This is a genomic window from Pantoea vagans (assembly GCF_001506165.1).
Classification (GTDB): Bacteria; Pseudomonadota; Gammaproteobacteria; order Enterobacterales; family Enterobacteriaceae; genus Pantoea; species Pantoea vagans_C.
Window position 1 is genome coordinate 687,378 of record NZ_CP011427.1, and the last position, 115,343, is coordinate 802,720.

Annotated in this window: 94 protein-coding genes and 8 tRNA genes (2 of these 102 cut by a window edge); 79 read left to right on the plus strand and 23 right to left on the minus strand. The window is 54.7% G+C overall.

Features of this window, described 5'->3' with window-relative positions; all coding sequences use genetic code 11:
- The 8 genes from LK04_RS03140 to lplT form a co-directional block, all read left to right on the plus strand.
- Positions 1-1,061, plus strand: the 3' end of a protein-coding gene (locus LK04_RS03140; RefSeq protein WP_039329037.1) for an efflux RND transporter permease subunit. 2,074 nt of this gene lie to the left of the window's left edge; only the last 1,061 of its 3,135 coding nucleotides appear in the window; its start codon lies beyond the left edge, outside the window; its stop codon occupies positions 1,059-1,061.
- Complete coding sequence (locus tag LK04_RS03145; protein WP_039329039.1) at positions 1,051-2,457, plus strand: efflux transporter outer membrane subunit; 1,407 nt, start codon at positions 1,051-1,053, stop codon at positions 2,455-2,457. The genes LK04_RS03140 and LK04_RS03145 overlap by 11 nt, the downstream gene beginning before the upstream one ends.
- A 143-nt stretch (positions 2,458-2,600) precedes the next feature.
- Positions 2,601-3,860 carry an MdtA/MuxA family multidrug efflux RND transporter periplasmic adaptor subunit gene (locus LK04_RS03150; RefSeq protein ID WP_039329042.1) on the plus strand — a complete coding sequence of 420 codons (1,260 nt, stop codon included), beginning with the start codon at positions 2,601-2,603 and terminating at the stop codon, positions 3,858-3,860.
- Positions 3,857-7,054, plus strand: a complete 3,198-nt coding sequence (locus tag LK04_RS03155; protein ID WP_039329043.1) for an efflux RND transporter permease subunit — start codon at positions 3,857-3,859, stop codon at positions 7,052-7,054. The genes LK04_RS03150 and LK04_RS03155 overlap by 4 nt, the downstream gene beginning before the upstream one ends.
- On the plus strand, positions 7,051-10,152 hold the full coding sequence (locus LK04_RS03160; RefSeq protein ID WP_039329045.1) for an efflux RND transporter permease subunit: 3,102 nt from the start codon (positions 7,051-7,053) through the stop codon (positions 10,150-10,152). The genes LK04_RS03155 and LK04_RS03160 overlap by 4 nt, the downstream gene beginning before the upstream one ends.
- 3 nt (positions 10,153-10,155) lie before the next feature.
- The gene (locus tag LK04_RS03165; RefSeq protein ID WP_039329046.1) at positions 10,156-11,550 is read left to right on the plus strand and encodes an efflux transporter outer membrane subunit; all 1,395 of its coding nucleotides are present in this window, start codon (positions 10,156-10,158) and stop codon (positions 11,548-11,550) included.
- A gap of 821 nt (positions 11,551-12,371) precedes the next feature.
- The gene (aas, locus tag LK04_RS03170; RefSeq protein WP_039333218.1) at positions 12,372-14,522 is read left to right on the plus strand and encodes a bifunctional acyl-ACP--phospholipid O-acyltransferase/long-chain-fatty-acid--ACP ligase; all 2,151 of its coding nucleotides are present in this window, start codon (positions 12,372-12,374) and stop codon (positions 14,520-14,522) included.
- Positions 14,519-15,709 (plus strand): lysophospholipid transporter LplT, encoded by a 1,191-nt coding sequence (gene lplT, locus LK04_RS03175; RefSeq protein WP_039333219.1) that lies wholly within the window; start codon positions 14,519-14,521, stop codon positions 15,707-15,709. Before aas ends, lplT begins: the two co-directional genes overlap by 4 nt.
- 161 nt (positions 15,710-15,870) lie before the next feature.
- Here the strand turns inward: lplT and LK04_RS03180 are convergent, their stop codons facing one another.
- The 4 genes from LK04_RS03180 to mutH form a co-directional block, all read right to left on the minus strand.
- Positions 15,871-16,911, minus strand: coding sequence for an NADP(H)-dependent aldo-keto reductase (locus LK04_RS03180; protein WP_039333221.1), 1,041 nt, complete (start codon positions 16,909-16,911; stop codon positions 15,871-15,873).
- A gap of 143 nt (positions 16,912-17,054) precedes the next feature.
- Entirely contained in the window at positions 17,055-17,273 is a 219-nt protein-coding gene (locus LK04_RS03185; protein ID WP_039333223.1) for a YgdI/YgdR family lipoprotein, read from the minus strand.
- Between the two features lie 117 nt (positions 17,274-17,390).
- The gene (locus LK04_RS03190) at positions 17,391-18,101 is read right to left on the minus strand and encodes a TerC family protein (RefSeq protein WP_039333225.1); all 711 of its coding nucleotides are present in this window, start codon (positions 18,099-18,101) and stop codon (positions 17,391-17,393) included.
- Between the two features lie 241 nt (positions 18,102-18,342).
- Entirely contained in the window at positions 18,343-19,029 is a 687-nt protein-coding gene (gene mutH / locus LK04_RS03195; protein ID WP_039333227.1) for a DNA mismatch repair endonuclease MutH, read from the minus strand.
- 683 nt (positions 19,030-19,712) lie between these two features.
- Between mutH and rppH the strand changes: the two genes are divergently transcribed.
- The 12 genes from rppH to recD all read left to right on the plus strand — a co-directional run bounded on the left by rppH (position 19,713) and on the right by recD (position 38,002).
- On the plus strand, positions 19,713-20,246 hold the full coding sequence (rppH, locus tag LK04_RS03200) for an RNA pyrophosphohydrolase (protein ID WP_039333229.1): 534 nt from the start codon (positions 19,713-19,715) through the stop codon (positions 20,244-20,246).
- 12 nt (positions 20,247-20,258) lie between these two features.
- The gene (gene ptsP / locus LK04_RS03205; protein ID WP_039333231.1) at positions 20,259-22,505 is read left to right on the plus strand and encodes a phosphoenolpyruvate--protein phosphotransferase; all 2,247 of its coding nucleotides are present in this window, start codon (positions 20,259-20,261) and stop codon (positions 22,503-22,505) included.
- A 116-nt stretch (positions 22,506-22,621) separates the two neighbouring features.
- Positions 22,622-23,503: a prolipoprotein diacylglyceryl transferase gene (gene lgt / locus LK04_RS03210; RefSeq protein WP_039333234.1), complete on the plus strand. Its 882-nt coding sequence runs from the start codon at positions 22,622-22,624 to the stop codon at positions 23,501-23,503.
- Positions 23,500-24,294 carry a thymidylate synthase gene (gene thyA, locus LK04_RS03215; RefSeq protein ID WP_039333236.1) on the plus strand — a complete coding sequence of 265 codons (795 nt, stop codon included), beginning with the start codon at positions 23,500-23,502 and terminating at the stop codon, positions 24,292-24,294. Before lgt ends, thyA begins: the two co-directional genes overlap by 4 nt.
- A gap of 176 nt (positions 24,295-24,470) precedes the next feature.
- Positions 24,471-24,941: a prepilin-type N-terminal cleavage/methylation domain-containing protein gene (locus LK04_RS03220; RefSeq protein ID WP_039333238.1), complete on the plus strand. Its 471-nt coding sequence runs from the start codon at positions 24,471-24,473 to the stop codon at positions 24,939-24,941.
- Positions 24,938-25,465 (plus strand): prepilin peptidase-dependent protein, encoded by a 528-nt coding sequence (locus LK04_RS03225; protein WP_197063343.1) that lies wholly within the window; start codon positions 24,938-24,940, stop codon positions 25,463-25,465. The genes LK04_RS03220 and LK04_RS03225 overlap by 4 nt, the downstream gene beginning before the upstream one ends.
- Positions 25,462-25,869 (plus strand): DUF2509 family protein, encoded by a 408-nt coding sequence (locus tag LK04_RS20835; RefSeq protein ID WP_039333242.1) that lies wholly within the window; start codon positions 25,462-25,464, stop codon positions 25,867-25,869. Before LK04_RS03225 ends, LK04_RS20835 begins: the two co-directional genes overlap by 4 nt.
- 16 nt (positions 25,870-25,885) lie before the next feature.
- The gene (locus LK04_RS20840; RefSeq protein ID WP_231568875.1) at positions 25,886-26,158 is read left to right on the plus strand and encodes a prepilin-type N-terminal cleavage/methylation domain-containing protein; all 273 of its coding nucleotides are present in this window, start codon (positions 25,886-25,888) and stop codon (positions 26,156-26,158) included.
- A gap of 81 nt (positions 26,159-26,239) precedes the next feature.
- A complete protein-coding gene (recC, locus tag LK04_RS03240; RefSeq protein ID WP_039333245.1) occupies positions 26,240-29,620 on the plus strand; it encodes an exodeoxyribonuclease V subunit gamma in 3,381 nt (1,126 codons plus the stop codon).
- 107 nt (positions 29,621-29,727) lie between these two features.
- A complete protein-coding gene (gene ptrA, locus LK04_RS03245) occupies positions 29,728-32,625 on the plus strand; it encodes a pitrilysin (RefSeq protein ID WP_039333247.1) in 2,898 nt (965 codons plus the stop codon).
- Positions 32,622-36,167 (plus strand): exodeoxyribonuclease V subunit beta, encoded by a 3,546-nt coding sequence (gene recB, locus LK04_RS03250; RefSeq protein WP_039333249.1) that lies wholly within the window; start codon positions 32,622-32,624, stop codon positions 36,165-36,167. Before ptrA ends, recB begins: the two co-directional genes overlap by 4 nt.
- Positions 36,164-38,002, plus strand: coding sequence for an exodeoxyribonuclease V subunit alpha (gene recD, locus LK04_RS03255; RefSeq protein ID WP_039333251.1), 1,839 nt, complete (start codon positions 36,164-36,166; stop codon positions 38,000-38,002). Before recB ends, recD begins: the two co-directional genes overlap by 4 nt.
- 93 nt (positions 38,003-38,095) lie before the next feature.
- Here recD and argA read toward each other — a convergent pair whose 3' ends face one another.
- Complete coding sequence (gene argA, locus LK04_RS03260) at positions 38,096-39,424, minus strand: amino-acid N-acetyltransferase (protein WP_039333254.1); 1,329 nt, start codon at positions 39,422-39,424, stop codon at positions 38,096-38,098.
- A 232-nt stretch (positions 39,425-39,656) separates the two neighbouring features.
- On the opposite strand from argA, the gene amiC reads away from it, so the two are divergent.
- Positions 39,657-40,892 (plus strand): N-acetylmuramoyl-L-alanine amidase AmiC, encoded by a 1,236-nt coding sequence (gene amiC / locus LK04_RS03265; RefSeq protein ID WP_039333256.1) that lies wholly within the window; start codon positions 39,657-39,659, stop codon positions 40,890-40,892.
- 352 nt (positions 40,893-41,244) lie between these two features.
- Here amiC and LK04_RS03270 read toward each other — a convergent pair.
- From LK04_RS03270 to LK04_RS03280, 3 genes are all read right to left on the minus strand, one after another.
- Positions 41,245-41,321 (minus strand) — tRNA-Met (locus LK04_RS03270).
- Positions 41,322-41,371: 50 nt separating this feature from the next.
- Positions 41,372-41,448 (minus strand) — tRNA-Met (locus tag LK04_RS03275).
- Positions 41,449-41,500: 52 nt separating this feature from the next.
- Positions 41,501-41,577, minus strand: a tRNA-Met gene (locus tag LK04_RS03280).
- 204 nt (positions 41,578-41,781) lie between these two features.
- Here LK04_RS03280 and mltA point away from each other — a divergent pair.
- Positions 41,782-42,930 (plus strand): murein transglycosylase A, encoded by a 1,149-nt coding sequence (gene mltA / locus LK04_RS03285; protein ID WP_039330682.1) that lies wholly within the window; start codon positions 41,782-41,784, stop codon positions 42,928-42,930.
- A gap of 175 nt (positions 42,931-43,105) precedes the next feature.
- Entirely contained in the window at positions 43,106-43,912 is an 807-nt protein-coding gene (gene tcdA, locus LK04_RS03290) for a tRNA cyclic N6-threonylcarbamoyladenosine(37) synthase TcdA (protein WP_039330684.1), read from the plus strand.
- Here the strand turns inward: tcdA and csdE are convergent.
- Both csdE and csdA read right to left on the minus strand, forming a co-directional pair.
- Positions 43,900-44,349: a cysteine desulfurase sulfur acceptor subunit CsdE gene (csdE, locus tag LK04_RS03295; protein ID WP_039330830.1), complete on the minus strand. Its 450-nt coding sequence runs from the start codon at positions 44,347-44,349 to the stop codon at positions 43,900-43,902. The two genes, tcdA and csdE, sit on opposite strands and share 13 nt — an antisense overlap.
- 4 nt (positions 44,350-44,353) lie before the next feature.
- On the minus strand, positions 44,354-45,559 hold the full coding sequence (csdA, locus tag LK04_RS03300; RefSeq protein ID WP_039330685.1) for a cysteine desulfurase CsdA: 1,206 nt from the start codon (positions 45,557-45,559) through the stop codon (positions 44,354-44,356).
- Between the two features lie 205 nt (positions 45,560-45,764).
- Here csdA and LK04_RS03305 point away from each other — a divergent pair, with 205 nt between their 5' ends.
- From LK04_RS03305 to rlmM, 4 genes are all read left to right on the plus strand, one after another.
- Positions 45,765-45,989 carry a YgdI/YgdR family lipoprotein gene (locus tag LK04_RS03305; RefSeq protein WP_039330686.1) on the plus strand — a complete coding sequence of 75 codons (225 nt, stop codon included), beginning with the start codon at positions 45,765-45,767 and terminating at the stop codon, positions 45,987-45,989.
- Positions 45,990-46,324: 335 nt separating this feature from the next.
- Positions 46,325-47,242, plus strand: a complete 918-nt coding sequence (locus tag LK04_RS03310) for a transcriptional regulator GcvA (protein WP_039330688.1) — start codon at positions 46,325-46,327, stop codon at positions 47,240-47,242.
- Between the two features lie 51 nt (positions 47,243-47,293).
- Complete coding sequence (locus LK04_RS03315; protein ID WP_039330690.1) at positions 47,294-47,689, plus strand: DUF423 domain-containing protein; 396 nt, start codon at positions 47,294-47,296, stop codon at positions 47,687-47,689.
- A complete protein-coding gene (gene rlmM / locus LK04_RS03320; protein ID WP_039330692.1) occupies positions 47,682-48,782 on the plus strand; it encodes a 23S rRNA (cytidine(2498)-2'-O)-methyltransferase RlmM in 1,101 nt (366 codons plus the stop codon). The genes LK04_RS03315 and rlmM overlap by 8 nt, the downstream gene beginning before the upstream one ends.
- A 191-nt stretch (positions 48,783-48,973) precedes the next feature.
- On the opposite strand, the gene xni is transcribed toward rlmM, so the two are convergent.
- The 3 genes from xni to queF form a co-directional block, all read right to left on the minus strand.
- Positions 48,974-49,729, minus strand: coding sequence for a flap endonuclease Xni (xni, locus tag LK04_RS03325; RefSeq protein WP_039330693.1), 756 nt, complete (start codon positions 49,727-49,729; stop codon positions 48,974-48,976).
- A 38-nt stretch (positions 49,730-49,767) separates the two neighbouring features.
- Positions 49,768-51,123: a nucleotide 5'-monophosphate nucleosidase PpnN gene (ppnN, locus tag LK04_RS03330; RefSeq protein ID WP_039330695.1), complete on the minus strand. Its 1,356-nt coding sequence runs from the start codon at positions 51,121-51,123 to the stop codon at positions 49,768-49,770.
- 185 nt (positions 51,124-51,308) lie between these two features.
- Positions 51,309-52,154, minus strand: a complete 846-nt coding sequence (queF, locus tag LK04_RS03335) for an NADPH-dependent 7-cyano-7-deazaguanine reductase QueF (protein WP_039330697.1) — start codon at positions 52,152-52,154, stop codon at positions 51,309-51,311.
- A gap of 62 nt (positions 52,155-52,216) precedes the next feature.
- On the opposite strand from queF, the gene syd reads away from it, so the two are divergent.
- The 4 genes from syd (at position 52,217) to LK04_RS03360 (ending at position 54,918) form a co-directional block, all read left to right on the plus strand.
- Positions 52,217-52,765, plus strand: a complete 549-nt coding sequence (gene syd / locus LK04_RS03340; RefSeq protein ID WP_039330699.1) for a SecY-interacting protein — start codon at positions 52,217-52,219, stop codon at positions 52,763-52,765.
- A gap of 588 nt (positions 52,766-53,353) precedes the next feature.
- A complete protein-coding gene (locus LK04_RS03350; protein ID WP_039330703.1) occupies positions 53,354-53,680 on the plus strand; it encodes a YqcC family protein in 327 nt (108 codons plus the stop codon).
- Positions 53,680-54,459, plus strand: a complete 780-nt coding sequence (gene truC, locus LK04_RS03355) for a tRNA pseudouridine(65) synthase TruC (RefSeq protein WP_039330705.1) — start codon at positions 53,680-53,682, stop codon at positions 54,457-54,459. The genes LK04_RS03350 and truC overlap by 1 nt, the downstream gene beginning before the upstream one ends.
- 12 nt (positions 54,460-54,471) lie before the next feature.
- A complete protein-coding gene (locus tag LK04_RS03360; RefSeq protein WP_039330706.1) occupies positions 54,472-54,918 on the plus strand; it encodes a flavodoxin in 447 nt (148 codons plus the stop codon).
- A 147-nt stretch (positions 54,919-55,065) separates the two neighbouring features.
- Here the strand turns inward: LK04_RS03360 and garD are convergent, their stop codons facing one another.
- Complete coding sequence (gene garD, locus LK04_RS03365; RefSeq protein WP_039330709.1) at positions 55,066-56,625, minus strand: galactarate dehydratase; 1,560 nt, start codon at positions 56,623-56,625, stop codon at positions 55,066-55,068.
- Positions 56,626-57,132: 507 nt separating this feature from the next.
- Between garD and LK04_RS03370 the strand changes: the two genes are divergently transcribed.
- The 6 genes from LK04_RS03370 (at position 57,133) to LK04_RS03395 (ending at position 64,126) form a co-directional block, all read left to right on the plus strand.
- Positions 57,133-58,479 (plus strand): MFS transporter, encoded by a 1,347-nt coding sequence (locus LK04_RS03370; RefSeq protein ID WP_039330711.1) that lies wholly within the window; start codon positions 57,133-57,135, stop codon positions 58,477-58,479.
- Between the two features lie 9 nt (positions 58,480-58,488).
- Positions 58,489-59,835 (plus strand): enolase C-terminal domain-like protein, encoded by a 1,347-nt coding sequence (locus LK04_RS03375; RefSeq protein WP_039330713.1) that lies wholly within the window; start codon positions 58,489-58,491, stop codon positions 59,833-59,835.
- Positions 59,836-59,845: 10 nt separating this feature from the next.
- Positions 59,846-61,177 carry a glucarate dehydratase gene (gene gudD, locus LK04_RS03380; protein WP_039330715.1) on the plus strand — a complete coding sequence of 444 codons (1,332 nt, stop codon included), beginning with the start codon at positions 59,846-59,848 and terminating at the stop codon, positions 61,175-61,177.
- Positions 61,178-61,229: 52 nt separating this feature from the next.
- Positions 61,230-61,997, plus strand: a complete 768-nt coding sequence (gene garL / locus LK04_RS03385) for a 2-dehydro-3-deoxyglucarate aldolase (protein WP_039330716.1) — start codon at positions 61,230-61,232, stop codon at positions 61,995-61,997.
- 19 nt (positions 61,998-62,016) lie between these two features.
- Positions 62,017-62,901 carry a 2-hydroxy-3-oxopropionate reductase gene (gene garR / locus LK04_RS03390; RefSeq protein WP_039330718.1) on the plus strand — a complete coding sequence of 295 codons (885 nt, stop codon included), beginning with the start codon at positions 62,017-62,019 and terminating at the stop codon, positions 62,899-62,901.
- A gap of 85 nt (positions 62,902-62,986) precedes the next feature.
- Positions 62,987-64,126, plus strand: a complete 1,140-nt coding sequence (locus LK04_RS03395) for a glycerate kinase (protein WP_039330720.1) — start codon at positions 62,987-62,989, stop codon at positions 64,124-64,126.
- 167 nt (positions 64,127-64,293) lie between these two features.
- Here the strand turns inward: LK04_RS03395 and barA are convergent, their stop codons facing one another.
- A complete protein-coding gene (gene barA, locus LK04_RS03400; RefSeq protein WP_039330722.1) occupies positions 64,294-67,023 on the minus strand; it encodes a two-component sensor histidine kinase BarA in 2,730 nt (909 codons plus the stop codon).
- A 91-nt stretch (positions 67,024-67,114) separates the two neighbouring features.
- Between barA and rlmD the strand changes: the two genes are divergently transcribed.
- The 6 genes from rlmD to queE all read left to right on the plus strand — a co-directional run bounded on the left by rlmD (position 67,115) and on the right by queE (position 75,672).
- Positions 67,115-68,431: a 23S rRNA (uracil(1939)-C(5))-methyltransferase RlmD gene (gene rlmD, locus LK04_RS03405; protein WP_039330723.1), complete on the plus strand. Its 1,317-nt coding sequence runs from the start codon at positions 67,115-67,117 to the stop codon at positions 68,429-68,431.
- Positions 68,432-68,463: 32 nt separating this feature from the next.
- Positions 68,464-70,695, plus strand: a complete 2,232-nt coding sequence (gene relA, locus LK04_RS03410) for a GTP diphosphokinase (protein ID WP_039330725.1) — start codon at positions 68,464-68,466, stop codon at positions 70,693-70,695.
- A gap of 105 nt (positions 70,696-70,800) precedes the next feature.
- Complete coding sequence (mazG, locus tag LK04_RS03415) at positions 70,801-71,607, plus strand: nucleoside triphosphate pyrophosphohydrolase (RefSeq protein WP_039330727.1); 807 nt, start codon at positions 70,801-70,803, stop codon at positions 71,605-71,607.
- Positions 71,608-71,841: 234 nt separating this feature from the next.
- Complete coding sequence (gene pyrG / locus LK04_RS03420) at positions 71,842-73,479, plus strand: glutamine hydrolyzing CTP synthase (protein ID WP_039330729.1); 1,638 nt, start codon at positions 71,842-71,844, stop codon at positions 73,477-73,479.
- Positions 73,480-73,556: 77 nt separating this feature from the next.
- Complete coding sequence (gene eno / locus LK04_RS03425) at positions 73,557-74,852, plus strand: phosphopyruvate hydratase (RefSeq protein WP_034823037.1); 1,296 nt, start codon at positions 73,557-73,559, stop codon at positions 74,850-74,852.
- Positions 74,853-75,000: 148 nt separating this feature from the next.
- The gene (gene queE / locus LK04_RS03430) at positions 75,001-75,672 is read left to right on the plus strand and encodes a 7-carboxy-7-deazaguanine synthase QueE (protein WP_039330731.1); all 672 of its coding nucleotides are present in this window, start codon (positions 75,001-75,003) and stop codon (positions 75,670-75,672) included.
- Positions 75,673-75,795: 123 nt separating this feature from the next.
- Here queE and LK04_RS03435 read toward each other — a convergent pair whose 3' ends face one another.
- Together LK04_RS03435 and queD are read right to left on the minus strand one after the other, a co-directional pair.
- Positions 75,796-76,395: an inorganic diphosphatase gene (locus tag LK04_RS03435; protein WP_039330733.1), complete on the minus strand. Its 600-nt coding sequence runs from the start codon at positions 76,393-76,395 to the stop codon at positions 75,796-75,798.
- Positions 76,396-76,602: 207 nt separating this feature from the next.
- Entirely contained in the window at positions 76,603-76,962 is a 360-nt protein-coding gene (gene queD, locus LK04_RS03440) for a 6-carboxytetrahydropterin synthase QueD (protein WP_039330734.1), read from the minus strand.
- A 296-nt stretch (positions 76,963-77,258) separates the two neighbouring features.
- On the opposite strand from queD, the gene cysJ reads away from it, so the two are divergent.
- From cysJ to LK04_RS03455, 3 genes are read left to right on the plus strand one after another with little or no spacing between them, the layout of a single operon-like run.
- Positions 77,259-79,061 carry an NADPH-dependent assimilatory sulfite reductase flavoprotein subunit gene (cysJ, locus tag LK04_RS03445; protein ID WP_039330736.1) on the plus strand — a complete coding sequence of 601 codons (1,803 nt, stop codon included), beginning with the start codon at positions 77,259-77,261 and terminating at the stop codon, positions 79,059-79,061.
- Positions 79,061-80,785: an assimilatory sulfite reductase (NADPH) hemoprotein subunit gene (gene cysI / locus LK04_RS03450; RefSeq protein ID WP_039330739.1), complete on the plus strand. Its 1,725-nt coding sequence runs from the start codon at positions 79,061-79,063 to the stop codon at positions 80,783-80,785. Before cysJ ends, cysI begins: the two co-directional genes overlap by 1 nt.
- On the plus strand, positions 80,782-81,516 hold the full coding sequence (locus LK04_RS03455; protein WP_039330741.1) for a phosphoadenylyl-sulfate reductase: 735 nt from the start codon (positions 80,782-80,784) through the stop codon (positions 81,514-81,516). Before cysI ends, LK04_RS03455 begins: the two co-directional genes overlap by 4 nt.
- A 70-nt stretch (positions 81,517-81,586) precedes the next feature.
- Here the strand turns inward: LK04_RS03455 and LK04_RS03460 are convergent, their stop codons facing one another.
- Complete coding sequence (locus LK04_RS03460; protein WP_039330743.1) at positions 81,587-81,871, minus strand: YciI family protein; 285 nt, start codon at positions 81,869-81,871, stop codon at positions 81,587-81,589.
- Between the two features lie 9 nt (positions 81,872-81,880).
- Positions 81,881-82,900 (minus strand): aminopeptidase, encoded by a 1,020-nt coding sequence (locus LK04_RS03465; protein ID WP_039330745.1) that lies wholly within the window; start codon positions 82,898-82,900, stop codon positions 81,881-81,883.
- Positions 82,901-83,148: 248 nt separating this feature from the next.
- Here LK04_RS03465 and cysG point away from each other — a divergent pair, with 248 nt between their 5' ends.
- From cysG to rpoS, 13 genes are all read left to right on the plus strand, one after another.
- Positions 83,149-84,564, plus strand: a complete 1,416-nt coding sequence (gene cysG / locus LK04_RS03470) for a siroheme synthase CysG (RefSeq protein ID WP_039330747.1) — start codon at positions 83,149-83,151, stop codon at positions 84,562-84,564.
- Between the two features lie 9 nt (positions 84,565-84,573).
- Positions 84,574-85,482 carry a sulfate adenylyltransferase subunit CysD gene (gene cysD, locus LK04_RS03475; RefSeq protein ID WP_034823008.1) on the plus strand — a complete coding sequence of 303 codons (909 nt, stop codon included), beginning with the start codon at positions 84,574-84,576 and terminating at the stop codon, positions 85,480-85,482.
- 10 nt (positions 85,483-85,492) lie between these two features.
- Complete coding sequence (gene cysN, locus LK04_RS03480; RefSeq protein ID WP_039330749.1) at positions 85,493-86,920, plus strand: sulfate adenylyltransferase subunit CysN; 1,428 nt, start codon at positions 85,493-85,495, stop codon at positions 86,918-86,920.
- A complete protein-coding gene (cysC, locus tag LK04_RS03485) occupies positions 86,920-87,525 on the plus strand; it encodes an adenylyl-sulfate kinase (protein WP_039330751.1) in 606 nt (201 codons plus the stop codon). The genes cysN and cysC overlap by 1 nt, the downstream gene beginning before the upstream one ends.
- A 56-nt stretch (positions 87,526-87,581) precedes the next feature.
- Positions 87,582-87,902: a DUF3561 family protein gene (locus LK04_RS03490; RefSeq protein WP_039330753.1), complete on the plus strand. Its 321-nt coding sequence runs from the start codon at positions 87,582-87,584 to the stop codon at positions 87,900-87,902.
- Between the two features lie 159 nt (positions 87,903-88,061).
- On the plus strand, positions 88,062-88,379 hold the full coding sequence (gene ftsB / locus LK04_RS03495) for a cell division protein FtsB (protein ID WP_039330755.1): 318 nt from the start codon (positions 88,062-88,064) through the stop codon (positions 88,377-88,379).
- Between the two features lie 3 nt (positions 88,380-88,382).
- On the plus strand, positions 88,383-89,099 hold the full coding sequence (gene ispD / locus LK04_RS03500) for a 2-C-methyl-D-erythritol 4-phosphate cytidylyltransferase (protein ID WP_039330757.1): 717 nt from the start codon (positions 88,383-88,385) through the stop codon (positions 89,097-89,099).
- A complete protein-coding gene (gene ispF, locus LK04_RS03505; protein ID WP_039330832.1) occupies positions 89,099-89,575 on the plus strand; it encodes a 2-C-methyl-D-erythritol 2,4-cyclodiphosphate synthase in 477 nt (158 codons plus the stop codon). The genes ispD and ispF overlap by 1 nt, the downstream gene beginning before the upstream one ends.
- Positions 89,576-89,577: 2 nt before the next feature.
- Positions 89,578-90,621 carry a tRNA pseudouridine(13) synthase TruD gene (gene truD / locus LK04_RS03510; protein WP_039330759.1) on the plus strand — a complete coding sequence of 348 codons (1,044 nt, stop codon included), beginning with the start codon at positions 89,578-89,580 and terminating at the stop codon, positions 90,619-90,621.
- A gap of 217 nt (positions 90,622-90,838) precedes the next feature.
- Positions 90,839-91,600 carry a 5'/3'-nucleotidase SurE gene (gene surE, locus LK04_RS03515; protein WP_039330834.1) on the plus strand — a complete coding sequence of 254 codons (762 nt, stop codon included), beginning with the start codon at positions 90,839-90,841 and terminating at the stop codon, positions 91,598-91,600.
- Entirely contained in the window at positions 91,594-92,220 is a 627-nt protein-coding gene (locus LK04_RS03520) for a protein-L-isoaspartate(D-aspartate) O-methyltransferase (RefSeq protein ID WP_039330762.1), read from the plus strand. The genes surE and LK04_RS03520 overlap by 7 nt, the downstream gene beginning before the upstream one ends.
- Before the next feature lie 166 nt (positions 92,221-92,386).
- A complete protein-coding gene (gene nlpD / locus LK04_RS03525; RefSeq protein ID WP_039330764.1) occupies positions 92,387-93,505 on the plus strand; it encodes a murein hydrolase activator NlpD in 1,119 nt (372 codons plus the stop codon).
- Between the two features lie 50 nt (positions 93,506-93,555).
- Positions 93,556-94,548: an RNA polymerase sigma factor RpoS gene (gene rpoS / locus LK04_RS03530; RefSeq protein ID WP_039330767.1), complete on the plus strand. Its 993-nt coding sequence runs from the start codon at positions 93,556-93,558 to the stop codon at positions 94,546-94,548.
- A gap of 114 nt (positions 94,549-94,662) precedes the next feature.
- Here rpoS and mutS read toward each other — a convergent pair whose 3' ends face one another.
- A complete protein-coding gene (mutS, locus tag LK04_RS03535; protein WP_418903641.1) occupies positions 94,663-97,224 on the minus strand; it encodes a DNA mismatch repair protein MutS in 2,562 nt (853 codons plus the stop codon).
- A 348-nt stretch (positions 97,225-97,572) separates the two neighbouring features.
- Here mutS and mltB point away from each other — a divergent pair, with 348 nt between their 5' ends.
- Entirely contained in the window at positions 97,573-98,655 is a 1,083-nt protein-coding gene (gene mltB, locus LK04_RS03545) for a lytic murein transglycosylase B (protein WP_039330773.1), read from the plus strand.
- An 86-nt stretch (positions 98,656-98,741) separates the two neighbouring features.
- Positions 98,742-99,077 carry a zinc ribbon domain-containing protein YjdM gene (locus LK04_RS03550; RefSeq protein WP_039330775.1) on the plus strand — a complete coding sequence of 112 codons (336 nt, stop codon included), beginning with the start codon at positions 98,742-98,744 and terminating at the stop codon, positions 99,075-99,077.
- 34 nt (positions 99,078-99,111) lie between these two features.
- Here the strand turns inward: LK04_RS03550 and LK04_RS03555 are convergent, their stop codons facing one another.
- The gene (locus LK04_RS03555; protein WP_039330777.1) at positions 99,112-99,999 is read right to left on the minus strand and encodes a dihydrodipicolinate synthase family protein; all 888 of its coding nucleotides are present in this window, start codon (positions 99,997-99,999) and stop codon (positions 99,112-99,114) included.
- A 165-nt stretch (positions 100,000-100,164) separates the two neighbouring features.
- On the opposite strand from LK04_RS03555, the gene tam reads away from it, so the two are divergent.
- The 15 genes from tam to luxS all read left to right on the plus strand — a co-directional run bounded on the left by tam (position 100,165) and on the right by luxS (position 111,103).
- Complete coding sequence (tam, locus tag LK04_RS03560) at positions 100,165-100,941, plus strand: trans-aconitate 2-methyltransferase (protein WP_039330779.1); 777 nt, start codon at positions 100,165-100,167, stop codon at positions 100,939-100,941.
- Positions 100,942-101,043: 102 nt separating this feature from the next.
- On the plus strand, positions 101,044-101,538 hold the full coding sequence (pncC, locus tag LK04_RS03565) for a nicotinamide-nucleotide amidase (protein WP_039330780.1): 495 nt from the start codon (positions 101,044-101,046) through the stop codon (positions 101,536-101,538).
- A gap of 94 nt (positions 101,539-101,632) precedes the next feature.
- Entirely contained in the window at positions 101,633-102,703 is a 1,071-nt protein-coding gene (gene recA / locus LK04_RS03570; protein WP_039330782.1) for a recombinase RecA, read from the plus strand.
- Between the two features lie 107 nt (positions 102,704-102,810).
- A complete protein-coding gene (locus LK04_RS03575) occupies positions 102,811-103,326 on the plus strand; it encodes a regulatory protein RecX (RefSeq protein ID WP_231568853.1) in 516 nt (171 codons plus the stop codon).
- A gap of 134 nt (positions 103,327-103,460) precedes the next feature.
- Complete coding sequence (alaS, locus tag LK04_RS03580; protein WP_039330786.1) at positions 103,461-106,088, plus strand: alanine--tRNA ligase; 2,628 nt, start codon at positions 103,461-103,463, stop codon at positions 106,086-106,088.
- A gap of 249 nt (positions 106,089-106,337) precedes the next feature.
- Positions 106,338-106,523 carry a carbon storage regulator CsrA gene (gene csrA, locus LK04_RS03585; RefSeq protein WP_004155916.1) on the plus strand — a complete coding sequence of 62 codons (186 nt, stop codon included), beginning with the start codon at positions 106,338-106,340 and terminating at the stop codon, positions 106,521-106,523.
- Between the two features lie 306 nt (positions 106,524-106,829).
- Positions 106,830-106,922 (plus strand) — tRNA-Ser (locus LK04_RS03590).
- Between the two features lie 8 nt (positions 106,923-106,930).
- Positions 106,931-107,007: transfer RNA gene (locus tag LK04_RS03595), tRNA-Arg, on the plus strand.
- Positions 107,008-107,092: 85 nt separating this feature from the next.
- Positions 107,093-107,169: transfer RNA gene (locus LK04_RS03600), tRNA-Arg, on the plus strand.
- A gap of 58 nt (positions 107,170-107,227) precedes the next feature.
- A tRNA-Arg gene (locus tag LK04_RS03605) sits at positions 107,228-107,304 on the plus strand.
- A 61-nt stretch (positions 107,305-107,365) separates the two neighbouring features.
- A tRNA-Arg gene (locus LK04_RS03610) sits at positions 107,366-107,442 on the plus strand.
- 367 nt (positions 107,443-107,809) lie between these two features.
- Positions 107,810-108,376: a fructose-1-phosphate/6-phosphogluconate phosphatase gene (gene yqaB / locus LK04_RS03615; RefSeq protein WP_039330794.1), complete on the plus strand. Its 567-nt coding sequence runs from the start codon at positions 107,810-107,812 to the stop codon at positions 108,374-108,376.
- Complete coding sequence (locus tag LK04_RS03620) at positions 108,373-108,801, plus strand: YqaA family protein (protein WP_039330796.1); 429 nt, start codon at positions 108,373-108,375, stop codon at positions 108,799-108,801. Before yqaB ends, LK04_RS03620 begins: the two co-directional genes overlap by 4 nt.
- Before the next feature lie 31 nt (positions 108,802-108,832).
- Positions 108,833-110,437: a glutamate--cysteine ligase gene (gshA, locus tag LK04_RS03625; protein ID WP_039330798.1), complete on the plus strand. Its 1,605-nt coding sequence runs from the start codon at positions 108,833-108,835 to the stop codon at positions 110,435-110,437.
- Positions 110,438-110,587: 150 nt separating this feature from the next.
- A complete protein-coding gene (gene luxS, locus LK04_RS03630; protein ID WP_039330800.1) occupies positions 110,588-111,103 on the plus strand; it encodes an S-ribosylhomocysteine lyase in 516 nt (171 codons plus the stop codon).
- A 54-nt stretch (positions 111,104-111,157) separates the two neighbouring features.
- Here luxS and LK04_RS03635 read toward each other — a convergent pair whose 3' ends face one another.
- Together LK04_RS03635 and LK04_RS03640 are read right to left on the minus strand one after the other, a co-directional pair.
- Entirely contained in the window at positions 111,158-112,444 is a 1,287-nt protein-coding gene (locus LK04_RS03635; RefSeq protein ID WP_039330802.1) for an HlyC/CorC family transporter, read from the minus strand.
- Positions 112,445-112,457: 13 nt separating this feature from the next.
- Positions 112,458-113,252 (minus strand): cytochrome C assembly family protein, encoded by a 795-nt coding sequence (locus LK04_RS03640; RefSeq protein ID WP_039330804.1) that lies wholly within the window; start codon positions 113,250-113,252, stop codon positions 112,458-112,460.
- 166 nt (positions 113,253-113,418) lie between these two features.
- Here LK04_RS03640 and ffh point away from each other — a divergent pair, with 166 nt between their 5' ends.
- From ffh to rimM, 3 genes are all read left to right on the plus strand, one after another.
- Complete coding sequence (ffh, locus tag LK04_RS03645) at positions 113,419-114,780, plus strand: signal recognition particle protein (protein ID WP_039330806.1); 1,362 nt, start codon at positions 113,419-113,421, stop codon at positions 114,778-114,780.
- 142 nt (positions 114,781-114,922) lie between these two features.
- Positions 114,923-115,171 (plus strand): 30S ribosomal protein S16, encoded by a 249-nt coding sequence (gene rpsP, locus LK04_RS03650; RefSeq protein WP_039330808.1) that lies wholly within the window; start codon positions 114,923-114,925, stop codon positions 115,169-115,171.
- Positions 115,172-115,189: 18 nt separating this feature from the next.
- A protein-coding gene (gene rimM / locus LK04_RS03655) for a ribosome maturation factor RimM (RefSeq protein WP_039330810.1) crosses the window boundary here: on the plus strand, positions 115,190-115,343 show its 5' end (the start). The gene runs 395 nt beyond the window's last position; 154 of the gene's 549 nt are visible here — the first part of the coding sequence; the start codon lies at positions 115,190-115,192; its stop codon lies off the right edge, out of view.

Sequence of the window (115,343 nt, forward strand, 5' to 3'; positions counted from 1 at the left end):
TGATGGATGCCACCCACCAGCTGGTGGATCTGGCCAACAAAGATCCGCATCTGACACAGGTGCGCATGAATGGTCTGGAAGATGAACCGCAGTATCAACTGGAAATTAATGACGAGCGCGCCAGTGCGCTTGGCCTCAGTATGACCGACATCAACAACACGCTCTCCGTGGCATGGGGATCGAGTTATATCGATCAGTTCATGTACGGCGGCCGTGTGAAAGAGGTCTATCTGATGGGTAAAGCGGACTCACGCGTGACACCATCCGATCTCAATAAATGGTACTTCCGCAATAGCAGCGGCACCATGGTGCCATTCTCCGCCTTTGCCTCAGGCAAATGGGTGTATGGCTCGCCGCACTTTGAACGCTTTAACGGCTTAACCTCGGAAGAGATCCTTGGATCCCCTGCACCTGGCCAGAGTACCGGCGAAGCGATGAAGGCGGTTGAGCAGTTAGCGAAACAGCTGCCAAAAGGCTTCCGCGTGCAGTGGTACGGCATCTCTTATGAGGAGCAGGCCTCCGGTAACCAGACCACCCAGTTGTACATCATTTCGATTCTGGTGGTGTTCCTGTGTCTGGCGGCATTGTACGAGAGCTGGTCGATTCCGTTCTCGGTGATCATGGTGGTGCCGCTGGGCATCCTCGGCACCATCAGTGCGGTGCTGCTGCGTGGTTTGCAGAACGATGTGTTCTTCCAGGTGGGGCTGCTCACCACGGTGGGGCTGGCGGCGAAAAACGCCATCCTAATCGTCGAGTTCGCCAAAGAGCTGCACGAACGTGAAGGTAAAACGCTGGTAGAAGCGGCGGTGGAGGCGGCCAGGCTGCGTATCCGTCCGATTATCATGACCTCGATGGCGTTTATTCTCGGCGTGTTGCCGCTGACCATTTCCAACGGGGCAGGGGCGGGTAGCCAGCACTCGATTGGTACGGCGGTAGCGGGCGGGATGATCACCGCGACCTTCCTCGCCATCTTCTTTGTACCCATGTTCTATGTGGTGGTGTCGCAGTTCTTCTCCCGTAAGAAAAAAGCATCCGCAGAGGTGACAACTCATGAATCTTAATTCTTTCCGAATGGCGCTGTTACCGCTGGCGATGATGCTGGCGGGTTGTACGCTGGCTCCGCACTACCAGCGTCCGGCGATGCCAGCCGAGACCGTGGGACATTACGATCAGCCCACGGCGGTAGGCAACGTGGCCGATTTGCCGTGGCAGAACTTCTTCACCGATGCCACGCTGCGTAACCTGATTCAGCTGTCACTCGATAACAACCGCGACCTGCGCGTCGCGGCGTTGAATGTGCAGGAAGCACAACAGAGCGTCACGGTGCAGCGCGCCGCGTTGATGCCATCCATCGATGCCACGGCGAGCCAGACCTCGGCGCATGAACCTGGCAACCTCTACAACACCAAAACCACGGGTCCGGTGACCTATCATGAGCTGAATGCTGGGCTTGGGGTGACATCCTGGGAGCTGGACTTCTTCGGCCGTCTGCAAAGCTTGCGCGATCAGGCGCAAGAGCAGTATCTCTCCACCGCCGCCACCGAGCGCGCCACGCGCATCACGCTGATCTCCGAGGTGGCGACGGCCTGGTTGACGCTGGGCTCTGATAACGATCTGCTGCATTTGGCGCAAAACACCGCCAAAAGTCAGCAGGAGTCGTATCGCCTGACGAAACTCAGTTACGACGGCGGCGCCAGCAGCGATCAGGATCTGGCACAGGCAGAGAGTACGGTACGCGCCGCACAAGCAGACGTCGCCAGCTATACGCGCCAGGTGCGTCAGGATGTGGATGCGCTGCGCCTGCTGGTGGGCACCGATTTGCCACCGACACTGCTGTCGCACGCCACGCTGGATGCCAACTGGCAGTTCCCGGCCACGCCGGCTGGATTACCGTCGGATCTGTTAACGCGTCGTCCTGACATCATGGCGGCGGAACACACGCTGAAAGCGGCGAATGCCAACATTGGTGCCGCGCGCGCAGCGTTCTTCCCAAGCATCACGCTCACCGCATCGGGAGGATCGACCAGCAGCTCACTCGGCAATTTACTCAGTGGCGGCACCGGCGCCTGGTCGTTCGTACCATCAATAAATCTGCCGATTTTTGACGGCGGCAAAAACGAGGCTAACCTCAATATCGCGCATATTGAGAAACGCATTGAAATTGCTGATTACGAGAAAGCGATCCAGACCGCGTTCAAAGAGGTGAATGATGCGCTGGCCGGGCAGGATACCTGGCAGGATCAGATGACGGCGCTGCAACAGGAAGTCGGCGCGAATCAGCGTGATTACGACTATTCCGAATTGCGCTTTAAGCAAGGCGTAGACAATTATCTCAATGTATTAGTGGCCCAACGATCGCTTTACAGTTCGCAGCAGTCGCTGATTAGCGCGCATCTGGGTCAGTTGAGCCAGAAAATCACCTTGTATAAAGCACTGGGGGGCGGCTGGAAAGCCTGAGAGTCTTAACATTACCCTTACGGTTTCTCCATGGAAATTCCATGGCACTTCAGTCGATAATACAAGCAGTGATGATTTTCCTTTGAAATAATCCCCTGACTTAACAGGGGATTTTCCTTTTTCCTGTTTATCTGAAGAGTCCGATGACAATTAACTCCCCTCGCAAATCGCGTTTCCGCTGGCTTAAATGGCTGTTTATTTTGATTGTGCTTTTGATTGTCGCGGGCGTGATCTGGCGTGTAGTCGGCGGGCGGGGGGGCATGCCACCGGGAGGCATGCCGCCAGGCGGTGCGCCGGGTGGTAAACATGGTGGCCATCGCGGCGGTGCCGGTGGGCCGCCGGGCATGGCAATGATGATGGGCGGCGCCACCCTGGTGCACAGTGGTGTGGCGAGCACCGCCGATGTGCCGGTCTATCTCAATGCGCTCGGTACAGTGATCCCCAATGCCAGCGTCACCGTGACCAGCCGCGTGGCCGGTCAACTGGAGAAAGTGTTCTTTACTGAAGGCCAGAAGGTTGCCGCTGGACAACTGTTGGCGCAGATCGATCCGCGTAGCTATCAGGCCACGCTGGCGCAGTATCAGGGCGATCTCAATCAAAATCAGGCGCTGCTGAAAAGCGCGGAACTGACGCTGGCGCGCTACAAAAAGCTGGCCGCGCAGGACTCCTTGTCGCGCCAGGATCTCGACACGCAAACCGCGACTGTCGGCCAGTACAAAGGGGCGGTGGCGGCGGACCAGGCGCAGATCGCCAGCGCTAAGCTGGATATCGAATATGCACGTATCACTTCTCCGGTCAGCGGTCGCGTCGGTCTGCGTCTGGTCGATCCGGGCAATATGGTGCAAACCACCGATACCACCGGCATTGTGGTGGTGACTCAGATGCAGCCTGCCGCCGTGACCTTTAGCGTGCCGCAAAGTAATATCCCTCAGCTGACTAAAGCCCTGCACAACGGTCAGAGTCTGCCCGCTGTCGCCTTTGACCAAGACAACAGCACTCAACTGGCAGAGGGAGCGGTGCAGTTTATCAGCAACCAAATTGATACCAGCACCGGCACCATTGAGCTGAAAGCGTCATTCCCTAACGAGGATGAGTCGCTGTTTGCTAACCAGTTCGTCAACCTGCGCCTGCAAACCAACGTGCTGAAAAATGCCACGGTGATCCCTGCTCAGGCGCTGCAACTCAGCAGCGATGGCAGCTTTGTGTTTGTGATTGGCAAAGACAACACCGTGACACGCAAAGCGGTCACCACCGGTCCTGCGTTTGGCGAAGACCAGCAGGCGATCCTTAAAGGCGTAGAGCCGGGCGATCGTCTGGTGACGGAGGGCATCGATCGTCTAACCAACGGCAGTAAAGTCTCTCTGGCCGATGACAGCAAAACTGCCGCAGCGGCCAAAAAATGAATCCGTCTCGTCTCTTTATTCAGCGTCCCGTTGCCACCATTTTGCTGATGGTTGGCGTGCTGATCTCCGGGATCTTTGCCTACAAATTCCTCTCCACCTCGGCGCTGCCGCAGGTGGATTACCCGACGATTCAGGTCACCACGCTCTATCCTGGTGCCAGCCCCGATGTGATGGCGTCTTCGGTGACATCACCGCTGGAGCGCCAACTTGGTCAGATGGCCGGGTTAAGCCAGATGACCTCCACCAGCTCGGGTGGCTCATCGATCATCACCCTTAAGTTCAGCCTCGATTTGTCGCTGGACGTCGCCGAGCAGGAAGTACAGGCGGCGATCAATGCCGCCAATAACCTGCTGCCGAGTGACTTGCCGAACCCGCCGACCTACAAGAAGGTCAACCCGGCGGACACGGCAGTGATCACGCTGGCGGCCAGTTCCGACAATCTGCCGCTGACGCAGGTGCAGGATCTGGTCAATACCCGCGTGGCGCTCAAGCTGTCGCAAATTAACGGCGTGGGCATGGTGACGCTGGCGGGTGGACATCAACCGGCGATTCGTGTGCAGATGGACCCCAAAGCGCTGGCAGCACACAACCTGACGCTGGAAGACGTCAACACCTTGATCAGCAATAGCAACGTCAACGGCTCGAAAGGTGGCTTTGATGGTAAATACCATTCGGTCACCATTGATGCCAACGATCAGCTGCGCACCGCCGACGAGTACGGCAATCTGATCATCACTTATCAGAACGGTGCCGCACTGCGCCTGAAAGATATCGCCCATATCGAACAGGGCCCGGAAAACACCTTCCAGTCTGCATGGGCGAACAACAGCCCGGCGATTGTCATCAGCGTACAGCGTCAGCCTGGCGCCAATGTGATTCAGGTGGTGGATGGCATCAAAGCGCAGCTGCCAACCTTGCAGGCGGCACTGCCCGATGGCGTGAAGATGACGATTTTGTCGGACCGCACCCAAACCATTCGCGCCTCGATCAGTGACGTGCAGTTTGAGCTGATGCTGTCGGTGGCGCTGGTGGTGATGGTGACCTTCCTGTTCCTGCGTAACGTGGCGGCGACGCTGATCCCCAGCGTGGCGGTACCGCTGTCGCTGATTGGTACCTTCGGCGTGATGTATCTGGCCGATTTCAGCCTGAATAACCTGTCACTGATGGCCCTGACCATCGCCACCGGCTTTGTTATCGACGATGCCATCGTGGTGGTGGAAAACATCTCGCGGCGGCTGGAAGAGGGCGAAACGCCGATGCAGGCGGCGCTAAAAGGCTCCCAGCAGATTGGCTTTACTATCATCTCCCTGACGTTCTCGCTGATTGCCGTACTGATCCCGCTGCTGTTTATGGGCGATGTGGTCGGGCGCTTATTCCGTGAGTTTGCCATTACCCTGGCGGTATCGATTTTGGTGTCGATGGTGGTGTCACTGACGCTGACGCCGATGCTGTGTGCCTATCTGTTGCAGCACATCCCGGAAGAGAAGCAGTCACGCTTCTCACGTAAGGGCGGGGAGGTGTTCGATAAGCTGGTGCGCGGTTACGATCGCCTGCTCACGGTGGTGTTGAACCACCAAAAGCTGACGCTGCTGGTAGCGCTGGCGACCTTTGCACTGACGGCGCTGCTGTATATCGCCATCCCCAAAGGCTTCTTCCCGACGCAGGACACCGGCCTGATCCAGGGCGTGACCGTGGCGTCGCAGGATGTCTCGTTCAGCGAGATGTCTAAGCGCCAGCAAGCGCTGGCGAAAGTGATTTTGCAGAATCCATCCGTGGACAGCTTGTCCTCGACCATTGGTATCGACGGTAGTAATACCAGCCTCAACAGCGGGCGCATCCAGATCAACCTTAAGTCGTTTGATCAGCGTGATGATAAAGCCGATGTGGTGATCAAGCAGCTACAGCAGGCAGCAGAGCAGGTTGCAGGTATTCAGCTTTATCTGCAACCGGCACAGGATTTGACGGTGAACGATCAGGTCACCCCGAGTCAGTATCAGTTTACCCTCGATGATGCCGACAGTGAAAATCTGGTGAGCTGGACGCCGAAGATGATCGCCGCCTTGCAGAAGCGCCCGGAATTTAACGGTGTGGTCAGCAACCTGCAAGACCAGGGCCGTGTGGCCTATGTGGAACTCAATCGCGACAAGGCTGCACGCTACGGTATTACGGCATCAGACGTGGATACCGCACTTTACAACAGCTTCGGTCAGCGTCTGGTCTCTACCATCTTTACCCAGGCGAACCAGTATCGCGTGGTGCTGGAAGTGGCACCGCAGTATCAGCAGTCACCGGCCTCGTTTGATGATGTGTATCTGCCGGTGACCAGCAGTTCATCAACCAGCAGCACGACCAGCAGTTCGTCGAGCAGCAGCTCTTCCTCTTCATCGGATAGCAGTACCACGTCGGACACCACCACAACGGGCATGGTGAAACTCACCTCGATCGCCACCATCCACGAACGCACCGGATCGCTGATGCATATGCGCCTGAATCAGTTCCCGGCGGTGATGGTGTCATTCAATCTCAACAAAGGTTACTCGCTGGAAGATGGTCAGAAAGCCATTGCCGAGGTGACGCAGCAGCTCAATTTGCCATCCAGTATTACGCTGCGCTACCAGGGGGAAACCTCGGCGTTCCAGAGCGCGACGGGCAATACCCTGTGGCTGATTCTGGCGGCGTTGATCACCATGTATGTGGTGTTGGGCATCCTGTATGAGAGCTTTATTCATCCGGTGACGATTCTTTCCACGCTGCCTTCAGCGGCGGTGGGGGCGCTGCTCACGCTGTTGCTGGCGGGTAGCGAATTCAGCCTGATTGCGTTAATCGGGGTGATCCTGCTGATCGGTATCGTGAAAAAGAACGCGATTATGATGATCGACTTCGCGCTGGAGGCCGAAAACAAACAGGGCATGAGCGCGCGTGATGCGATTCATCAGGCCTGTTTACTGCGTTTCCGTCCGATTCTGATGACCACCATGGCGGCATTATTAGGTGCGCTGCCATTGATGCTGGCGTCGGGTTCCGGTGCCGAGTTGCGTCAGCCGCTGGGCCTGGTGATTGTCGGCGGGCTGATTGTCAGCCAGGTGCTGACGCTGTTCTCTACGCCGGTGATCTACCTGTGGTTTGATGGTATTGCGCAGCGTGGCAAGCGTTATATGCAACGCAAGCAGCAGCAGGTGCGAGACGAGCAATGAATTTAACCCGGTTGTTTATCTTCCGCCCGGTCGCCACGCTGCTGCTGACACTGGCGATCATGCTGCTCGGCGTATTGGGCTATCGGCTGCTGCCGGTGGCGCCGCTGCCGCAGGTGGATTTCCCCACCATCATGGTCAGCGCCAGTTTAGCGGGTGCCAGCCCGGAAACCATGGCGGCCACGGTCGCCACCCCGCTGGAACGTTCGCTGGGGCAGATTGCCGGCGTCACGGAGATGACCTCGAGCAGTTCGCAGGGCTCCACCACGGTGATTTTGCAGTTTGACCTCGACCGCGATATTAATGGCGCGGCGCGCGATGTGCAGGCGGCGATCAATGCCGCACGCAGCCTGCTGCCGAGTTCGATGGAATCACTGCCGACCTACCGCAAAGCCAACCCGTCCGATGCGCCGATTGTGATGCTGGCGCTGACGTCGGCCACGCGCACGCCGGGTGAACTCTACGACCTCGCCGAAAGTAAAATCGAGCAGGCGATGGGGCAGGTCAAAGGCGTGGGTGAAGTGTCGCTGATGGGCAGTGCCTTGCCAGCGGTGCGCATCGATCTGCAACCGCTCAAGCTGACGCAATACGGTATTTCACTGGATACAGTGCGCGAAGCGATTGCCAACAGCACCACCAACAAACCCAAGGGCATTCTGCAAGGCAGCAGTCAGTCATGGGTGGTGGACAGCAATGGTCAGTTAGACAAAGCGGCACAGTATCAGAACCTAATCGTCAGCTATAAAGATGGCAAAGCGGTGCGTTTGCATGATGTCGCCACCGTCTACGACTCAGTCGAGGATCAGTATCAGGCGGGCTTCCTGAACTCAATGCCGTCGGTGATGGTGGGGATTAAGCGCCAGGCCGGTGCCAATATGCTCGACACCATTGATGCCATCAAAGCGCAGTTACCGGCGCTGGAGAAGGATCTGCCGGCCGATACCCAACTGAAAGTGGTGGTGGACCGCTCGCCCACGGTACGTGAATCCCTTTACGACACCGAAGAGACTTTGCTGATTGCCATGCTGCTGGTGATCGCCGTGGTGTTTGTGTTCCTGCGCAACGTGCAGGCGGTGGTGATCCCGGCGCTGGCGTTGCCGGTGTCGTTGATTGGCACCTGCGCCTTTATGTATCTGCTGGGCTATAGCCTCGATAACCTGTCATTGATGGCGCTGATTATTGCCACCGGCTTTGTGGTGGATGACGCCATCGTGGTGCTGGAGAACATTACCCGCCATATCGAAGAGGGCTTGAGTCCACTGCGCGCGGCGCTGAAGGGCGCGCAGGAGGTGAGTTTCACCGTGCTCTCCATGACCATGTCATTAGTGGCGGTGTTTATTCCGATCTTGCTGATGGGCAGTATTGTTGGGCGGTTGTTCCGCGAATTTGCCGTGACGCTGACCATCTCGCTGCTGATCTCGATGTTCGTCTCGCTCAGCCTGACGCCGATGCTGTGTGCGCGTCTGCTGAAGCCCAAACCGAAAGTGAGTAAACGCCCGCACCCGCTCTACCAGTTTATCGAAAACCAGTTGAACGGATTACTGGCGGCCTATTCGCGTGGTCTGGCGTGGGTGATGGCACACCAGAAAATCACCATGTTCAGCCTGGTGCTGACGGTGTTGCTCAATCTGTTCCTGTTCTCTGTGGTGCAGAAAGGCTTCTTCCCCAATCAGGATACCGGCCTACTGATGGGTGCACTGCGCGCCGACCAGAACATCTCGTTCCAGGCGATGAAGCCGAAGATGCTGGAGTTCACCAAAATCATCCAGTCCGATCCGGCGGTCGAGAGTGTGATGTCGTCGATGGGCAGCGGTATGTTTGGCTCGCGCAACAGCGCCAACTTCTTTGTGCGCCTGAAAGATTTCAGCGATCGTGATGCCACCGCCACCGAAGTGGCGAACCGCCTGAGTATGAAGACCAGTCATATTGCCGGTGCGCAGATGTTCCTGATGGCCGCGCAGGATCTGCATATTGGTGGGCGCAGTGCCAACGCCACCTATCAATACAGCTTGCAGGCGGACGATCTGGATGTGCTGCGTGAGTGGACGCCTAAAGTGCAGGCGGCGCTGGCGGCGATCCCACAGCTCAACAGTGTGGATTCCGACTCACAAACCGGTGGGCAGGAAGTGGTGATCAATATCGATCGCGACCGCGCCAAACGTCTGGGGGTGAATGTGCAGATGCTGGATACCATGCTCAACAACGCCTTTAGCCAGCGTCAGGTGGCCACGCTCTACCACACGCTGAATCAGTATCACGTGGTGATGTCGTTGCAGAGCAGCTACACCCGCGATCCGGAGATACTCAAAGAGCTTTACGTGATCAATGACAGCGGCGATCGTGTGCCGCTCTCCGCGTTTGCCAGCTTTGTGGGCGGTAATGCACCGCTGTCGGTGGCGCATCAGGGCCAGTCGGCGACCAGCACGGTGGCGTTTAACCTCAACGATGGCGTGTCACTGGAGCAGGCGCAGGCACTGATCAAACAGGCGATGGCGCAACTCGGTCTGCCATCCACCATTCAGGCTGGCTTCGCGGGTACGGCGGCGGCCTTCGCCCAGCTCACCGCCACCATGCCTTGGCTGATTCTGGCGGCGCTGGCAGCGGTGTATATCGTGCTGGGCGTGCTATATGAGAGCTATATCCACCCGATTACCATTCTCTCGACGCTGCCGTCGGCGGGGGTGGGCGCACTGCTGCTGCTGTTGCTCACCAACACCCAACTGACGGTGATCGCGCTGATTGGCATTATTCTGCTGATCGGTATCGTGAAGAAGAACGCCATCATGATGATCGACTTTGCGATCCACGCTGAGCGCACTAAAGGCATGTCGCCGCAGCAGGCGATCACTCAGGCCTGTTTAATGCGCTTCCGCCCGATCATGATGACCACGCTGGCCGCTTTTTTTGGTGCCTTGCCATTGGCGTTGGGCAGCGGCGGCGATGCCGATTTACGCAGCCCGCTCGGGCTGGCGATTGCCGGCGGTTTGGCGTTGAGCCAGCTGCTGACGCTGTTTACTACGCCAGTGGTTTATCTCTGGCTTGATCGTTTAAGCCGTGCCACCAAACGTCAGTGGCAGCGGATGCGCCATGTGGAATCCTGATAGATGAAAATGTCTCTAAAATTGACGCCAATCGTGATGGCGCTGCTGTTGGCGGGTTGTGCTGTTGGCCCTGATTATCAACGCCCCACGATGGCGATGCCAACCCACTTTAAAGAGGCCAAAGGCTGGCAGCAGGCCACGCCGCAGGATGCGCAAAGCAAGGGGGAATGGTGGCTGGTGTATCACGACGATACCCTTAGCAGTCTGCTGAGCCAGGTGAGCATCTCCAACCAAAACGTGGCCAGCTATGCGGCACAGTACCGTGAAGCCCAGGCGCTGACGTCGCAGTCACGCGCCGCGCTGTTCCCTTCGGTGAGTTACGATGCCAGCAGCACACGCAGCGGCAGCCGTTCCAGCGCCACCGGGCAGCGCAGCGTCAGCAACGCGCACGCCGCCGATCTCAGCGCCAGCTGGGAACTGGATTTGTGGGGCAAGCTGCGCCGTACGCTGGAAGAGAACAAAGCCAGCGCCCAAGCGAGTAAGGCCGAGCTGGCGAATATCACGCTCAGTGCCCAATCGGAGCTGGCGCAGGACTACTTCCAGCTGCGTATTCTCGACGAAAAAATTGCCTTGTATCAGCGCAGCATCGACGCCTACCAGCGTTATCTGACGGTGATTCAGAATAAGTATTCAGCGGGCAGTGAATCACGTGCCACGCTGGCACAGGCGCAGATGCAGTTGGAAAGCGCGCGTGCCACGGCGCAGGATTATCAGTGGCAGCGCGCGCAGTCAGAGCACGCCATTGCGCTGCTGCTGGGGCGTGCGCCTGCTGATTTCTCCCTGCCGGTGGCGAAGCTGAACGCCACGCTGCCCGCCATTCCCAACAGCCTGCCTTCGGCATTACTACAGCGTCGGCCGGATATCGCCTATGCCGAGCGTAACGTTGCCGCCGCCAATGCTGCAGTCGGCGTAGCGATTGCCGGTTACTACCCGGACCTGACGTTAAGCGCCAGCGGCGGCGTCAGTTCGTCGGCGATCAACAGCCTGTTCTCGCTGCCGAATCGCGTCTGGTCGTTAGGGCCAGAGCTGAGTGGCACGCTGCTGGACTTCGGGGCTACTTCCGCCAAAGTGGAGCAGGCGCGCGCCGCCTATGACGCCAGCGTGGCGGATTACCGCCAGTCGGTGCTCACCGCGATGGGTGAAGTGGAAGATTATCTGGTGCAGCTGAATACGCTGCAGGGCGAGATCGCGTCGCAGCAGTTAGCCACCACAGCCGCGCAAGAGTCGGCGCGGGTCACGCGCAATCAGTATGATGCCGGGATGATTGATTATCTCGACGTCGCGACCACCGAAAACAGCAGCCTGACCGAGCAGCAGAGCCTGTTATCGTTGCAGAGCACGCAGTGGGTGAGCAGCGTGGAGCTGATTGCCGCGCTGGGCGGCGGCTGGCAGGGGTAATTTTTTTAGAACGGCGTAATCATTCGGCAGGTCGCTATCAATGGCGTCATGCTTGTCTGTTAAGGACTGACGATAACGCCATCAATGGCGTCATGCTTGTCTGTTAAGGACTGACGATAACGCCCTCAATGGCGTCATGCTTGTCTGCTAAGCGACCGACTATAACGCCGTCTGGGGCCGCACCGGGGCCGGCGGTCCTCGCGCCGCTACGCGGTACCTTCACTTCACTCGTCTGCCTTACGGGCCGGTGCCGATGGAACATCCATGTTCCAGCGCCACCTTTCGCCCGCGTCCTGCGGGCTCTCCTGGCATACTCACGCCGTTCAGCGCTGCGGATGCCTGCCCCGGTGCGGCCCCAGACGGCTCATTAGCTTCAGTGCGTGTTGTTAAAAAGGGCACATTGCCTGAGGCCATGACGCCTCTGCTGCCCCCTCAGGGTTATCCGCAGCGCTGAGACTTTTACGTTGGGCCAGGAGCCCCACGCGGGGAGGCGTGGGGCAGTTCGCGGCCGACCATGGATGGTCATCCGCGAACGGTCCGGCACGACGTGGAAGTCGAAGGTACCGCTTCAGCGGCGCGAGGACGGCCCAGAGGGGGCAGTAGTGGCGGCAGAGCCCGCACTGAATAGACAGGCCACTTATGAATAAGCAGCCTGAGTGCTTAACTGACGAGCATGGCGGCATAAATGGCGGCTCTACAAAGCCCTGGGGAGCGCATTGATGCGCACCTGAATTCATCACGATAAATCACCGCGCTACTTGTCGAAAATCGCCAGATCCTGCAAGGTAAGAGCCATTTTTTACCGCTGCTAAGGAGTTGGCATGCTATTCACTGTTCTGCGTTTCCTCTTCCGCCTGTTATGGCGGATAGAACTGCGTGGCGATCTCACCGCTCTGCATAAAGAAAAAGTGCTGATCACCCCCAACCACATGTCATTCCTGGATGGCGTGCTGGTGGCCCTGTTCCTGCCGATCAAACCGGTGTTCGCCGTCTATTCGTCGATCAGCGATCAGTGGTTTATGCGCCTCCTCAAGCCGATCATCGATTTTGTGCCCCTCGATCCCACCAAACCGATGTCGATCAAACATCTGGTGCGCATGATCAACGAAGGCCGTCCGGTGGTAATCTTCCCGGAAGGGCGTATCACCGTCACCGGCTCACTGATGAAAATCTACAGCGGTGCGGGCTTTGTGGCGGCGAAATCCGGCGCCACCGTGGTGCCGATGCGCATTGAGGGCGCGGAATACACGCCGTTTGGTCGCCTGGCGGGCGTGTTCAAGCGTCGCCTGTTCCCGCGCATCACCTTAAGCGTATTGCCCGCCACCATTATCCCGATGCCTGAAGCCAAACGCGCGCGCGATCGTCGCCAGCTGGCGGGTGAGCATTTACATCATGTGATGATGGAAGCGCGTATGGCGGTGCGTCCTCGTGAAACACTGTTTGAGGCGTTTCTCAATGCACGTCAGCGCTATGGCCTGACCAAGTCGTGCATCGAAGACATCAATTTCAAGCCGGACAGCTACACCGGACTGCTGAAAAAGTCGCTGGGTGTGGGGCGTATACTTGAGCGTTACAGCCAGCAGGGCGAATATGTTGGCTTGCTGCTGCCGAATGCCACCGTGACAGCGGCAGCGATTCTGGGTGCCTCGCTGCGCGGACGCATTCCGGCGATGCTCAACTACACCGCAGGCGTGAACGGCATGCGTGCAGCGCTGACCGCTTCACAGGTGAAAACCGTCTTCACCTCACGTCAGTTCCTCGAAAAGGGCAACTTGTGGCATCTGCCGCAGGGGCTCACGGAAGTGCAGTGGATCTACCTGGAAGACCTGAAAGACACCGTCACCCTCAAAGACAAGCTGTGGATTGTGGCGCACTTGCTGATGCCACGCCGTGCGCAGGTCCCGCAGCAGCCGGAAGACGCCGCGATGGTGCTGTTCACCTCGGGATCGGAAGGCAATCCTAAAGGCGTGGTGCACTCGCATAAAAGCCTGCTGGCCAACGTTGAACAGATCCGTACCGTGGCGGACTTCACCCCGCGTGACCGCTTTATGTCGGCGTTGCCGCTGTTCCATGCCTTTGGCCTGACAGTTGGCCTGTTCACGCCGCTGCTGACCGGCGCACAGGTGTTTCTCTATCCGAGTCCGCTGCATTACCGCATCGTGCCGGAGCTGGTGTATGACCGTAACTGCACCGTGCTGTTTGGTACCTCGACCTTCCTCGGCAACTATGCGCGCTTTGCCAACCCGTATGATTTTGCGCGACTGCGCTACGTGGTGGCGGGAGCTGAAAAGTTGCAGGAAGGCACACGCCAGATCTATATGGAGAAGTACGGCATTCGCATCCTTGAAGGTTATGGCGTCACCGAGTGCGCACCCGTGGTGGCAATCAACGTACCAATGGCGGCGAAAACGCACACCGTGGGGCGAATCCTGCCGGGTATGGATTCGCGCCTGATTTCGGTGCCGGGCATTGAGCAGGGCGGTCGCCTGCAACTGCGCGGGCCAAACGTGATGAACGGCTACCTACGCGTCGAGAATCCGGGCGTGCTGGAGAAGCCAGTGGCGGATAACGGCGAAGGCGAGATGGAGCCGGGTTGGTACGATACCGGCGATATCGTCAGCTTCGATGAGGGCGGTTTCTGCCAGATTCAGGGCCGAGCTAAGCGCTTTGCTAAAATCGCCGGTGAGATGGTGTCACTGGAGAGCGTCGAGCAGATTGCCCTGAAAGCCTCCGGCGACAAACAGCATGCAGCTTCGTTGCGTCCGGACGGTCATCGCGGTGAAGCCTTGGTGCTGTTTACTACTGACACCGAGTTGAGCCGCGATCGGCTGCTCAAAGCCGCACGTGACATTGGCGCGCCAGAACTCGCGGTGCCGCGTGACATCCGCTTTATGAAACAGCTGCCGCAGCTCGGCAGTGGCAAACCAGACTACGTCAGCCTGAAACAGCTGGCCGGAGAGGAACAGGCATGAGCCAGGCAGTTAACCCGGATTCACCTTTGCTGTCACGCAACATGATGGCGGTGATTGTGGCACAGTTTTTCTCGGCCTTTGGCGACAATGCGCTGCTGTTTGCCACCCTGGCGGTACTGAAAAGCCAGCTCTATCCCGACTGGAGCCAGCCAATATTACAGATGATGTTTGTGGCCACTTACATCGTGCTCGCGCCTTTTGTCGGCCAGATGGCAGACAGCTTTGCCAAAGGGCGGGTGATGATGTTCGCCAACAGCTTAAAGCTGCTGGGGGCACTGATTATCTGTTTTGGGTTTAACCCGTTCCTCGGCTACACGCTGGTGGGCATCGGCGCGGCGTCCTATTCGCCAGCCAAATACGGCATCCTGACCGAGATCACCAGCGGTGAGCGACTGGTCAAGGCCAATGGGCTGATGGAGTCATCGACCATTGCGGCCATCCTGCTCGGTTCAGTGGCGGGCGGGATTCTCGCTGACTGGAATCTGCTGGCGGCACTGATTGTGTGTGCACTCACTTACGCGCTGGCGGTTGTGGCGAATATCTTTATTCCTAAGCTGCTGGCGGCGCGACCCGGGCAAAGCTGGCACTTCGCTGCGATGCTGCGCAGCTTCGCGGATTCGGGTTTGCTGCTGTGGCGCAACGGAGAAACACGTTTCTCGCTGCTCGGCACCAGTATGTTCTGGGGGGCAGGGGTAACGCTGCGTTTTCTGCTGGTGCTGTGGGTGCCGGTGGCGCTCGGCATCACCGACAATAAAACGCCGACAACCCTCAATGCCATGGTGGCGATTGGTATCGTGATCGGGGCGGCCGCAGCGGCAAAACTGGTCACGCTGCAGACCGTGCGCCGCTGTATGCCCGCAGGGATATTGATCGGCGTGATGGTGGTGGTGTTCTCACTGCAAGCCAGCCTGCTCAACGCCTACCTGGTGCTGATGGTGATTGGTGCGCTGGGCGGTTTCTTCGTGGTGCCACTCAATGCATTGCTGCAGGAGCGCGGCAAAGATTCTGTCGGCGCGGGAAATGCCATAGCGGTGCAGAATTTCGGTGAAAACATCGCGATGTTGGTGATGCTGGGACTGTACACCATCGCGATTAAGCTGGGCGCGCCAGCCGTGGCAACCGGTATCGGTTTCGGCGCGATTTTTGCGGTGGCAATTGCGCTGCTGTGGTGGAAATCGCGGCGTTAACCGGTGCGGAATTCAACCAGGTCGCCATCAATGGCGACCCTACAATATCGATCGCGTTAATGCGCAAACCGGGCACATGGGTAACAGAAAACGCCAGTCAGTTGTAAGGTGCGCATTTATGCGCACCAGGTCAAAAAACGCAACCAATATGCAAATAGAAATTAAGGTGCAGGGTACGTATATTGGCGATGAATCGCTTCCAGTTCCTCTAACACCTCGGCGGTCAGCGTCAGGTTGAAACTCTCCACGTTAATCTTCAGCTGTTCCATCGTCGTTGCGCCCAACAGGGTGCTGGCGACAAACGGCTGCTGACGCACATAGGCCAGTGCCATCTGCGAAGGATCCAGATTGTGCTTTTTGGCTAATTCCACGTAAGCGGCAATCGCCTGGTTCGATTGCTCACCGCTGTAGCGGGTAAAGCGGCTGAACAGGGTGTTACGCGCGCCTGCAGGTTTTGCACCATTGAGATACTTGCCGCTTAAGGTACCAAACGCCAGGCTGGAGTAGGCCAGCAGCTCAACACCTTCATGCTGGCTGATCTCAGCCAGGCCAACTTCAAAGCTGCGGTTCAACAAGCTGTACGGGTTCTGGATGGTGACGATACGCGGTAGCTCATGCTTTTCCGCCAGTTGCAGATAGCGCATCACGCCCCAGGCGGTTTCATTTGAGACGCCAATATAGCGGATCTTACCGGCACGTACTTGCTCGGTCAGCGCTTCCAGCGTCTCCAGCAGCGTGACAGGCACCGAATTCTCGGTGTACTGATAACCCAGCTTGCCGAAGAAATTGGTCTGGCGTTGCGGCCAGTGCAGCTGATAGAGGTCGAGGTAATCGGTATTGAGACGTTTCAGGCTGGCATCCAAGGCTTCGCGGATGTTTTTGCGATCCAGTGCCTGATGTGGGCGGATCGACGCATCTGCGCCGCGCACCGGCCCAGCCACTTTGCTCGCCAGAATGATTTTGTCGCGGCTGCCGCGCTTTTTGAGCCAGCTGCCGATGTACTGTTCAGTTAATCCCTGAGTTTCCGGGCGCGGCGGCACCGGATACATTTCAGCAGTATCAATCAGGTTGATACCGCTGCTAATCGCGTAATCCAGTTGCGCGTGGGCGTCGGCTTCGCTGTTTTGCTCACCAAACGTCATGGTTCCTAATCCCAGTTGGCTGACTTCCAGCGTACTGTGGGGGATGCGGTGATAATGCATTGCCGGCTTCCTTTTTTCATTATGAAATGGAATGTTGTGTCCTCTGGGACTATAGCCTGTGAAGCAGCGCGGAAGGAAGGGGGGAAAGTTCGGGAAATCGCCTGCACAGGGGGAAAAGTTGTGCAGGCGATGGAATTTGGCACTTAACGCTCAATGATGGTGGAAACCTCGTCACCATTGATCTGCATTTCATGACCTTGCTCATCGGTGTACTGCACCAGACCGGTCTCTTTATCGATGGACGGCTTACCATCGGTCTGAATCATGCGACCATCTTTGGTCGCCATCACATAATTACTGCTGCAACCGCTTAACGTCAGCGCGACCAGCATCAATCCGACTGCACTTACCAACCCTTTCATTCTTATCTCCCTCAACCTACTTCAACTGCAAAAGTGTAGTAATAAATGCTTTTGCTGGCTGACGTAATCGCATCATTCCTAAAATTAAAGGGCGAGATGCGCTCGCCCTTGACAGCGTTAAGCCGCGCTCTTCTTGCTGCGCATGAGGTTCAGGCACTCCACCGCCATCGAGAAGAACATGGCAAAATAAATGTAACCTTTTGGTACATGAATACCAAAACTCTCCAAAATCAGGGTAAAGCCGACCAGGATCAGGAAGGCTAATGCCAGCATTTTCACCGAAGGGTGACGTTCAACAAACTCGCCGATAGTGCGCGCCGCGAACATCATCATTAATACGGCAATCACCACTGCCGCCATCATAATGAACAAATGATCCGATAAGCCCACGGCGGTAATCACCGAATCAAGGCTGAAGATGATATCCAGTAGCATGATCTGCACAATGGCACCCAGGAACGAGTGGACGTTGGTTTTGTGTTCCCCTTCACCGCCCTCGATGGTCTCATGAATCTCCATGCTGGATTTCCACAGCAGGAACAGACCACCAAACAGCAGAATCAAATCGCGCGCGGAAAAAGCATGATCCATCAGGGAAAACAGCGGGTTAGTCAGACGTACAACCCAAGCGATGGAGGCCAGCAAGCCAAGGCGCATCAGCATGGCACCCATTAAGCCGAGACGACGCGCTTTGTTTTGTTGATGTTTGGGGAGTTTCGCCACTACCAGAGAGAGGAAGATAATGTTGTCGATACCCAGAACCACTTCCAGAATGGTTAATGTTCCCAGTGCCAGCCAGGCATTGGGATCAGCAATCCAGTCAAACATGTGACCTTTAATCCTAATCTAAACGAATGTTAAACGGCGATTATACACGTCCTGGTAGAGCCTGCACCTGCGTTGGCTGCTCGCGGTCTCCTCAGTCACTTACTGATGTAAGTTTCTGGGGATGCTCGCGCTTGCCGCGTGATTCGGCCTCACCCTGCGGGCCAGCGCAAGCGCTGTTCAAAAGCGCCGTAAGGCACTTTTGTGCTGCAAACTGAACCCATCGTGTCTCTGTTTCAGAAAATCACAGTAAAAAATGGCGCGCCAGCAGCGGGCCGGTGAAGCTTTTCTTGAGATAAAAACCGCGTGGTAGCGTCATTATAGGCTCTCCGTGCTCACCGATGGCTTCCGTCAGCGCTTTGCTGTTGGCCGCTTTCGGGCGAATTTGCAGCCAGGCGCCGTGGCGCGCGGTAATACGCTCGACCTGGCCGAGTACGATCATATCCATCAACTCTTCCCAGTCTTCCCGCAACTGTTGATCTTCTTCTTCACTCGGTTGCCACAGCAGCGCTGAACCGACGCGGCGTTCTGCTAACGGCAGGGCGCGATCACCCTCAATCGGGATCCACAGGACGCGAGAAAGTTTATGGCGCACATGACTGGTCTCCCAGGTGACCCCGCTGTTGCCGGTGAGGGGGGCGACACAGACAAAGGTCGTTTCCAACGGCTTGCCCTGCGCGTCCACAGGAATGGTCTTGAGTTCGATACCCAAATGCGCGAAATCCTGTTCTGCTTTACTTCCGGCATTGGCACCGAGATGTAACTCAATCAGCATGCCGACCCAGCCTTTGTCGCGCTTCAAATTCGCGGGCACGGGTAAACCCAGCTGTGCGGCCAGAGCCGCAAAGGTTTGGCCTGCCAGCTGTTGTGCGCGTTGCAGCAATTCCACTTCATCTTGAGGCGGTGTTGGCAATAAAGCAGGGGAATTCATGGCAAAACTCATATTGGTTAAAGGATGAACAGCTTGCGTGACTGTGGGTTTTCCACATATATACAGATTGAATAACTGAGATAATAGCATGATTCAGTGTGCTTTTTTATGGCGATTGTCCCGCAGCATTGAGTGCTATGACAAGGTTATCCCAGTTTGTTATCGACAATGAACAGGATCTTAAACCTACTTATCCACAGAAAACTGGGATAAGCCCCCTTAGAACAACCCCTGTTTCGATTTACAGCCTTGACTTTAGCGTTTTGAACGCTTTTTTTCCTTTATTTGACCAGCTTTAGGGCATTCTCTGTGGATAAATGCGTCGCTGGTGGATCTTTGAGCAGATGATAAAACCTCCCTGTTATTTACTCTGGATCCTTATCAATGTTGAGTCGCGATTTTTTCCTATCAATATGATTAATAGTGTTTTTAGTGCTATCAATGGCTGTCTTGATGAGATTTTTCTGAAGTGGTTATTCAACTCATTCCCGTGTTCTGCACAAAGCTATCCACAGAAAAGGTGCATAAGATCGCCCTGAAAAGTGCCTGGCTGTTCATAACTTGGCTAAACTCTGTGAGTTATCCTGTTTTTATTCTGCTATCTCCCCGGATATCCAGTGGTTTACCGCCTGTAAGGAGTGTGAAACAATCAGGCTATTCAAATTTAGCTTTGAGGTAGTCCAGTGATCGATGATGATGGCTACCGCCCGAATGTTGGTATCGTAATCTGTAACAGGCAAGGACAAGTGTTATGGGCCAGGCGCTTTGGACAGCACTCCTGGCAATTTCCTCAGGGAGGCATCAATCCGGGTGAAACTGCTGAACAGGCGATGTATCGCGAACTGTTCGAAGAAGTGGGTTTACACCGCAAAGATGTTCGAATACTTGCTTCAACCCGTAACTGGTTACGTTACAAGTTGCCAAAACGTTTGGTGCGTTGGGACACAAAGCCGGTATGTATCGGCCAGAAACAAAAGTGGTTTCTTCTGCAGTTGATGTGTAGTGACGCGGAGATCAATGTGCAGCACAGCAGCACGCCGGAATTCGACGGCTGGCGCTGGGTCAGCTTCTGGTATCCGGTGCGCCAGGTGGTCTCTTTCAAACGCGATGTTTATCGTCGGGTCATGAAAGAATTTGCGGGCGTAGTGATGTCTATGCAGGAGAGTGCGGGGCAGCGTAGTAACAACAACGCCGCCCATCGACGTAAAAGAGGATAGGCCACGCCCTTTATGCTCACTCAGTTGCGCGAAATTGTAGAAAAAGTGGCGAGTGCTCCGCGTCTGAATGAAGCACTCGACATCTTGGTAAATGAAATCTGCCTTGCGATGGAAACCGAGGTTTGCTCGGTGTATCTCGCCGATCACGACAGGCGTTGCTATTACCTGATGGCGACGCGCGGGCTTAAAAAGCCGCGCGGTCGCACCATCACGCTGGCGTTTGATGAAGGTATTGTCGGGCTGGTTGGGCGCTTAGCCGAGCCGATTAACCTTGCCGACGCGCAGAGCCATCCCAGCTTCAAATACATTCCCTCAGTAAAAGAAGAGCGTTATCGCTCCTTCCTCGGTGTGCCGATCATCAGCCGACGCCAGTTGCTTGGCGTGCTGGTGGTGCAGCAGCGTGAACATCGCCAGTTTGATGAAAGCGAAGAGTCTTTCCTGGTTACGCTGGCGACGCAAATGGCCGGACTCCTGTCGCAATCCCAACTGGGTCAGCTGTTTGGTCAGTTCCGTCAGACGCGCGTCAAAGCGATTGCAGCAGCGCCAGGCGTGGCCGTGGCGCCGGGTTGGGTTGATGAAACCCAGCCGCTGCTCGATCAGGTCTCTGCGGCTTCCACGCTGGATGTCCAACGCGAACGTGAACGTTTAAGCGTCGCGATGAGCGAAGCCAGCAATGAGTTTCGCCGCTTCAGTAAGCGTTTTGCCGCCAGCGTGCAGAAAGAGAGTGCGGCGATATTCGATCTCTACTCACACCTGTTAACCGATGCGCGTCTGAAAAAGGATCTCTTTGCTGAGATCGATCGCGGATCGGTCGCCGAGTGGGCGGTTAAAACGGTGATCGAGAAATTCGCTGAACAGTTTGCCAATTTGCAGGATCAATACCTGCGCGAACGTGCGGGCGATCTACGCGTGCTCGGTCAGCGCTTGCTCTTCCATCTCGATGATACGCTGGTCGGCACTAACGCGTGGCCAGAACGCTTTGTGCTGGTCGCCGACGAACTCACCGCAACCACCCTGGCAGAGCTGCCACAAGAGCGTTTAGCGGGTGTGGTGGTGCGCGATGGCGCGGCTAACTCTCACGCGGCGATATTGACGCGCGCCATGGGAATTCCCACCGTGATGGGCGCGGATATCATCCCTGCGCATCTCAATAAACGCCTGTTAATCGTTGATGGCTATCGCGGCGAAGTGCTGATCGATCCTGAACCGGTGCTGGTACAGGAGTATCAACGCTTAATCAGCGAAGAGAACGCGCTGAGTAAGATGGCCGAAGGCGTGGTGGAACAGCCCGGCGAGCTGAAAAGCGGCGAACGTGTGCAGGTGATGCTCAACGCCGGCCTGAGCCCAGAGCATGAACAGGCGCTGGATAGCTGGGTGGATGGCATCGGCCTCTACCGCACCGAAATTCCGTTTATGCTGCAAAACGGCTTCCCTTCTGAAGAGGAGCAGGTGGCGCAGTATCAGGGCATGTTGCAGCTGTTCTACGACAAGCCGGTGACGCTGCGTACGCTGGATATCGGCGCAGATAAACAGCTGCCATATATGCCGATCAGTGAAGAAAACCCGTGTCTGGGCTGGCGGGGTATCCGTCTGACGCTCGACCAGCCGGAAATCTTCCTGGTGCAGGTGCGTGCGATGCTGCGCGCCAACGTGGCGTCAGGCAACCTCAGCATTTTGCTACCGATGATCAGCCACATCGATGAGATCGATGATGCGCGTCGCCTGATCGATCGTGCCGGTCGTGAAGTGGAAGAGATGCTGGGTTATGTGATCCCCAAACCGCGTATTGGTGTGATGATTGAAGTGCCTTCGATGCTGTTCCTGATTCCGCATCTAGCCGATCGCGTGGACTTTGTGTCAGTGGGGACCAACGATCTCACTCAATATTTGCTCGCGGTGGATCGCAACAATACCCGCGTGGCGAATCTCTACGATCCGCTGCATCCGGCGATGCTGCGCGCGTTGCAAACCATTGCTCACGAAGCCCATCAGGCCAAGCTGGAACTCTGCCTGTGTGGTGAAATGGCTGGCGATCCGATGTGTGTCGCTCTGTTGGTGGGGTTGGGTTATCACCACCTCAGCATGAACGGGAAAAACATACCGCGCGTGAAATACCTTCTGCGCCATCTCGACCACGAAGAAACGCAGAAGCTGAGCGAGCAGGGTGTGGCGGCGCACACCGCTTCAGAAGTGCGGCATCTGGTTTCCGCCTTTATGGAACGCCGTGGTTTAGGTGGTTTGATTCGCGGCGGCCGTTAACGGCGTTTACATTTCCACGCCATTTGTGAAAAGCGGCTGTGCTATCATGCGCAGCCTTTTATTGTATGACCCCTTAGCCAGACCCGTTTTCAGGGCAGAAAAATCGATGGTGAAAGATGACTAACGGCTACATTTCGTTTCCCCAATTCGATCCGGTAATTTTCTCTATCGGACCGATTTCGCTTCACTGGTACGGCTTGATGTATCTGGTGGGCTTTGTATTTGCTATGTGGCTGGCGGTGCGCCGGGCCAATAAACCTGGCAGCGGCTGGAAAAAAGAGGAAGTGGAAAATCTGCTGTATGCGGGCTTCCTCGGCGTGTTCCTCGGTGGCCGTATCGGCTACGTGCTGTTCTATAACTTGCCGTTGTTCCTCGACAATCCACTGTATCTGTTCAAAGTCTGGGATGGCGGCATGTCGTTCCATGGCGGTCTGATTGGGGTGATTGTGGTAATGCTGGTGTTTGCGCACCGCACCAAGCGTACTTTCTTCCAGGTGTCAGACTTTATTGCACCGCTGATTCCCTTTGGTTTGGGTGCCGGTCGTCTCGGTAACTTCATCAATGGTGAGCTGTGGGGCCGTGTCGACCCGAACTTTAAATTTGCCATGCTGTTTCCTGGTTCCCGCAGCGAAGACATTGCGCTGGCGGCCAACAACCCACAATATCAGCAACTGCTGAGCACCTACGGTGTGCTGCCGCGTCATCCTTCGCAGCTGTATGAGTTGTTCCTGGAAGGCATCATCCTGTTCATCATTCTCAACCTGTTTATTCGTAAACCGCGTCCGATGGGCAGCGTCTCCGGCCTGTTCCTGATTGGCTACGGCGCATTCCGTATTATTGTGGAGTTCTTCCGCCAGCCGGATGCGCAGTTGGGCCTGTTCGAAGGCGGCATCAGCATGGGGCAGATCCTCTCTATCCCAATGATTGTGGCCGGTGTGGTCATGATGATTTGGGCGTACCGTCGTCGTCCGCAGCAACAAACTCGTGAGGTAAAATGAAACAGTATCTGGACTTAATGCAACATGTGCTGAATGAGGGCGCAGAGAAAGCCGACCGTACCGGTACTGGCACGCTGTCCATTTTCGGCCACCAGATGCGTTTCAATTTGCAGGAAGGTTTTCCGCTGGTCACCACCAAGAAGGTGCACCTGCGTTCAATCATCCATGAACTGCTGTGGTTCCTCAAAGGCGAAACCAATATTGCTTACCTGAAAGATAACAAGGTGACGATTTGGGATGAGTGGGCCGATGAGAATGGCGATCTGGGGCCGGTTTACGGTAAGCAGTGGCGCAGTTGGGGCACTGCTTCTGGTGAAGAGATTGACCAGATCAGCAAAGTGATTGAGCAGTTAAAACGCGATCCTGATTCACGCCGCATTATTGTGTCGGCATGGAACGTGGGTGAGCTGGACCAAATGGCATTGGCACCTTGCCATGCGTTCTTCCAGTTCTACGTGGCGAACGGCAAGCTCTCTTGTCAGCTGTATCAGCGTTCGTGCGATATCTTCCTCGGCCTGCCGTTCAATATCGCCAGCTATGCGCTGCTGGTGCATATGGTGGCTCAGCAGTGCGATCTGGATGTGGGTGATTTTGTCTGGACCGGCGGCGACACGCACCTGTACAGCAACCATCTGGAGCAGGCGCAGCTGCAGCTAACGCGCGAACCACGCCCGTTACCGAAGTTGGTGATCAAGCGTAAACCTGCCTCTATCTTCGATTACAACTTCGAGGATTTCGAGATTGAAGGTTACGACCCGCATCCAGCGATCAAAGCGCCAGTGGCGGTCTAACGCTCCTGCATCAAGCTGAAACCCTGCCATCGTGCAGGGTTTTTTTATGCGTATTCTGCATCTGTCTCGCATAAATTTGTCTCTGCCTGCATCGTGCAAAACTCTCCTGCGCGATAAATTCCATCCTGCCGCTTCGATGCTTGTCGTCGCTCTGACTTAAGCACAGAGTGAGCGCCATGAACAAATACCCGAACGCCGGTTTTACCTTGCCTGAGCTGCTCATCGTTATGGTTATCGCCGGCATACTTAGCCTTGGTGCAATGCACAGCTGGCAGCGCTGGCAGCAGCATCAACAGTTACGTGACAGCGTGCAGCAGTTACAAGGGTTCCTGACCCGGCTGCGTGCGCACGCGAACTGGCATAACAGTGATTTCACGCTGTGGTTTATCCCTGGCGGCAACGGCTGCATCGGCGTCGGTACTCAACCCTCACAGGGTTGTGCGTTACCTTCGCGTTGGTGGTTCACCCCACCGCATAACGGGGTACGTATTACCGGACTGGTTGGAGAACCGGGCTTTTACGGACGCCGTGATGTGGCGCGGCCAGGCAGCATCAATATGGAAAGTGAAGCCGGACAGTGGCGGCTGATTATTTCCGCCCGCGCCCGCATTCGCGCCTGCCACATGGGAGACAAAGGGTGCGAATGAATCAGGAAGGCTTCAGTCTACTGGAGATGCTGATCGCCATGGCGGTAGGTGCCATTTTGATGGTCAGCGTTGGCCGATTTTTACCTCTGTTATTAGCGGAAAATCTGCAATTGCAGCAGCGTGTTCAGCTGCAACAGGAGCTACAGCAGGTCGCTCACACGCTGCAAAAAGCACTCCAGCGTGCGGGCTATTGTCGCGGCCAGTGCAGCGGGCCGGCACTCACCATCGCCAGCAACTGTATTTTATTGCGCTGGGACGAAAACAGTAATGGGCGCTGGGAAGGGGTCGGCAGCAGTGAAAGTGACTATTACGGCTACCGCCTGCGCAATGAGCAGATGGAAATGCAGCGCGGTGTGGAACACTGCAATGGCAGCGGTTGGGAGCGCATGACCGATCCTGCGTTTCTTGCCATCGACAAATTTCGGCTGGAGCGCCAAGGGACACGACTGATACTGCAACTGGCAGGGCGCGCGGGTAGTCAGCGTGTGCAACAGGAAAGCTGGATTGAAGGCTGGAATCTATGAATCAGCGCGGTAACAGCACATTGGGCATGGTGCTGATGCTGTTACTGCTGGGCGGAGTGACCTTGCACGCGACGCGCACCCAGCTCGAAAAGGACGTGGTTCTGGTGGCCGACGAGCAGCAGCATCATAAAGATTTCTGGCAAGCACAAGCTGCACTGGAATGGGGGCTGGCGAAGAGTTGGCCTCCGGTCTCGGGCTGGCAATGTCAGACATTGCCGTCACAGCGGTGGCAAAGCTGTTTACTCATTATGGAGGAGGGGAATGCACTGTTATCAGGACAAGAAGAAGGCCGTGAACTTCGGCTCTGGCAATGGGTCGCGCGGCAAAGTCACTCACTGCAGCCGCAGGCGCAAGGGAGAATCGACTACTGTCCGCTTCCAAAGGCAGAGCAATGCCAGCCGTAAGCAGCAGGGTTTTAGCCTGGCGGAAACCTTAGTGGCGATGCTGTTGCTGGCAATGACCATCAGCACCTTATTGCAATACCACCGCGCCCTGGCGCTGGGTTTCAGTCAGCAATGGCAACAGCGCCAGGCGTGGCGGGTTGCCGGCCAAGCCCTGCTGGGCCGTGACGTTGAAGGCTGGCAGATTCAGCACCAGCAGCAAACTATCGCGCTGGGCTGTGTGTTGGAAAGCGTCACCGTAGTGGGTCCACAACAACGAAGTGCCAGCCTGGCGCGGCTCAATTGTCGCTGAGGTGACCTCCGCGATAGGCATCCCCGGCGATACAGGGTAGAGTGACCAGGCTGCGCTGTTTTACCTCTCACTAGGAGACTTATGTTCCGGGTTTACCACTCCAATCAGCTCGATCTGTTGAAGAATCTGGCCGGTATTTTGATTGAAAATCAACCGCTGACGGATGTGCTCGCGGCTGAGCAGGTGCTGGTGCAAAGCCCCGGCATGGCGCAATGGTTACAGATGGAGCTGGCAAACAGCTTTGGTATTGCTGCGAACATCGATTTCCCACTGCCCGCCACGTTTATCTGGAACATGTTCGTCAAGGTGCTGCCCGGCATTCCTGAAGAGAGCGCCTTCACCAAAGCCAGCATGAGTTGGAAGCTGATGCACCGCCTACCGACGCTACTGGAGCAGGAGGCTTTTCAGCCGCTGCGCCACTATCTTAGTGATGATGATGACAAACGTAAGCTGTATCAGCTCAGCGCACGCGTCGCCGACCTGTTTGACCAGTATCTGGTTTATCGCTCTGACTGGCTTAACAGTTGGGAACGCGGTGAACTGATTGAAGATTTGAGTGATGCGCAGCAGTGGCAGGCGCCGCTGTGGCGCGACCTGGTCGAGTTCACGCAGCAGCTCGGCCAGCCGATGTGGCACCGTGCCAACCTCTACGCACGTTTTATCCAGGCGCTGGAGCAGGCAGAGACGCCGCCAGCAGGCTTACCGCAACGTGTCTTTATCTGTGGCATCTCCGCGTTGCCTCCGGTTTACCTTCAGGCGCTAGAAGCACTCGGACGTCATATTGATATCCATCTGCTGTTTACCAATCCCTGTCGGCACTACTGGGGCGATATCCAGGATTATGCATTTCTGGCGAAGCTACAAAGCCGCCAGCGTCGTCGGGTGCAGGCTGAAGAGCGACAACCGCTGTTCCGTGATCCAGAGGCGGCTCCTGCGCTGTTTAACGAGGCAGGCGAACAGCAACTCACGAACCCGCTGCTGGCATCGTGGGGAAAATTAGGCCGCGATAACCTGTTTTTGCTCAGCCAGATGGAGTCTGCTGCTAACGATATTGATGCCTTTGTGGAGATGCCGCACGACAACCTGCTACACAGCTTGCAGGCCGATCTGCTTAATCTTGATGACCGGTCAGTCATCGGAGTCAACGCCGATGAACTGGGAAATAGCAGCAAAAAACGTCTGCTCGATCCAGCGGATCGCTCTATTACCTTGCAGGTTTGCCATAGCCCGCAGCGCGAAGTCGAAGTCTTGCAGGATCACTTGCTGGCGCTGATGGAGGCCGATCCTGACCTGAAACCACGTGACATCATCGTAATGGTGGCGGATATCGACAGCTATGCGCCTTTTATTCAGGCGGCCTTCGCCAGCGCACCGACCGAACGCTATCTGCCCTTTGCCATCTCCGATCGCCGTGCCAGCCAGGCACACCCCGCGATTCTGGCATTGCTCAGCTTGTTGTCACTGCCGGAAAGTCGTTTTGCTTCTGAAGAAGTATTGGCACTGTTGGAAGTGCCCGCGCTGGCGCAGCGTTTCTCGGTGGATGAGAGCGGCCTGCGTTTGCTGCGTCGCTGGGTGATGGAATCCGGTATTCGCTGGGGACTGGATGATGCCAGCGTCGAAGCACTGGCTCTGCCGGTCACCGGGCAACATACCTGGCGCTTTGGCCTGCAACGTATGCTGTTGGGCTACGCGCTGGAGAGCCGTAACGGAGACTGGCAGGGGATACTGCCGTACGACGAATCCAGCGGTTTAATTGCAGAACTCGCCGGACATCTGGCTGAATTACTGTCGCTGCTCGACGCATGGCGTAAGCGCCTGGCGGAAGAGCGCACACTATCAGCGTGGCAGCCCCTGTGTCGTGAACTGATCGACAGCTTCTTTGCCGGCGATGCCGAGAGTGAGGCGGCGCTTTTGCTGGTAGAGACGCAGTGGAAGCAGATCATTGAGCAAGGCATGCAGGCGGCTTATCAGCAGCCGATTCCCGTGACGTTATTACGTGATGAACTGCACTCGCGGCTGGATCAACAACGCATCAGCCAGCGGTTCCTGGCAGGCCCCATAAATTTCTGTACCCTGATGCCGATGCGTTCAATCCCGTTCAAAGTGGTCTGCTTGTTGGGCATGAACGATGGCGTTTATCCCCGCACACTGGCCCCTTTGGGCTTTGATTTGATGCAACAGCGGGCGCGCAAAGGCGATCGTAGCCGTCGGGATGATGACCGTTACTTGTTCCTCGAAGCGCTGATTTCCGCTCAGCAACAGCTCTATATCAGTTATATCGGGCGCGCGATTCAGGACAACACCGAGCGCTATCCCTCGGTACTGGTTACCGAACTGGTGGATTATCTCGGGCAGAGTTTCTGTCTGCCGGGTGATGAATCCTGTGAACCGGATGTCAGCGAGCAGCGGGTGCGTGACCATTTACAAATACTGCACAGCCGTATGCCGTTTGCCGCGGAAAACTTCCAGCCAGGTGCGTATGGTCAAAGCTTTGCTGCTGAATGGCTGCCTGCCGCCATTGGTACTGGCGTGGCACAACCTGATTTCGTACAGCCGCTGGAGCCTATGACACTGGAGACGCTGTCTCTGGAACAACTGCTGCGCTTCTGGCGCCATCCGGTGCGCGCCTGGTTCCAGCAGCGTTTGGGCGTCGCATTTTGGATGGAAGAGAGTGAATTACCTGATAGCGAGCCGTTCGCGCCGGACAGTCTGGAGCGTTACCAAATCAATGCACAGCTACTGAATACGCTAGTTGATGGCGACGATCCCGCGCAGCTTTATGCGCGTCATCGTGCGGCCGGTAATCTCCCTTATGGCGCTTTTGGGGAACTTTTCTGGCAGAGCCAGACCGAAGAGATGCAGGAAGTGGCTGCTGAAGTCAGTGGACAGCGTCAAATGGCCGAAAGCTGGGAGATCAATCTAGCGCTTAATGATGTGCAGTTGACCGGCTGGCTGACACAGGTGCAAGCTGATGGACTGCTGCGCTGGCGACCGGGCGTGCTGAACATGAATGATGGGCTGCTACTGTGGCTGGAGCATCTGGTTTATTGCGCGCTGGGTGGGACTGGGGAAAGCCGCATGTATGGCCGTAAACAGAGTCACTGGCGTTTCAAAGCGGTCAGCGCCGATCAGGCCCAATCATTGCTAAGTGATTACATCAGCGCCTGGCAAATGGGCATGACGGAGCCACTGATGTTGCTCAATAAATCGGGTGGCGCCTGGTTGGATGCCAGCTTCGACGGTAAATCACGTCAGCTTCTGGATGATGAAGCTACCCAGAAAAAGGCACTTAACAAACTGCTGCAAGCCTGGCAAGGTGGCTTCCAGGTCGAGGGAGAGGGCAGCGATCCTTACCTGCAGCGTTTGTGCCGTGCGCTGGATGACGAAGCGGTACAGGCTATCGTCACTGCCGCACGTCAGTGGTATTTACCAGTGCGCCTCGCGCATCAAGATGATGAATAGCAATCGGGTAACGGCAGCCTTTGCTGTTGTTCTCAAAATCATAAAAAAGTCTGTTTTTTCTCCGCTGGGCACACAGACAGCGGTATAGGGTAACGAAAGGGGTTTAAATGCGGATTAACGCACGCTGGATAGGAGCGCTGCTGCTGAGCATGCTGGCGCTGAGTGCCTTTGCCGATACCGATCGCGGCTGGCAGCCCATCAATGAAACCATTCGCAAAAGCGATCACGATCCACGCAGTTATCAGGCGATTACGCTGACCAACGGCATGACGGTACTGCTGGTGTCGGATGCCGCAGCACCTAAATCTCTCGCGGCGATCACCCTGCCGATTGGATCGCTTGACGATCCTAATCAGCAATTGGGGTTAGCGCACTACACCGAACATATGGTGTTGATGGGATCCAAGCTTTATCCACAGCCAGACAATCTCGCGGAGTTTCTAAAAAAACATGGCGGCAGCCACAACGCCAGCACCGCTTCCTATCGCACCGCATTCTATCTGGAAGTGGAAAACGATGCGTTGCAGCCAGCGGTGGATCGTCTCGCCGATGCCATTGCTGAGCCCTTGCTTGATCCGGTCAATGCCGATCGCGAACGCCATGCGGTTAATGCGGAACTCACCATGGCGCGCTCGCGTGATGGTTTGCGTATGGCGCAAGTGGGAGCTGAAACCCTCAATCCCGCGCACCCTGGATCGCGCTATTCCGGCGGTAATCTCGACACGCTGCGTGATAAACCCGACAGTAATTTGCATCAGGCACTGACCGATTTTTATCACAGCCACTATTCCGCCAACCTGATGAAAGCGGTGATTTACAGTAATAAATCACTGCCGGAGATGGCGGATATTGCGGCCCAGACCTTTGGTCGCGTCAGCAACCATCAGGCAATCGTACCGAAGATTGAAGTGCCGGTGGTGACCGATGCGCAGAAAGGCATCATCATTCACTATGTGCCTGCCCAACCGCGCAAGCAGCTGAAAATTGAATTCCGCATTGCTAACAACAGCGATCAGTTCCGCAGCAAAACCGACACCTTGATCAGCTACATTCTTGGCAACCGCAGTAAAAACACCCTTAACGACTGGCTGCAAAAACAGGGGCTGGCCGACGGTGTCAATGCGGGTGCTGACCCAATGACCGACCGTAACAGCGGCGTCTTTGCCATTACGGTTTCACTGACGGATAAAGGTCTGGCGCAGCGTGATGAAGTGGTGGCTGCGGTATTCAACTACCTTGATATGCTGCGTACTAAGGGCATTGATAAAGGCTATATTGACGAAGTGTCACACGTGCTGGCGCTGGATTTCCGTTACCCTTCGATTACGCGTGACATGGATTACATCGAGTGGCTGGTGGACACCATGCTGCGCGTACCAATCGATCATGCGCTGGACGCCCCCTATCTGGCGGACAACTTCGACCCGGCGGCCATCAAATCTCGCCTTGATGAGATGACGCCGCAAAATGCGCGCATCTGGTACATCAGTCCTGGTGAGCCGCATAACAAAGAAGCCTACTTCGTTAACGCACCTTATCAGGTGGATAAAATCAGTGCGGCGCAATTCAGTGACTGGCAGCAGCGCGGGGCGCAGATTCAGCTCTCAATGCCGACGCTCAATCCTTACATCCCATCCGATTTTTCGCTGATTCCCTCAGATGGCAAAACCTACACTCACCCGGTAGCGCTTACCAATGCTGATAGCATGCGTATTTACTGGATGCCAAGCCAGTATTATGCCAGCGAACCGAAGGCGGCGATTACGCTGGCGCTGCGTAACAAGGCCGCTATCAGTGATGCGCGCCAGCAAGTGCTGTTTGGTCTGAATGATTATCTCTCCAGCGTGGCGCTGGACGAGTTGAATTCGCAGGCTTCCGTCAGCGGCATCAGCTTCTCGACGGGCGAGGATGACGGCATTGTGTTCAACGCCAGCGGTTTTACCCAGCGCTTGCCGGAGTTGCTGAAAAAACTGGTTGAGGGGTATGCCACTTTCCAACCGGATGCACAGCAGTTGGAGCAGGCTAAATCCTGGTATCTGGATCGACTGGAAGCCGCGGAAAAAGGCAAAGCGTTTGAGCAGGCGATACAGCCAATGCAGATGTTGTCGCAACTGCCTTATACCCAGCGTGAAACGCGCCGTAAGCTGGTGAAATACCTCACGCTGAAAGATGTCATCGATTATCGTGATGCTCTGTTACGCCAGGCTACGCCAGAAATGATGGTGGTGGGGAACCTCTCAGCCGATCGGGTTAAGCAACTGGGCGCTGATTTGCAGCAGCAGTTGCACAGTGATGGCAAGGGTTACTGGCACAGTAATTACGTGGCGATCGACAAAGCCATGAAGGCGAGTCTGCAAACCGCTGGTAGCAGCACCGATTCGGCGCTGGCAGCCCTTTACGTCCCGCTCGGCTATGACGAGTACCAAAGCATGGCCAACAGCACCATGCTGAGCCAGATTGTGCAGCCGTGGTTCTACAATCAGTTGCGCACCCAGGAACAGCTGGGCTATGCGGTGTTCTCCTATCAAATGCCGATTGGCCGTCAGTGGGGAATTGGTTTTCTGCTTCAGAGTAACAGTAAGCAACCGGCTTATCTGATGCAGCGTTTCGAGGCGTTCTATCCGCAGGCAGAACAACGTTTGCGAGACATGAAGCCGGAAGATTTCGCCCAATATCAGCAGGCATTAATCAATGATTTGAAACAGCGCCCACAAACGCTGGATGAAGAAGCCAATCGTTATAACCGCGATTTCAATCGTCAGAATTTTGCCTTTGATACGCGAGAGAAAGCCATTGAGCAAATTCAGAAACTCACGCCTGCAGGTTTGGCGGATTTCTTCCATAAAGCGGTGATAGCCCAGCAAGGTATGGCGATGGTGTCACAAATCGGCGGTAGCCACGATGGTGCAACCAAAGATGATTATGCGCCACTCCCTGGCTTCACCACCTGGGATCAGGTTGAGAAATTACAGCAATCCTTGCCGGTTAAGAGTGATGCGCAATGAGTCAGCTGCAACTGCCAGAATCGCTTAATCCGCTGACGCTGCCTTTACGCGGTGAACGGCTGATTGAGGCGTCTGCTGGCACCGGAAAAACCTTCACTATCGGACTGCTCTATCTGCGTTTATTACTGGGGCTGGGCGGGGCGAATGCTTATTCCCGCCCGCTGTCAGTGGAAGAAATTCTGGTGGTCACTTTCACTGAGGCGGCCACCGCAGAGCTGCGTGGACGTATCCGCGCCAACATTCATGAATTGCGGCTGGCCTGTATTCGCGGCGCCAGCAGCAACCCCATGCTGATGCAGTTGTTGCACGAAATTCCACAGCCAGCAGATGCCGCCTCATTGCTGTTGGCCGCCGAACGCCAGATGGATGAGGCGGCCATCTTTACTATCCACGGCTTCTGCCAACGCATGCTCAATCTCAACGCCTTTGAGTCTGGCATGCTGTTTGAACAGCAGTTGATCGAAGATGAACATCAACTGTTGCGGCAGGCTACTGCCGATTTCTGGCGTCGTCACTGCTACCCGCTGACGCTGGATATCGCTCGCGTGATTGTCAGTGAATGGAATGGACCAGAGCAACTGCTGGCGACGTTACGCCCGTGGTTGCAGGGCGAATCCCCCAGCCTGCGGCAACCGCCGGGTGACGCGGAAACCATAACCTCTCGGCATCATGAAAATCTGGCGCGTATTGACGCGATGAAAGCCCAGTGGCGCGCGGTGGGCGATGAGGTATTGACCATCGTCGCCCAGTCGGATGTGGATAAGCGCAGCTACAGCAGTAAAAATCTGCCGGTTTGGGTGAATAAAGTCAGCTTCTGGGCGCAGAGTGAAACCTGCGATTATCAGGTGCCTGCTGAACTGGCGCGCTTTGCACAACAGGTGCTTGATGAGAAAACCAAAAAGGGCAATCCTCCTCAGCATACGCTGTTCTCAGCCATCGAGACGTTCCTCTCGCAGCCTGTTTCACTGCGCGATGTGGTGATTGCCCGGGCGCTAGTCGACGTGCGCGCGGCAGTGCGCAAAGAAAAGCGGCAACAAGCGTTACTCGGCTTTGATGACCTGTTAAGCCGACTGGATGATGCACTACAGCAGCCCGGTGGCGAGCAGCTGGCACAAGCGATCCGTCAGCGTTATCCGGTGGCGCTGATTGACGAATTTCAGGATACCGATCCCCTGCAATACCGTATTTTCCGCACGCTCTATATTCAGCAGCAGGAACATGCGTTATTGCTAATCGGCGATCCAAAACAAGCGATCTATGCGTTTCGTGGTGCGGATATTTTTACCTATATTCGCGCGCGCAGTGAAGTCAGTGCCCACTACACGCTCGATACCAACTGGCGCTCTTCTCCCGCGATGGTGGAAAGCGTCAATCAGCTGTTTGCACGGCTTGATTCTCCGTTCCTGTTTGAGGCTATTCCGTTTCTGCCGGTGCAGTTTGCGCCGCCGAATCAAACACTTTCACTCAGTATCGACCAACAGGAGCAGGCAGCCTTACGCCTCTGGCTGCAACCGGGTGAGGGATGCAGTGTGGGCGATTATCAGCAAGCGATGGCGCGGCAATGTGCCGCGGATATCAGCCGCTGGTTGCAGGCAGGGCAGCAACAGCGCGCCATGCTGGGTAAAGCTCCGGCGCAGCGTGCGGTACAGGCCTCAGACATCACGGTTTTGGTACGCAGTCGCAACGAAGCCAACCTGATTCGTGAAGCGCTGAATCAGCTGGGGATTCCCTCGGTTTATCTCTCAAACCGTGACAGTGTTTACACCACGCCAGAGGCGCGCGAGCTGTTATGGTTGCTCCAGGCGGTGCTGGCACCGGAACAGGAGCGTATGCTGCGTACCGCGCTGGCGACCTCGCTGTTTGCGTTTGACGCGGCACAACTGGACAGGTTGGATCAGGATGCGCGCGGCTGGGATACGCTGGTGGAGACTTTCGCACGTTGGCAGCTGTTGTGGCAGCAGCGGGGCGTGTTGCCGATGCTGCGCCAGCTGATGCTGGAACGCCAGTTGGCGGAAAACCTGTTGGCCTCGGAAAACGGTGAGCGCCGTCTGACAGACCTGTTGCATCTGGGCGAGCTATTGCAGGAGGCTGCCGCGCAACTCGACAGCCCCCATGCGCTGGTGCGTTATCTGGCGCAGCAGATCGACAGCCCGGACAGCCAGTCATCCAGCCAGCAACTTCGTCTGGAAAGCGATCGCCATCTGGTGCAAATCGTCACCATTCATAAATCGAAAGGGCTGCAGTATCCATTGGTGTGGCTGCCTTTTGCCGCCGGTTTCCGCGAAGCCGATACCGCGCTTTATCACGATCGTGAAAATTTCGCAGCGGTGCTGGATCTGCAAGCTGATGATGAAAGCCTGGCGCTGGCGGAACAGGAACGCTTAGCGGAAGATTTGCGCTTGCTGTACGTGGCGCTGACGCGCTCGGTGTATCACTGCAGCGTGGGGGTTGCGCCGCTGTTTCGCGGTACGCGCAAGAAAGAGGGCGTGAGCGATCTGCATAAAAGTGCACTGGGATACCTGTTACAACGCGGCGAGGCGGCGACAGCCGAGCAACTGGCCGTGCTGCTGAGTGAGATGAACGCAGCGGGCACTGAAGTGGTGTCAGTACAAGATGACGATGCCGAACGCTGGCAGGAAGCCGTAACCGCAGATGGTCAGCTAACGGCGCGCTCAGTCACGCGTCCATTGGTTGAATCCTGGCGCGTGACCAGCTACTCCGGTTTGCAGCAGCATGGTAACCAACGGCTGCTTGATGTCATGCCGAGCTTTGATATTGAGGCGGCCGGTGAAGATCTTCAGGAAGATTACAGCGAAACCACACTGACGCCGCATCATTTCCCACGCGGTGCGGCGCCAGGAACCTTCCTGCACGAACTGTTTGAATCGCTGGATTTCCCGCAGCCCCCCACCGCTGAAAAGCTGGAGCAACATCTGCAGCAAAATGGCTATCCGCTGCACTGGCAGCCGATGCTCAGCGACTGGATTGCGCGGGTGGTGAGTACGCCACTTAACGCGCAGGGCATTAAGCTTGCCGAGGTGCAGGCCAGCGATTGTTTAGTGGAGATGGGTTTCTATTTGCCGATTGACGGTCTGCTAACAGCGGACGCGCTGGATAGCGTGATACGCCAGGATGCCTTGTCATCGAATGCACCATCGCTTGAGTTTCGCCAGGTGCAGGGCATGCTGAAGGGCTTTATCGATCTGGTGTTCCGCTGGCAGGGCAAATATTACCTGCTGGATTACAAATCCAACTGGCTGGGCGACAGCCGTGAAGCTTACACGCCGGAAGCGATGAAACAGGCGATGATTGACCACCGCTACGACTTGCAGTACCAACTCTATTCGCTGGCGTTGCATCGCTATCTTAAACATCGCCTGGCGGATTACGATTATGATCAGCACTTTGGCGGCGTGTTTTACATGTTCTTGCGTGGGCTGGATGGCAGTTCGCCTGACAATGGCGTATTCCACACTCGCCCGACTCAGGAATTTGTTTCACAGTTAGATAGCCTGTTTCGCGGGCCAGGAGCCACAGTATGAGCGGCATGACAGCACTGCTTGCGCAGGCGGCTGAGCTGCGCTTATTGCGCCCGCTGGATATCCAGTTTGCACTGCTTTTAGCCGACGACAGCCAACCGGCACGGTTATTGGCCGCCGCTTGCCTCAGCGCGGAAGCGGGGGAAGGGCACGTCTGTTTACCGCTGTTTCAACTGAGCCAAGAGAACTTGTTTAAGGGACGTCACGCGGAGTTGGCGCAGGCTATTTGGCTGGCGGCGGGGGAGCCACAGGATTGGCCATCGATCCTGGCGAACTGGTCTGCACTGAGCAGCAGCGAGCAGGCAGCGCCGATAGTGCTTTGTGATGATCGTCTTTATCTGCATCGATTCTGGCACAATGAGGGGCAGGTGGCCCGCTTCTTCCAGGCGCAGTCAGCACCGCAGTCATTCGCTAACGAAAGGGTGCGTGTGGTGCTGGATAACCTGTTTGGTACCCAGCCGGATGACTGGCAAAAAATCGCTGCCGCAGTGGCCCTCACGCAGAAAACCGCGGTGATATCGGGTGGGCCCGGCACTGGGAAAACGACCACAGTGGCAAAACTGCTGGCGGCGCTGATTCGCTTGAGTGACGGGGCGCTGCGTATTCAGCTTGCTGCCCCGACAGGCAAAGCGGCGGCGCGGCTCACCGAATCCCTCGGCAAAGCGCTGCAGAAGCTGCCGGTCAGTGAGGCTGAGCGCCAGCGCTTCCCCGCTGAAGCCACGACCTTACACCGTTTACTGGGTGCGCAGCCTGAGACACAACGCTTACGCTATCATGCGGGCAATTTGCTGCATCTCGATGTGCTGGTGGTGGATGAAGCTTCAATGGTCGATCTTGGCATGATGGCCAATCTGATTGCCGCATTACCGCCGCAGGCGCGCGTGATATTCCTTGGCGACCGTGACCAGCTTGCCTCAGTAGAAGCGGGTGCGGTACTGGGGGATATTTGTCGCTGTGCGGAAGCGGGTTACAGCACGGCGCGTGCGGCTCAGCTGCATGCCTTAACCGGCTGTGAGGTTGACGGCAATGATGACAGCCGCGCCCCAGCGGTGCGTGACGCAATCTGTCTGCTGCGTAAAAGCTACCGTTTCGATGCGCATTCAGGAATCGGTCAACTGGCAGCCGCAGTGAATGCCGGTGAGTCTAAAGCCGTTGAAGCGGCATTTCAGGCTGGTTTTAGCGATATCGCTCGCCAGCCGCTGAATGACGGCGAAGCCTATCAGGCGATGCTGTCGGAAATCGCTGAAGGGTATCGGCCGTTTCTGCGGTTAGTCAGTCAGCGCGCGCAGCCCAGCGAGATCCTGGCGGCATTCGGACGTTATCAACTGCTGTGTGCCCTGCGCGAAGGTCCGTTTGGTGTGCAGGGGTTGAATCAGCGTATTGAACAGAAGTTGCTGCAGATGCAGTTGATTCGTCGACCCACCGGCGGCAGCCGCTGGTATCAGGGGCGCCCGGTGATGGTGACGCGCAACGACAATGCCCTTGGGTTGTTCAATGGCGATATCGGCATCACGCTGTTCGATGACGAGGGGCTGCTCAAAGTGTTCTTCCCGTTGCCCGATGGCAGTATCAAAGCCGTTCAGCCGAGCCGCTTGCCTGCGCATGACACCGCGTGGGCGATGACAGTGCATAAGTCACAGGGTTCGGAGTTTGACCACACGGCCTTAGTGATGCCCGCCCAGTTCTTGCCGGTGCTGACGCGCGAATTGATCTATACCGCGATTACCCGCGCCCGCAAGCAGCTCACGTTATACAGCGATGACGGCGTATTCCGCCGGGCGGTGCAGTTGCGTACTCAGCGCCGCAGTGGATTGCTGGAGAGGTTAGGTGGGGAATAGGGAGGGGTCGGCAAAAATGCCGACCTTACATACCCGGGGTCATTTTTGTAGAGTGCGCATTTATGTGCACTGAAAATTCACGCGATGCGTTAATTAACCCAAATCCGCCATCAGCACTTTTGAACGGCGCTGATAGTTATACATCTGCTTCTTGCTCTCGGGCAGAGACTCAATATCCACCGGCGTAAAGCCGCGCTCCTGGAACCAGTGAATACTGCGTGTGGTGAGCACGAACAACTTCTTCAGCCCCATCTGACGCGCTTGCAGTGCCACGCGCTCCAGCAACAGCTCGCCGCGTGAAGAGCTGCGATAATCAGGATGTACCGCCACACAGGCCATTTCACCAATCTGCTCATCCGGGAACGGATAGAGAGCCGCACAAGCGATAGTCAGGTTATCACGTTGAATAATGGTGAATTTGTCGATCTCCATTTCCAACTGCTCGCGTGAACGCCGCACCAAAATGCCTTGCTGCTCCAGCGGGCGAATCAACTCCAGAATGCCGCCGATATCATTAATGGTCGCACGACGAATCTGCTCGGCAGACTCCATCACAATCTGCGTACCAATACCGTCACGTGAGAATAACTCTTGCAGCAGAGCACCGTCTTCCTGATAGCTGATCAGGTGGCTGCGACGAACGCCGCTGCGGCAGGCTTTGACAGCGCCGCGCAGGAAACGCACGGTGCCAGACAGGAAATCACCGTCACTTTCCATTTCATCGATACGCGCTTGCGCTTCATTCGGGAACAGTTCGGAAATGATGGTGCCTTCACGGTTGGTGACACCCTGCTCGGAGCAGAAACCTATCATTTTCTCGGCTTTGAGTTTGATGGCTAACTGGGTGGCTACTTCTTCCGAGGTGAGGTTAAAGCTCTCACCGGTAACGGAGACCGCGACTGGACCGAGCAACACAATAGCGTCGTTGTCCAACTGACGGTGGATCGCTTCTTCATCTATACGACGTATACGACCACTGTGGCAGTAATCGACACCATCATCGACACCCAACGGCTGCGCGATAATAAAGTTGCCGCTAACCACGTTGATATGCGCACCTTGCAGCGGAGTGTTGTTCAGGCTCATCGACAGGCGAGCCGTGATATCCAGCTGTAAACGCCCGGCAGCCTGTTTCACCAGCTCCAGTGATTGCGCATCGGTGACGCGTGTATGTTTGTGATAAATCGGTTCCAGCTGCTGCTGTGCCATGCTGGCGTCAATCTGCGGTCGGGCACCATAGACAACCACCAGGCGAATGCCGAGACTATGCAACAGGCCAATGTCATTAACGATACTGGAAAAGTTCTCATGCTCGATGGCCTCGCCACCCAGCATAATGACAAAGGTCTTGTCACGATGGGTATTTATATAGGGAACGGTATGGCGAAAACCCTGAACCAGTTCAGTACTACGTTCCTTCACGGCAAACCCTCTGTGAATGTTTATTCTAAATTTCTGTATTTTTATGCTCTTTTGCCTGCTATTGCAAGCGCCGGGCCTGACGTTACTTTACGATTTTCCTGATGCAACCCTCGCTAACAGACTGCATTATCTGGTTTTTCTGGCAAAACATGACACGGATAGCCCAACAAAGTTTTCGCCTTCTCATCGTCAATTGACGATATTTTAGACACTACACAGCAGTTGGAGCGGCATGTCTGAAGCTTTCACACGACGACGATTATTACAGGGCGCAGGCGCGCTTTTTCTTTTAAGCGTGACGCGTACCGGTCTTGCGGCCAGCCAGCATATTGTGGCGGTGCGTATTTGGCCTTCCTCGACTTACTCCCGCGTGACGCTGGAGTCGAATGTTCCGCTTAAGTATAAACAGTTCACTTTAAGCAACCCCGATCGCCTGGTGATCGACATCGATAACCTGCATATCAATCCGGTCCTGAAAGGGGTGGATAAGCAAGTGCGCGTTGACGATCCCTATATCAAAAATGCCCGTGTCGGTCAGTTCGATGCCAACACGGTGCGCGTGGTGCTGGAACTCAAGCGTAACGTCGCACCGAAGATTTTCACGCTGGCACCGGTGGCCGGTATTAAGCATCGCCTGGTGGTAGATCTCTACCCCAGCCAGCCGTCGCCGGAAGAGGATCCGCTACTGGCGTTACTGAACGATTACAACCAGGGTGAACTCGATCGCGACCAGCCAGCGCAGGCTCCGTTACCGGGTAAAGCGGGGCGCGATCGTCCGATCATTATCATGATTGACCCAGGACACGGTGGGGAAGATCCCGGCGCGCATGGTAAATACAAGACGCGGGAAAAAGATATCGTGTTGAAGATTGGTCGATATCTTAAGGCGCTGATCGATAAAGAACGCAATATGAAAGCCTACATGACACGCAACGAGGATGTGTTTATTCCCTTGCGGGTGCGCGTGGCGAAGGCGCGTAAGCAGCGCGCCGACTTGTTTGTGTCGATACACGCAGATGCTTTCACCAGCCGCGCGGCGCGAGGCTCCTCAGTGTTTGCACTTTCCACCAGTGGGGCAACGTCCACGGCGGCGCGCTACCTGGCACAAACCCAGAACGAATCGGATTTGATCGGCGGGGTAAGCATGAGCGGCGATCGCTATCTCGACCACACCATGTTCGATATGGTGCAGCGTCAGACCATCAGCGACAGCCTGAAGTTTGGCAAAGAAGTGCTGTCACGTATGGGGCACATCAATCACCTGCATAAACGCACGGTTGATCAGGCTGGCTTTGCGGTGCTGAAAGCGCCGGACATCCCCTCAATTTTGGTGGAAACGGCCTTTATCAGTAACGTGGAGGAGGAGCGTAAATTGCGCACAGCACGTTATCAGCATCAGGTCGCTGAGGCGATTTTGCATGGTATTAAGGCGTACTTCGAGAAGGGGGCGGTGCTGGCACGTCGCTGATATACCCTTCATACTTCAATTTTCAGGTGCGTTGGCTGCGTGCATTCACCTCAGTCACTTACTTCAGTAAGCTCCTGAGGATTCATGCACTTGCCGCCTTCCTGAAACTCGAATTATTTTGGGTATACCCTTCATACTTCAAGTCCCCTCATGGGGCCTACTTTTGGTTCAGGTGCGTTGGCTACATGCATTCACCTCAGTCACTTACTTCAGTAAGCTCCTGAGGATTCATACACTTGCCGCCTTCCTGAAACTCGAATTATTTTGGGTATAAAAGGGCGGCGGCAATGCCGCCTTATTTTGTCCAAACGCCAGAAACAAAAAAACACCCGTTAAGGTGCTTATCTGTAATTGGTTGCGGGGGCCGGATTCGAACCGACGACCTTCGGGTTATGAGCCCGACGAGCTACCAGGCTGCTCCACCCCGCGTCCGTCTGCCGCGTTAGCGACTTTTCACATTGTATTCTTCTTAAGACAATTGGTTGCGGGGGCCGGATTCGAACCGACGACCTTCGGGTTATGAGCCCGACGAGCTACCAGGCTGCTCCACCCCGCGTCCGTCTGACGCGTTACACGACTTTCAAATTGTCTCTTCACTTAAGAAGAATTGGTTGCGGGGGCCGGATTCGAACCGACGACCTTCGGGTTATGAGCCCGACGAGCTACCAGGCTGCTCCACCCCGCGTCCGTGGATGCGCACTATACTCCTGGCGCGCCGCGATGCAACCTCTTTTTGCCATAAGGTCCTAAATTTACAGCCAGTTGATGAATAAAAGCGCCATCGGGCGATTAATTGTACAGATGTGAGCGCGGTAACCTGTGGCGGATTTCATTCTTTCCGTCCGTTTGCTATCGTCGCGGGGCCAACAAGCGATAAAAAGAGAAAGTGATGAAAGGACATTGGGCGAAGTATGCACTGACTGGCGCGTTTCTCGCGCTGTTAGCAGGTTGTAGTTCTAAACCGACCGATCGGGGTCAGCAATATATAGATGGTAAGCTGGAGCAACCGCTCGGGCTGGTCAATGAACCCAATGCCAAAGGGCGTCCGGTCAACGGCAGAGACTTTGGCGTGCAGATTCAGCAGATTCAGAGCGCATCATCAGGCCTCTACAGCCGCAATACCAGTACCTACAGCGCGATTCAAAACTGGCTGCTTTCCGGTGCCGACACCCGTCAGCTCAGTCAGTTCGGTTTAAATGCCTATCAAATGGAAGGCACCGATAATTATGGCAACGTGCAGTTCACCGGTTACTACACCCCGGTGGTAGAAGCGCGTTATACCCGTCAGGGCGAATTCCAGTATCCGATTTATCGCATGCCGCCGCGTCCGCGTGGGCAGAAATTGCCAAGCCGCGCTTCTATATATAGTGGAGCACTTGATGAGCGCTATGTGATTGCCTGGAGCAACTCGCTGATCGATAACTTCATGATGGATGTGCAGGGCAGCGGCTATGTCGATTTCGGCGACGGTCGTCCACTGCGTTTCTTTGGCTACGGCGGCAAAAATGGCTGGGCGTATCATAGCGTGGGTAAAGAGCTGATCGATCGCGGTGAAGTGAAGCGTGAAGATATGTCGATGCAGGCGATTCGTCAGTGGGCGCAGGAGCACTCTCCTGAGGAGGTGCGTAATGTGCTGGAAACCAATCAATCCTTCGTGTTCTTCAAGCCAGAAGATTACGTGCCTGTGCGTGGAGCCAGTGCGGTACCACTGATTGCTAAGGCGTCGGTGGCATCGGATCGTTCACTGATCCCGGCAGGTACCGCGCTGTTGGCGGAAGTGCCGCAGTTGAACGAGAAAGGCAAGTTCAATGGCAAATATGAAATGCGCCTGATGGTGGCGCTGGATGTGGGCGGGGCGATCAAAGGGCAGCACTTCGATATCTATCAGGGTGTAGGGCCTGATGCCGCGCACCTTGCTGGTTTTTATAACCACTATGGCCGTGTCTGGGTGTTAAAAGCTGCGCCTGGTGCAGGACAGCCGCTGTTTAGCAATCCGCAGAATGGCAATAATGGTTCACTGATTATCGGTGCAAATTGATATTGTTGCGTTCGGTGAATGTGTCGAAAAGTGCAACATCACTATTTTTGGTCGCCATAAATGGCGACCCTACATATTCCATGATTTTTTTGTAGGGTACGCATTTACGCGCACCGCAGTACCGTCATTATTTTCCAGGGTGTGCAATCCTGCGCACCGCAATTAAAGGCTTGATATGAAAGTAGTCAGCGACGCCTGGCGGCAGCGTTTTGGTGGCACGGGACGTTTGTACGGGCAGGATGCACTGCAGCGTTTTGCCGATGCCCATTTCTGTGTCATTGGCATTGGCGGCGTCGGGTCGTGGTCGGCTGAGGCGCTGGCACGCACGGGCATTGGTAAAATCACCCTGATCGATATGGACGATGTCTGTATCACCAACACCAATCGTCAGATCCATGCGCTGCAGGGTAAAGTCGGGCAGGCAAAAACCGAAGTGATGGCCGAGCGTATCCGGGCGATCAATCCCGAATGCGAAGTGATCTGCATTGATGATTTCATCACGCCAGAGAATACCGCTGAACTGTTGTCGGCTGGTTTCGACTATGTGATCGATGCCATCGACAGCATACGCCCCAAAGCTGCGCTGATTGCGTGGTGTCGCCGTAATAAAATCCCGCTCATCACCACAGGTGGTGCGGGCGGTCAAATCGATCCTACGCAGATCCAGGTCAGCGATCTGGCGAAAACCATCCAGGACCCTTTAGCGGCGAAGCTGCGCGAGCGGCTGAAAAGCGACTTCAAGATTGTGAAGAACAGCAAAGGCAAGTTAGGGATTGATTGCGTCTTCTCGACCGAAGCATTGGTGTATCCGCAGATGGATGGCAGCGTCTGTACCTCGAAAAGTACCGCTGAAGGTCCAAAACGAATGGATTGTGCGGCGGGGTTCGGTGCGGCGACGATGGTAACCGCGACCTTTGGTTTTATTGCCGTTTCACATGCGCTGAAAAAATTCCTCGCCCGTGCAGCGCGTCAGGCAGATTGATGAGCGCGCGCGGCACGTAGCACGGCGTCCGCCAGCGCTTGTAAACCGCTGCTGCGTGAAGCACTGAGCTGTGCGCGCAAGCCTAAGGTATCAAACAACGCCAGTGGATCCTGTGCTAACAGATCCGCTGGCGTTTTGCCCTCCACTGCGGTTAGCAGAACGGCGAGTAAACCGCGCACGATACGGCCTTCACTGTCACCATAAAAATGCAGCGTGCCGTTGGGCAGCAACTGGCTGCTGAGCCACACGCGGTTTTCGCATCCGCTGAGTTCAATTTCGGCGGTTTTCACCGCTTCTGGCAGCGCGGGCAGCTGGCGGCTGAGTTGAATCAACTGGCGGTAGCGGTCTTCCCACTGGTGAAAATGGGTAAACTTTTCAGTCAGGCTGGCTGCGGTAATCACGTCGCCAAAAGGATGCGAGCCAATCAAGGTTGTCATAGCGTTATTCACTCAGCAATTCCACGGTATGAAGCATAGCGCGCACCAGCGCATCCACGTCCTGCAAATTATTATAGGGGGCGAAGGAGACGCGTAATGTGCCGCTGACACCCAGCGCGGTCATTAGGGGTTGCGCACAATGCTGTCCTGCACGCAGCGCGATGCCCTGTTCTGCCAACAGCGTCACAATATCACTGTGATGGATGCCCTCAATATCAAACGACAGCAGGCTGGCATGACCACAACGGAAACTGCGGAAACCGGGGATCTCGCTCAACTGCTCTTCAGCCAGACTGGCAAGCTGCTGGCTCCACATCTCGGCCTTCTCCGCGTGATGCTGAGAAAGCCACTCTAACGCCGCACTCAATCCGACAACGCCGGCAACATTAGGTGTACCTGCCTCAAAGCGCCAGGGGACCGGTTGTGGAGTGAAGCCATTGAAGTCGACCTGAGTTAACATCTTGCCGCCACCTTGCCAGGCATCCATCTCTTCCAACAGCTCTGCTTTGCCGTACAGCACGCCAATACCCATCGGGCCATAGAGCTTGTGGGCGGAAAAGGCGTAGAAGTCGATATCCAATGCCTGAACATTCGGCGGGGTGTGCACCACGCCCTGTGCGCCATCCACCATCACTTTTGCACCAACGGTATGTGCCAGCGAAATGGCCTGCGCTAAATCGGGGCAGCCGCCGGTTACGTTCGACATCTGCCCAATGGCCAGGAGTTTAGTGCGTGAGTTTAATAGCTCGGGCAACAGATTAATGTCCGGGAGACGATCTTCGCCAATCGGCCACTTCACCACTTTTGCCCCCTTGGCTTGCGCCAGCATTAACCACGGCACCAGGTTCGCGTGATGCTCAGCTTCACTCACGACTATTTCATCACCCGGTTGCAGGCGAGGAGCCAGCCAGCTGTTGGCCACCAGATTGATGGCTTCTGTGGTGCCACGCGTCCAGACAATCTGGCGGTCGTCGGCGGCATGGATCCAGCGGGCCACCAGTCCACGTGCATTTTCGTACTGCTCTGTCAGCACGCGAGCCGCTTTAAACTGGCTACGATGTACGGTGCCTGCACTGAGCGAATAGAACTGAGAGGTGGCGTCAACCACCGCTTGTGGCTTCAGGGCGGTCGCGGCGCTGTCGAGATAGACACCGGCATCACTCAGCGCGGGAAACTGCTGGCGAAAGGCGGTTGGAGAAAAAATGGTCATACTCAGCCCACTGTATTGAATGTTAGGACCAGGCTGAAAGCCGGTCTGTTACCTGGCAAAGCTGGAAAAGCGCGTTATGCTAATTATTGCAAGGTTTGAACCGAAACCCGCATAAAGAATTGACCTTAACCAGTCGATTTCACTTTAGCTGCCTTTGTTCAGCGTGCGGATGGTTTAATGCAATCAATCTGCAAGGAGATAGAAGATGAAAAAACTTACCGCAGTGCTGGCCGTGTGTACGATGGCCTTTACCCTGGCTGCTTGTTCCAGCAATTACGTGATGCATACCAACGATGGTCGCACCATTGTTGCGAGCGGCAAACCGAAAGTTGACGATGAAACCGGTATGATCAGCTATAAAGATGCCAATGGCAACAAGCAGCAGATTAACCGTACAGATGTCAAAGAGATGGCAGAGATGGGACAGTAAATTTTGGGTAAAAAAAAGCACCGCAATTTGCGGTGCTACTTAAAATCACTTGGACAGACAGGGTAAATCTACAGGAATTAAAAGCTTGATCTGCAATCGTCAGATCAAAATGCAAACACAACATCACGACCACAAGCCAAAAGCTCTCCAAAAGTCTGCGATCTCTCGCACGTTTCCAGAAATCTTTTCGTTCCGGCTCAGGAAGTGCGGCAACTATAGGTATTTGCTGGAGCTTCCTCAACGGACAAATTATAATGTCTCGGATTAAAAAAACTAATACGTAGCGACTTTGTATAAGTTGGACTATTACCTTGTAAATCCGTAGACGGAAAACCATGTCAAAACGCCTTCCCCCGCTCAATGCATTGCGTGTTTTCGACGCAGCGGCCCGCCATCTGAGCTTTACTAAAGCGGCTGAAGAGCTGTTTGTTACCCAGGCAGCTGTTAGCCATCAGATTAAATCTCTGGAAGATTTCCTTGGTCTTAAGCTATTTCGGCGGAGGAATCGTTCGCTTTTACTGACTGAAGATGGGCAAAGCTACTATCTGGACATTAAAGAGATTTTCTCTGCCATCAATGATGCCACGCGCAAACTTCAGGCGCGCAGTGCGAAGGGAGCGTTGACCGTCAGCCTGCTGCCCAGTTTTGCTATTCAGTGGCTGGTTCCGCGTCTTTCAAGCTTTAATATGGCTTATCCGGGCATTGATGTGCGGATCCAGGCTGTAGACCGGGATGAAGAGAAACTGGCCGACGATGTCGACGTCGCTATTTTCTATGGTCGTGGCAATTGGCCAGGACTGCGGGTAGAAAAACTGTATGCCGAATATCTGTTGCCGGTCTGTTCTCCGATGTTGCTGACGGGTGAGCATCCGCTTAAAACCCCTGCTGATTTAGCCCATTTTACGTTACTGCATGATGCCTCACGGCGTGACTGGCAATCCTATATTCGCCAGCTAGGCTTGCAGCACATCAACGTGCAGCAGGGACCGATTTTCAGCCACAGTGCCATGGTATTACAGGCGGCGATCCATGGTCAGGGCGTGGCGCTGGCCAACAACGTGATGGCACAGAGTGAGATTGAGGCTGGGCGTTTGGTCTGCCCATTTAATGATGTGTTAGTGAGTAAAAACGCTTTTTATCTGGTTTGTCATGACAGTCAGACAGAACTGGGTAAAATAGCCGCCTTTCGTCAGTGGATTCTGGAAAAAGCGGCCCATGAACAAGAAAAATTCCGCTTTCGCTACGATCACTAATACGTTGATTACTGCACAGTGATGTGCGGTTTCATCTTTGAGGATTACTGAATGTCCAGTCGTGCCATGTTTGTGTTTGCGGCCATCAGCGGGTTTCTGTTGGTGGCATTTGGTGCTTTTGGGGCGCATGTGCTGAGCAAGTCGCTTGGCCCAGCCGAAATGGCGTGGATTCATACCGGTCTTGAATATCAGGCGTATCATACGCTGGCGGTGATTGGTCTGGGGGCGGCGATGCTGCGTCGCGCCAACATCTGGTTCTACTGGAGCAGCGCGCTACTGGCGCTCGGCACCGTGTTATTCAGCGGCAGTCTCTACTGTTTAGCGCTGTCGCATATGAAGTTTTGGGTTTTTGTCACGCCAGTAGGAGGTTTGTGCTTCCTGATTGGTTGGTTCTTGATGTTGATTGGCGCGCTGCGTCTGAAACGAAAGGCAGATCGCCATGAATAAAGTTTTACTCTATTGCCGTCCAGGATTTGAAAAAGAGTGTGCGGCGGAAATCAGTGCCAAAGCCGCAGAGCGTGAAATCTACGGTTTCCCACGCGTAAAGGATGACTCCGGCTATGTGCTGTTTGAATGTTACCAGCAAGAAGATGCGGAAAAGCTGATTAAAAACTTGCCGTTTGCCGAGCTTATTTTTGCGCGACAAATGCTAGTGGTCGGTGAGTTGCTGCGTGACTTACCGCCGGAAGATCGCATTACGCCGATTGTCGGCATGCTGACAGGTGTGGTGGAGAAGGGCGGCGAGCTGCGTGTTGAAGTACCGGACACCAACGAAGCCAAAGAACTCACTAAGTTCTGCCGCAAGTTGACCGTGCCACTGCGCGCCAGCCTGCGCGAGAGCAAGATTCTGCTGAATTACGAATCGCCGAAGCGCCCGGTGGTGCACGTATTCTTTATTGCACCGGGCACCTGCTATGTCGGTTATTCGCTGTCTGACAACAACTCACCGTTCTATATGGGTATTCCGCGCCTCAAGTTCCCATCCGATGCACCAAGCCGATCAACCCTGAAGCTGGAAGAGGCGTTTCATGTGTTTATCCCGGCTGATGAGTGGGATGAGCGCCTGGCGAGCGGTATGTATGCGGTGGATCTCGGGGCCTGCCCAGGTGGCTGGACCTATCAGTTAGTGAAGCGCAGCATGTGGGTTTATTCTGTCGATAACGGTCCGATGGCGCCAAGCCTGATGGATACCGGACAGGTTACGCATTGCCGTGAAGATGGCTTCAAATACCGTCCGACACGCAACAACATCAGCTGGTTGGTGTGCGATATGGTAGAGAAACCGGTGCGTGTCGCGAGTTTAATGACCGAGTGGTTGGTCAACGGCTGGTGCCGCGAGGCGATCTTCAACCTCAAGCTGCCGATGAAAAAGCGTTATGAGGAAGTGACGCAGAACCTGGCGATGATCGATGCTGCGCTGAAAGAGAAGGGCGTGAATGCGCAAATTCAGGCGCGCCAGCTGTATCACGATCGCGAAGAGATTACCGTTCACGTAAGAAGGTTGTGGGCGGCGGTCGGTGGCCGTCGCGACGAACGCTAATTTCCCGTCATACTTCGCGCTGCAGGTGCGTTGGCAGCGCCTGCTCGCCCCGGTCACATACTAGTGTATGCTCCCGGGGACTCCCAAGCTTGCCGCCTTGCTGTAGCACAAATTATTTGCAGGATAATTTCCCGTCATACTTCGCGCTGCAGGTGCGTTGGCTGCGCCTGCTTGCCACTACAATTCTGTACTTACGCCTTATACCGCAACGTATTCAAATTACCCTGCAACACCAAATCGCGTTTCAACGTCGAGACCTGGCGGCAAATTTCTGCCATGTGTTGATGATCCCGCAACTTCTTCTGCCACTTATCGGGCACCTGATCGAGCTGCTGGTAGAGGGCTTCCAGCGTGCCGAATTGCATCAGTAACTCACGGGCGCTTTTGGGGCCTATGCCTGTCACGCCGGGAATTTTACTGCTACTGATGCCACATAATCCCCAGTAATCAGGCAACTGAAGGGGGGAAACACCAAACTCCTGCTCAATGAAAGGCACATCTAACCAGCGTTTTTGGAAATAATCGCGGATACGGATGTTCGGTGCCAGCAACTGACAATAACCTTTGTCGGTAGACACGATGGTGGCCTGATGTCCGGCATCGGCCATTTTCACTGCCAGGGTGGCGGCGAGATCGTCTGCTTCGTCCAGATTGGCCACCCAACAGCTGACGCCCACGGACTCAAACGCTTGCTGAATGGCGGGCATCTCCAGCTGCAAATCGTCTGGCATCGGTGGGCGACCAGCTTTGTAATCGGGCAACAGCTGATGTCGCCAGCCGGGATGGCGGTCTTGGCTGTCAAATACTGCTACCACATGTGTCGGCTGTGTGTGGCCTAACAGCTGATGCAGTGCCGCGACACAGGCATCGCGGCAAGGCGTGCCTTGCACGGCATGCAGGCGGCGGATCAGGTTTAGCGCATCAATAATAAGAAGATGAAACGACATAATGATAGCGGCAGCCCGCGGGCTGCCTTCCTGATGGGTTATTTAATGATTTCGTAGCACGGGATGTAGGCACTACCTGGCAGCTTCATTCGCTGCTGGGCCACGAAGCCCTGCAGCAGTTCGTCCATGCGATGCATCAAATCGGCATCCCCGTGCAGTTTGTACGGACCTTTCTCGCGAATTTCACGGATGCCCACTTCTTTAACGTTTCCGGCGACGATGCCAGAGAAGGCACGACGCAGGTCAGCAGCCAGTTTCTCTGCTGGTTGGTTCGGGAAAAGTTTCAGGTTGGCCATGTTTTCATGGGTCGGCATGAAAGGAACCTGCAGCTCAGGGGCGATACGAATCGACCAGTTAAAGCTGTAAGCATCACCTGTTTCACGACGGTATTCTTTCACCTGCGGCATGGCTTTCTTCATCAGACGCGCCACTTCTGCTGCGTCATCAATGATGATTTTGTAGTGCTTGCGTGCGGTTTCGCCCAGGGTGTTAACGATGAAATCATCCAGCACACGGAAGTAATCTGCGCTCTCTTTTGGCCCGGTCAGGATCAACGGAAGCACCTGATCGCTGTTATGCGGGTTCATCAAAATGCCCAGCAGATACAGTAGCTCTTCCGCAGTACCGACCCCGCCTGGGAAGATCACAATGCCATGTGCAATACGCACAAAGGCTTCGAGGCGCTTTTCGATATCCGGCATGATGATCAGTTCATTGACCAACGGGTTCGGGGGCTCTGCCGCAATAATGGATGGCTCTGTCAGGCCGATAAAACGGCTGTCGTGGTAGCGCTGCTGTGCATGGCCGACGGCGGCCCCTTTCATTGGCGCTTCCATTACGCCAGGCCCGCAACCGGTGCAAATGTTCAGTTCACGCAGACCCATTTGGGTCCCTACGTTACGGCAATACTGATACTCCACTGCATTAATGGAGTGGCCACCCCAACACACCACGGTATTGGGATACTCGCCGATGTGCAGCGCGCGGGCATTACGCAGAATAGAAAACACCTGGTTGGTGATGTGCGCGGAATCATCGGCATTTTGTTGATCGCTGCGCTCAAGTTGGCCATTCACAAACAGAATGTCGCGCAGCACGGCAAACAGGTTGGCTTGCAGCGAGCGGATAATTCGCCCATCGACAAACGCCTCTTCCGGCGGATTAATCAGCTCAAGTTTTACCCCGCGCTCACGGCGTAACACATTGATATCAAAGTTTTCAAAGCGGGAAAGCAGTTCCTGACTACTGTCGGTCTGGCTGCCGGAATTCAGCACCGCCAGCGAGCAGTTACGAAACAGTTGGTAAAGGTCGCTACTGGCGGTTTGCTTCAGCATGTCGACTTCCAACTGGGAGAGCAGATCCATTGAGCCAAGAGGGCTAATATGTGTAATCAAGAGAACTCCTTTACACGCAAAGGCGTGACTGATGACGCTGCGCTTAACTGACTGAACGCAGTGACGAAAATCCTTGGAACGCAGGTTTGACTCCTCGCGCCTTTGACAGAGTAACGTTGTCCGCGGTGAATGCTCAAGTGCATCCGCGCATCCGTGCAGCGGCCTGCGAGGTGCCTCGCAATCTGTTACTGGCGAACCAAGCGGGAGAAAGTGGGAGAGAAGGGCACATTGCTACGCCAGGGATTGATATCCAACCCACCACGGCGCGTGTAACGTGCGTAAACAGTGAGGCATTCTGGCAGGCAAAAGCGCTGAATGTCGTTAAAAATGCGCTCAACGCACTGCTCATGGAATTCATTGTGTTGACGGAAAGAGATCAAATAGCGCAGCAGAGCTTCACGATCAATGCGTGGGCCTTTGTAGCGAATCATCACTGAACCCCAATCGGGCTGATGTGTAATCAGGCAGTTCGATTTCAGCAAATGGCTCACCAGGGTTTCTTCAACCACTTCGCTTCCCGCTGCCTGCGCTAAATAGTCGGCATTGAAAGCATAGTCTTGGATTTCGATATCCTGCTCGTCAATCACTTCGCCGTTGAAATGGCCAATCGGCTGACCTTCGACTTCACTCAGGCGAAAGAGCGCAACGCCAACTTCACCGTTGGCGCAGGCACGTAAGTCGCGTTCCAGCGTTTGGCGCACTTCACCCCAGTCGGCGAAAACCGTCTGGTTAAAACTGTTAAGATAAAGCTTGAAGCTCTTGGACTCGATCAGGTTTTCGCTATCGGCGCGGAGTACGACTTCGCCCACTGCTACCTGCGGCACGCCTTTGCTGTTCAGCCAGGAGAGTTCGTACAGTGTCCAGATATCGGCGCCCTGGAATGGCAAATTATCCGGGTAAAGCCCAAGCGGTTCACGATTCAGGCTGCGCGGCACGGATTGCAACAGCGTGTTATCGTAGCGATCAACATAAGCCGTGGGCTTACCTAAGGTCAGGCCGCTTAATGCCTGATCGCGGTTTTCAGAAGACATATCGGTTACCACTAAATTCCATCAAAGTGGCTAAGTGTAACCGATCATAAGCGAGAAGATGAATGATGCAGCAAACCGCAGACGCCCTGCGTGAATTTACCGCCCGTTATGTTCAGCTATGGCAACAACAATCCGGCCAGCTGCCTGCCAGTGCCGATCTGTTAGGTGTGCCTTCACCCTGCATTGTAAGCACACTGGAAGATCGCGTGTTATGGCAGCCACAACCCTTTACGCTGCCAGCGACGCTGGAAGCGGTTGAGCGCGCGCTGGATATTCAGTTGCAACCAGAGATCACTGCCTTCTACACGTCACAATTTGCCGGTGATATGACGGCCAGCTTTGAGCAGCGGCCAATTACGCTATTACAGGTGTGGAGTGAATCAGACTTTACCCGCTTGCAGGAAAACCTGATTGGGCATTTGGTGATGAAGCGCCGCCTGAAACAGAGTCCAACATTGTTTATTGCCACAACTGAATCAGAACAGGATGTGATTGCCGTCTGCAACTTAACCGGCGAAGTTATTCTGGAACAGCCTGGTAGTAAAAATCGTCAGGTTCTGGCGGCGGATGTTCAGATATTTCTTAATGCTTTACAACCGCTTACTGCCTGATTAGCAGAGTTAAGATATCTGTTTTGTAAGAGATCTCTCACATCGTGTGTGAGAGATCGCTAGATCATTTTGCAGCCTTCTGGAAGGCTTCGATGTAAAAATATTGTGAATCATGAGCTTATAGCGTTTCTCCTAAAGAGATAATCTGACTCAATCTATTAACGCCTCTTACTAGCTTGTTATTGCGATGGTTTCTGACAGAATAGTCACCACTGGCAGGAAGCCAGGGATGAAGAGACGTTCAGGAGAATGTCAGCCAAGCGGCAGGAGCGTAACGGAGCTTACGACACACGGAAGGCTTCAGGATGAAGCAGGACACTCAGGATTGAGTTAAGGACACCTCCAGGATGGAGAATGAGAGCCACGTTGGATGTGGTGGGCCAGGATGCTAAGGACAAATGTCATGATGACAGGCAATGGAAAGCGCAGGAACAGTTGTCATGGATGAGCAGGGAGCACAGCGGTGGCGGGAATGCTGCAAACGAAACCGGGAGCACTGTAATCACAGTGCTCCCTTTTTTTATGGCTTTTTTGCGCATTGACTGACTAGTGATATGCTTGCCGCCCAATTTTCTCTGGAGGTGGCGTATGTCGTCGCAAATGATTATTCAACGGCTGCAGCAGGTCGAAGCGGTGATGCGCGAACATGACCACTGGCAGACCCAGCCCCCTGAAGCGGAAGCCTTCGCCAGCAGCGAGCCTTTTTGTCTCGATACACTTGAGCCGCTGGAATGGCTGCAGTGGGTGCTTATCCCTCGTTTTCACGCCTTGATTGAAGCGGGTGCACCGCTGCCACAAAATTTCGCCGTCACGCCTTATTATGAAGTTTCACTGGCAGACAGCACGCCAGGTCACGCTGCGCTGCTACTGGCACTGGGCCAGTTTGACGCACTGTTTCAGGACCCGACTGCCTGATGCTGGAAATCCTCTACCAAGATGAATGGCTGGTTGCCGTCAATAAACCGTCCGGTTGGCTGGTGCACCGCAGTTGGCTGGATCGCGACGAAAAAGTGGTGGTGATGCAAACGGTGCGCGATCAAATTGGTCAGCACGTTTTCACCGTTCATCGTCTCGATCGCCCGACCTCAGGTGTGTTGTTGATGGCCTTGTCCAGCGAAGTGGCCCATCTGTTATCACAGCAGTTCGAGCAGCATCAAATGCAGAAAACCTATCACGCGGTGCTGCGCGGCTGGCTCGACGGCAGCGCGACACTCGATTATCCGCTGATGGAAGAGCTGGATAAGATAGCCGATAAGTTTGCCAACCAGGAACGTACTGCTCAGGATGCCGTGACGGATTATCGCTCACTGGCGCAGGTGGAAATGCCCGTCGCCATTAGCCGCTACAACAGTGCCCGCTACACCCTGGTAGAGATGTCTCCGCATACCGGTCGTAAACATCAGCTGCGTCGCCATATGGTGCATTTGCGCCATCCAATCATTGGCGACAGCGCCCACGGCGATCTGCGTCAAAATCGTGGTGCTGCTGAGCATTTTGGGATGAATCGTTTGATGCTGCACGCCAGCAGCCTCAGCCTTACTCATCCGGTTACCGGTGAGCCGCTGGTGATTCGTGCAGGCCTGGATCGCGTCTGGCAGCAAATGCTGCAACACTTTGGCTGGCAGGATCAGATCCCTGAGGTTCCCAGGGTTGAGTTTGCCGACGAGGCAGTCCAGGATAAGCCAACAGAATAAAGGAGCGGCAAGATGGCAAAGATTGGCATTTTTACAGGTACGGTTTACGGCAACGCGCTGCTGGTGGCTGAAGAGTCTCAGCCGGTGCTGGAAGAGCAAGGCCATGAAGTGAAGGTGTTTGAAGATGCAACGCTGGCCGACTGGCAGGCTTACAGCAAAGACGTGATTCTCATCGTGACCTCAACCACCGGTCAGGGGGATTTCCCCGACAATATCGCGCGTTTATATGTGAAAGTTCGCGATGAGTTGGGCTATCAGCCAGAGCTGCGCTATGGCGTGATCGCGCTGGGTGACAGCAGCTATGACAATTTCTGCGGCGCGGGTAAAACCTTCGATGCCACCTTGCAAGAGCAGAGCGCGCAACGTATTGGCGAAGTGCTGCTGGTGGATGCAACAGAAGATCCAGAGCCAGAATCGGTGACCACGCCTTGGGTGGAGAGCTGGGGTAAATTGTTGTAATTGATGAAATAGATGTTGCCCTCTCCCGCAAGCGGGAGAGGGGGCACTCTGTGCGGCTCTGGCAGTAAAGGTGGGACTGTTTTGCTTCAGAATGTTCGGTCGGTTTCCTCTCCCGCTTGCGGGAGAGGGTTAGGGTGAGGGGAAAGGTTACGTCACCGGCGCCGGATTAAACACCGCCAGCTGATTACGAATCCCCCAACGATCGGACCATGTCTGCTTACGACCGCTGGCGATCTCCAGAATTAATTCAAACAACCGCCAGCCGACCTGCTCAATGCTCTCTTCGCCGGTCGCTATGGTGCCTGCATTAATATCCATCAAATCATGCCAACGCTCAGCCAGCGCATTACGCGTGGCCATCTTGATCACCGGAATAGCGGCTAAACCATAGGGCGTGCCGCGACCTGTGGTAAACACCTGCAAGGTGATACCGGATGCCATCTGTTGGGTGCCACATACAAAGTCACTGGCTGGCGTGGCGGCATAGATCAAGCCACGTTGGGTCGGACGCTGACCGGGTGACAGCACTTCCACAATCGGGCTGCGACCTGACTTGGCAATCGAACCCAGCGCTTTTTCCACCACGTTAGCCAGGCCGCCTTTTTTATTGCCCGGTGAAGGGTTAGCGCTGCGATCAGTCTGCCCCTGGCTGAGGTAGTCGTCATACCACGCCATCTCTTCCAGCAGGCGTTTGCCCACGCTTTCATCTACTACTCGGGGTGTCAGCAGATGAATGGCATCACGCACTTCGGTAACCTCGGAAAACATCACTGTTGCCCCGCAGCGCACCAGCAAATCCGAGGCGAAACCCACGGCGGGATTGGCAGTCACACCCGAGAAGGCGTCACTGCCACCGCACTGCGTGCCGATCACCAACGCTGAAGCCGGGCAGGTTTCACGCTGGCGCTGGTTCAGCTTTTTCAAATGGCGCTCGGCCACCTGCAGAATTTCATCCACCATCGCGCCGAAGCCGACATGCCGTTCGTCTTGCAAACGCACAATGTCATGGTCATCCAGCGAAATTGCCTGCACGTCGGGTGTGCCGGTGAGCAATCGCTCGGGTTGCAGCTTCTCGCAACCCAGGCTGACGATCATCACTTCGCCACCGAAATTAGGATTGAGCGCAAGGTTATGAATGGTGCGGATCGGCACCACAGCCGCAGGGGCGTTGATCGCCACACCACAACCATAGAGATGATTTAAGGCGACAACGCCATCAACGTTGGGATAGCGCGGCAGTAAATCGCGTTCAATCATCTGCACAACGTAATCCACAACCCCAGCGACGCAGTGCACGCTGGTGGTGATGCCTAACAGATTGCGGGTGCCGACACTGCCATCAGCGTTGCGATAGCCTTCAAAAGTGTAGCCTTCCAGCGGGGGCAGTGCCGGAGGCACATTGTTGGCCAATGGCAGGCTGTTTAGCGGTGGCGCTTCGGGTAACGCCACCAGAGATTCTTCAATCCAGCTGCCTTGGGCGATGGGGCGCAGGGCGGTGCCAATCACTTCGCCATAGCGCAGAATCGCACCGTTTTCAGGGATATCAACCAGCGCCACTTTATGCCCTTGCGGGACATGCTCTGTGAGCTGCAGGCCATCGTCAAAGCGCGTGCCAGCAGGTAGACCCTGATTATTAACCACGATCGCCACGTTATCGGCGTCATGTACTTTTATATAAAGCGGTTTTTCTGTAAGCGGTCGGTTCATTGCTCACCTTCCAGTTCGTCGCACTGTACATGGCAGCGCGGTGTAAATGCTTCCATCACGACATCATTTTTTGCCAGCCTCAGTATATGCAGGGGTATTGGGCGGCGCATTGTGCAACTGACTGGCATTAAGCACTTTTATTGGCTGAGTTTGGGACGTTTTGCCAAACGCAAGTGAAGAGACTCACAAAGTGCGCACCCATAGTCTGCTTTTTAATCAATTTGACCATGCGTGATGTGGTTCCGTGAGCCATGCCGCAGCGTTATGTGCAGATGCCATAAATTCTTTGCTAATTGACCTGCATTGTCGGGCGTCCTTCCAGTGTTTCGCCTCCATGCTGTTCCTATACTGATTCTCGTTCTTCAAACGTTTGGTTATTTGTCACGACGCATCATCGTTTTGCCACAACAACAATCGCCGTGTTTAACCCGACATCATTCTGATACCCAACGCGATGTGTATGCAGTCAGAGTGAATGTAGCGTTCGCTATATTTCAGGAGTGCAGCATGAATAGTTTCAGCCAGACAGCGGAAGCCGTGCAAAAACGCACCAATGCCCGTTACTGGATTGTGGTGATGTTATTTATCGTCACGTCGTTCAACTACGGTGACCGCGCAACCATCTCGATTGCCGGTTCTGCCATGTCTAAAGATATCGGCCTCGACTCGGTCGGTCTCGGATATATCTTCTCCGCCTTCTCATGGGCTTACGTGATTGGGCAAATTCCTGGCGGCTGGCTGCTCGACCGCTTTGGTTCAAAACGCGTCTACTTCTGGAGCATTTTCCTGTGGTCGCTGTTTACTTTGCTGCAAGGTTTCGTTGACCTGTTCAGTGGCTTTGGCATCGTCATTTCACTGTTCCTGTTGCGCTTCCTGGTTGGCCTGGCGGAGGCACCTTCGTTCCCCGGCAACAGCCGCATTGTGGCAGCCTGGTTCCCGGCACAAGAGCGCGGCACTGCCGTGGCGATATTCAACTCGGCACAGTATTTCGCCACGGTGATTTTCGCCCCAATCATGGGCTGGCTGGTGGCGGAAGTGGGCTGGGCGCATGTGTTCTGGTTCATGGGCGGACTGGGCATCATCCTCAGCTTCGTCTGGCTGAAGTTTATGCATGATCCGAATAACCACCCTGGCGTGAACAAAGCCGAGTTGGAGTACATGGAGCAAGGCGGCGCACTGATCAATATGGATGCCAAAAAATCAGAGCGCAAAGTGAGCTGGGATGAAAAGTGGTATCAAATCAAGCAGCTACTCTCGACCCGCATGATGTGGGGCATCTATCTCGGCCAGTATTGCGTTAACGCACTGACCTACTTCTTTATCACCTGGTTCCCGGTGTATCTGGTGCAGGCACGCGGCATGTCAATCCTGAAAGCAGGCATGATCGCCTCGATTCCGGCTATCTGTGGCTTCCTGGGCGGGGTGTTGGGCGGTGTGATTTCCGACTACCTGATGCGTAAAACCGGTTCACTGAATATTGCGCGTAAAACCCCGATTGTGGTTGGCATGCTGCTCTCTATCAGCATGGTGATGTGTAACTACACCGAAACAGAGTGGGTCGTGGTGCTGTTTATGGCGCTGGCCTTCTTCGGTAAAGGCATTGGTGCGTTGGGCTGGGCGGTGATGGCGGATACCGCACCGAAAGAGATCAGCGGGTTAAGCGGCGGTTTGTTCAACATGTTTGGCAACTTCTCCGGCATCGTCACGCCGATTGCCATTGGCTACATCATCGCGGCATCCGGTTCTTTCGAGGGGGCGCTGATTTATGTCGGCATTCACGCCTTTGTTGCTGCGTTTAGCTTCCTGTTCATTACGGGCGATATCAAACGCATCGAACTCAAACATCGGGCATAAGGACTGAGTATGAACACGCAAAGTACCCCGGTGATCACCGATATGCAGGTGATCCCGGTTGCCGGTTACGACAGCATGCTGCTGAACATTGGCGGCGCACACAGCGCCTGTTTTACCCGCAATATCGTGGTGTTAACCGATAGCGCTGGCCATACCGGCGTGGGTGAAGCGCCAGGTGGTGAGACCATCTATCAAACGCTGGTCGAAGCGATTCCACAGGTTAAAGGCCAGCAGGTGGCTCGCATGAATCGCCTGGTGCAGCAGGTGCACAAAGGCAACCAGTCTGCGGATTTCGACACCTTTGGCAAAGGTGCCTGGACGTTTGAACTGCGCGTCAATGCCGTGGCTGCGCTGGAAGCAGCACTGCTCGACCTGTTGGGTCAGTGTCTTGGCGTGCCGGTGGCAGAATTGCTTGGCCCCGGTCAACAGCGCGATGAAGTCACGGTGCTGGGCTATCTGTTTTACCTTGGCGATCGTCGCAAAACCGATTTGCCGTATCTGACCGGCGAAGGCGCCAGTCACGACTGGTATCACCTGCGTCATCAGGAAGCGTTGACACCGGAGGCGGTGGTTCGTCTGGCAGAAGCGGCACAGGACAAATACGGCTTCAAAGATTTCAAACTCAAGGGCGGTGTATTGCCGGGCGAGCAGGAAATTGAATCGGCGGCCGCGCTGAAGAAGCGCTTCCCGGATGCTCGTATCACAGTCGATCCCAACGGAGCCTGGACACTCGATGAAGCGATTCGCTTGTGCAAAGGCATGGGTGATGTGCTGACTTACGCCGAAGATCCGTGCGGTGCTGAACAAGGTTATTCCGGGCGTGAAGTGATGGCCGAATTCCGTCGCGCCACCGGGTTGCCGGTCGCCACCAATATGATCGCCACCAACTGGCGTGAGATGAATCATGCGGTGATGCTCAACTCCGTGGATATCCCACTGGCGGATCCACATTTCTGGACGCTAAGTGGCGCGGTGCGAGTCGCGCAGCTGTGTGACGACTGGGGCCTGACCTGGGGTTGCCACTCTAACAACCACTTCGACATTTCTCTGGCAATGTTTACCCACGTTGGCGCTGCTGCACCGGGTAAACCCACGGCGATTGATACCCACTGGATTTGGCAGGAGGGCGATCAGCGCCTGACCAAAGAGCCACTGCAAATCCGCAACGGCAAAATTGCCGTGCCGGACAAACCAGGGCTGGGTGTTGAGCTGGATTGGGACCGTATCCACCAAGCCAATGCCCTCTACAAATCCCTGCCGGCGGGCGCACGTAATGACGCCACGGCAATGCAGTATCTGGTTCCCGGTTGGTCATTCGACCGCAAGCGCCCGGCCTTCGGTCGCAGTCATGCATAAGGAGCAGGAAATGAGTCAGACCCCGAAAATTACCTCGTTGCAGGTCATTCCAGTGGCCGGTCACGACAGTATGTTGCTCAACCTGAGTGGCGCCCATTCGCCGTTCTTCACTCGCAACATCGTCATCATCAAAGATAACGCCGGCCATACCGGCGTGGGTGAAATTCCTGGCGGCGAGAAGATTCGTCAGACGCTGGAAGACGCGGCGGCACTGGTGGTGCAGAAAACCGTCGGCGAATATAAAAACATTCTCAACCTGGTGCGCAGTACCTTTGCCGATCGCGACTCTGCCGGACGCGGCAACCAGACCTTTGACCTGCGTACCACCATTCATGTGGTCACCGGCATCGAAGCCGCGTTGCTGGATCTGCTCGGCCAGCATCTTGGTGTCAATGTGGCGTCACTGCTCGGTGATGGTCAGCAACGTGACCGCGTCGAAATGCTCGGTTACCTGTTCTACGTTGGCGATCGGAAGAAAACCTCGCTGGCGTATCAGAGCCAGGAAAATGATAAATGCGACTGGTATCGCCTACGCCATGAAGAAGCACTGACGCCGGAAACCGTGGTGCGTCTGGCGGAAGCGGCGTATGAGAAATACGGTTTCAACGATTTCAAACTCAAAGGCGGTGTGCTGCGCGGCGGTGAAGAAGCGGAAGCGGTCACGGCGCTGGCGAAGCGTTTCCCGCAGGCGCGAGTGACACTCGATCCCAACGGCGCATGGTCTTTAAATGAGGCAATTCTGCTCGGTAAGCAACTGAAAGGTGTGCTGGCGTATGCGGAAGATCCTTGTGGTGCAGAGCAGGGCTATTCCGGTCGTGAAGTGATGGCGGAATTCCGCCGTGCCACGGGCCTGCCTACGGCGACAAACATGATCGCCACCGACTGGCGTCAAATGGGCCACACGCTGTCACTGCAGTCCGTGGACATCCCGCTGGCCGATCCTCACTTCTGGACCATGCAAGGTTCGGTGCGCGTGGCGCAGATGTGTCACGACTTTGGCCTGACCTGGGGTTCACACTCCAACAACCACTTCGACATTTCACTGGCGATGTTCACCCATGTCGCCGCGGCCGCGCCGGGTGCTATCACCGCCATCGATACCCACTGGATCTGGCAGGAAGGCAATCAGCGTCTGACCAAAGAGCCGTTCCAGATCAAAGGCGGCATGGTGCAGGTCCCACAAAAACCGGGGCTGGGCGTGGAGCTGGATATGGATCAGGTGATGCAAGCCAACGCGCTGTATCAGAAACACGGTTTAGGTGCGCGCGATGATGCGCAGGCTATGCAGTTCCTCGTACCGAACTGGACCTTTGATAACAAACGTCCGTGCCTGGTGCGCTAACGATTCCGGCACCCCGTGCGGGTGCCTGCTGTAACCGACAGGAGTAACGACAATGAGCAATGCCTGGCCGAACCATTTTCGTCGCCGTTTACTGGCAGGGGAAACTCTGATTGGTAGCTGGTGTGCACTTGCCAGCCCGATTTCAACTGAAGTATTGGGACTGGCGGGCTTTGACTGGCTGGTACTGGATGGCGAACATGCGCCAAACGACATTACCACTTTCATTCCGCAGTTGATGGCGTTGAAAGGTAGCCACAGTGCGCCGGTGGTGCGTCCGCCATGCAATGAACCGATCATTATTAAGCGTTTGCTGGATATCGGTTTCTACAACTTCCTGGTGCCGTTTGTGGAAACCGAGGAAGAGGCGATTCGTGCCGTGGCATCTACACGCTATCCGCCGGTGGGGATCCGCGGCGTATCCGTTTCGCATCGCAGCAACATGTACGGCACGCTGCCGGAATACAACGCCACCATCAATGACAACATCACGGTGCTGGTGCAGATCGAAACGCAGCAGGCAGTCGACAACATTGATGCGATTGCCGCAGTGGATGGCGTGGATGGCATTTTTGTCGGTCCGGGTGACTTGTCTGCCGCGCTTGGCTATCTCGGCCAGCCTGCGCATCCTGAAGTATTGAAAGTGATTAAGCACATCTTTGAACGTGCCAAAGCGGCGGGCAAACCGAGCGGCATTCTTGCCCCGGTGGAAGCGGATGCGCGCCGTTATCTGGAATGGGGTGCCACTTTTGTTGCGGTGGGCAGCGATTTGGGTGTGTTCCGTAACGCCACGCAGGCGTTGTGCGACAAATTTAAGAAATAACTGACATAGGGGAAAGGCAATGAAAATTGGATTTATCGGCCTCGGTATTATGGGCAAACCGATGAGTAAAAACCTGGTGAAAGCCGGTTATTCACTGGTAGTACGTGACCACAATGTCAGCAACGAAGCCGAACTGGTGGAGCTGGGTGCAACCGTGGCGAAAACGCCAAAAGAGGTGGCTGAACAGGTGGATGTGGTGATCACTATGGTGCCCAATTCACCACAGGTTAAAGAAGTCTGCCTGGGCACCAATGGCATTATCGAAGGGGCCAAACCGGGGCTGATCGTCATCGATATGAGTTCCATCGCGCCATTAGCCAGCCGCGAAGTGCACGATGCGTTGGCAGAAAAAGGCATCAAGATGCTTGATGCGCCGGTGAGCGGTGGCGAGCCTAAAGCGATTGAAGGCACCTTGTCAGTGATGGTCGGTGGCGATAAAGCGGTGTTTGACCAGTGCTACGACATCATGAAAGCGATGGCGGGTTCGGTGGTGCATACCGGAGATATCGGTGCAGGCAACGTCACTAAGCTGGCAAACCAGGTGATTGTGGCGCTTAACATCGCTGCCATGTCAGAAGCCCTGTCGCTGGCGACCAAAGCGGGCGTGAATCCTGAACTGGTTTATCAGGCCATTCGCGGCGGACTGGCGGGCAGCACGGTGCTGGACGCCAAAGCGCCAATGGTGCTGGATCGTAATTTCAAGCCAGGTTTCCGCATTGATCTGCATATCAAAGACTTAGCCAATGCACTGGATACTTCACATGGCATTGGCGCCCATCTGCCATTGACTGCCGCGGTGATGGAGATGATGCAGGCGCTGAAGGTGGATGGCAAAGGCACTTCCGACCATAGCGCGCTGGCTTGCTATTATGAAAAATTAGCTCAGGTAGAGATCACCCGGTAGTTTGCACGTCCGGTGTCTGAGGATGCCGGACCGCTTACTGCATTAGCCGGACGGAAAACCGTCATTCACCGCGCTCGGATTGCCTATGAAAATTGTCATCGCACCGGATTCATATAAAGAGAGTTTGTCTGCCCTGGAAGTGGCTTCGGCAATAGAAGCGGGATTTAGCGAAATCTTTCCCGAAGCCGAATACGTAAAAATACCGGTCGCCGACGGGGGGGAAGGCACGGTAGAAGCGATGGTGGCCGCCACACAAGGTAGCCTTGTCAGGTTGAATGTCACTGGACCGTTGGGCGCGCCAGTGGAGGCCTTTTATGGCTTATCCGGCGATGCGCGCACGGCATTTATCGAAATGGCTGCCGCGAGTGGATTGGAGTTGGTGCCGCCCGCACAGCGCGATCCGCTGATGACCAACTCTTTCGGTACCGGCGAGTTGATTAAAAACGCACTCGACCGTGGCGTGGACCATATCATCATCGGCATTGGTGGCAGCGCCACCAACGATGGCGGATCCGGCATGATGCAGGCGCTCGGCGCGCGCTTGCTGGATAAGCAGGGCAATGAGATTGCTTTCGGCGGTGGGGCATTACCGCAGCTGGCACGGATTGAGATCGATCAGCTGGATGCCCGCCTGCAGCAGTGTCGCATTGAAGTCGCCTGCGATGTGACCAACCCCCTAACCGGTGAAGATGGCGCGTCGGCGATTTTCGGCCCGCAAAAGGGCGCAACGCCGGAACTGGTGAAGCAGTTGGATCAGGCGCTGGAACATTATGCGGGCATTATTCATCGCGATCTGGATATTGATGTGCTGCACATTGCTGGTGGTGGTGCCGCCGGTGGCATGGGTGCGGCGCTGCATGCATTTTGCCAGGCTGAGTTGCGCCGAGGCATTGAAATTGTCACTGAAGCGTTGGGGTTAGCCGAGCAGGTGAAAGATGCCGATTTAGTGATCACTGGCGAAGGACGGATTGATAGCCAGACGATTAACGGCAAAGTGCCGATTGGCGTGGCAAAGGTCGCCAAACAATTCAATAAACCGGTAATTGGCATTGCGGGCAGCTTGACGGCGGACGTCGGCGTGGTGCATCAGCACGGGCTGGATGCGGTGTTTAGCGTGCTGTTCAGCATTGGCTCACTGGAAGATGCGCTGGCCAATGCGGCACAGAATGTGCGGCTCACGGCGCGCAATGTCGCCGCGACCATTAAGGCAGGGCAAGGGTTGTAATGAATGTTGGCCCTCACCCCAGATCTCTCCCACATAGTGGGAGAGGGAGCAGATCCAGCGATATTGAATGTCAGTGTAAATTTTAAATAACCGCAGTTAACTGTCCCCTCTCCCCCTTGCGGGAGAGGGTTAGGGTGAGGGGCACTGAGGGCAACAACAGCCAAACATCATCTCGCCCCTAACACTTTCCGCGCTTCCCTTGCCACGTTCGCCATCTCGTCACTCAGTTCCAGCAGTTCAGGCTCCAGCGCCGCGATATCACTCTCCTGATGCAAACTCTTCTCCAACTGCTGGCACAGCTGTTTCAGGCGAGGCACGCCGCTGTAGCTGGCGCTGCCGTGCAGCTTATGGATAATTTCGCGCAGCCCCGCCACATCATTGCTCGCAATAAAATGCTCCACGCGTTCTTCCACTTCGGGCAGAAAATCCAGCAGCATTTGCAGTAAGTCGCGCGCCAAATCCGGCTTGTTGGCTGCCTGGCGCAAGGCCAGCGTCCAGTCGAGAGACGGTGCGACGTTCGGCTGTGTTGGCTGAGCCGGGACGCTATTCGGTGCATAACGTTGCAGCAGTTGGTTCAGCTTGTTTTCATCGATGGGCTTCGCCAGATAGTCGTTCATGCCTGCGCCAATCAGCTGCTCGCGCTCACCATCCAAAGCATGTGCGGTGACGGCCACAATCGGCGTATTGGCGTGCAGCGGCAGGCTACGGATGATTTCACTGGCACGGATCCCATCGATATCGGGCATCTGAATGTCCATCAGGATTACATCCAGCTTGTGCAACCGCGCCTGGCGGATCGCCTGTTCCGCGTTGTCGCACAGTATGATGTGCTGCACCTGCTCCTCCAGCAGTGCGCCAATCAGTTTCAGGTTGGCAGGGTTGTCGTCCACCGCCATCACCGTCAGCGGTTGGCGAGCGCTGCGCGCGGGCACATCGCTGTCTCGACTGTGCAAATCCAGCAGCATCGGCAGCAGGCGCGTCAGAGAGATGGGTTTAGCAATGCATCCCGCAATGCCACGCGCACGAAGATCGTCCGCAAACAGCATCATTTCGCTCGGCAGCGCCAGCAGCACCGAATCGGCGCGTGACCGCAGGCGCTCAATCAATGCATCAGACAGGGTCGCGGGATGGGGTTCATTAACCGGTAATCCCATTAGCAGTAGCGGGAAATCTGCGTCGGGCATCTCTTCCAGCGTGGCGAAATGCTGTACCTGCAACGGCGTAATGCTGAGCATCTCCCGCACCGCTTTGGCGACTGCGGCGTGGGGTTCAATGTAGGCGAGCGGGACGGGGCGCAAATCATCCAGCATACGAGGAATTGGCGGTGCATTAGGATTGAGATCGAGATGGATATGCACCCAGAAGGTCGAGCCCTGATTATGACGGCTGTGGAAGGCGATCTCGCCACCCATCTCACTCACCAGTTTCTGGGTAATCACCAGACCTAATCCCGTGCCGCCATGGCGACGCGAGATACTGGCATCCGCCTGACGGAATGCCTGGAAAAGCTGCGACTGCTGCTGCTCTGAGATACCAATGCCAGTGTCATGAACCTGCAGTTCCAGCTCCACCCGTGTTGTGCTGATACTGCGCAGTTCTACGCGTAAATCGATGTGGCCGCGTTCGGTGAACTTGATCGCGTTACCCAGCAGATTGATCAGGATTTGCTGCAAGCGTAACGGGTCACCAATCACATTGTCTGGTACCTGTTTCTCCAGACAAACGGTGATCTCCAGACCTTTTTCATGGGCCGAAGGTGCCAATAGCACCAGGGTTTCATCCAGCGTGGCGCGCAGCGGGAAGGGGATCGACTCCAGCACCAGCTTGCCCGCTTCCAGCTTCGAGAAGTCGAGCACATCATTAATAATGCTCAGTAGGTTGTTGGCGGAACGTTCGATGGTGCTCATGTAATCGCGTTGGTTGGTACTGAGGCCGGTTTTCAGCATCTGACGCGTAAAGCCAATCACGCCATTTAGCGGCGTACGCAACTCGTGGGACATGTTGGCGAGGAATTCTGATTTGATACGCGCCGCTTCCTGGGCGCGCTTTTTCGCCAGATCCAGCTCGACGTTTTGAATCTCCAGCTGTTCCAGCGTTTCGCGTAAATCGTAGGTCGCCTGATCGATATTTTGCTGCATCTCTTCGTGATAGGCGGTCAGCGACATCGCCATCGCGTTGATGCCATTTTTCAGGATACTCAGCTCGCCCAGCATATACCCATCTACACGGCTGTCGAGCTGGCCACGGCGGATACGGTCAACCGTGGAGACCATATTGCGAATCGGCCCCGTGACATCGCGCATCAGGCGATAGGCAAACAGCATGGCGATACACAAGCAGAACAGCAGCAGCAGAGTGGCGACGAACACCTCTTTATACTGCTCCAGCCGCACGGATTGCAGATCCAGTTCGATGGCGACATAGCCGAGTGGATTGCCCGCCGGTTTGGCATCTTCGCCCGGCAGCTCATCCACGGAGTAGCGTTCAGAGATAATCGGCGTGCGCAGCACCATTACACTGCCGTGACGCTCAACGGAGACGCCATCCTCCAGCGTCGAGATATCCTCTTTTTGCAGCAGCGCGAGATTTTGATTGTTGTTTGAGGTGACGTAGATGTGATTGTTGTTGTCGAAAATGGTAATGGCACGGACAATATCCGAATGACGACGATGCAACAGGCTGACCAACTCGCGAATCGCATCGCGGTTGTGCCAGGTCATGCCATATTCGCTCGATACGGCCAGCGGCTCGATGATGTTCGAGCCCGCGTCGCGTACCTGATGCTGTAATTCGTTATAGCGGTGAACCACGAAGAAGGTACTGAGCAGCAGGCCAATCATTAGCGTTGGCGCCAGTATCAAAATCATCATTCGCGCCCGCAGGCTGTATTTGGTCATAATTGTGGCCTGGCGACTCCTGGCATTTTTATCCCTGTGCTCGTTCCGGTAGCGGCGGCACACCCAATTAATATAGAGAATTCACAACACTATGGCGCAATTTTACTCCGCAAAACAGCGCGTGACGACTAAGCAACGTATTACCGTCACCATTGAAGACCTTGATCCCTTCGGACAAGGTGTTGCGCGCCATAAAGGTAAGGCGATGTTTGTCAGCGGCGCGCTGCCGGGTGAACAGGCTGAGGTCACGGTGCTGGAGGACAAACGTCAGTACGCGCGAGCCAAAGCCAATAAGATCACCAACCCAAGTGCGCAGCGTGAGAAACCGCGCTGTGTGCATTTCGGCGTGTGCGGCGGCTGCCAGCAGCAACATGCGGCGGTTGAACTGCAGGAGGAAAGTAAAGCGCGCGCGCTCAGCCGCATGCTCAACCGGGATACGCTCTTGCCGGTGCGTGTGGATGAAATCATCAGCGGTGCCCCTTGGGGCTATCGCCGTCGTGCGCGTTTGGGGTTGCAGTGGCAACCAAAACAGCAACGTTTGCAGATGGGATTCCGTCAGGCGGCGAGTAATGATCTGGTGGCGTTAACTCAGTGCCCCGTTTTGGTGCCCGAGCTTGAGGCATTATTGCAACCCTTGCACCGCTGCCTCAGCAGCTTAAATGCGGTCAGGCGTTTGGGCCACCTGGAGCTGGTACTGGCCGATAATGGGCCGCTGATGGTGCTGCGTCATCTTGATGCATTGTCCGCTGGCGATCGTGCAAAACTGGAACGCTTTTCGCATGAGCACAAGTTGATGTGTTATCTGGCCAACGGCAGTGACAGCTTGCAGCCGCTGGGCGAATACGCACCTTTCTACCAATCTTATGATTTAAAACTGACTTTTAGCCCGCAAGATTTTATTCAGGTTAATGACGGCGTGAATCAGCAGATGGTGGCGAAAGCCATTGAATGGCTGGATCTGCAGCCAGACGATCGGGTGCTGGATCTGTTTTGCGGTATGGGTAACTTCACATTGCCGGTAGGAAAGTTCGTACAAAATGCCGTGGGTGTGGAGGGTGTTGCAGCATTAGTCCGCCAGGCAGCGTATAATGCTGAACTGAATAATCTTAAAAATGTCCGCTTTTTCCAGCACAACCTGGAGGAAGATGTTGCCCACCAGCCTTGGGCAGCGCAGGGTTTCAACAAGGTGTTACTGGATCCAGCACGCGCTGGCGCCGCCGGTGTGATGTCGCATGTGGTTAAACTTGCGCCGCAACGTGTGGTCTATGTTTCCTGTAACCCCACAACACTTGCGCGCGACAGTCAGGCATTACTGTCGGCGGGCTACCATTTGGAAAGGGTCGCGATGCTGGATATGTTCCCACATACCAGCCATCTCGAATCCATGGTGCTGTTTAGCAAAACATAAGCGGCGTTTTCGTCGTTATGGCAGGAGAGGATATGGTTGCGGTTAGAAGTGCGCATTTAAATACGGAAGGGGAATTTGCCCTTGACCAGTGGATCGCCAGTTTAAATATTAATAATCCGCAATCCTGCCAGAAACTGGCGGATGCGTGGCGCTACTGTGAAGCCGAAACGCACGACCATCCAGATCAGGCTCTGTTGCTGTGGCGCGGTATTGAGATGGTGGAAATCCTCACCATGCTCAGTATGGACAACGACAGCTTACGCGCCGCGCTGCTGTTCCCGCTGGCAAATGCCGATGTGGTGAGCGAAGAAGAACTGGAAAAGTCCTTCGGTAAGGGCATTGTGTCGTTGGTTCATGGCGTGCGCGACATGGATGCCATTCGCCAGCTGAAAGCGATCCATAATGATTCCATGGCCTCAGAGCAGGTGGATAACGTCCGCCGTATGTTGCTGGCAATGGTGGAAGACTTCCGCTGCGTGGTCATTAAACTGGCCGAACGTATTGCCCATCTGCGCGAAATGAAAGATGCGCCAGAAGATGAGCGCGTGCTCGCGGCGAAAGAGAGCACCAACATCTATGCGCCGCTGGCCAACCGTCTGGGCATCGGCCAGCTCAAATGGGAGCTGGAAGATTACTGCTTCCGCTACCTGCATCCTGACGAATACAAGCGCATTGCCAAACTGCTGCACGAGCGTCGTATTGATCGCGAAAGTTATATCGATGACTTCGTCGATAATCTGCGTAAAGAGATGCAGAAAGAGGGCGTGCGTGCCGAAGTCTATGGCCGCCCGAAACACATCTACAGCATCTGGCGCAAGATGCAGAAGAAGTCGCTGGCGTTCGATGAACTGTTTGATGTTCGCGCGGTGCGTATCGTGGCGGAACGTTTGCAGGATTGTTACGGCGCTTTAGGAACCGTGCACACGCTGTTCCGCCACCTGCCAAGTGAGTTTGACGATTACGTCGCCAATCCCAAGCCCAACGGCTATCAATCGATTCATACCGTGGTGCTGGGTCCACAAGGCAAAACGGTGGAAATCCAGATTCGTACCCGCCAGATGCATGAAGATGCCGAGCTGGGTGTGGCGGCGCACTGGAAATACAAAGAAGGCCCAACCGCCGCCAATGCGCGTGGCGCAGCGGGCCATGAAGGCCGGATTGCCTGGCTGCGTAAACTGATCACCTGGCAAGAAGAGATGGCTGATTCTGGCGAAATGCTGGAAGAGGTGCGCAGCCAGGTGTTTGATGATCGCGTGTATGTGTTTACGCCTAAAGGCGATGTGGTGGATCTGCCATCCGGTTCGACGCCGCTGGACTTCGCTTACCATATTCACAGCGATATCGGACATCGTTGTATCGGTGCCAAAATCAGCGGGCGCATTGTGCCCTTTACCTATCAGTTGCAGATGGGCGATCAGATTGAAGTCATCACCCAGAAGCAGCCGAACCCGAGCCGTGACTGGCTGAATCCTAACCTCGGCTACATCACCACCAGCCGTGGGCGTTCAAAGATTCACAACTGGTTCCGTAAGCAGGATCGTGACAAGAACATTCTGGCAGGTCGTCAGATTCTTGAGAGTGAATTGAGCCAGCTGGATATCAGTTTCCGCGAGGCGGAAAAAATTCTACTGCCGCGCTACAACGTCAGTTCGCAGGACGAGTTGCTGGCGATGATTGGCGGCGGTGATATTCGCCTCAATCAGATGGTGAATTTCCTGCAGGCCAAACTCCATAAGCCGAGCGCTGAAGAGGAAGACCGTGAAGCGCTGCGTCAGCTGACGCAAAAAGCTTATACGCCAGCGCCGCGCAAAGAGGGCGGTCGTGTGGTGGTGGAGGGCGTCGGCAATCTGCTGCATCACATCGCACGCTGCTGCCAGCCGATTCCGGGCGACGATATCGTGGGCTTTATTACCCAAGGCCGGGGTATTTCCATCCACCGCGCTGATTGTGATCAGCTTAATGAGCTGATCTCACACGCCCCGGAACGTATTGTTGATGCGGTATGGGGTGAGGATTATTCCAGTGGTTATTCGCTGGTGGTGCGCGTTACGGCCAACGATCGCAGCGGTTTACTGCGTGATATCACCACCATTCTGGCGAATGAAAAAGTGAACGTACTGGGTGTTTCCAGCCGCAGCGACACCAAAAAACAGCTCGCTACCATTGATATGGATATCGAGATTTACAACCAGCAGGTGCTGGGCCGCGTGCTGGCTCGCCTCAATCAGGTGCCGGATATTATTGACGCGCGCCGCTTGAACTGATTTTTGCCAGGTCGGCATAAATGCCGACCCTACATTCATTCGGTGCGTCGTAGGGTCGCCATTTATGGCGACCTTTTCCATTTTTAACCGCTAAGGATCTCCCTCATGACAGCCCTCAACCGCTTGCTCACTATCATGCAAACCCTGCGCGACCCGAAGCATGGCTGCCCTTGGGATCGTCAACAGACGTTCGCTTCCATTGCCCCTTACACGCTGGAAGAAACCTACGAAGTGATCGATGCCATCCAGCGCGAGGATTTTGACGATCTGCGCGGTGAATTAGGCGATCTGCTATTCCAGGTGGTGTTCTACGCACAAATGGCGGATGAACAGCAGCGTTTCAACTTTGATGACATCTGCAATGCCATCAGCGACAAACTGGAGCGCCGCCATCCGCATATCTTCGCCAATGTGCAGGCAGACACCACTCAGGAAGTACTCAAAAACTGGGAAGCGATTAAGCATCAAGAGCGAGCTGAAAAGTCGCAACATTCGGCGCTGGATGATATTCCAAAAGCACTGCCTGCCCTGATGCGCGCGCATAAAATTCAAAAGCGCTGCAGCACGGTGGGCTTTGACTGGAACACGCTGGGCCCGGTACTCGACAAAGTGTATGAAGAGATTGATGAGGTGATGCACGAAGCGCAGCAGGCGGTCATCGACAGCGACAAACTGGAAGAGGAGATTGGCGATCTGCTGTTCGCGACGGTGAATCTTTCACGCCATTTAGGTAGCAAAGCAGAAACGGCGTTGCAGAAAGCCAACGACAAATTTGAACGTCGCTTCCGCCAGGTTGAAAGCATTATCACGGAACAGGGGCTGGCAATGAACGACGCCACGCTGGAGCAGATGGAAGAGGCCTGGCAGCAGGTGAAAGCCTGTGAGAACAAAGACTCAGCGATTATTCCATAAATTGCCGATTATTCCTCCTTTGAGCATAATTTAGCCGCTTAAGCTTACTCGATTCAGCCTTGCGGCAACTTTGTGACGTACGTCAACATTTCACCCGCCTCTATCCGCTATGTTGTCGGCTGCAATGCGCGGGGATGGTGTGATTGATCAATTGTGGCTTAGGACGACTTCGGGTATACTATTTTCCCGTCTTGGTTATTCCATCGTCTTTAAACCTAAACTCTCAGGTTCAGCATGACAACGAATTATATTTTTGTGACCGGCGGGGTTGTTTCCTCTCTGGGCAAAGGCATTGCCGCAGCCTCCCTCGCAGCCATCCTTGAAGCACGTGGTCTGAATGTGACCATCATGAAACTCGATCCGTACATCAACGTCGATCCGGGTACCATGAGCCCGACACAGCACGGTGAAGTGTTCGTCACCGATGATGGGGCCGAAACCGATCTGGATTTAGGTCACTACGAGCGTTTCATTCGCACCAAAATGTCTCGCCGTAACAACTTTACGACCGGTCGTATTTACTCAGAAGTCCTGCGCAAAGAGCGTCGCGGTGACTATCTGGGTGCCACGATTCAGGTCATCCCGCATATCACCAATGCGATCAAAGAACGCATCATTGAAGGTGGCGAAGGCCACGATGTGGTTCTGGTTGAAATTGGCGGTACTGTTGGTGATATCGAGTCACTGCCGTTCCTCGAAGCCATTCGTCAGATGGCGGTTGATGTGGGCCGTGAACACACCATGTATATGCACCTGACTCTGGTGCCGTATATGGCGGCTGCAGGCGAAGTGAAAACCAAGCCAACCCAGCATTCAGTGAAAGAGCTGCTGTCGATCGGTATTCAGCCAGACGTGCTGATCTGCCGTTCAGACCGCGCAGTGCCGGCTAATGAACGCGCTAAAATCGCGCTGTTCTGTAACGTTCCGGAAAAAGCGGTTATTTCCCTGAAAGATGTGGATTCTATCTACAAAATCCCTGGCCTGCTGAAATCGCAGGGTCTGGATGACTATATCTGCAAGCGTTTCAACCTGAGCGCACCGGAAGCGAACCTGGCCGAATGGGAACAGGTTATTTACGAAGAAGCCAATCCGGGCGGCGAAGTCACCATCGGTATGGTCGGCAAATATGTCGAGCTGCCTGATGCGTATAAATCAGTGATTGAAGCGCTGAAGCACGGTGGATTGAAAAATCGTGTGACCGTGAACATCAAGCTGATCGACTCGCAGGATGTGGAATCACGCGGTGTCGAAATTCTGAAAGATCTCGATGCTATCCTGATCCCTGGCGGCTTCGGCTACCGTGGTGTGGAAGGCAAAATGCTCACTGCGCAGTACGCCCGTGAGAACAACATCCCTTATCTGGGCATCTGCCTGGGTATGCAGATTGCGCTGATGGAGTTCGCACGCAATGTGGCCGGGATGGAAGGCGCCAACTCAACTGAATTTGTGCCAGACTGTAAGTACCCGGTGGTTGCGCTGATCACCGAATGGCGTGATGAAGAAGGTAACGTTGAGCAGCGTAGTGAGCAGAGCGATCTGGGCGGCACCATGCGTCTGGGTAGCCAGCAGTGCCAGCTGACGTCAGGAAGCAAAGTGCGCCAGCTGTACGGTTCTGACGTGATTACTGAACGTCACCGCCATCGTTATGAAGTGAACAATCTGCTGTTGAAGCCGATTGAAGCGGCGGGTCTGCATATTGCGGGCCGTTCCGGTGATGACCAGCTGGTGGAGATCATTGAACTCCCGAATCATCCGTGGTTCGTAGCCTGTCAGTTCCACCCGGAATTTACGTCGACCCCGCGTGATGGTCATCCGCTGTTCGCTGGCTTTGTTAAAGCCGCGCAGGAGCACCAGAAGCGGTTAGCGAAGTAAGAGTTTAACGAACAGCGCGCGAACTTTTCGCGCGTTGTTTGTCTTAGGATTGACTAACTTGTACTGAGGAAAATCGAATGTCCAAAATCGTAAAAGTCATCGGTCGCGAAATCATCGACTCCCGTGGCAACCCGACTGTAGAAGCAGAAGTGCATCTGGAAGGCGGTTTCGTTGGTCTGGCTGCTGCGCCATCAGGTGCTTCAACCGGTTCTCGCGAAGCACTGGAGCTGCGTGACGGTGACAAATCTCGTTTCCTGGGCAAAGGTGTAACCAAAGCGGTTGCAGCTGTTAACGGTCCTATCGCTGCTGCGGTAACCGGTAAAGATGCCAAAGACCAGGCGAACATCGATAAGATCATGATCGAGCTGGACGGTACTGAGAACAAATCCAACTTCGGCGCTAACGCCATTCTGGCTGTTTCTCTGGCTGCGGCTAAAGCGGCTGCGGCTTCTAAAGGCCTGCCACTGTATGCGCACATCGCTGAACTGAACGGCACCCCAGGCAAATTCTCTATGCCTCTGCCAATGATGAACATCATCAACGGTGGTGAGCACGCCGACAACAACGTCGACATCCAGGAATTCATGATTCAGCCAGTTGGCGCGAAAAACGTGAAAGAAGCCATCCGTATGGGTTCTGAAGTTTTCCACAACCTGGCAAAAGTACTGAAAGCCAAAGGCATGAGCACTGCAGTGGGTGACGAAGGTGGCTACGCGCCAAACCTGGGTTCAAACGCTGAAGCTCTGGCTGTTATCGCTGAAGCGGTAAAAGCAGCCGGTTACGAGCTGGGCAAAGACATCACCCTGGCGATGGACTGTGCAGCATCTGAATTCTACAAAGACGGCAAATATGTGCTGGCTGGCGAAGGTAACAAAGCCTTCACCTCAGAAGAGTTCACGCACTTCCTGGAAGACCTGACTAAACAGTACCCAATCGTGTCTATCGAAGACGGTCTGGATGAGTCTGACTGGGCGGGCTTCGCTTACCAGACTAAAGTTCTGGGCGACAAAATCCAGCTGGTTGGTGACGACCTGTTCGTGACCAACACCAAGATCCTGAAAGAAGGTATCGATAAAGGCATCGCTAACTCCATCCTGATCAAATTCAACCAGATCGGTTCTCTGACCGAAACTCTGGCTGCAATCAAGATGGCGAAAGACGCAGGCTACACCGCGGTGATTTCACACCGTTCAGGTGAAACTGAAGATGCTACCATCGCTGACCTGGCGGTCGGTACTGCTGCAGGCCAGATCAAAACCGGTTCTATGAGCCGTTCTGACCGTGTTGCTAAGTACAACCAGCTGATTCGTATCGAAGAAGCGCTGGGCGACAAAGCCCCGTTCAACGGTCTGAAAGAAGTTAAAGGCCAGTAATGGTCTGCTGATGTGGCCTGACCGGCTGCATCATCGCTAATAAAGCCCCGCCTCGTGCGGGGCTTTTGCTTTTTGCTGCGAAGCAGCTGTGAACCGACGGCGAAAATCTGCCATAATCTGCGCCTCGAATTTTAGACGTGAGTAAAAAATGTTCTACCCGATTAACGAAATGTTCCAGACCCTGCAGGGTGAAGGTTTTTACACCGGTGTTCCGGCGCTGTTCATCCGCTTGCAAGGATGTCCGGTGGGCTGTAGCTGGTGTGATACCAAACATACCTGGGAAAAGCTGGCCGATCGGGAGACATCGCTGGGCGATATTCTGGTGAAAACCGTGGAGAGCGACGCCTGGGGCAGCGCCGATGCGGCAATGCTGATTGAGACCATTCAGCGCCAGGGTTGGACCGCGCGCCATGTGGTGATCACCGGCGGCGAACCGGCGATTTTCGATTTGCGCCCGTTAACAGAAGCGCTGGAAGCCGCAGGCTTTGACTGCCAGATTGAAACCAGTGGCACCCATGAAGTGCAGTGCTCAGAAGCCACTTGGGTGACGGTTTCACCCAAAGTGAATATGCGTGGCGGTTATGATGTGTTGCCGCAGGCGTTGCAGCGAGCCGATGAAATTAAACATCCGGTGGCGCGTGAGCGTGATGTGGAAGCGTTAGATGCGTTGCTGGCCGGTCTGCACGACGATAAAAATCGTATTGTTGCGCTGCAACCGATCAGCCGTGGTGATGCGGCGACCAAACTGTGCATTGAGACCTGTATTGCCCGCAACTGGCGCCTTTCAATGCAGACACACAAGTATTTGAATATCGCCTGATAAACCAGGTGCGCATCAATGCGCACCCTTTGAAAACTGCGCTGGATTGTCGTAGGGTTGCCATTCATGGCGACCCTGGCCATCACCGCGCTGATTCAGCCATTCATAGCGACCTTATCGCCATTATTGCTTCGCTTTATACGCGTCGAATGCCTGTTTGATTTCTGTTTTGGCTTTCGCCGCATCCTCAAATCCATTTAACTCCACTTTCTTACGACCGTCCGGCAACTGCTTGTAGACGCGGAAGAACGCCTGCAGACGCTCCTGCTCCATCTTCGGCAGATCCTTCATCTCTTTGATGTCGTCGTAAGTGGGGTCGATCTTGCTGGTGGGCACTGCAACGATCTTGTCGTCCACTTCACCCCCATCAATCATCTTCAGCACGCCAATCGGGCGCAGTTTGATCAGCGTACCCGGTTGCAGCGGCGCACGGGTATAGAAGATCACATCCAGCGGATCGCCATCACCACCCAGTGACTGGGTCAGTGAACCGTAGTTCGCTGGATAGGCCACCGGCATCGACTGAAAACGGTCGGCAACGATAAAGCCGGTTTTCGCGTCGGTTTCATATTTGATCATGCCGCCCGCAGGGATCTCAGTCACCGCATAGAACTCATCCGGGACTTTATCGGGTTGTGGGAAATCCAGCACGTTTTGCGCCTGAACGGCGGCAGAGGCGGAAATAAGCAAAGCAATAACAGAAAGGCGTTTTACCAGGTTCATTGTTGATTCTCTTGATCTTTAATGAAGGAGACAACAACGTAGAGGGCGAGGGTTACAGAGATATGAATAAACGATAAAAAATGGAGAGACCAAATATTCCACGTTGCAGGAAGGCGGCAACTGAGCGCATCCCCAGAAGCTTACATCAGTAAGTGACTGGACTGGGTGAGGGCAGTCAACGCACCTGCAGCATGGAAGATGACGGTCTCAGCCGCGATAGACGCAGCCTGCGGTACAGGTCTCTTTAATCATCACTGCACTCAGTTCTGGCAAGATCGGCTTCATCTGATCCCAAATCCATTTCGCCAGCACTTCGCTGGTCGGGTTTTCCAGGCCAGGAATATCATTGAGATAGTGATGATCGAGACGATCATAAATCGGCTTAAACGCCGCCTTCAGCTCGGCAAAATCCATTACCCAACCGGTATGCGCATCCACTTCACCGGTGATTTCCAACCGTACCAGGAACGAATGGCCATGCAGGCGACCACACTTATGCCCTTCAGGCACATGCGGTAAGCGGTGGGCTGATTCGAACTGGAACTCTTTAAATAGCGTGGTAGACATAATGGCTCTCAGACTTAAAAACCGCCGAATTCTACCTGAATCACAGATTTTTCGCACCCGCTACGAGCGAAAAGGGCATTTTGCGGCATCTTTCTCACTATGCCTAATCTAATGCATTGAATAAAAACGGGTTTATTTACCACTTTTGCCGATTAACTTTACCCGAAAAACCACTTAGTCATTTTGGTTATTTAATATGTCGAAGGCTTATTTAATCGTTAATATACAGCCCGGTAACCTACCCACTCTTCCGCCACCGATTGGTCCGGACTTCATACACTGGAATGTTTAACGCGATGACGACTCAGGCACCAGGTTCAATGCTCCCGCTTAATCCCGAGCAACTCGCGCGCTTACAGGCGGCGACCACGGATTTCAACACCACCCAGATGGCCTGGCTCTCCGGCTATTTTTGGGGCATGGTCAACCAGACACCCGGTGCCGCCGCTGCGCCAGCACCGGTTCAGGCTGAGACGCCGACCATTACGCTGATCTCCGCTTCGCAGACCGGTAACGCACGTCGCCTGGCTGAGCAACTGCGCGACGACCTGCTGGCCGCCAAGCTGAACGTCAATCTGGTCAATGCTGGCGACTACAAATTCAAACAGATCGGCCAGGAAAAATTGCTGGTGGTGGTGACCTCGACGCAAGGTGAGGGTGAGCCGCCAGAAGAAGCTGTTGCGCTGCATAAATTCCTGCTGTCGAAGAAAGCGCCGAAATGTGAAGGTACCGCTTTTGCCGTATTCGGCCTCGGCGATACCTCCTACGAATTCTTTAGTAAAGCCGGTAAAGACTTTGATGAGCGTCTGGCCGAGCTGGGCGCAGAACGCCTGCTGGCTCGCGTTGATGCCGACGTGGAATACAAAGAGCAGGCCGCTGCCTGGCGTCAGCAAATCACTGAGATTCTGAAAGCGCGTGTACCCAGTGCGCCCTCTGCCGTAGCGGCAGTGGCCTCGACAGGTGCCGTCAACGAAATCCACAGTAGCCCATACAGCAAAGAAGCGCCGCTCACGGCCAGCTTCGCCGCAAACCAAAAAATCACCGGCCGCGATTCAGATAAAGATGTACGTCATATTGAAATCGACCTTGGTGATTCCGGCCTGCGCTATCAGCCGGGTGATGCGTTGGGTGTGTGGTTTGAAAACGACGCCGAGCTGGTGCAGGAGTTGCTGCAACTGGTTTGGTTGAAAGGTGACGAACCGATTGAAGTGAACGGCGAAACCCTGCCGCTGGCGGAAGCACTGCAAAAGCATTATGAACTGACGGTGAATACTCCGCAGATCGTCGAGCAGTATGCCGCGTTGTCACGTAACGATGCGCTGCTGGCGCTGGCCGGTGATAAACCAAAGCTGCAGAGCTATGCGCAGAGTTTCCCAATTGTCGATATGGTGCGTCAGGCACCGACGGAATTGAATGCGGAACAACTGACCGGGCTGCTGCGTCCGCTCACGCCGCGCCTCTACTCTATCGCCTCGTCACAAGCGGAAACCGACACCGAAGTGCATATCACGGTGGGGGCGGTGCGCTACGAAATTGATGGTCGTCAGCGTGGTGGCGGTGCTTCAACCTGGCTGGCGGATCGCATCGAAGAAGACGGTGAGATTCGCGTGTTCATTGAACACAACGACAACTTCCGTCTGCCAGCGAATCCGGAAACGCCGGTGATCATGGTCGGCCCAGGCACGGGCATCGCACCGTTCCGCTCCTTTATGCAGCAGCGTGATAACGACGGCGCGAGCGGTAAAAATTGGCTGTTCTTTGGTAACCCGCACTTCACCGATGATTTCCTCTATCAGGTGGAGTGGCAGAAATACGTTAAAGATGGCTTGCTGACTAACATTGATTTAGCGTGGTCACGCGACCAGGCTGAGAAAATATACGTACAAGATAAAATCCGCGCGAAAGGGGCGGAAGTGTGGCGCTGGATTGAAGAGGGCGCGCACCTTTACGTCTGTGGTGACGCTAATCGCATGGCGAAAGACGTCGAGCAGGCATTACTGGATGTGGTGGTCGAACACGGCGGCATGGATCGTGAAACGGCTGACGAATTTTTGAGTGAGCTGCGCATTGAGCGCCGTTATCAGCGAGACGTTTACTAATGAGCGAAAAACATCCTGGACCGCTGGTCGTTGAAGGCAAGCTAACTGACGCTGAGCGTCTGAAAAAACAGAGCAACTACCTGCGTGGCACCATCCTCGAAGACCTTGATGATGGCCTGACCGGCGGCTTTACCGGCGATAACTTCCTGCTGATCCGTTTCCACGGTATGTACCAGCAGGATGACCGCGATATCCGCGCCGAACGTGCCGCACAGAAGCTGGAACCGCGTCATGCCATGATGCTGCGTTGCCGTTTGCCGGGTGGCATCATCACGCCAACCCAGTGGCTGGCGATTGATAAGTTCGCCACCGATAAAACCATTTATGGCAGCATCCGTCTGACTAACCGCCAGACCTTCCAGTTTCACGGCATTCTGAAAAAGAACGTGAAGCCGACGCATCAGATGCTGCATGAAGTCGGTCTTGACGCGCTGGCCACCGCCAACGACGTTAACCGTAACGTGTTGTGTACCTCAAACCCGGTGGAGTCTGAGCTGCATCAGGAAGCCTATGAGTGGGCGAAAAAACTCTCTGAGCATCTGCTGCCGCAAACCCGTGCTTACGCCGAGATTTGGTGGGACAAAGAAAAAGTCGCGACAACGGATAAAGAGCCGATTTTAGGTGAAACCTATCTGCCGCGTAAATTCAAAACCACGGTGGTGGTGCCGCCGCATAACGATGTTGATCTGCACGCCAACGATTTGAATTTCATCGCCATTGCGGAGAAAGGCAAACTGATTGGCTTTAACCTGTTAGTCGGTGGCGGATTGTCAATCGATCACGGTAACAAAGCGACTTATGCGCGTACCGCCAGCGAGTTTGGTTTCCTGCCGGTAGAGAAGATCCTCGATGTGGCCGCAGCCGTTGTGACGACGCAGCGTGACTGGGGCAACCGCACCGATCGTAAGAACGCGAAGACCAAGTACACGCTGGAGCGGGTGGGTGTTGAGACCTTTAAAGCGGAAGTGGAAAAACGTGCCGGTCTGACGTTTGAACCGATTCGCCCCTATGCTTTCACCACGCGCGGCGACCGTGTTGGCTGGGTGAAAGGCATCGACAAAAAATGGCATCTGACGCTGTTTATCGAAAACGGTCGTTTACTGGATTATCCCGGTCGTCCGCTTAAGCGCGGCATTGCCGAGATTGCCAAAATTCACCAGGGCGATTTCCGCCTCACCGCCAACCAGAACCTGATTGTGGCGGGCGTGCCGGAGAAGCAAAAAGCGCAGATCGAAGCCATCGCTCGTGAACACGGTTTGATGGAAGCGGTGACGCCGCAGCGCGAAAACTCCATGGCCTGCGTGGCATTCCCGACTTGCCCACTGGCGATGGCGGAAGCCGAGCGCTTCCTGCCGTCCTTCGTCACTAAAGTCGAAGAGATCATGCATAAGCATGGTGTCGGCGAAGAGCACATCGTGCTACGCGTTACCGGTTGCCCGAACGGTTGCGGCCGTGCTTTGCTGGCAGAGTTAGGTCTGGTGGGGAAAGCGCCGGGCCGTTACAACTTACACATTGGCGGCAACCGCATGGGCACGCGCATTCCGCGTATGTACCGCGAGAACATCAACGAAGGCGAAATTCTGGCCAGCATCGACGAACTGGTGGCGCGCTGGGCAACTGAGCGCCACGCTGATGAAGGCTTCGGTGACTTCGTGATTCGCGTTGGCATTATCAAAGCCGTGGTTGATCCCGCCCGTGATTTTTGGGACTCGGAGGCAGTATGACGGTATTGGATCTCGCAGCACTGAATAGCGGCAGTAAAGTTGATCGCATCATGGCGTTGGCGGAAAGCAACGTGCAGCTGGAGAAGCTCTCCGCTGAGCAGCGCGTCAGCTGGGCGCTGGAAAATCTGCCCGGTGCGTTTGTGCTCTCTTCCAGCTTTGGTATTCAGGCGGCGGTTTTGCTGCACATGGTGACGCAGCAGAAGCCGGATACACCGGTGATCCTGACCGATACCGGCTATCTGTTCCCGGAAACCTATCGCTTTATTGATGAACTGACCGAAAAGCTCAACCTCAATCTGCAAATCTTCCGCGCGGAGACCTCTCCCGCGTGGCAGGAAGCGCGCTACGGCAAACTGTGGGAGCAGGGTGTTGAAGGGATTGAGCAGTACAACCAGATCAACAAAGTCGAACCGATGAACCGCGCACTGGAAACGCTGGGTGCGCAAACGTGGTTTGCCGGCCTGCGCCGCGATCAGTCTGGCAGCCGTGCCAGTTTGCCGGTGCTGGCAGTGCAGCGTGGCGTGTTCAAGATTCTGCCGATCATTGACTGGGATAATCGCCAGGTGCATCAGTATCTGACGCAGCACGGCCTGAAATACCACCCGCTGTGGGATGAAGGCTATTTGTCGGTCGGCGATACGCACACCACGAAGAAGTGGGAACCGGGTATGGCTGAGGAAGAGACGCGCTTCTTCGGCCTGAAGCGCGAGTGCGGGTTGCACGAGGGTTGATTGATGTGGTCGGCATTAATGCCGACCTTTCAGACTCGTCATAGGGAGCGCATTGATGCGCTCCTTTTTATTAAATCCCTTTCAACCCAGCAAACGCTTCCGCAGCACGCGTCACATTCACTTTTGTCACGTCATAATGCGCGACTGCCACAAACGGATCTTCCGCCAGAATGCTGTCTAAGCGGGCGCGATCCATATCCTTCACCAACACCATGCCGCCGGTGCGCGGATCCTTACGGCCTGCCGCAATAAAATCGCCGCTGTCAAAATAACGATCCAGCCATTCAATATGCGGTGCCAGCAGCGCATCGGCTTCTTCTGCCGGACGGAAATAGTTCAGATACACCACGTACATAGCAAATCCTTAAGTTGTTGGGTTAGCCAGCTCGGTGACCAGCGGTAGTAAGATCTTCACGCTATCACGCGTGCGTTGCGTAATCCGGCCCGGTAGCCAGCGATCCAGATAATTGAGGTTATCGCGGTCGGTTTGATGGCGTACGTTGCCCTCCGGGAAGTGGCTACTGTGCGCGCGTTGCTGCTGTCCGTCTTTGTTACCCAGCGCCCAGTTGGCGGCAGTGACATCCAGCAGCGGCATGCCGGCTTTATCAAAGGGATTCACGCCAGGATAGTCGCGTGCTGTCAGCGTGTGGCTGGCGGCGGAAATACCGTAGCGATGCGCGAGCTGCACGGCGCGTGCGCTGGTCTGCTTGCGTACCGCTGATGGCGTATTGGCACCACTGTTAAAATAGAGGTGATCGCCGACGATCAGGCTGTTGAGATCAATCACCAGCAGCGTGTTCTTTTTCTCCTGCGCACTCATGCGCGACAGGTAGTCATCCATGCCGTGCAGCCCGGCTTCTCCGGCGCTCAAGGCAACAAAGCGCACGCCGTAGTGCAGTGGGGTTTTACTCAGCTGCTGTGCCAGTTCCAGCATCACGCCCAAGCCTGAGGCATTGTCATCGACACCTTGCAGACGCAGACCGCCAAGATTGTTATCCGCTTCGTGGCGGCTGAGCGGCGTCCAGGTATCCAGATGAGTGACGATCAGGATTTCCTGCGGCACGCTTCCCGCCCGAGCGGCAATCACCGAGGTGGCGGAGACTTTGCGCGGACGCGTCTCACCTTTGCGCTCTAACCAGTTGTAGCTAGTGTTGAACTGGCGGGTATTGCTCTTGTAGCCCAGCTCGGTGAACTGCTGTTGCAGATAATCGGCGGTCATGAGTTCGGCAGGGCTGCCGCTCATGCGGCCGGGGAAATAGGTGGCAATGTGGCGCAGTTGCTGTTCAGCAAAATGCCCAGGCGTGTAAGTGGCAGCTTGGGCAAAGAAAGGCAAACCGCCCGCGATCAGTGCAGCCAGCACGGTGCGGCGGAGAGTGGCAAACATAGTAATGGTCCTTTTCTGACATCCCGTCATGCTAAAAAAATTCTGAGTTAGTATGAAACTGTGACCGCGTTTGCACAATTTGAATTGCTCCGAAACACCAGCAATATCATTTGTTAAGCACAAATTGTTATCAGCAATCCTGGGCCGTTATTCCATTCAGTAACTACTAATGCTAATTCGTAATTTCATCTGCCAGAAGGTGGGAAAGTATAGTCGCGTTAACTTATTGTAAAACTAGCAAGGTTAACGTGGATTATCTGCCTCTCTTTGCCGATCTCAAAAACCGCCCAGTGCTCGTTGTCGGCGGTGGCGAAATCGCTGCGCGTAAAATCGAACTGCTGCGTCGCGCCGGTGCGCGCGTGCGGGTAGCAGCACGCGATCTCGGCCATGAGTTGCAGGCGCTGCTGGATATTAACGCGATTGAGTGGATCGCCTCCAGCTTCGAACCAACACAACTCGACGGCGTATTTTTGGTGATCGCTGCGACCGATGACAATGCGCTTAACGCGCAGGTGTTTGATGCGGCGAATGCGCGTCACAAGCTGGTTAACGTGGTAGACGATCAGCCGAAGTGCAGCTTTATCTTCCCCTCCATTGTCGACCGCTCTCCCTTAGTGGTGGCGATCTCCTCCAGCGGAACAGCCCCGGTTTTGGCTCGCCTGTTGCGTGAAAAAATTGAGGCGCTGTTGCCCGCCAATCTCGGTCAGATGGCTGAAGTGGCAGGGCAGTGGCGCGACAAAGTGAAACAGCGCTATCGCAGCATGTCTGAACGTCGCCGCTTCTGGGAGCGGGCATTCAATGGCCTTTTCGCCAGCCAGATGTCTGCTGGCAACGTCAATGAAGCGCGCCGTACTCTGGATCGTGAGCTGGAAAACAACACCGATAACCAGGGCGAAATCACGCTGGTGGGTGCAGGGCCAGGTGACAGCGGTTTGCTGACCCTGCGCGGTTTGCAAGTGATGCAACTGGCGGATGTGGTGCTGTATGACCATCTGGTGAGTGACGAGGTGCTGGAGTTGGTACGCCGCGATGCCGATCGCATCTGCGTGGGAAAACGTGCCGGGGCGCACTCCGTTTCACAGGAAGAGACCAATGCCATGTTGGTCGAACTGGCACAGCAGGGCAAACGCGTGGTGCGTCTGAAAGGTGGCGATCCCTTTATCTTTGGCCGTGGTGGTGAAGAGTTGCAGGCGGCTAAAGCGGCAGGCATTCCTTTCCAGGTGGTGCCGGGCATTACCGCCGCCGCAGGCGCGACTGCCTATGCGGGTATCCCACTGACTCACCGCGACCACGCGCAGAGCGTGCTGTTTGTTACCGGCCATCTGCGCAGTGACAGCGCAGGCATTGACTGGCCTTCACTGGCGCGTGCGCGTCAGACGCTGGCGATTTATATGGGCACGATGAAAGCAGCGGAAATTGCGGCGGGCCTTATCGAACATGGACGCGCAGCCACCACGCCAGTGGCGGTGATCGGTTGCGGCACGCGTCAGGATCAGCAAGTGCTGACCGGAACATTAGATCAACTTGAGGCGCTGGCTGTTGCCGCGCCCACGCCAGCACTGATCGTGATTGGCGAAGTGGTGAATTTACACGGGCAACTCGCCTGGTTCCAACATTCGGCACAGCAGGGGGCTCGCGAGTCCGCCGTTGTCAATTTGGCTTGAGGAAAAATTATGGACCAAAATCGACTGACTCATCTGCGCCAACTGGAGGCAGAGAGTATCCATATCATCCGCGAGGTAGCGGCCGAGTTCAGTAATCCGGTGATGATGTACTCCATCGGTAAAGACTCTTCGGTGATGCTGCATCTGGCGCGTAAGGCCTTCTATCCGGGCACGCTGCCATTTCCGCTGCTGCATGTTGATACCGGCTGGAAATTCCGTGAAATGTACGAGTTCCGCGATCGCACGGTGAAAAACATGGGTGCAGAACTGCTGGTTCACCGCAACCCGGAAGGTGTGGCGATGGGCATCAACCCGTTTGTGCACGGCAGCGCCAAGCACACCGATATCATGAAAACCGAAGGTCTGAAGCAGGCGCTGAACAAATACGGTTTTGATGCCGCTTTCGGCGGTGCGCGCCGTGATGAAGAGAAATCACGTGCCAAAGAGCGTATCTACTCGTTCCGCGATCGTTTCCATCGCTGGGACCCTAAAAACCAGCGTCCTGAGCTGTGGCACAACTACAACGGCCAGATTAACAAAGGCGAAAGCATCCGCGTGTTCCCGCTCTCCAACTGGACTGAGCTGGATATCTGGCAGTACATCTTCCTCGAAAACATCGAAATTGTGCCGCTCTACCTTGCTGCACCGCGTCCGGTGCTGGAGCGCGACGGCATGTTAATGATGATTGATGACGATCGTATCGATCTGCAGCCAGGTGAAGTGATCAAGCAGCGCATGGTGCGTTTCCGTACCCTCGGCTGCTGGCCGCTGACCGGTGCGGTGGAGTCTGAAGCACAGACGCTGCCGGAAATTATTGAAGAGATGCTGGTCTCCACCACCAGTGAACGCCAGGGACGTGTGATTGACCGTGACCAGGCCGGTTCGATGGAAATGAAGAAACGTCAGGGTTATTTCTAAGGAGACGCAGATGAATACCGTAATTGCACAACAGATTGCCGATCAGGGCGGCGTAGAAGCCTGGCTGACCGCGCAACAACATAAAAGCCTGCTGCGTTTCCTGACCTGCGGTAGCGTGGACGACGGCAAAAGTACCTTGATTGGCCGTCTGCTGCACGATACGCGCCAGATTTATGAAGATCAGCTGTCATCACTGCATAACGACAGCAAACGTCACGGTACGCAAGGTGAGAAGCTGGATCTCGCGCTGCTGGTGGATGGCTTACAAGCCGAGCGCGAGCAGGGCATCACCATCGATGTGGCCTACCGCTACTTCTCCACCGAGAAGCGTAAGTTCATTATCGCTGACACGCCGGGACATGAGCAGTACACCCGTAACATGGCGACCGGTGCTTCGACCTGTGATTTAGCGATTCTGTTGATTGATGCGCGTAAAGGCGTGCTGGATCAAACCCGTCGTCACAGCTTTATCTCCACGCTGCTGGGGATCAAACACCTGGTGGTGGCCATCAATAAGATGGATTTGGTGGATTACAGTCAGGAGACCTACGAGCAGATTAAGCAGTCCTATCTTGATTTCGCGGAACAGCTGCCCGCCGATCTGGATATTCGCTTTGTGCCGATGTCTGCGCTGGAAGGGGATAACGTTGCGACGCCAAGCGTCACTATGCCTTGGTACAGCGGCCCAACGTTGCTTGATGTGCTGGAAACCGTTGAGCTAAACCGCGTGGTGGATCATCAACCGATGCGTTTCCCGGTGCAGTATGTAAACCGTCCGAACCTCGATTTCCGTGGCTATGCCGGGACGTTGGCCTCGGGCACGGTGCAGGTGGGCCAGCGCGTCAAAGTGCTGCCATCTGGCGTGGAATCCACCGTCTCACGCATCGTTACTTTTGATGGCGATCTGCAGGAAGCGGCGGCTGGTGAAGCGATTACGCTGGTGCTGAAGGATGAAATCGACATTAGCCGTGGCGATCTGCTGGTCGATGCCGCTGCCGACCTGCAAGCGGTGCAATCCGCTACCGTGGATGTGGTGTGGATGGCGGAACAGCCTCTGCAGCCGGGCCAAAGCTATGAAGTGAAGATCGCGGGCAAGAAAGCGCGTGGACGTATCGAGAAAATCATTCACCAGGTTGAGATCAACACGCTGGAGAAACGTGCAGTGGAAAGCCTGCCGTTGAACGGTATTGGTCTGGTGGAAATCACCTTTGATGAGCCGATGGTGCTGGATGCCTATCAGCAGAACCCGGTTACCGGTGGCATGATCTTCATCGATCGTCTGAGTAACGTGACCGTGGGGGCGGGGATGATCAACCAACCGCAGACCGAAGCGCGCGCCCAGGCTGGTCAATTCAGTGATTTTGAGCTGGAGTTGAATGCGTTGGTACGTCGTCACTTCCCGCACTGGAACGCTCGCGACCTGCTGGGTGGCAAGTAATGGCGCAACACGACGAAAACGTGGTGTGGCATGACCATCCTGTCACGCGGGAAGAGCGTGAACAGCAGCACGGCCATCAAGGCGTGGTGCTGTGGTTCACCGGGCTTTCGGGCTCGGGAAAATCCACGGTGGCGGGTGCGCTGGAGCAGGCGCTGCACCGCGTAGGTGTCAGTACTTATTTGCTGGATGGGGATAACGTGCGCCACGGTCTGTGCCGTGACCTTGGTTTCAGCGATGACGACCGCAAAGAGAACATCCGGCGTGTAGGTGAAGTAGCGAAACTAATGGTGGATGCCGGGTTAGTGGTGTTAACCGCCTTTATTTCGCCCCATCGCGCTGAACGCCAGATGGTGCGAGAACTGCTCGGCGCAGGGCAGTTTGTTGAAGTGTTTGTTGATACCCCGTTGGCGGTGTGCGAAGCGCGCGATCCCAAAGGTTTATACAAAAAGGCCCGCGCCGGTGAATTACGCAATTTCACCGGCATTGACAGCATTTATGAGGCACCAGACGCGCCAGAAATCCATCTTGATGGGGAACAATTGGTTACAAAACTGACCGCCCAATTGTTAGACCTCCTGCGTCACCGCGATATCATCAGATCCTGAACCGACAGCGGCAAATCTCTTGGGGTTTGCCGCGTTTTAGCGTCAACAGGATCTCTATGCAGAACGTTACCCCCATGCTGACACGCAAAGATGAACGCACCCCGGATGAGCCGATCTCATCGTTGCCGGGTGGCGTGATTGGCTTTCTCTCGTACTGGTGCGCACTGGCGATTCCGTTCATGCTCTACGGCTCCAACACGTTATTCTTCTTCCTGTATACGTGGCCGTTCTTCCTCGCGTTGTTGCCTGTTTCTGTTCTGATCGGCATCGTACTCAGCCTGATGATTCGGGGCCGTCTCATCGTGAGCGGGGTGATCACCGCCATCGTCGTCGTGTGCCTTTTCTGGCTGTTGTTCTCATTTCTCTCTGGTTGGTAACGCTCACCTGATGTGTAAACGCATCGGCAGGTTACAAAACTTTACCTGCCGTCCCGTTATTATTTGTACAGGCAACGGTCAATGCGCGGCATTTTCGCTACGACTGTGGAGTCCTGTGCGAAGTTATGGGATGATTGGGCCGTTTTTCAGGGGGCGGGGATGGGAAAACTGACGCTACTGTTGCTCGTGCTGCTGGGATGGCTTCAATATTCTCTGTGGCTGGGTAAGAACGGTATTCATGATTATACGCGCGTCAATGAAGACGTCGCGTCACAACAGGCGAATAACGCCAAACTCAAAGCGCGTAACGATCAGCTGTTTGCCGAAATTGACGATCTCAATGGCGGTTCTGAAGCGATCGAGGAACGTGCACGCAATGAACTGGGCATGATTAAGCCCGGCGAGACTTTCTATCGCCTGGTGGCAGACCAGAACAAACGTAACGCGCAACAAGCTGCGCAAAATCAACAACGATAAACCATGAACAACCTCTCTTCCCTTGGGGATGTGATTGCCGTGGTGCCTGCCGCGGGCGTCGGCAGCCGCATGCAGGCTGCTTGCCCCAAACAGTATCTGACCATCGGTCAATTTACCCTTCTTGAACACAGCGTTGCGCGCTTACTGGCGCACCCAGCGGTGAAGCAAGTGATTGTGCCCATCAGCCCCGACGACGGCTGGTTCGATTCACTGCCTCTGGCGCAGGATCCACGCGTATTGCGCGTGACCGGCGGCGACACACGCGCCGAATCGGTACTGGCCGGATTACAGGCGATTAAACACCACGAGTGGGTGCTGGTGCATGATGCGGCGCGTCCGTGCCTGCATCCTGATGACCTGGCGCGGCTGCTGGCGATTCGTGAGCACAGTAAAGTGGGGGGGATCCTCGCGGCACCGGTGCGAGACACCATGAAGCGCGCTGAGCCGGGCAAAACAGCCATTGCCCATACCGTTGAGCGCGAAGATTTATGGCACGCGCTGACGCCGCAATTTTTCCCGCATCCACTCCTGACCGCATGCCTGACGCGCGCCCTCGATGAAGGCGCTACCATTACTGATGAAGCCTCGGCGCTGGAATACTGCGGCTATCATCCAGAGTTGGTGAGCGGACGCAGTGACAATATCAAGGTGACGCGGCCAGAAGATCTGGCGCTGGCGGCCTTCTATCTAACCCAGATTGATTTAAAGGAGCGCGCATGATGCGTATCGGTCACGGTTTTGACGTTCACGCTTTTGGCGGCGAAGGTCCGTTGGTGATTGGCGGGGTGCGAATTCCCTTCGAGCACGGTTTTATTGCCCATTCAGATGGTGATGTGGCGCTGCACGCGCTGACCGATGCCCTGCTGGGCGCGGTGGCGATGGGCGATATCGGCAAGCTCTTCCCGGATACCGATCCGGCATTCAAAGGTGCCGATAGCCGTGGCCTGCTGCGCGAAGCCTGGCGTCGTATCCAGCTGAAAGGCTATCGCATCGGCAACGTGGACGTCACCATCATCGCTCAGGCCCCGAAAATGTTGCCACATGTGCCGCAGATGCGCGTCAACATCGCCGAAGATCTGGGTTGCCATATGGATGACGTCAACGTCAAAGCGACCACCACCGAGAAGCTTGGCTTTACCGGTCGCGGTGAAGGCATTGCCTGCGAAGCTGTGGCCCTGCTGGTGAAGGCTGATTAAGGATGAGTGAGCTGCTTTACCTGCATGGCGTACCGAGCGCAACTGGCGTCATCAAAGCCAATCCCGAAGATTTTGTGGTGATTGAGGATCTCGGCTATCCCTATGATGGCGAAGGTGAGCAGGTGTTGGTGCGCATCCGTAAAATCGGCTGCAACACTCGCTTTGTGGCGGAAGCCATCGCCAAATTTCTGGGTGTGCATCAGCGCGACATGAGCTATGCCGGCATGAAAGATCGTCATGCGGTGACGGAGCAGACGCTGTGTTTCCGGGTGCCGGGCAATGGCATGCCAAATCTGGCAGGCTTCCAGTTGGAAGGTGTCGAGATCCTGCAGGTGATCCGCCACAAGCGCAAACTGCGTACGGGCGCGCTGGCGGGAAATGCATTCCGTTTGGTGGTCAGGCAGGTCTCTGACCGCGCCGAGGTGGAAGGGCGGCTGCAACGTATCCAGCAAGGCGGTGTGCCTAATTATTTTGGCGAACAGCGCTTTGGACGCGGCGGTAATAACCTGACGCAGGCCAGGCTGTGGGGGGAAGAAAAATTCCGTCCACGCGATCGCAGCATGAAAGGTATTTTGTTATCTGCGGCGCGCAGCCACTTGTTCAATCAGGTGACCAGTGCACGTTTGCAACGTGATGGCGCGCTGGATCGCGTGCAAGTGGGTGACGCACTGCAACTGGCCGGGCGTGGCAGCTGGTTTGTGGCGCAGGCAGAAGAGCTGCCTGACTTACAGCAACGCGTAGATAATTATGGGTTGCGTATTACCGCACCGTTGCCGGGTCGCGGTGATTTAGGACCTCAGGGCGAGGCGCTGGCTTTTGAACAACAAGAGCTGGCTGCGGCCACGGATCTGCTGACATTGCTCGATCGCGAAAAAGTGGATGCTGCACGCCGCGCGATGCTGGTGGTGCCGAAAGATCTGAGCTGGAACTGGTGGGATGATGTGACGCTGGAAATGCAGTTCTGGTTGCCTGCCGGGAGTTTTGCCACCAGCGTGGTGCGTGAACTGCTGAGCAATGGTGCCGCTGCGCCTATCAGTGACGAATAAGCTTTTCATCTGTTCAATAGCCCGGCTTCAACGCCGGGTTTTTTCACGCTCCAGCTGCGCATTGTTGCGGCAAACGCCGTAAGTTCCGTGATTTACGTCTACCACTTCCCGCGCCTCACCGCTAGAATGCAAACATCCTTGCCTCTCATTTAGGGCGTCAGAACGATGACGATCTGGAGAGTCAGGGACCCGTTGAATGAACAAAGGTCAGGAACCGATGCGGATATTGCTCAGCAACGACGATGGTATTCATGCTCCCGGCATTCAGACGCTGGCTCGCGCTCTGCGTGAGTTTGCGGAAGTGCAGGTTGTCGCGCCCGATCGCAATCGTAGCGGCGCATCAAATTCCCTGACGCTGGAAACACCATTGCGCACCTTCACCCATGAAAACGGGGATATCGCGGTGCAGATGGGTACACCGACTGACTGCGTGTTTCTCGGGGTCAACAAACTGATGCAACCGCGCCCGGATATTGTGGTTTCGGGGATCAATGCCGGCCCCAATCTGGGTGATGACGTGATCTATTCCGGTACCGTAGCGGCGGCGATGGAAGGCCGTCATCTCGGATTGCCCGCGCTGGCTGTCTCACTGAATGGACATCAGCATTATGCTACCGCTGCCGCCGTGACCTGTACGCTGTTGCGTGCCTTGTCGCACACGCCGCTGCGTACTGGGCGTATCCTGAATATCAATGTGCCTGACGTGCCGTTAGCCGACATTAAAGGTTTTCGCGTCACGCGCTGCGGCAGTCGCCATCCTGCCGATCAGGTGATCTGTACTGAAGACCCGCGCGGCCACACGCTTTACTGGATTGGCCCACCAGGGGAAAAGCTTGATGCAGGCCCCGATACCGATTTCGCGGCGGTGGATGCGGGTTATGTCTCACTGACTGCACTGCATGTGGATTTGACGGCACACGCGGCGCAAGAGGTATTAAGTGACTGGCTGATCCAGGCTGAGGACACTCTGGCATGGTGAACCGGCGCATCGAAACGCTGTTAGAGCAACTGCGTGCACAAGGGATTCTCGATGAGCATTTGCTGAAAGCCATCGCAGATGTCCCGCGTGAACGCTTTATCGATGAGGCGTTTGAACACAAAGCCTGGGAAAACGTTGCGCTACCGATTGGTAACGGACAGACAATTTCACAGCCCTACATGGTCGCGCGCATGACGGCCTTGTTGGAACTGAACCCGGAATCGCGCGTGTTGGAAATTGGCACCGGTTCTGGCTATCAAACTGCCATTCTGGCACATCTGGTTAATCACGTTTATTCTGTGGAACGGATCAAAGGGTTGCAGTGGCAGGCCAAGCGTCGCCTCAAACAACTCGACCTGCATAATATCTCCACGCGACACGGCGACGGCTGGCAAGGCTGGGCGGCACGTGGGCCCTTTGACGCCATTATCGTCACGGCGGCTCCCCCTGAAATTCCGACTGCGCTGATAGCGCAATTAGGAGAGGGTGGCAGAATGGTGCTGCCAGTGGGCGAAGATCAGCAGGTGTTAAAGCGTTTACGTCGTCAGGGTGATGAATTTGTTGAAGAAATCATCGAGCCCGTCCGCTTTGTGCCGTTAGTTCAAGGCGATCTGGCCTGAGCCGTCGCTACGTAATTCTTCACAACTGTTACATGGCACGGCGCAGTTGATATTGTTACTATCCTTGTTAATCAATGCGAAAGACCGTTTTCAACCTACTCAGTAGTGAAAAATGTGGTCGTCGCGGTCATACAGTTTTATCCAGGATTGCCATAACGGGGGATCAATGAGCACGGGAAGCACAGTATTTCAATTACGCCGTTTGGCGGCACTTTCACTGGTCGGTTTTTGGTTGGCGGGCTGTAGCTCTGGCGACAATACCCAGGCACCGATTAGCCAGGTTGGCGGCGGTGGTGCGGACAGCGGTATGTCTTCTGCGCCGAGTGGTGGCATGCTCTCATCCCAGAACAGCACGGTGCCTGCCATGCCACACGGAGGAATGTTAAGCGGTGGTACACCATCGGCTGCGCCCTCAGGTGGAATGGTTAGTGGCAATAATAATGTTGTCACGCAAAATGGTCGCATCGTGTACAACCGAAATTATGGGAATATTCCTAAAGGCAGTTACGGTGGTGAGACTTACACCGTTAAACGCGGTGATACCCTCTTCTACATTGCCTGGATTACCGGCAATGACTTCCGCGACCTCGCACAACGCAATAACGTCCCGGCCCCGTATGGCCTGGAAGCTGGGCAAGTTCTACAGGTTGGCAACGGTAATGGCCAGACTATCACCGGTGGTAACGCGATAACCGCAGCGGACGCCACGCAAGGCGGAGTGCCGGTTGCATCCAACCAGACGCAAATTAAATCTGCCCCTGTTGCACAGCAACCTGTTATTACGTATTCTGATGATTCGGGTTCGACAGGCGGTAAAATGCTGCCGTCGAAAGGGGCAAATAATGTGGCAACGACCACAGCTCCGGTTACCGCACCGCCCACAGTCAGCAGCACGACTAACAGCACAACACCAGTGGGAAGCTGGCGTTGGCCGACTGATGGGAAGATCATCGATAACTTCTCCGCTGCGGAAGGCGGAAACAAAGGGATCGATATCGCCGGTTCGCGTGGACAACCTGTCGTCGCCACTGCATCAGGACGAGTGGTATACGCAGGCAACGCGCTCCGTGGGTACGGTAATTTAATCATCATCAAACACAATGATGATTACCTGAGCGCCTACGCCCACAACGACTCTATGCTGGTCCGGGAACAACAGGAAGTTAAGGCGGGGCAAAAAATAGCTACCATGGGTAGCACCGGAACCAGTTCGGTAAGATTACATTTTGAAATTCGTTACAAGGGGAAATCCGTAAACCCGTTGCGTTATTTACCGCAGCGATAATCCGGCAGAACCTTGGTGTTCTGCCCTTGGATCACGGGTAGGAGCCGCTTATGAACCAGAATACGCTGAAAGTTAACGAGTTACATGAAGATGCGGAATTCGAGGAGAACGGAGCTGAGGTTTTTGATGAGAAGGCTCTCGTTGAGAACGAACCTGGTGATAGCGAAGTAGCTGAAGAAGAGCTGTTGTCACAGGGTGCGACGCAACGCGTTTTGGATGCGACGCAGCTTTACCTCGGTGAGATTGGTTACTCTCCTTTGTTAACGGCGGAAGAAGAAGTGTTCTTCGCTCGTCGTGCATTGCGAGGTGACATTCCTTCTCGCCGCCGCATGATAGAAAGTAATTTACGCCTGGTGGTGAAGATTGCCCGTCGTTATAGCAATCGTGGTCTGGCGCTGCTGGATCTGATTGAAGAGGGTAATCTCGGCCTCATCCGTGCCGTGGAGAAGTTTGACCCAGAACGTGGGTTCCGTTTCTCGACATACGCCACCTGGTGGATTCGTCAGACTATTGAACGGGCGATCATGAATCAAACCCGTACCATCCGTCTGCCGATCCACATCGTTAAAGAGTTAAATGTTTACCTGCGTACCGCGCGTGAACTTTCGCACAAGCTTGATCATGAGCCGAGTGCAGAAGAGATTGCTGAGCAGTTAGACAAGCCGGTTGATGACGTAAGCCGTATGCTGCGTCTCAATGAGCGTATTACCTCGGTTGACACACCGCTGGGTGGAGATTCCGAAAAAGCGCTGCTGGATATCCTGGCCGATGAGAAAGACAACGGTCCAGAAGACACCACGCAGGACGATGATATGAAACAAAGCATCGTTAAGTGGTTGTTTGAATTGAATGCTAAGCAGCGTGAAGTGCTGGCACGTCGTTTCGGCCTGTTAGGCTATGAAGCGGCGACGCTGGAAGATGTAGGCCGTGAAATCGGGTTGACCCGTGAGCGTGTCCGTCAGATTCAGGTTGAAGGTCTGCGTCGTCTGCGTGAAATCTTGCAGACTCAGGGCCTCAACATTGAAGCACTGTTTCGTGAATAAGCCGTAACCGGTAATAAAAACGGTGACCCTTGGGTCACCGTTTTTTTATGCGCGTTAGTTGGCAGGCGATTAGGCGGGTTAGCGGCGTCATAGCCTGCCGAAACCCGCTATCCACTAGACCAGGGTCTTGAGACGGTAGATCCACTCCAATGCCTGTTTCGGTGTCAGGCTATCGGGATCCAACGCTTCGAGTGCATCCACAGCAGGTGATGTCTCGGCGACCAACAACTGCATCTGCGACCCTTCCACCGTAGAAGCTGCCGAGTGACCGGACAACGCTTCCAGCTCTTTCAGTTTATTGCGCGCACGTTTAATCACGTCTTTTGGCACACCGGCCAATGCAGCAACGGCCAAACCGTAACTTTTACTGGCTGCGCCATCTTGCACGCTGTGCATAAAGGCAATGGTATCGCCGTGCTCCACCGCATCCAGATGGACGTTGACCACGCCTTCCATTTTCTCCGGTAACGTGGTGAGTTCGAAATAATGTGTGGCAAACAGCGTCATCGCTTTGATGCGATTCGCCAGGCTTTCTGCACAGGCCCACGCCAGCGAGAGGCCATCATAAGTAGAGGTGCCGCGCCCAATTTCGTCCATCAACACCAGACTGTTTTCAGTGGCGTTATGCAAGATATTGGCGGTTTCTGTCATCTCTACCATAAAGGTGGAACGCCCAGAAGCCAGGTCATCGGCAGCACCGACGCGGGTGAAGATGCGGTCAATTGGGCCAATCACGGTTTCTTCAGCAGGCACATAGCTGCCAATCCACGCCATTAGGGCGATCAAGGCAGTTTGACGCATGTAGGTACTTTTACCGCCCATATTCGGGCCGGTAATGATCAACATGCGACGCTGGGCCGATAACGATAATGGGTTGGCGATGAACGGCTCTTTGAGCACCTGTTCTACCACCGGATGACGTCCAGCGGTAATACGAATGCCAGCTTTTTCCTGCAACACCGGGCGGCAGTAATTGAGTGTCCATGCGCGTTCTGCCAGGTTCGCCAACACATCCAACTCTGCCAACGCTGCAGCGCTGAGTTGCAGTGCTTCCAGATGCGGCATTAAGCGATCCAGTAATTCCTCATAAAGCCCTTTTTCCAGCGCCAGCGCTTTTCCTTTTGAAGTGAGGACTTTGTCTTCATACTCTTTCAGTTCAGGAATGATGTAACGCTCGGCATTTTTCAATGTCTGGCGGCGCACATAGTGAATCGGTACCTGGTGACTTTGACCGCGGCTGACCTGGATGTAATAGCCATGAATAGCATTGAAGCCGACTTTCAGCGTATCCAGCCCCAGTTTTTCACGTTCCCGAATCTCAAGACGATCAAGATAATCAGTGGCACCATCCGCCAGCGCACGCCACTCATCCAGCTCGGCATTGTAACCGGGCGCGATTACGCCACCGTCACGCACCAGCACTGGCGGTGATTCAATTACAGCCTGTTCGAGCAATTCGCGAAGCTCAGCAAAATCCCCCATCTGATTACGCAGCATCGCGAGTTGCGTCGATTCAACGCCCTCAAGCAGCTGGTTGAGTTCGGGAAGTTGCTGGAATGCATGGCGCATGCGGGCCAAATCACGTGGACGGGCGGTACGAAGTGCCAGACGCGCCAGAATACGCTCCAGGTCACCCACCTGACGCAACACCGGCTGCAGTTCCTGGCTCAGTGATTGCAGTTCTGCGATCGACTCCTGACGGCGGCTAATCGTGGTGACATCCCGTAGCGGCATATGCAGCCAGCGCTTCAGCATACGGCTGCCCATGGGGGTAACGGTTTTATCTAACACTGCCGCCAGCGTATTTTCGATGCCGCCTGCCAGGTTCTGGGTAATCTCGAGATTACGACGTGTGGCGGCATCCATGATCACGCTATCCTGCTGGCGTTCCATACTGGCCGAGCGGATGTGTGGCAAAGCCGTGCGCTGGGTGTCTTTTACATACTGCAGCAAACAGCCCGCTGCGCGCAGCGCCAGATGCGCCTGCTCAACACCAAAACCGCTGAGATCGCGTGTACCAAATTGCAGATTCAACTGCTGACGAGCGGTATCAATCTCATATTCCCACAGAGGGCGACGGCGCAGGCCACGACGTTGATCAATCAGCATCATGGTCTGGAAATCTTCTGGGTAGAGCAATTCGGCCGGGTTGGTACGCTGCAGTTCAGCGGCCATGGTCTCCTGATCTGCGGGTTCACTCAGGCGAAAACGCCCTGAACTGATATCCAGCGTGGCATAGCCAAAGCCGCGTGGGCTCTGGAAGATGGCTGCCAACAGATTGTCCTGGCGCTCCTGCAACAACGCTTCATCACTGATGGTGCCTGGCGTGACAATACGTACCACTTTACGCTCAACCGGGCCTTTGCTCAGTGCCGGATCGCCAATCTGCTCACAGATCGCCACGGACTCACCGAGTTGAACCAGCTTTGCCAGATAACCTTCGACAGCATGGTAGGGTACGCCGGCCATGGGGATAGGTTCACCCGCTGATGCACCGCGTTTAGTGAGTGAGATCTCCAGTAGCTGCGATGCGCGTTTGGCATCGTCATAGAACAGCTCGTAGAAATCGCCCATCCGATAGAACAGCAGGATCTCGGGATGGTCGGCCTTCAGGCGCAGATATTGCTGCATCATGGGCGTGTGGCCAGTAAAGTCCATTTGCGCTGCTCCTTTCATCTCGTTTTCACTCAAAATTAACTCTTTTGATGTTGGCAGCTGAGTCATGTCAGCCAGGGTAACGCGTTGTCCGGTGGGCGGACAACCAAAGCGCAGATACTAGCATTTTTGCCCGGTCGCCTTCATCAGCAAGCAACGGTTTCTGGCTGCCGACCTTAACAAATTGCGCTAAGGGATAAAAAGCAAAATCGGGAGATAAAGCGAAAGTGCAGAGCGGTTTCGCAAATTTATGTTGCAACCCACTGAAATGGGCGGAAAGCAGCGTAAATTTAAGATATTGCTCTGTATCCCGCATGGCTGAACGATTACCATGTGGGCTTCCGGTTTCATCTGGCTTATGGATATCTAATGCGTTTTAAGGTTGCTTTTCTTCCGCTTATTGCCTTGCTTGCTGCCTGTAGTAGTAAGCCTGCACCCCAGCAGCAATCCGCCGTTGTGCCTGCACCAAAAGGTGGTTTTTTACTGGAACCTTCACACGCCGTTCAGCCGATGTTTGGCGATTTTGCTGGCAATCCGGCGGCTGAGCAGTTTATTGATCAAATGGTGGCAAAACACGGTTTCAACCGTGACCAGTTGCATGCCGTGATTGGCCAGGCGAAGCGTCTCGACTATGTGCTGCGCCTGATGGACCAACAGGCACCGAGCTATACGCCACCGACCGGGCCAAACGGCGCCTGGATCCGTTATCGCAACAAATTCATCACGCCGGATAATGTGCAGAATGGAGTGGCGTTCTGGAATCAATATCAGGACGCATTACAGCGTGCCAAGCAGGTTTATGGTGTGCCACCTGAAATCATTGTGGGGATCATTGGGGTCGAAACGCGTTGGGGCCGGGTGATGGGTAAAACGCGTTTGCTGGATGCGCTGGCCACCTTATCCTTTAGCTATCCTCGCCGCGCGGCCTATTTCAGTAGCGAGCTGGAAACCTTCCTGCTGATGGCGCGCACGGAGCAGGATGATCCGCTGGATCTGCGTGGCTCATTTGCCGGTGCAATGGGGTATGGCCAGTTTATGCCATCTTCTTATAAACAGTATGCGGTCGACTTCAATGGTGATGGTCACATTAATCTGTGGGACCCGGTAGATGCCATCGGCAGCGTTGCGAACTACTTTAAAGAGCACGGCTGGCGTGCCGGTCAGAATGTTGCTGTTCCGGCCAGTGGCCAGGCACCTGCGTTGGAAAATGGCTTCAAAACCCTTTATCCGGTGAACACATTGATGGCAAGCGGCCTGATACCGCAGGGATCGTTGGATGGCAATAATCAGGCTAGTCTGCTGCGCCTCGATCTCGGTACCAGCTATCAATACTGGTTCGGTCTGCCAAACTTCTATGTCATTACGCGTTACAACCACAGTACGCACTATGCAATGGCCGTGTGGCAACTGGGCGAAGCGGTAGCAAAAGCGCGGCAGGGCAATATGTTTTAATGCTGTCCTTGTAAAGTGTAAGGGTATAAGATGGCGCCCCTTTTGCGGTGCCATCTTCACTGCATGCTTATTTCCAAGGAACAATTATGACGACTTTACCTGTCTGCCCAGCGTGTCAGGCTGATTATACCTGGCAAGATGGTGACAACCTGAATTGCCCATCCTGTGGCCATATCTGGTCCATGTCCTCTGATGCTGCTGCGGAAGGCTTAGTGGTACGCGATGCCAATGGCAATCTACTGGCTGATGGCGACAGTGTGACCGTGGTGAAAGATCTCAAAGTGAAAGGCAGTTCTTCACCGCTGAAGATTGGCACCAAAGTCAAAAGCATTCGCCTCGTCGAGGGCGACCACAACATCGATTGCAAGATTGATGGTTTTGGTCCAATGAAGCTCAAATCAGAATTCGTGAAAAAGAATTAATGGCAGGACGGCAGATGGCCGTCCTGTTCAGCACTCACATCAGTAAACGATCGATAGCTTCACATTGCTCAGCCGTCAGTTCACCGCCAAAATTGCGTGAGTGACTGCTCATTGAATCAAACTTGCGGGCGACTGCGGTTTTGATGGTGGTCACGAAGTCATCGCCAATGGTGTAAATCGCCATCAGTTCTCCGATACGTTGCTGGATCTGCGTCAGTTTATTTAACTCCCCCGCGCGCCAGGCTTGCATCGCCTCAGCAAATAACTCCGGCACGATATTGTTCAGCCCGGAGATCACACCTGCGCCGCCTGCCAGAAGATTAGGCAGCAAATATTCGTCATAACCCGACAGTACGGTGAAATCACTGCGCACCTTTTTAGTTTCTTCAATTAATGCCCGGTTATGAGACAAGCAATCCATTGTGTCTTTAATACCGATAAACTGCGGCAGCTCTGAGGCTAACTCTGCCACTAACGCCGGTGTCAGATCACAGCCGGTTCGGGCTGGAAAATTATAGGCAAACCACTTGCCACCCAACTGTTTATCCAGCGATTTAAAGTAACTCAGCAGCTGCTTTGGCGTCTGGCCATAATAGTAGGGCGGCAATACCATCACGGCATCATAGCCGTTTTGCCAGGCTGCCTCGGCCAGTTGTAACATATCGGGAATGCAGGTACTGGAGACATTCGCCACCATGCTCAGTGGAGACAGCGAGCGAGCCTCGCGAATCAGCTGGAGCCTTTCCTGTTGGGTCAGTGAAGCAAATTCACCGATGCTGCCCATCAGCAGCAGGGTGTCAATTCCCGATGTGCTCAGACGCGCGAAGTGGCGGCCTAACGCATCAATATCCAGTTTATTGTGTTGATCAAAAGGGGTCACTGACGGACACCAGACGCCCGCGAGTTCAGGTTGTGCAGCCATAGCGCTCTCCTTTAATTAAAAATGAAACATTGTTTTAACTTAGGGGGCCTGAACTATTTGTACCAGTGCTAAAACGTAAAAAGGTGAGACATCGCACTTTTCTCTTCGTGTTCTCAACGGAAATAAAGCTAGTGTGAGGCACTTCAGCCTGACAGGAGCGTTGACATGCAAGACTGGAATCCACAGCTGTACCGCCAATTTGAATCGGAGCGCACGCGTCCCGCGCGTGAACTGTTAGATCGTATCCCTGATATTCACGTGCATTATGCCACCGACCTCGGTTGTGGCCCCGGCAATAGCACTGAACTGCTGGCGCAGAAATGGCCGGATGCGCAGATCACGGGCATCGATAGTTCCGCTGCAATGCTGGAACAGGCGCAGGCGCGTCTGCCCTCCAGCACTTTTTTGCAGGCGGATATTCGCACCTGGGAGGCCGCACAGCCTCAGCAGGTCATTTATGCCAATGCTTCTCTGCAATGGCTGACTGACCATCAGACGCTGCTGCCGCACCTGGTTAATCAACTGGATGTTGGCGGAGCATTAGCCGTACAGATGCCAGACAACCTGGAAGAGCCGTCACACCGCTTTATGCGTGAGGTTGCCGCCCGCGAACGCTGGCAGGATCTCATTTCTCCTCAGGCGGCAGATCGGAAACGCCTGTTGTCGACCGAAAACTACTTTGATTTGCTGGGAGATGCAGGTTGCCGGGTGGATATTTGGCGCACGACCTATTACCACCCGATGGCCGATGCGCAAGGCATTATCACCTGGCTAAAAGCGACCGGTTTGCGTCCTTTCCTCGCCGGGCTGGATGAAAAACAACAGGCAGATTTTCTTGATGACTATCATCAAGCGTTAATTCCTGCCTATCCCGCTCGCAGTAACGGCCAGGTTTTGCTGGCGTTCCCGCGATTGTTTATGGTTGCGGTGAAAACGCGCTGAGCAAGCTGAGATCTTCGCTGTAAAATGGCGTGGTAGTGGTTGAAAAGAGCTTCCTGCCACACCATTTATTGCTAACGTGAAGCGCCATAACAGGAGAGGGCGATGAACGACCAACAGTTACAGCAGTTGAGCCAGCGCATTGGTGAACAGCTAAAAGCGCGCCAGGCAACAGTAACAGCCGCGGAATCTTGTACCGGTGGCTGGATTGCCAAAGTCTTTACTGACATTAGCGGTAGCTCTGCCTGGTTTGAGCGTGGCTTTGTGACTTACAGCAATGAAGCCAAACAACAGATGGTGGCGGTGCAAGCCACTACGCTGGCACAGTTTGGCGCGGTGAGCGAGCAAACGGTACGCGAAATGGCGCGAGGGGCCTGCAATGCGGCCGCTGCTGAATATGGCATCGCCGTCAGTGGTATTGCCGGACCAGATGGCGGCTCGGAGGAGAAGCCAGTGGGCACGGTTTGGTTTGCGATTGCAGGGCCGGATGGCCGCGTACTGACGCAGCGGCAGAACTTTTCCGGAGACCGAGATGCAGTGCGCCGTCAGTCCGTCTGCTGGGCACTGCAAACGCTGCTTGATGAATTTCTGACAAATTAAACTTGATACTGTATGGTCATACAGTATAATTACCGGCAACAGAACGAGCAGGCACACAATGATGTCGGCTTACCCAGCATGATTAGGAGTGGAAATGGCGATTGACGAGAACAAACAGAAAGCTTTAGCAGCCGCGCTGGGCCAGATTGAGAAACAATTTGGTAAAGGCTCGATCATGCGCCTGGGTGAAGACCGCTCGATGGATGTTGAAACCATCTCAACCGGTTCACTTTCACTCGATATCGCATTGGGTGCCGGCGGTTTGCCAATGGGCCGTATCGTTGAGATTTATGGACCAGAATCTTCCGGTAAAACCACGCTGACGCTGCAGGTTATTGCCGCGGCACAGCGCAAAGGTAAAACCTGTGCCTTTATTGATGCCGAGCACGCCCTTGACCCGGTGTACGCCAAGAAACTGGGCGTAGATATCGATAACCTGCTGTGTTCACAGCCGGATACCGGTGAGCAGGCGCTGGAAATCTGTGATGCGCTGGCACGCTCGGGTGCAGTAGACGTCATCATTGTTGACTCCGTTGCTGCATTGACGCCAAAAGCTGAAATCGAAGGCGAAATCGGTGATTCGCACATGGGTCTGGCAGCTCGTATGATGAGCCAGGCGATGCGTAAACTGGCCGGTAACCTGAAACAATCCAATACGTTACTGATCTTCATCAACCAGATTCGTATGAAGATTGGTGTGATGTTCGGTAACCCAGAAACCACCACCGGTGGTAACGCGCTGAAATTCTATGCTTCTGTTCGTCTTGATATCCGCCGTATCGGTGCGATCAAAGAGGGCGATGAAGTGGTGGGGAGCGAAACCCGTGTGAAAGTGGTGAAGAATAAAATTGCTGCACCCTTTAAGCAGGCTGAATTCCAGATCATGTACGGCGAAGGCATCAACACCTTTGGTGAGTTGGTTGACCTCGGCGTAAAACACAAGCTGGTTGAGAAAGCCGGTGCATGGTACAGCTACAACGGTGAGAAGATTGGTCAAGGTAAAGCAAACTCGACTAACTTCCTGAAAGAGAATCCAGCGATTGCCAACGAGATCGACAAAAAGCTGCGTGATTTGCTGCTGACCGGTGCCACAGCAGACGCGGGTGCTGCGGACATCCCGACAGGGGATTACGAAGAAGCCAGCGAAACCAACGAAGATTTCTAACATACCGACGGGAGCAGCCATGCTCCCGTTTTGCTTTTCCCCGCTTGTGCTTCCCCTCGACTCCTTCTTGCTTTACCCTGCGCCACAGATAAACCAAGGTAAGACATATGCCATCATCATCTCCTGCGGCATCTGAGCCGACATTCTCTCGTTTACTGGATCGCGCAATGCGTATATTGGCGCAACGCGACCATAGCCGTGACGAACTGAAACGCAAGCTGCAGCTCTCTTCACAACGCGCGGCATATATGCAACAACAGGATCATGTGCCCATCGCCGATGAGTTGCTGGAGAAAGTGCTCGATTGGTGTCAGGAGAGCGGTTGGCTCAACGACCAACGCTTTACCGAACGCTTTATTCAGAGCCGTGCCCGTAAAGGCTATGGGCCACAGCGTGTACGCATGGAACTACAGCAAAAAGGCATCAGTCGCGAGGAGATCGACCAGGCATTATTTGCTACCGAAATCGACTGGAGCCAATGTGCAGCCGATCTGGCCAAGCGTAAGTTCGGTGATCCATTACCGCAAACCTGGGCTGAGAAGGGCAAAGTACAGCGCTTTTTGATGTCAAAAGGCTTTATGATGGAAGATATTCAGGCCGTTTTCAGAAATTTTGACAGCTGAAAGGCAATGGGATTTTACTTCCCACTGAAGAAAATTTATCTTATTCCCACTTTTTGTTCCTCAATCAGCGGTGAGCCTGCAGTTGCAGTTTGCCAGCGAAAGGGAACGTTCGTTAGCGTGATTCCAGGAATTATATGAGCAAGAGCACTGCTGAGATCCGTCAAGCGTTTCTCGACTTTTTTCATAGCAAGGGACATCAGGTTGTAGCCAGCAGCTCCCTCGTACCGAACAACGACCCGACGTTACTGTTTACCAACGCCGGGATGGTGCAGTTTAAAGACGTTTTCCTCGGTCAGGATAAGCGCGACTATGCACGCGCGACCACGTCTCAGCGTTGTGTACGTGCCGGTGGCAAGCACAATGACCTGGAGAACGTAGGTTACACTGCACGTCACCATACCTTCTTTGAAATGTTGGGCAATTTCAGCTTTGGCGATTACTTCAAGAAAGAAGCGATTGCTTATGCCTGGGAACTGCTGACGGGTGAGCAGTGGTTCAAGCTGCCAAAAGATCGTCTGTGGGTGACCGTTTACGAAACCGACGATGAAGCCTTTGAAATCTGGGCTAACGACGTCGGCGTACCGCGCGAACGTATTATTCGCATTGGCGATAATAAAGGCAGTGCCTACGCTTCTGATAACTTCTGGCAGATGGGTGATACCGGTCCATGCGGCCCGTGCACCGAAATTTTCTACGATCATGGCGATCATATCTGGGGCGGTCCTCCGGGCAGCCCGGAAGAGGATGGCGATCGCTATATTGAGATCTGGAACATCGTCTTCATGCAGTTCAACCGTCAGGCTGACGGCACCATGCAACCCTTGCCAAAACCGTCAGTGGACACCGGCATGGGTCTGGAACGTATCGCCGCGGTACTGCAGCACGTTAACTCCAACTATGAAATCGATCTGTTTGCCAAGCTGATTAAATCTGTTGCGCAGGTAACAGGTGCAACAGATCTGAATAACAAATCGCTGCGCGTTATCGCCGACCATATTCGTTCCTGTGCTTTCCTGATTGCTGATGGTGTGATCCCATCTAATGAAAACCGTGGCTACGTGTTGCGTCGTATCATTCGTCGCGCGGTGCGTCACGGCAACATGTTAGGCGCCAAAGAAGCCTTCTTCTATAAACTGGTTGCGCCACTGATTGACGTGATGGGTGATGCAGGTGAAGACCTGAAACGCCAGCAGAAGCACGTTGAAAATGCGCTGAAAAATGAAGAAGAGCAGTTTGCTAAGACGCTGGAACGTGGTCTGGCATTGCTGGATGACGAGCTGGCCAAGCTGCAAGGTGATACGCTGGATGGCGAAACCGTGTTCCGTCTGTATGACACCTTTGGTTTCCCTGCAGACTTAACCGCAGACGTTTGCCGCGAGCGCAATCTGAAGATTGATGAAGCCGGTTTTGAAACTGCCATGGAACAGCAGCGCCAGCGTGCGCGTGAAGCCAGTGGCTTTGGTGCCGACTACAACAGCGTTATCCGTTTTGATACGGCCACCGAGTTCAAAGGCTATGATCAACTGCAGTTGGACGCGACCGTACAGGCGTTGTTCGTTGACGGCCAACAGGTTGAAGAAATCACTGCAGGTCAGGATGCGGTAGTGATTCTGAACGAAACGCCATTCTATGGTGAATCCGGCGGCCAAGTGGGCGACACCGGTGTCCTCGCTGGGCAGAATGCTGAATTTAGCGTCCAGGATACCCAGAAGTATGGCAAAGCCTTCGGTCATATCGGTAAGCTGAAACAAGGTCAATTGCGCGTGGGCGATCGCTTAAATGCGCAGGTGGATGAAGAGCGTCGTGCTCGCATCATTCTGAACCACTCAGCAACCCACCTGATGCATTCCGCGTTGCGTGAAGTGTTAGGCGATCATGTTGGGCAGAAAGGCTCACTGAATAACGACAAATATCTGCGTTTCGATTTCTCGCATACTGAAGCGATGAAGCCTGAGCAGATTCGTGCTGTTGAGGATATTGTTAACACGCAGATTCGCCGCAACCTGCTGATTCAGACCGATGTTATGGATCTGGATGAGGCGAAAACGCGCGGTGCAACAGCGCTGTTTGGCGAGAAGTATGAGCAGCGTGTTCGTGTAGTGAGCATGGGTGAATTCTCCGTCGAGTTGTGTGGTGGTACACACGCGGCACGTACCGGTGATATCGGCTTGTTCCGTATCCAATCTGAGTCAGGTACCGCTGCAGGCGTTCGTCGCATCGAAGCGCTGACCGGTGAGGGTGCGATTGCACAGCTACATGCGCAGAGTGACCAGTTGTCTGATATTGCTAATGTGGTGAAAGCCAACAGCAGTAATCTGAATGAAAAAGTTCGCGGTCTGGTTGATAACGTGCGTGCGCTTGAGAAAGAGCTGCAACAGCTGCGTGATCAGCAAGCTGCGCAGGAAAGTGCATCACTAAGCAGCAAAGCCGTGGATGTGAAAGGGACGAAGCTGCTGGTCAGTGAGCTCAGCAATGTCGAACCGAAAATGCTGCGCATCATGATGGACGATCTGAAGAATCAGCTGGGTTCTGCCATCATTGTGCTGGCTACCGTCGCAGAAGGTAAAGTTTCGCTGATTGCTGGCGTCACAAAAGACCTGACCGATCGTGTTAAGGCGGGTGAGTTGGTGGGCGAACTGGCTGCACAGGTCGGGGGTAAAGGCGGTGGGCGTCCAGATATGGCTCAGGCTGGGGGCACCAATCCTCAGGCGCTGGCTGGGGCGCTGGCTGGCGTGCCGGACTGGGTGAGTAACCGACTGTAACGAAATAAAGCGAAGCATCGTGAAGAGCGCCAGCACCCCGAGTACTGGCGCTTTTTATCGCGATGTGCACCCGTAAATGACAAAGTCCGGTTGATGTGGTGTATTTCGGCTAAACTAACTATCAGCAGAATGTATTGGCGTGGCGATGCACAATGGTGTATTTGTCATAGGCATTGTTCAGCGTTATATGATGGATATGGCCGGGAGATCGAACAGGCCCGACTCTTTTAATCTTTCAAGGAGCAAAGAATGCTTATTCTAACTCGTCGAGTTGGTGAAACCCTCATGATTGGCGATGAGGTGACTGTAACGGTGCTGGGTGTCAAAGGTAACCAGGTACGTATTGGCGTCAACGCGCCTAAAGAAGTTTCGGTGCATCGCGAAGAGATCTATCAGCGCATTCAGGCCGAAAAAACTCAGCAAACGAGTTACTAACGGATTCAGCGCCTCGCCATCGTGCGAGGCGCTACCGCTTTTCTTCACTTCCACCTCTTTTATTCCCCCTTTGTTCTCAATTTCTTTCTTCCCATTTTGTTAACTGCAGCGCGCTTTCGCTGTTGATAAATCAATCTTTTTGTTGGCAAAACACCCTAATTGCGCGTCATTTGTGCAAACAAACAGTTATCAAGAAAAAGTCGGGAAAAATTGTTTGACTTATAAGTGCGGGAAAGTAATATGTGCGCCACGCAGTGCCGATGAGCAGAAACAAAGTTCAAAAGCACAGGCAGTAAGAAAGCGTAAGGTGAGGTGGCCGAGAGGCTGAAGGCGCTCCCCTGCTAAGGGAGTATGCGGTCAAAAGCTGCATCCGGGGTTCGAATCCCCGCCTCACCGCCATTTCCGATGCATCCATAGCTCAGCTGGATAGAGTACTCGGCTACGAACCGAGCGGTCGGAGGTTCGAATCCTCCTGGATGCACCATTCGGAAAGATGAAGTAAGAGTGAACGAGCAGTTCCTTTCATGGTGAGTTGTTAGCACCCTGCGTTATACAAGAATTATTTCAATGCATCCATAGCTCAGCTGGATAGAGTACTCGGCTACGAACCGAGCGGTCGGAGGTTCGAATCCTCCTGGATGCACCATTCTTCGTATCATTCCCAGGTTGATTGCAGTAATTCCATCGTAAGAAAATATCTCAATGCATCCATAGCTCAGCTGGATAGAGTACTCGGCTACGAACCGAGCGGTCGGAGGTTCGAATCCTCCTGGATGCACCATTCTGTTTTATTCATACTTCTCTCAGTATGTTTCATCAGTAATATCAGTTAGACCCCTAATGCATCCATAGCTCAGCTGGATAGAGTACTCGGCTACGAACCGAGCGGTCGGAGGTTCGAATCCTCCTGGATGCACCATATTCTCGAATGTGGAAACTGCCTCAGTGTGTCAAGACGTGATTGACGTTCAGACCGCACTAAAGAGGATAACGTTGCTTCAGCAACGGCCCTAAGGGCGAGGAGAAAGCCGAGTCATCCTCCTGGATGCACCATATTCTCTGTAAAATATTCAACGCCTGCTTTCTGAATTCTTCTCCGTAATCTACAGCACCAACAAAAATCCCTGATTTAACCGCCATTTATCCCCGGCATCGCATCCTGACCTTTTTCCGAAAACAAAAAATGCTAATGCTTTCAAAGCATTTGCTGTTAAGCACACCTGGCGACAACCTAAGCGCATTACGCTAAAGTAATGGCTCATTTAGTGGTACTCGATGGAGTGACAATGTACGACCAATATGACGCCCTGATTTTCGATATGGACGGCACGATTCTGGACACTGAGCCGACACATCGAAAAGCCTGGCAGCAGGTGCTGAGCCGCTATGGATTCACCATGGATGAAGAAAAAATGGTGGCATTCAATGGCGCACCGACCTGGCAACTGGCGCAGTACATTCTTGAGCACAACAATGCCACGCAGGACCCTCATCTGCTGGCCGCAGAGAAAACGGTGGCGTTGAAGGCGATGTTACTCGATGACGTGCGTCCTTTGCCGCTCATGGAGGTGGTAAAGGCCTATCATGGCCGTCGTCCTATGGCGGTGGGCACCGGCAGCGAACACAGCCTGGCGAAAGCGCTGCTTGAAGCATTAGGCGTTTACCATCTGTTTGATGCTGTGGTAGGCGCTGATGATGTTCAACGTCATAAACCGCAACCCGATACCTTTTTACGCTGCGCCGAGTTAATGGGCGTAGCGCCTGAACGTTGTGTGGTGTTTGAAGATGCTGACTTTGGCGTTCAGGCGGCACAAGCCGCGGGCATGGATGTGGTTGATGTCCGCTTACTGTGAATGAGTTTCTGACTTATGGATCGTTATTCGGCAGTAGCTTTCTAAGCGCGACCCTGCTTCCGGGAAGCTCAGAGGCTGTGCTGGTTGCTTTGCTGATCGCCCAAAAGGGGTCGGTCTACGGATTGTTATTGGCTGCATCAGTGGGAAACACCCTGGGTGGCCTGACCAACATTCTTCTTGGTCGTCTTATGCCGCCAAAAGGGCAGGGGCGATGGCACGACACAGCAATGACGTGGTTACATCGATTGGGACCTGCAGCGCTACTTTTTAGCTGGCTGCCGGTAGTGGGCGACCTGCTTTGCGTGTTAGCAGGGTGGTTGCGCTTTGCCTGGCTACCAGCGGTGCTGTTCCTCGCCATTGGTAAAACGCTGCGTTATATCGTTATCGCGACTGCCACATTACAAACAATGCAATGGTGGCATTGATTCGCACAGATTCGAGGCTACGGTTAACATTATGCTGAACAAAAATAAATTATTCGCACAGCGGGAGGTTAATGTGATCCCGGACGTATCTAAAGCGCTCTCTTGGTTGGAAGCGCATCCCGACGCGTTGAAGGGTATCGGCCGTGGCATTGAACGCGAAACATTGCGCGTCAATCCGAATGGTCACCTGGCAACCACCGGACATCCTGAATCGCTCGGTTCAGCGCTTAAGCATGATTGGATCACCACCGATTTTGCTGAAACGCTGTTGGAATTCATCACGCCTGTCGATCAGAGCATTGATCGATCGCTGGCTTTCCTGCGTGACATTCACCGCCATGTGGCGCGTGAGTTGGGGCAGGAGCGGATGTGGCCGTTCAGTATGCCGGGCTACGTCGAAGATGTGGAGAGTATTGAGCTGGCTCAATACGGCAGCTCCAACATCGGCAAAATGAAAACCCTGTATCGTCAGGGCCTGAAAAATCGCTATAGCGCGCTGATGCAGATTATTTCTGGCGTGCATTACAACTTCTCGTTGCCGTTGTCATTCTGGCAAGAGTGGGCGGATGTCAAAGATGCCGAGAGTGGCAAAGAGACGATCTCTGCCGGCTATCTGCGTTTGATCCGCAACTACTATCGTTTTGGCTGGGTGATCCCATATCTGTTTGGTTCATCACCGGCGATCTGCTCTTCCTTCCTGCAGGGACGTGAAAGCAAATTGCCGTTTGAAACCGACGGTAAAGGTACGCTATGGCTGCCGTATGCCACCTCGCTGCGTTTGAGCGACCTGGGGTATACCAACAAATCGCAAAGCGGTTTGGGTATCACCTTTAACTCCCTCGACGGTTATGTTGCTGCGCTGAAAGCAGCGATCAAAACGCCGTCGGAAGAGTATGCCGCCATGGGCACTAAAGACGCGGATGGCAACTGGCTACAGTTGAATACCAACGTGTTGCAGATTGAAAACGAGCTGTATGCACCGATTCGTCCTAAACGTGTCACCCGTTCTGGCGAAGCGCCTTCTGATGCACTGCTGCGCGGCGGGATCGAATATATCGAAGTGCGATCGTTAGATATCAACCCGTTCTCCGCGATTGGAGTCGACGCCAACCAGGCGCGTTTCCTTGATCTGTTCTTGATTTGGTGTACGTTGGCGGATGCGCCGGAGATGAGCTCCGACGAATTGCTGTGTAGCCGTAAGAACTGGAATCGCGTGGTGATGGAAGGGCGTAAGCCTGGCCAGGTGATTGGTGTTGGTTGTAGCGACACAGAACATCCGTTGGTGGACGTGGGCAAAGCGCTGTTTGCAGACCTGAGTCGTGTGGCGGAAGTGCTCGACAGCAATCACGGCAGCACGCAATATCAACAGGTTTGCGATCAACTGGTAGCATCGTTTGATGATCCTGAGCTAACCTATTCGGCGCGCATTCTTCATGCGATCAAAGAAAATGGTTTAACCGGAGCAGGTGTGGCGTTAGCTGAACAGTATCGTCATCTGCTGTGTGAAGAGCCATTAGAGATTTTGACGGAAGATGACTTTAGTCGTCAGGCGTTGGAGTCGGTGCAGTCGCAGAAGAAATTAGAACAGAGTGATACGCTGGATTTCGAGAGCTATCTGGCGGGTCGCGAAGGCTAAAAAAGAAAATGGCCACATCACTGTGGCCGAAATAAACATCTCTGTTGTCAGGGATGATGATAACAAATGCGCGTCTTTCATATATTCAGACGTTGGGCGAACGGAAAAGTTTCATCGTTTTAAAAAAATTCTCAAAACAGGAGGTGACGTATGCCACTACTGGATAGTTTTACTGTTGATCACACCATCATGGGTGCACCTGCCGTGCGCGTTGCAAAAACCATGAACACTCCGCATGGCGATACCATCACCGTCTTTGATCTGCGTTTCTGCCGTCCGAATATCGATATTCTGACTGAGCGCGGCATCCACACGCTGGAGCACCTGTTTGCAGGATTCATGCGTAACCACCTTAACGGTGACGGTGTGGAAATTGTGGATATTTCCCCGATGGGCTGCCGCACGGGCTTTTACATGAGCCTGATTGGTGAACCTGATGAGCAGCGTGTGGCCAAAGCCTGGAAAGGGGCGATGGAAGACGTTCTGAAGGTGAAAGAGCAGAGCCAGATTCCAGAATTGAACGAATATCAGTGTGGTAGCTACAAGCTGCACTCACTGGATGAAGCGCAACAGATTGCACGTAACGTGTTGGCGCATGACATTGGCGTGAACCGCAATGAAGATCTGAAGCTGCCAGCAGAGAAGCTAAAAGAGCTGCACATCTAGTTGTTGCCTGATACTGATAAAAACGCCGCGATGATCGCGGCGTTTTTTTTGGCTTCAGGAACCAATGGACGATTTTAACGGATGGTGTGGGGTAATGCGTACTTGCTTCACCATGTTGTCCTGCACATCGAGAATATCAACGTCGTATTTGTCGATTTTGACGCGAGTCGCCACCTGCGGAATCTCTTCCAGCGCTTCCAGTAACATGCCGTTAATGGTGCGCGCCTCATCTTCAGGGAGTGTCCAGTTGAAGGCTTTATTGATTTCACGCACGTTGGCGCTGCCTTCAATCAGTACGGAACCGTCATTCTGCGGCATCACTTCTTCTGCCAGGGATGGGGACATTGAGGTGGTGAAGTCGCCGACAATCTCTTCCAGAATATCTTCGATAGTCACCAGACCTTTGATGTCACCATACTCATCCACTACTAAACCGACTTTCTTCTTATTGCGCTGGAATTTGACCAACTGCACATTGAGCGGCGTTCCTTCTGGCACATAGTAGATTTCATCGGCGGCGCGCAGCAGACGATCTTTATTAAACTCTTTCTTCTCGGTCATCATGCGCCAGGCTTCACGCACGCGCAGCATGCCAACACAGTCGTCCAGCGAATCGCGGAACAGCACGATACGACCGTGTGGCGAGTTGCTGAGCTGACGAACAATCGATTTCCAGTCGTCATTGACGTTGATACCGACGATCTCATTGCGCGGCACCATGATGTCGTCAACGCTGACTTTTTCCAGATCCAGCACGGAGAGCAGCATGTCCTGGTTACGGCGCGACATCAGCGAACGTGACTCGTACACAATGGTGCGCAGCTCTTCTTTACTCAGCGCCGAGCTGATAGAACCTTCCGTTTTAATCCCGACCATACGCATCAGAATGCGGGTGATGGTGTTAAGCAGCCACACCAATGGCAACATCACATATTGCAACGGCGCCAGCAGCACACTGCTGGGGTAGGCCACTTTTTCCGGATACAGGGCGGCGATGGTTTTCGGCAAGACTTCGGCAAACACCAACACTACGAAGGTCAGAATACCGGTGGCAATCGCCACGCCCGCATCGCCATACAGACGCATCCCGACAATGGTACCTAATGCGGAAGCGAGAATATTGACGAGGTTATTGCCAATCAGCACCAGACTTATCAGGCGGTCTGGACGACGCAAAAGCTTTTCAACGCGACGAGCGGCACGGTTTCCGCTTTTGGCTTTGTGACGCAGTTTGTAACGGTTGAGCGTCATCATGCCGGTCTCTGAACCGGAGAAATACGCAGAGACCAGCACCATGATGACCAGCGTAATGATCAGCGTGGTGGTTGAAACATGTTCCAACGCAAAAATTCCTTTAGTGAGAAGTGAGCAGATGCTGCAGCACGCGGCTGCCGAAGTAGGCCATGGTCAGCAGCAGCGCACCGCCGCAGTTGAACCAGACGACACGGCGTCCGCGCCAGCCTTCGTGATAGTGTCCCCAGAGCAGAACGATATAGACAAACCAGGCAATGATAGAAAGGACAGCCTTGTCGACATTTTCCGCGCTAAACAGGTTGTGCATAAAGAACAAACCGGTGCACAGAACCAGCGTCAGCAACACCACACCAATTTGCGTGATGTGGAACATCTTACGTTCGATGCTCAACAGCGGCGGCATATCCTGAGTGAAAGCCAGTTTCTTATTTTTTAATTGATAGTCGATCCACGCCAGCTGCAGCGCATACAGTGCGGCAATAATCAGCGTTGCATAGGCAAACAGCGACAGGCCGATGTGAATCATCATGCCTGGCGTGGTTTCCAGATGGGTAATAAAGGCATTCGGTACAAAGGTGGCGAAAGCCAGATTGATCAGCGCAAAGCCGTAAACAATCGGCAGCAACAGCCAGCCGCGGTTACGCGACGCCACGATGGTCATGATGGCGCAAATCAGCAGACTGACCAATGAACCAATGTTCAGCAGACTGAGATTTTGTCCGTTATCGACGGCAAAAATACGTTGTTGCAGCGCTACAGCATGGGCAATCAATGCCACGCAGGCTGAAAGCACGGCAAAACGCCGCCAGCCACCGTTGCGTTTCAGCAGGCTGGGAATGATCAATGCAAGGCTGAGGGAGTAGGCGAACAGCGCCACAATCGCGAAAACGAACATAGATCCTTTCAGGTGTCGGTCAGATAAGGAAAAAACCAGTATAGCGCCAGCCGCATCAGGCTCCAAACGATCTCAAGGTCAATTGCAGAGATCGCTGTAGCTTCGTGCTATAATCCGCCGCATTGTGCCGCCCAGGCGGCCTCGCTACGGTCCTAAGTGAGAGAGCATGTTTGATAATTTAACCGATCGTTTGTCGCAATCCCTGCGCAACATCAGCGGCCGCGGAAGGCTGACCGAAGACAACATTAAAGACACCCTGCGCGAAGTGCGCATGGCATTGCTGGAAGCTGACGTTGCGCTGCCGGTGGTGCGTGAGTTTATCAACCGCGTTAAAGAAGCCGCGGTCGGGCAGGATGTCAACAAAAGCCTGACACCGGGTCAGGAGTTCATCAAAATTGTGCGCAACGAGTTGGTTGCGGCAATGGGTGCCGAAAATAATGCGCTGAACCTGAATGCTCAGCCGCCAGCCGTGGTGCTGATGGCCGGTCTGCAAGGTGCGGGTAAAACCACTAGCGTAGCGAAGTTAGGTAAATTCCTGCGCGAGAAGCACAAGAAGAAAGTGCTGGTTGTCTCTGCTGACGTGTATCGCCCTGCGGCGATCAAACAGCTGGAAACCCTGGCGGAACAAGTCGGTGTCGATTTCTGTCCTTCTGACCTGAGTCAGAAACCGGTCGATATCGTGCAGAACGCGCTGAAAGAAGCCAAATTGAAATTCTACGATGTGCTGCTGGTGGATACCGCCGGCCGTTTGCACGTCGATGAAGCCATGATGGACGAAATCAAACAGGTGCACGCCGCGATCAACCCGGTGGAAACCCTGTTTGTGGTCGATGCCATGACCGGCCAGGATGCCGCGAACACGGCGAAGGCCTTCAACGAAGCGCTGCCATTAACCGGTGTGATTCTGACTAAAGTGGATGGTGATGCCCGCGGTGGTGCGGCACTGTCGATTCGTCATATTACCGGCAAGCCGATTAAATTCATGGGTATGGGTGAGAAGACCGAAGCTCTGGAAGCGTTTTATCCAGATCGTATCGCCTCACGCATTCTCGGTATGGGCGACGTACTGTCGCTGATCGAAGATATCGAAAGCAAAGTTGACCGTGAGCAAGCGGAAAAACTGGCGAAGAAACTGAAGACCGGCGATGGATTCGATCTCAACGATTTCCTTGAGCAGTTGAAGCAAATGCGCAACATGGGCGGCATGGCAAGCCTGATGGGTAAACTGCCGGGCATGGGCCAGTTGCCAGACAACGTGAAGTCGCAGATGGATGACAAAGTGCTGGTGCGTATGGAGGCCATCATTAATTCGATGACCACCAAAGAGCGGCAGAAGCCTGAAATCATCAAAGGCTCACGCAAGCGCCGCATCGCAACCGGTTCTGGCATGCAGGTGCAGGACGTCAACCGTTTACTGAAACAGTTCGACGACATGCAGCGCATGATGAAGAAAATGAAGAAGGGAGGCATGGCCAAAATGATGCGTGGCATGAAAGGCATGATGCCGCCTGGATTCCCCGGCCGCTAAGGCGACCGGCTAACAGCCAGATAATTGACACTCTCAGGTTGCTTTTTTCGCCAAAATGAGTAAAATTTTCGGGCTTTTTATATTGCGCTCGGGTTCCATCCCTCGATGGAGCCCGAGCGCTTTATTAACTAATGAGGATGTTATGGTTACAATTCGTTTGGCACGTCACGGCGCGAAAAAGCGTCCGTTCTATCAGGTCGTCGTTACTGACAGCCGCAATGCGCGTAATGGTCGTTTCATCGAGCGCGTAGGTTTCTTCAACCCGATCGCTTCTGGTCAGGCTGAAGGTCTGCGTCTGGATATGGACCGTATTGAGCACTGGGTTGGCCAGGGCGCAACGCTTTCTGATCGCGTTAACGCGCTGATCAAAGAAGCAAAGAAAGCAGCTTAATCTGTCACGGTGGTGAGCATGAGCATTAAACCTGCCGCACAGCTTCCCGTTAATCCAATTGTATTGGGTAAAATGGGTGCCGCTTACGGGATTCGGGGTTGGCTCAAAGTGTTTTCCTCCACTGAAGACGCTGAAAGTATCTTCGACTACCAACCCTGGTTTATTCAGCGCG

What these genes read in the sequence shown, in the direction of transcription:
- LK04_RS03145 (WP_039329039.1), top strand. Translation starts at nt 1,051, where the DNA reads ATGAATCTTAATTCTTTCCGAATGGCGCTGTTACCGCTGGCGATGATG.
- LK04_RS03150 (WP_039329042.1), top strand. Translation starts at nt 2,601, where the DNA reads ATGACAATTAACTCCCCTCGCAAATCGCGTTTCCGCTGGCTTAAATGG.
- LK04_RS03155 (WP_039329043.1), top strand. Translation starts at nt 3,857, where the DNA reads ATGAATCCGTCTCGTCTCTTTATTCAGCGTCCCGTTGCCACCATTTTG.
- LK04_RS03160 (WP_039329045.1), top strand. Translation starts at nt 7,051, where the DNA reads ATGAATTTAACCCGGTTGTTTATCTTCCGCCCGGTCGCCACGCTGCTG.
- LK04_RS03165 (WP_039329046.1), top strand. Translation starts at nt 10,156, where the DNA reads ATGAAAATGTCTCTAAAATTGACGCCAATCGTGATGGCGCTGCTGTTG.
- aas (WP_039333218.1), top strand. Translation starts at nt 12,372, where the DNA reads ATGCTATTCACTGTTCTGCGTTTCCTCTTCCGCCTGTTATGGCGGATA.
- lplT (WP_039333219.1), top strand. Translation starts at nt 14,519, where the DNA reads ATGAGCCAGGCAGTTAACCCGGATTCACCTTTGCTGTCACGCAACATG.
- LK04_RS03180 (WP_039333221.1), bottom strand. Translation starts at nt 16,911, where the DNA reads ATGCATTATCACCGCATCCCCCACAGTACGCTGGAAGTCAGCCAACTG.
- LK04_RS03185 (WP_039333223.1), bottom strand. Translation starts at nt 17,273, where the DNA reads ATGAAAGGGTTGGTAAGTGCAGTCGGATTGATGCTGGTCGCGCTGACG.
- LK04_RS03190 (WP_039333225.1), bottom strand. Translation starts at nt 18,101, where the DNA reads ATGTTTGACTGGATTGCTGATCCCAATGCCTGGCTGGCACTGGGAACA.
- mutH (WP_039333227.1), bottom strand. Translation starts at nt 19,029, where the DNA reads ATGAATTCCCCTGCTTTATTGCCAACACCGCCTCAAGATGAAGTGGAA.
- ptsP (WP_039333231.1), top strand. Translation starts at nt 20,259, where the DNA reads ATGCTCACTCAGTTGCGCGAAATTGTAGAAAAAGTGGCGAGTGCTCCG.
- lgt (WP_039333234.1), top strand. Translation starts at nt 22,622, where the DNA reads ATGACTAACGGCTACATTTCGTTTCCCCAATTCGATCCGGTAATTTTC.
- thyA (WP_039333236.1), top strand. Translation starts at nt 23,500, where the DNA reads ATGAAACAGTATCTGGACTTAATGCAACATGTGCTGAATGAGGGCGCA.
- LK04_RS03220 (WP_039333238.1), top strand. Translation starts at nt 24,471, where the DNA reads ATGAACAAATACCCGAACGCCGGTTTTACCTTGCCTGAGCTGCTCATC.
- LK04_RS03225 (WP_197063343.1), top strand. Translation starts at nt 24,938, where the DNA reads ATGAATCAGGAAGGCTTCAGTCTACTGGAGATGCTGATCGCCATGGCG.
- LK04_RS20835 (WP_039333242.1), top strand. Translation starts at nt 25,462, where the DNA reads ATGAATCAGCGCGGTAACAGCACATTGGGCATGGTGCTGATGCTGTTA.
- recC (WP_039333245.1), top strand. Translation starts at nt 26,240, where the DNA reads ATGTTCCGGGTTTACCACTCCAATCAGCTCGATCTGTTGAAGAATCTG.
- ptrA (WP_039333247.1), top strand. Translation starts at nt 29,728, where the DNA reads ATGCGGATTAACGCACGCTGGATAGGAGCGCTGCTGCTGAGCATGCTG.
- recB (WP_039333249.1), top strand. Translation starts at nt 32,622, where the DNA reads ATGAGTCAGCTGCAACTGCCAGAATCGCTTAATCCGCTGACGCTGCCT.
- recD (WP_039333251.1), top strand. Translation starts at nt 36,164, where the DNA reads ATGAGCGGCATGACAGCACTGCTTGCGCAGGCGGCTGAGCTGCGCTTA.
- amiC (WP_039333256.1), top strand. Translation starts at nt 39,657, where the DNA reads ATGTCTGAAGCTTTCACACGACGACGATTATTACAGGGCGCAGGCGCG.
- mltA (WP_039330682.1), top strand. Translation starts at nt 41,782, where the DNA reads ATGAAAGGACATTGGGCGAAGTATGCACTGACTGGCGCGTTTCTCGCG.
- tcdA (WP_039330684.1), top strand. Translation starts at nt 43,106, where the DNA reads ATGAAAGTAGTCAGCGACGCCTGGCGGCAGCGTTTTGGTGGCACGGGA.
- csdE (WP_039330830.1), bottom strand. Translation starts at nt 44,349, where the DNA reads ATGACAACCTTGATTGGCTCGCATCCTTTTGGCGACGTGATTACCGCA.
- csdA (WP_039330685.1), bottom strand. Translation starts at nt 45,559, where the DNA reads ATGACCATTTTTTCTCCAACCGCCTTTCGCCAGCAGTTTCCCGCGCTG.
- LK04_RS03305 (WP_039330686.1), top strand. Translation starts at nt 45,765, where the DNA reads ATGAAAAAACTTACCGCAGTGCTGGCCGTGTGTACGATGGCCTTTACC.
- LK04_RS03310 (WP_039330688.1), top strand. Translation starts at nt 46,325, where the DNA reads ATGTCAAAACGCCTTCCCCCGCTCAATGCATTGCGTGTTTTCGACGCA.
- LK04_RS03315 (WP_039330690.1), top strand. Translation starts at nt 47,294, where the DNA reads ATGTCCAGTCGTGCCATGTTTGTGTTTGCGGCCATCAGCGGGTTTCTG.
- rlmM (WP_039330692.1), top strand. Translation starts at nt 47,682, where the DNA reads ATGAATAAAGTTTTACTCTATTGCCGTCCAGGATTTGAAAAAGAGTGT.
- xni (WP_039330693.1), bottom strand. Translation starts at nt 49,729, where the DNA reads ATGTCGTTTCATCTTCTTATTATTGATGCGCTAAACCTGATCCGCCGC.
- queF (WP_039330697.1), bottom strand. Translation starts at nt 52,154, where the DNA reads ATGTCTTCTGAAAACCGCGATCAGGCATTAAGCGGCCTGACCTTAGGT.
- syd (WP_039330699.1), top strand. Translation starts at nt 52,217, where the DNA reads ATGATGCAGCAAACCGCAGACGCCCTGCGTGAATTTACCGCCCGTTAT.
- LK04_RS03350 (WP_039330703.1), top strand. Translation starts at nt 53,354, where the DNA reads ATGTCGTCGCAAATGATTATTCAACGGCTGCAGCAGGTCGAAGCGGTG.
- truC (WP_039330705.1), top strand. Translation starts at nt 53,680, where the DNA reads ATGCTGGAAATCCTCTACCAAGATGAATGGCTGGTTGCCGTCAATAAA.
- LK04_RS03360 (WP_039330706.1), top strand. Translation starts at nt 54,472, where the DNA reads ATGGCAAAGATTGGCATTTTTACAGGTACGGTTTACGGCAACGCGCTG.
- garD (WP_039330709.1), bottom strand. Translation starts at nt 56,625, where the DNA reads ATGAACCGACCGCTTACAGAAAAACCGCTTTATATAAAAGTACATGAC.
- LK04_RS03370 (WP_039330711.1), top strand. Translation starts at nt 57,133, where the DNA reads ATGAATAGTTTCAGCCAGACAGCGGAAGCCGTGCAAAAACGCACCAAT.
- LK04_RS03375 (WP_039330713.1), top strand. Translation starts at nt 58,489, where the DNA reads ATGAACACGCAAAGTACCCCGGTGATCACCGATATGCAGGTGATCCCG.
- gudD (WP_039330715.1), top strand. Translation starts at nt 59,846, where the DNA reads ATGAGTCAGACCCCGAAAATTACCTCGTTGCAGGTCATTCCAGTGGCC.
- garL (WP_039330716.1), top strand. Translation starts at nt 61,230, where the DNA reads ATGAGCAATGCCTGGCCGAACCATTTTCGTCGCCGTTTACTGGCAGGG.
- garR (WP_039330718.1), top strand. Translation starts at nt 62,017, where the DNA reads ATGAAAATTGGATTTATCGGCCTCGGTATTATGGGCAAACCGATGAGT.
- LK04_RS03395 (WP_039330720.1), top strand. Translation starts at nt 62,987, where the DNA reads ATGAAAATTGTCATCGCACCGGATTCATATAAAGAGAGTTTGTCTGCC.
- barA (WP_039330722.1), bottom strand. Translation starts at nt 67,023, where the DNA reads ATGACCAAATACAGCCTGCGGGCGCGAATGATGATTTTGATACTGGCG.
- rlmD (WP_039330723.1), top strand. Translation starts at nt 67,115, where the DNA reads ATGGCGCAATTTTACTCCGCAAAACAGCGCGTGACGACTAAGCAACGT.
- relA (WP_039330725.1), top strand. Translation starts at nt 68,464, where the DNA reads ATGGTTGCGGTTAGAAGTGCGCATTTAAATACGGAAGGGGAATTTGCC.
- mazG (WP_039330727.1), top strand. Translation starts at nt 70,801, where the DNA reads ATGACAGCCCTCAACCGCTTGCTCACTATCATGCAAACCCTGCGCGAC.
- pyrG (WP_039330729.1), top strand. Translation starts at nt 71,842, where the DNA reads ATGACAACGAATTATATTTTTGTGACCGGCGGGGTTGTTTCCTCTCTG.
- eno (WP_034823037.1), top strand. Translation starts at nt 73,557, where the DNA reads ATGTCCAAAATCGTAAAAGTCATCGGTCGCGAAATCATCGACTCCCGT.
- queE (WP_039330731.1), top strand. Translation starts at nt 75,001, where the DNA reads ATGTTCTACCCGATTAACGAAATGTTCCAGACCCTGCAGGGTGAAGGT.
- LK04_RS03435 (WP_039330733.1), bottom strand. Translation starts at nt 76,395, where the DNA reads ATGAACCTGGTAAAACGCCTTTCTGTTATTGCTTTGCTTATTTCCGCC.
- queD (WP_039330734.1), bottom strand. Translation starts at nt 76,962, where the DNA reads ATGTCTACCACGCTATTTAAAGAGTTCCAGTTCGAATCAGCCCACCGC.
- cysJ (WP_039330736.1), top strand. Translation starts at nt 77,259, where the DNA reads ATGACGACTCAGGCACCAGGTTCAATGCTCCCGCTTAATCCCGAGCAA.
- cysI (WP_039330739.1), top strand. Translation starts at nt 79,061, where the DNA reads ATGAGCGAAAAACATCCTGGACCGCTGGTCGTTGAAGGCAAGCTAACT.
- LK04_RS03455 (WP_039330741.1), top strand. Translation starts at nt 80,782, where the DNA reads ATGACGGTATTGGATCTCGCAGCACTGAATAGCGGCAGTAAAGTTGAT.
- LK04_RS03460 (WP_039330743.1), bottom strand. Translation starts at nt 81,871, where the DNA reads ATGTACGTGGTGTATCTGAACTATTTCCGTCCGGCAGAAGAAGCCGAT.
- LK04_RS03465 (WP_039330745.1), bottom strand. Translation starts at nt 82,900, where the DNA reads ATGTTTGCCACTCTCCGCCGCACCGTGCTGGCTGCACTGATCGCGGGC.
- cysD (WP_034823008.1), top strand. Translation starts at nt 84,574, where the DNA reads ATGGACCAAAATCGACTGACTCATCTGCGCCAACTGGAGGCAGAGAGT.
- cysN (WP_039330749.1), top strand. Translation starts at nt 85,493, where the DNA reads ATGAATACCGTAATTGCACAACAGATTGCCGATCAGGGCGGCGTAGAA.
- cysC (WP_039330751.1), top strand. Translation starts at nt 86,920, where the DNA reads ATGGCGCAACACGACGAAAACGTGGTGTGGCATGACCATCCTGTCACG.
- LK04_RS03490 (WP_039330753.1), top strand. Translation starts at nt 87,582, where the DNA reads ATGCAGAACGTTACCCCCATGCTGACACGCAAAGATGAACGCACCCCG.
- ftsB (WP_039330755.1), top strand. Translation starts at nt 88,062, where the DNA reads ATGGGAAAACTGACGCTACTGTTGCTCGTGCTGCTGGGATGGCTTCAA.
- ispD (WP_039330757.1), top strand. Translation starts at nt 88,383, where the DNA reads ATGAACAACCTCTCTTCCCTTGGGGATGTGATTGCCGTGGTGCCTGCC.
- ispF (WP_039330832.1), top strand. Translation starts at nt 89,099, where the DNA reads ATGCGTATCGGTCACGGTTTTGACGTTCACGCTTTTGGCGGCGAAGGT.
- truD (WP_039330759.1), top strand. Translation starts at nt 89,578, where the DNA reads ATGAGTGAGCTGCTTTACCTGCATGGCGTACCGAGCGCAACTGGCGTC.
- surE (WP_039330834.1), top strand. Translation starts at nt 90,839, where the DNA reads ATGCGGATATTGCTCAGCAACGACGATGGTATTCATGCTCCCGGCATT.
- LK04_RS03520 (WP_039330762.1), top strand. Translation starts at nt 91,594, where the DNA reads ATGGTGAACCGGCGCATCGAAACGCTGTTAGAGCAACTGCGTGCACAA.
- nlpD (WP_039330764.1), top strand. Translation starts at nt 92,387, where the DNA reads ATGAGCACGGGAAGCACAGTATTTCAATTACGCCGTTTGGCGGCACTT.
- rpoS (WP_039330767.1), top strand. Translation starts at nt 93,556, where the DNA reads ATGAACCAGAATACGCTGAAAGTTAACGAGTTACATGAAGATGCGGAA.
- mutS (WP_418903641.1), bottom strand. Translation starts at nt 97,224, where the DNA reads ATGAAAGGAGCAGCGCAAATGGACTTTACTGGCCACACGCCCATGATG.
- mltB (WP_039330773.1), top strand. Translation starts at nt 97,573, where the DNA reads ATGCGTTTTAAGGTTGCTTTTCTTCCGCTTATTGCCTTGCTTGCTGCC.
- LK04_RS03550 (WP_039330775.1), top strand. Translation starts at nt 98,742, where the DNA reads ATGACGACTTTACCTGTCTGCCCAGCGTGTCAGGCTGATTATACCTGG.
- LK04_RS03555 (WP_039330777.1), bottom strand. Translation starts at nt 99,999, where the DNA reads ATGGCTGCACAACCTGAACTCGCGGGCGTCTGGTGTCCGTCAGTGACC.
- tam (WP_039330779.1), top strand. Translation starts at nt 100,165, where the DNA reads ATGCAAGACTGGAATCCACAGCTGTACCGCCAATTTGAATCGGAGCGC.
- pncC (WP_039330780.1), top strand. Translation starts at nt 101,044, where the DNA reads ATGAACGACCAACAGTTACAGCAGTTGAGCCAGCGCATTGGTGAACAG.
- recA (WP_039330782.1), top strand. Translation starts at nt 101,633, where the DNA reads ATGGCGATTGACGAGAACAAACAGAAAGCTTTAGCAGCCGCGCTGGGC.
- LK04_RS03575 (WP_231568853.1), top strand. Translation starts at nt 102,811, where the DNA reads ATGCCATCATCATCTCCTGCGGCATCTGAGCCGACATTCTCTCGTTTA.
- alaS (WP_039330786.1), top strand. Translation starts at nt 103,461, where the DNA reads ATGAGCAAGAGCACTGCTGAGATCCGTCAAGCGTTTCTCGACTTTTTT.
- csrA (WP_004155916.1), top strand. Translation starts at nt 106,338, where the DNA reads ATGCTTATTCTAACTCGTCGAGTTGGTGAAACCCTCATGATTGGCGAT.
- yqaB (WP_039330794.1), top strand. Translation starts at nt 107,810, where the DNA reads ATGTACGACCAATATGACGCCCTGATTTTCGATATGGACGGCACGATT.
- gshA (WP_039330798.1), top strand. Translation starts at nt 108,833, where the DNA reads ATGCTGAACAAAAATAAATTATTCGCACAGCGGGAGGTTAATGTGATC.
- luxS (WP_039330800.1), top strand. Translation starts at nt 110,588, where the DNA reads ATGCCACTACTGGATAGTTTTACTGTTGATCACACCATCATGGGTGCA.
- LK04_RS03640 (WP_039330804.1), bottom strand. Translation starts at nt 113,252, where the DNA reads ATGTTCGTTTTCGCGATTGTGGCGCTGTTCGCCTACTCCCTCAGCCTT.
- ffh (WP_039330806.1), top strand. Translation starts at nt 113,419, where the DNA reads ATGTTTGATAATTTAACCGATCGTTTGTCGCAATCCCTGCGCAACATC.
- rpsP (WP_039330808.1), top strand. Translation starts at nt 114,923, where the DNA reads ATGGTTACAATTCGTTTGGCACGTCACGGCGCGAAAAAGCGTCCGTTC.